General features: G+C 60.9%; 100 protein-coding genes and 1 other RNA gene (2 of these 101 cut by a window edge). 62 read left to right on the top strand and 39 right to left on the bottom strand.

The window, feature by feature from the left end; all coding sequences use genetic code 11:
- The 3 genes in view from HBN63_RS03665 to HBN63_RS03655 are tightly spaced (at most 30 nt apart) and all read right to left on the bottom strand, a layout consistent with a single transcriptional unit that may run on beyond the window.
- On the bottom strand, positions 1-220 hold the 5' portion of the coding sequence (locus tag HBN63_RS03665; RefSeq protein ID WP_090249136.1) for a phosphoheptose isomerase. The gene continues 374 nt to the left of window position 1, outside the view; only the first 220 of its 594 coding nucleotides appear in the window; it begins with the start codon at positions 218-220; its stop codon lies off the left edge, out of view.
- A gap of 30 nt (positions 221-250) precedes the next feature.
- Positions 251-625, bottom strand: coding sequence for a YraN family protein (locus HBN63_RS03660; RefSeq protein ID WP_170048432.1), 375 nt, complete (start codon positions 623-625; stop codon positions 251-253).
- Positions 622-2433, bottom strand: a complete 1812-nt coding sequence (locus HBN63_RS03655) for a penicillin-binding protein activator (protein ID WP_170048431.1) — start codon at positions 2431-2433, stop codon at positions 622-624. The genes HBN63_RS03660 and HBN63_RS03655 overlap by 4 nt, the downstream gene beginning before the upstream one ends.
- 154 nt (positions 2434-2587) lie before the next feature.
- On the opposite strand from HBN63_RS03655, the gene rsmI reads away from it, so the two are divergent.
- From rsmI to lpxC, 18 genes are all read left to right on the top strand, one after another.
- Entirely contained in the window at positions 2588-3430 is an 843-nt protein-coding gene (gene rsmI / locus HBN63_RS03650; RefSeq protein WP_170048492.1) for a 16S rRNA (cytidine(1402)-2'-O)-methyltransferase, read from the top strand.
- Positions 3431-3471: 41 nt separating this feature from the next.
- Positions 3472-3830, top strand: an RNA gene (gene rnpB / locus HBN63_RS03645) — RNase P RNA component class A.
- Between the two features lie 309 nt (positions 3831-4139).
- On the top strand, positions 4140-4595 hold the full coding sequence (gene mraZ / locus HBN63_RS03640) for a division/cell wall cluster transcriptional repressor MraZ (protein WP_090249128.1): 456 nt from the start codon (positions 4140-4142) through the stop codon (positions 4593-4595).
- Between the two features lie 2 nt (positions 4596-4597).
- On the top strand, positions 4598-5539 hold the full coding sequence (gene rsmH, locus HBN63_RS03635; RefSeq protein ID WP_170048430.1) for a 16S rRNA (cytosine(1402)-N(4))-methyltransferase RsmH: 942 nt from the start codon (positions 4598-4600) through the stop codon (positions 5537-5539).
- Positions 5536-5829 carry a cell division protein FtsL gene (gene ftsL, locus HBN63_RS03630; protein ID WP_170048429.1) on the top strand — a complete coding sequence of 98 codons (294 nt, stop codon included), beginning with the start codon at positions 5536-5538 and terminating at the stop codon, positions 5827-5829. The genes rsmH and ftsL overlap by 4 nt, the downstream gene beginning before the upstream one ends.
- Positions 5829-7565, top strand: coding sequence for a penicillin-binding transpeptidase domain-containing protein (locus HBN63_RS03625; RefSeq protein WP_090249122.1), 1737 nt, complete (start codon positions 5829-5831; stop codon positions 7563-7565). Before ftsL ends, HBN63_RS03625 begins: the two co-directional genes overlap by 1 nt.
- Positions 7565-9028: a UDP-N-acetylmuramoyl-L-alanyl-D-glutamate--2,6-diaminopimelate ligase gene (locus tag HBN63_RS03620; RefSeq protein ID WP_170048428.1), complete on the top strand. Its 1464-nt coding sequence runs from the start codon at positions 7565-7567 to the stop codon at positions 9026-9028. Before HBN63_RS03625 ends, HBN63_RS03620 begins: the two co-directional genes overlap by 1 nt.
- Complete coding sequence (gene murF / locus HBN63_RS03615) at positions 9021-10391, top strand: UDP-N-acetylmuramoyl-tripeptide--D-alanyl-D-alanine ligase (protein ID WP_170048427.1); 1371 nt, start codon at positions 9021-9023, stop codon at positions 10389-10391. Before HBN63_RS03620 ends, murF begins: the two co-directional genes overlap by 8 nt.
- Positions 10391-11473 (top strand): phospho-N-acetylmuramoyl-pentapeptide-transferase, encoded by a 1083-nt coding sequence (gene mraY / locus HBN63_RS03610; RefSeq protein ID WP_167142529.1) that lies wholly within the window; start codon positions 10391-10393, stop codon positions 11471-11473. The genes murF and mraY overlap by 1 nt, the downstream gene beginning before the upstream one ends.
- A 21-nt stretch (positions 11474-11494) precedes the next feature.
- The gene (gene murD / locus HBN63_RS03605) at positions 11495-12841 is read left to right on the top strand and encodes a UDP-N-acetylmuramoyl-L-alanine--D-glutamate ligase (RefSeq protein WP_170048426.1); all 1347 of its coding nucleotides are present in this window, start codon (positions 11495-11497) and stop codon (positions 12839-12841) included.
- Positions 12841-14067, top strand: a complete 1227-nt coding sequence (ftsW, locus tag HBN63_RS03600) for a putative lipid II flippase FtsW (protein ID WP_170048491.1) — start codon at positions 12841-12843, stop codon at positions 14065-14067. Before murD ends, ftsW begins: the two co-directional genes overlap by 1 nt.
- On the top strand, positions 14057-15127 hold the full coding sequence (gene murG / locus HBN63_RS03595) for an undecaprenyldiphospho-muramoylpentapeptide beta-N-acetylglucosaminyltransferase (RefSeq protein WP_170048425.1): 1071 nt from the start codon (positions 14057-14059) through the stop codon (positions 15125-15127). The genes ftsW and murG overlap by 11 nt, the downstream gene beginning before the upstream one ends.
- 34 nt (positions 15128-15161) lie before the next feature.
- On the top strand, positions 15162-16571 hold the full coding sequence (gene murC, locus HBN63_RS03590; protein WP_222931702.1) for a UDP-N-acetylmuramate--L-alanine ligase: 1410 nt from the start codon (positions 15162-15164) through the stop codon (positions 16569-16571).
- Positions 16568-17518 (top strand): D-alanine--D-alanine ligase, encoded by a 951-nt coding sequence (locus HBN63_RS03585; protein WP_170048424.1) that lies wholly within the window; start codon positions 16568-16570, stop codon positions 17516-17518. The genes murC and HBN63_RS03585 overlap by 4 nt, the downstream gene beginning before the upstream one ends.
- A gap of 3 nt (positions 17519-17521) precedes the next feature.
- Positions 17522-18397 carry a cell division protein FtsQ/DivIB gene (locus tag HBN63_RS03580; RefSeq protein WP_170048423.1) on the top strand — a complete coding sequence of 292 codons (876 nt, stop codon included), beginning with the start codon at positions 17522-17524 and terminating at the stop codon, positions 18395-18397.
- 20 nt (positions 18398-18417) lie between these two features.
- Entirely contained in the window at positions 18418-19665 is a 1248-nt protein-coding gene (gene ftsA / locus HBN63_RS03575; protein ID WP_090251236.1) for a cell division protein FtsA, read from the top strand.
- Between the two features lie 43 nt (positions 19666-19708).
- Complete coding sequence (gene ftsZ / locus HBN63_RS03570; RefSeq protein WP_170048422.1) at positions 19709-20905, top strand: cell division protein FtsZ; 1197 nt, start codon at positions 19709-19711, stop codon at positions 20903-20905.
- Between the two features lie 112 nt (positions 20906-21017).
- Positions 21018-21929: a UDP-3-O-acyl-N-acetylglucosamine deacetylase gene (gene lpxC, locus HBN63_RS03565; protein WP_090249100.1), complete on the top strand. Its 912-nt coding sequence runs from the start codon at positions 21018-21020 to the stop codon at positions 21927-21929.
- A 79-nt stretch (positions 21930-22008) separates the two neighbouring features.
- On the opposite strand, the gene HBN63_RS03560 is transcribed toward lpxC, so the two are convergent.
- Positions 22009-22464 carry a DciA family protein gene (locus HBN63_RS03560; protein ID WP_170048421.1) on the bottom strand — a complete coding sequence of 152 codons (456 nt, stop codon included), beginning with the start codon at positions 22462-22464 and terminating at the stop codon, positions 22009-22011.
- 81 nt (positions 22465-22545) lie between these two features.
- Between HBN63_RS03560 and HBN63_RS03555 the strand changes: the two genes are divergently transcribed.
- The 7 genes from HBN63_RS03555 (at position 22546) to HBN63_RS03525 (ending at position 31565) form a co-directional block, all read left to right on the top strand.
- A complete protein-coding gene (locus tag HBN63_RS03555; protein ID WP_170048420.1) occupies positions 22546-23472 on the top strand; it encodes a M23 family metallopeptidase in 927 nt (308 codons plus the stop codon).
- Between the two features lie 117 nt (positions 23473-23589).
- Positions 23590-26322, top strand: a complete 2733-nt coding sequence (gene secA, locus HBN63_RS03550) for a preprotein translocase subunit SecA (RefSeq protein ID WP_170048419.1) — start codon at positions 23590-23592, stop codon at positions 26320-26322.
- 136 nt (positions 26323-26458) lie between these two features.
- Entirely contained in the window at positions 26459-27676 is a 1218-nt protein-coding gene (gene argJ, locus HBN63_RS03545) for a bifunctional glutamate N-acetyltransferase/amino-acid acetyltransferase ArgJ (RefSeq protein ID WP_170048418.1), read from the top strand.
- A gap of 200 nt (positions 27677-27876) precedes the next feature.
- A complete protein-coding gene (locus HBN63_RS21805; RefSeq protein ID WP_170048417.1) occupies positions 27877-28509 on the top strand; it encodes a glutathione S-transferase family protein in 633 nt (210 codons plus the stop codon).
- On the top strand, positions 28506-29447 hold the full coding sequence (locus HBN63_RS03535) for a Nudix family hydrolase (RefSeq protein ID WP_170048416.1): 942 nt from the start codon (positions 28506-28508) through the stop codon (positions 29445-29447). The genes HBN63_RS21805 and HBN63_RS03535 overlap by 4 nt, the downstream gene beginning before the upstream one ends.
- Positions 29448-29516: 69 nt before the next feature.
- Positions 29517-30617 carry an HPP family protein gene (locus HBN63_RS03530; protein ID WP_223181864.1) on the top strand — a complete coding sequence of 367 codons (1101 nt, stop codon included), beginning with the start codon at positions 29517-29519 and terminating at the stop codon, positions 30615-30617.
- A gap of 54 nt (positions 30618-30671) precedes the next feature.
- Positions 30672-31565, top strand: coding sequence for a pseudouridine synthase (locus HBN63_RS03525; protein ID WP_170048415.1), 894 nt, complete (start codon positions 30672-30674; stop codon positions 31563-31565).
- An 86-nt stretch (positions 31566-31651) separates the two neighbouring features.
- Here the strand turns inward: HBN63_RS03525 and HBN63_RS03520 are convergent, their stop codons facing one another.
- The 4 genes from HBN63_RS03520 to HBN63_RS03505 are packed head-to-tail and all read right to left on the bottom strand — an operon-like array spanning position 31652 to position 36190.
- On the bottom strand, positions 31652-32236 hold the full coding sequence (locus HBN63_RS03520) for a cob(I)yrinic acid a,c-diamide adenosyltransferase (RefSeq protein ID WP_170048414.1): 585 nt from the start codon (positions 32234-32236) through the stop codon (positions 31652-31654).
- A gap of 2 nt (positions 32237-32238) precedes the next feature.
- On the bottom strand, positions 32239-34257 hold the full coding sequence (locus tag HBN63_RS03515; RefSeq protein ID WP_170048413.1) for an ATP-binding protein: 2019 nt from the start codon (positions 34255-34257) through the stop codon (positions 32239-32241).
- Between the two features lie 46 nt (positions 34258-34303).
- Positions 34304-35212, bottom strand: coding sequence for a putative 2-dehydropantoate 2-reductase (locus HBN63_RS03510; protein WP_170048412.1), 909 nt, complete (start codon positions 35210-35212; stop codon positions 34304-34306).
- A gap of 12 nt (positions 35213-35224) precedes the next feature.
- The gene (locus tag HBN63_RS03505; protein ID WP_160085442.1) at positions 35225-36190 is read right to left on the bottom strand and encodes a response regulator; all 966 of its coding nucleotides are present in this window, start codon (positions 36188-36190) and stop codon (positions 35225-35227) included.
- Positions 36191-36341: 151 nt separating this feature from the next.
- Between HBN63_RS03505 and HBN63_RS03500 the strand changes: the two genes are divergently transcribed.
- Positions 36342-36821 (top strand): YajQ family cyclic di-GMP-binding protein, encoded by a 480-nt coding sequence (locus tag HBN63_RS03500; protein WP_170048411.1) that lies wholly within the window; start codon positions 36342-36344, stop codon positions 36819-36821.
- Between the two features lie 112 nt (positions 36822-36933).
- Positions 36934-37767, top strand: a complete 834-nt coding sequence (locus HBN63_RS03495) for a mechanosensitive ion channel domain-containing protein (RefSeq protein ID WP_090249075.1) — start codon at positions 36934-36936, stop codon at positions 37765-37767.
- A 12-nt stretch (positions 37768-37779) separates the two neighbouring features.
- Here the strand turns inward: HBN63_RS03495 and HBN63_RS03490 are convergent, their stop codons facing one another.
- Genes HBN63_RS03490 through HBN63_RS03480 form a run of 3 tightly spaced genes read right to left on the bottom strand, consistent with a single transcriptional unit; the run spans position 37780 to position 40540 of the window.
- Positions 37780-38505, bottom strand: a complete 726-nt coding sequence (locus HBN63_RS03490; protein ID WP_170048410.1) for a lipopolysaccharide kinase InaA family protein — start codon at positions 38503-38505, stop codon at positions 37780-37782.
- 51 nt (positions 38506-38556) lie between these two features.
- Entirely contained in the window at positions 38557-40104 is a 1548-nt protein-coding gene (locus HBN63_RS03485) for an AmpG family muropeptide MFS transporter (protein ID WP_160085439.1), read from the bottom strand.
- A gap of 43 nt (positions 40105-40147) precedes the next feature.
- Positions 40148-40540, bottom strand: coding sequence for an MGMT family protein (locus tag HBN63_RS03480; protein WP_170048409.1), 393 nt, complete (start codon positions 40538-40540; stop codon positions 40148-40150).
- On the opposite strand from HBN63_RS03480, the gene HBN63_RS03475 reads away from it, so the two are divergent.
- Entirely contained in the window at positions 40539-41537 is a 999-nt protein-coding gene (locus tag HBN63_RS03475; protein WP_170048408.1) for a DUF481 domain-containing protein, read from the top strand. The two genes, HBN63_RS03480 and HBN63_RS03475, sit on opposite strands and share 2 nt — an antisense overlap.
- Before the next feature lie 110 nt (positions 41538-41647).
- The gene (locus HBN63_RS03470) at positions 41648-42652 is read left to right on the top strand and encodes a DUF481 domain-containing protein (protein WP_090249066.1); all 1005 of its coding nucleotides are present in this window, start codon (positions 41648-41650) and stop codon (positions 42650-42652) included.
- Between the two features lie 212 nt (positions 42653-42864).
- Here HBN63_RS03470 and HBN63_RS03465 read toward each other — a convergent pair whose 3' ends face one another.
- Positions 42865-43623, bottom strand: coding sequence for an SDR family oxidoreductase (locus HBN63_RS03465; protein ID WP_090249064.1), 759 nt, complete (start codon positions 43621-43623; stop codon positions 42865-42867).
- 93 nt (positions 43624-43716) lie between these two features.
- On the opposite strand from HBN63_RS03465, the gene HBN63_RS03460 reads away from it, so the two are divergent.
- The 5 genes from HBN63_RS03460 (at position 43717) to HBN63_RS03440 (ending at position 47999) form a co-directional block, all read left to right on the top strand.
- Positions 43717-44448: a DUF2470 domain-containing protein gene (locus tag HBN63_RS03460; protein WP_170048407.1), complete on the top strand. Its 732-nt coding sequence runs from the start codon at positions 43717-43719 to the stop codon at positions 44446-44448.
- A gap of 63 nt (positions 44449-44511) precedes the next feature.
- Positions 44512-44961, top strand: a complete 450-nt coding sequence (locus HBN63_RS03455; RefSeq protein ID WP_170048406.1) for an FxsA family protein — start codon at positions 44512-44514, stop codon at positions 44959-44961.
- A 221-nt stretch (positions 44962-45182) separates the two neighbouring features.
- Positions 45183-45476 carry a co-chaperone GroES gene (locus HBN63_RS03450; protein ID WP_090249058.1) on the top strand — a complete coding sequence of 98 codons (294 nt, stop codon included), beginning with the start codon at positions 45183-45185 and terminating at the stop codon, positions 45474-45476.
- Positions 45477-45535: 59 nt separating this feature from the next.
- A complete protein-coding gene (groL, locus tag HBN63_RS03445) occupies positions 45536-47179 on the top strand; it encodes a chaperonin GroEL (RefSeq protein WP_090249056.1) in 1644 nt (547 codons plus the stop codon).
- A gap of 595 nt (positions 47180-47774) precedes the next feature.
- Positions 47775-47999 (top strand): hypothetical protein, encoded by a 225-nt coding sequence (locus HBN63_RS03440; protein WP_170048405.1) that lies wholly within the window; start codon positions 47775-47777, stop codon positions 47997-47999.
- 59 nt (positions 48000-48058) lie between these two features.
- Here the strand turns inward: HBN63_RS03440 and HBN63_RS03435 are convergent, their stop codons facing one another.
- The 7 genes from HBN63_RS03435 to HBN63_RS03405 form a co-directional block, all read right to left on the bottom strand.
- Complete coding sequence (locus tag HBN63_RS03435; protein WP_170048404.1) at positions 48059-51106, bottom strand: multidrug efflux RND transporter permease subunit; 3048 nt, start codon at positions 51104-51106, stop codon at positions 48059-48061.
- Positions 51107-51133: 27 nt separating this feature from the next.
- The gene (locus HBN63_RS03430) at positions 51134-52276 is read right to left on the bottom strand and encodes an efflux RND transporter periplasmic adaptor subunit (RefSeq protein ID WP_170048403.1); all 1143 of its coding nucleotides are present in this window, start codon (positions 52274-52276) and stop codon (positions 51134-51136) included.
- A gap of 189 nt (positions 52277-52465) precedes the next feature.
- Entirely contained in the window at positions 52466-54091 is a 1626-nt protein-coding gene (locus HBN63_RS03425) for a methyl-accepting chemotaxis protein (protein ID WP_170048402.1), read from the bottom strand.
- 190 nt (positions 54092-54281) lie between these two features.
- Positions 54282-55391 carry a DUF1513 domain-containing protein gene (locus HBN63_RS03420; RefSeq protein WP_170048489.1) on the bottom strand — a complete coding sequence of 370 codons (1110 nt, stop codon included), beginning with the start codon at positions 55389-55391 and terminating at the stop codon, positions 54282-54284.
- A gap of 9 nt (positions 55392-55400) precedes the next feature.
- A complete protein-coding gene (locus HBN63_RS03415) occupies positions 55401-56462 on the bottom strand; it encodes an imelysin family protein (RefSeq protein WP_170048401.1) in 1062 nt (353 codons plus the stop codon).
- Between the two features lie 11 nt (positions 56463-56473).
- Positions 56474-57889: a di-heme oxidoredictase family protein gene (locus tag HBN63_RS03410; RefSeq protein ID WP_170048400.1), complete on the bottom strand. Its 1416-nt coding sequence runs from the start codon at positions 57887-57889 to the stop codon at positions 56474-56476.
- Positions 57890-58123: 234 nt separating this feature from the next.
- Complete coding sequence (locus tag HBN63_RS03405; protein ID WP_170048399.1) at positions 58124-59458, bottom strand: imelysin family protein; 1335 nt, start codon at positions 59456-59458, stop codon at positions 58124-58126.
- A 200-nt stretch (positions 59459-59658) separates the two neighbouring features.
- Here HBN63_RS03405 and HBN63_RS03400 point away from each other — a divergent pair, with 200 nt between their 5' ends.
- On the top strand, positions 59659-60231 hold the full coding sequence (locus HBN63_RS03400) for a LemA family protein (RefSeq protein ID WP_170048398.1): 573 nt from the start codon (positions 59659-59661) through the stop codon (positions 60229-60231).
- 3 nt (positions 60232-60234) lie between these two features.
- A complete protein-coding gene (locus HBN63_RS03395) occupies positions 60235-61131 on the top strand; it encodes a GIDE domain-containing protein (RefSeq protein ID WP_170048397.1) in 897 nt (298 codons plus the stop codon).
- A gap of 60 nt (positions 61132-61191) precedes the next feature.
- On the opposite strand, the gene HBN63_RS03390 is transcribed toward HBN63_RS03395, so the two are convergent.
- Positions 61192-63255, bottom strand: coding sequence for a GGDEF domain-containing phosphodiesterase (locus HBN63_RS03390; RefSeq protein ID WP_090249034.1), 2064 nt, complete (start codon positions 63253-63255; stop codon positions 61192-61194).
- Positions 63256-63511: 256 nt separating this feature from the next.
- On the opposite strand from HBN63_RS03390, the gene HBN63_RS03385 reads away from it, so the two are divergent.
- Both HBN63_RS03385 and HBN63_RS03380 read left to right on the top strand, forming a co-directional pair.
- Positions 63512-64807 carry an ammonium transporter gene (locus HBN63_RS03385; protein ID WP_170048396.1) on the top strand — a complete coding sequence of 432 codons (1296 nt, stop codon included), beginning with the start codon at positions 63512-63514 and terminating at the stop codon, positions 64805-64807.
- Position 64808: 1 nt separating this feature from the next.
- On the top strand, positions 64809-65453 hold the full coding sequence (locus tag HBN63_RS03380) for a hypothetical protein (RefSeq protein ID WP_167142440.1): 645 nt from the start codon (positions 64809-64811) through the stop codon (positions 65451-65453).
- A 60-nt stretch (positions 65454-65513) separates the two neighbouring features.
- Here the strand turns inward: HBN63_RS03380 and HBN63_RS03375 are convergent, their stop codons facing one another.
- The 3 genes from HBN63_RS03375 to HBN63_RS03365 form a co-directional block, all read right to left on the bottom strand.
- On the bottom strand, positions 65514-66095 hold the full coding sequence (locus tag HBN63_RS03375) for a Fe-Mn family superoxide dismutase (protein WP_090249029.1): 582 nt from the start codon (positions 66093-66095) through the stop codon (positions 65514-65516).
- A 176-nt stretch (positions 66096-66271) separates the two neighbouring features.
- On the bottom strand, positions 66272-66883 hold the full coding sequence (locus HBN63_RS03370; protein ID WP_170048395.1) for a LysE/ArgO family amino acid transporter: 612 nt from the start codon (positions 66881-66883) through the stop codon (positions 66272-66274).
- Positions 66884-66888: 5 nt separating this feature from the next.
- Positions 66889-67290 (bottom strand): ACT domain-containing protein, encoded by a 402-nt coding sequence (locus tag HBN63_RS03365; protein WP_170048394.1) that lies wholly within the window; start codon positions 67288-67290, stop codon positions 66889-66891.
- A gap of 92 nt (positions 67291-67382) precedes the next feature.
- Here HBN63_RS03365 and HBN63_RS03360 point away from each other — a divergent pair, with 92 nt between their 5' ends.
- A complete protein-coding gene (locus HBN63_RS03360; protein WP_167354446.1) occupies positions 67383-68285 on the top strand; it encodes a LysR family transcriptional regulator ArgP in 903 nt (300 codons plus the stop codon).
- Here the strand turns inward: HBN63_RS03360 and HBN63_RS03355 are convergent.
- Positions 68275-69330 (bottom strand): saccharopine dehydrogenase NADP-binding domain-containing protein, encoded by a 1056-nt coding sequence (locus HBN63_RS03355; RefSeq protein WP_170048393.1) that lies wholly within the window; start codon positions 69328-69330, stop codon positions 68275-68277. The genes HBN63_RS03360 and HBN63_RS03355 overlap by 11 nt on opposite strands.
- A gap of 167 nt (positions 69331-69497) precedes the next feature.
- Between HBN63_RS03355 and HBN63_RS03350 the strand changes: the two genes are divergently transcribed.
- Entirely contained in the window at positions 69498-70490 is a 993-nt protein-coding gene (locus HBN63_RS03350) for an NAD-dependent epimerase/dehydratase family protein (protein WP_170048392.1), read from the top strand.
- Between the two features lie 17 nt (positions 70491-70507).
- On the opposite strand, the gene HBN63_RS03345 is transcribed toward HBN63_RS03350, so the two are convergent.
- Entirely contained in the window at positions 70508-70819 is a 312-nt protein-coding gene (locus HBN63_RS03345; protein WP_090249018.1) for a hypothetical protein, read from the bottom strand.
- A gap of 311 nt (positions 70820-71130) precedes the next feature.
- On the opposite strand from HBN63_RS03345, the gene HBN63_RS03340 reads away from it, so the two are divergent.
- Entirely contained in the window at positions 71131-71976 is an 846-nt protein-coding gene (locus HBN63_RS03340; RefSeq protein ID WP_170048391.1) for an ATPase, read from the top strand.
- Positions 71977-72229: 253 nt separating this feature from the next.
- Here HBN63_RS03340 and HBN63_RS03335 read toward each other — a convergent pair whose 3' ends face one another.
- The 3 genes from HBN63_RS03335 to HBN63_RS03325 are packed head-to-tail and all read right to left on the bottom strand — an operon-like array spanning position 72230 to position 74806.
- Entirely contained in the window at positions 72230-73279 is a 1050-nt protein-coding gene (locus tag HBN63_RS03335; protein WP_170048390.1) for an alkene reductase, read from the bottom strand.
- A 17-nt stretch (positions 73280-73296) separates the two neighbouring features.
- Positions 73297-74463, bottom strand: coding sequence for an MFS transporter (locus HBN63_RS03330; protein ID WP_170048389.1), 1167 nt, complete (start codon positions 74461-74463; stop codon positions 73297-73299).
- Between the two features lie 40 nt (positions 74464-74503).
- On the bottom strand, positions 74504-74806 hold the full coding sequence (locus tag HBN63_RS03325; protein ID WP_170048388.1) for a helix-turn-helix transcriptional regulator: 303 nt from the start codon (positions 74804-74806) through the stop codon (positions 74504-74506).
- Between the two features lie 127 nt (positions 74807-74933).
- On the opposite strand from HBN63_RS03325, the gene HBN63_RS03320 reads away from it, so the two are divergent.
- Positions 74934-75518 (top strand): ACP phosphodiesterase, encoded by a 585-nt coding sequence (locus tag HBN63_RS03320; RefSeq protein WP_170048387.1) that lies wholly within the window; start codon positions 74934-74936, stop codon positions 75516-75518.
- Here the strand turns inward: HBN63_RS03320 and HBN63_RS03315 are convergent.
- Positions 75515-76294 (bottom strand): lysophospholipid acyltransferase family protein, encoded by a 780-nt coding sequence (locus HBN63_RS03315; protein WP_170048386.1) that lies wholly within the window; start codon positions 76292-76294, stop codon positions 75515-75517. The two genes, HBN63_RS03320 and HBN63_RS03315, sit on opposite strands and share 4 nt — an antisense overlap.
- An 83-nt stretch (positions 76295-76377) precedes the next feature.
- Positions 76378-77136 carry an L-ornithine N(alpha)-acyltransferase gene (gene olsB / locus HBN63_RS03310; RefSeq protein ID WP_090249004.1) on the bottom strand — a complete coding sequence of 253 codons (759 nt, stop codon included), beginning with the start codon at positions 77134-77136 and terminating at the stop codon, positions 76378-76380.
- A gap of 148 nt (positions 77137-77284) precedes the next feature.
- Between olsB and HBN63_RS03305 the strand changes: the two genes are divergently transcribed.
- From HBN63_RS03305 to HBN63_RS03280, 6 genes are all read left to right on the top strand, one after another.
- The gene (locus HBN63_RS03305) at positions 77285-78172 is read left to right on the top strand and encodes an acyl-CoA dehydrogenase family protein (RefSeq protein ID WP_170048385.1); all 888 of its coding nucleotides are present in this window, start codon (positions 77285-77287) and stop codon (positions 78170-78172) included.
- An 87-nt stretch (positions 78173-78259) separates the two neighbouring features.
- Positions 78260-79045 carry an MBL fold metallo-hydrolase gene (locus HBN63_RS03300; protein WP_170048384.1) on the top strand — a complete coding sequence of 262 codons (786 nt, stop codon included), beginning with the start codon at positions 78260-78262 and terminating at the stop codon, positions 79043-79045.
- Positions 79046-79271: 226 nt separating this feature from the next.
- Complete coding sequence (locus tag HBN63_RS03295) at positions 79272-80363, top strand: serine hydrolase (RefSeq protein ID WP_262498877.1); 1092 nt, start codon at positions 79272-79274, stop codon at positions 80361-80363.
- Positions 80360-80692, top strand: a complete 333-nt coding sequence (locus tag HBN63_RS03290) for an amidase (protein ID WP_167142403.1) — start codon at positions 80360-80362, stop codon at positions 80690-80692. Before HBN63_RS03295 ends, HBN63_RS03290 begins: the two co-directional genes overlap by 4 nt.
- Before the next feature lie 123 nt (positions 80693-80815).
- The gene (locus HBN63_RS03285) at positions 80816-81973 is read left to right on the top strand and encodes a phosphatidylserine/phosphatidylglycerophosphate/cardiolipin synthase family protein (protein ID WP_170048382.1); all 1158 of its coding nucleotides are present in this window, start codon (positions 80816-80818) and stop codon (positions 81971-81973) included.
- Between the two features lie 90 nt (positions 81974-82063).
- Positions 82064-82675, top strand: coding sequence for a DUF2846 domain-containing protein (locus HBN63_RS03280; protein ID WP_170048381.1), 612 nt, complete (start codon positions 82064-82066; stop codon positions 82673-82675).
- 75 nt (positions 82676-82750) lie between these two features.
- Here HBN63_RS03280 and HBN63_RS03275 read toward each other — a convergent pair whose 3' ends face one another.
- Complete coding sequence (locus tag HBN63_RS03275; protein ID WP_170048380.1) at positions 82751-83926, bottom strand: acetyl-CoA C-acyltransferase; 1176 nt, start codon at positions 83924-83926, stop codon at positions 82751-82753.
- Positions 83927-84097: 171 nt separating this feature from the next.
- Between HBN63_RS03275 and HBN63_RS03270 the strand changes: the two genes are divergently transcribed.
- The 4 genes from HBN63_RS03270 (at position 84098) to HBN63_RS03255 (ending at position 92265) form a co-directional block, all read left to right on the top strand.
- On the top strand, positions 84098-85780 hold the full coding sequence (locus tag HBN63_RS03270) for a fatty acid--CoA ligase (protein ID WP_170048379.1): 1683 nt from the start codon (positions 84098-84100) through the stop codon (positions 85778-85780).
- A gap of 370 nt (positions 85781-86150) precedes the next feature.
- The gene (locus HBN63_RS03265; protein ID WP_170048378.1) at positions 86151-87950 is read left to right on the top strand and encodes a DUF1302 domain-containing protein; all 1800 of its coding nucleotides are present in this window, start codon (positions 86151-86153) and stop codon (positions 87948-87950) included.
- Positions 87951-87980: 30 nt separating this feature from the next.
- A complete protein-coding gene (locus tag HBN63_RS03260) occupies positions 87981-89348 on the top strand; it encodes a DUF1329 domain-containing protein (protein ID WP_170048377.1) in 1368 nt (455 codons plus the stop codon).
- A gap of 193 nt (positions 89349-89541) precedes the next feature.
- Positions 89542-92265, top strand: coding sequence for a LuxR C-terminal-related transcriptional regulator (locus tag HBN63_RS03255; protein WP_170048376.1), 2724 nt, complete (start codon positions 89542-89544; stop codon positions 92263-92265).
- Here the strand turns inward: HBN63_RS03255 and HBN63_RS03250 are convergent.
- The gene (locus tag HBN63_RS03250; RefSeq protein WP_170048375.1) at positions 92248-93123 is read right to left on the bottom strand and encodes a hypothetical protein; all 876 of its coding nucleotides are present in this window, start codon (positions 93121-93123) and stop codon (positions 92248-92250) included. The two genes, HBN63_RS03255 and HBN63_RS03250, sit on opposite strands and share 18 nt — an antisense overlap.
- 121 nt (positions 93124-93244) lie before the next feature.
- Between HBN63_RS03250 and HBN63_RS03245 the strand changes: the two genes are divergently transcribed.
- Together HBN63_RS03245 and HBN63_RS03240 are read left to right on the top strand one after the other, a co-directional pair.
- Positions 93245-93925 carry a TetR/AcrR family transcriptional regulator gene (locus HBN63_RS03245; protein WP_170048374.1) on the top strand — a complete coding sequence of 227 codons (681 nt, stop codon included), beginning with the start codon at positions 93245-93247 and terminating at the stop codon, positions 93923-93925.
- Between the two features lie 67 nt (positions 93926-93992).
- The gene (locus HBN63_RS03240) at positions 93993-94934 is read left to right on the top strand and encodes an alpha/beta hydrolase (RefSeq protein WP_170048373.1); all 942 of its coding nucleotides are present in this window, start codon (positions 93993-93995) and stop codon (positions 94932-94934) included.
- 106 nt (positions 94935-95040) lie between these two features.
- On the opposite strand, the gene HBN63_RS03235 is transcribed toward HBN63_RS03240, so the two are convergent.
- A complete protein-coding gene (locus HBN63_RS03235; RefSeq protein WP_170048372.1) occupies positions 95041-95880 on the bottom strand; it encodes a metal-dependent hydrolase in 840 nt (279 codons plus the stop codon).
- A 388-nt stretch (positions 95881-96268) separates the two neighbouring features.
- Between HBN63_RS03235 and HBN63_RS03230 the strand changes: the two genes are divergently transcribed.
- From HBN63_RS03230 to HBN63_RS03210, 5 genes are all read left to right on the top strand, one after another.
- Positions 96269-97288 carry an AraC family transcriptional regulator gene (locus HBN63_RS03230; protein ID WP_170048371.1) on the top strand — a complete coding sequence of 340 codons (1020 nt, stop codon included), beginning with the start codon at positions 96269-96271 and terminating at the stop codon, positions 97286-97288.
- A 2-nt stretch (positions 97289-97290) separates the two neighbouring features.
- Complete coding sequence (locus HBN63_RS03225; protein ID WP_170048370.1) at positions 97291-97938, top strand: MBL fold metallo-hydrolase; 648 nt, start codon at positions 97291-97293, stop codon at positions 97936-97938.
- A 107-nt stretch (positions 97939-98045) separates the two neighbouring features.
- Complete coding sequence (locus HBN63_RS03220) at positions 98046-98702, top strand: OmpA family protein (RefSeq protein WP_160085399.1); 657 nt, start codon at positions 98046-98048, stop codon at positions 98700-98702.
- 171 nt (positions 98703-98873) lie between these two features.
- Complete coding sequence (locus HBN63_RS03215; RefSeq protein WP_170048369.1) at positions 98874-102635, top strand: CHASE domain-containing protein; 3762 nt, start codon at positions 98874-98876, stop codon at positions 102633-102635.
- A 71-nt stretch (positions 102636-102706) separates the two neighbouring features.
- Complete coding sequence (locus tag HBN63_RS03210; protein WP_170048368.1) at positions 102707-104857, top strand: EAL domain-containing protein; 2151 nt, start codon at positions 102707-102709, stop codon at positions 104855-104857.
- A 28-nt stretch (positions 104858-104885) separates the two neighbouring features.
- On the opposite strand, the gene HBN63_RS03205 is transcribed toward HBN63_RS03210, so the two are convergent.
- The 4 genes from HBN63_RS03205 to HBN63_RS03190 form a co-directional block, all read right to left on the bottom strand.
- Positions 104886-105791, bottom strand: a complete 906-nt coding sequence (locus HBN63_RS03205) for an acyltransferase (protein WP_167142376.1) — start codon at positions 105789-105791, stop codon at positions 104886-104888.
- Positions 105792-106032: 241 nt separating this feature from the next.
- Positions 106033-108126: a phosphate acetyltransferase gene (gene pta, locus HBN63_RS03200; RefSeq protein ID WP_170048367.1), complete on the bottom strand. Its 2094-nt coding sequence runs from the start codon at positions 108124-108126 to the stop codon at positions 106033-106035.
- Positions 108127-108153: 27 nt separating this feature from the next.
- On the bottom strand, positions 108154-109341 hold the full coding sequence (locus tag HBN63_RS03195; RefSeq protein WP_170048366.1) for an acetate kinase: 1188 nt from the start codon (positions 109339-109341) through the stop codon (positions 108154-108156).
- Entirely contained in the window at positions 109342-109713 is a 372-nt protein-coding gene (locus tag HBN63_RS03190) for a DUF3565 domain-containing protein (RefSeq protein ID WP_170048365.1), read from the bottom strand.
- On the opposite strand from HBN63_RS03190, the gene HBN63_RS03185 reads away from it, so the two are divergent.
- From HBN63_RS03185 to HBN63_RS03175, 3 genes are all read left to right on the top strand, one after another.
- A complete protein-coding gene (locus HBN63_RS03185) occupies positions 109682-110167 on the top strand; it encodes a peptidylprolyl isomerase (RefSeq protein WP_090248959.1) in 486 nt (161 codons plus the stop codon). The genes HBN63_RS03190 and HBN63_RS03185 overlap by 32 nt on opposite strands.
- A gap of 226 nt (positions 110168-110393) precedes the next feature.
- Positions 110394-110876, top strand: coding sequence for a glutathione peroxidase (locus HBN63_RS03180; protein WP_160085392.1), 483 nt, complete (start codon positions 110394-110396; stop codon positions 110874-110876).
- Between the two features lie 96 nt (positions 110877-110972).
- Positions 110973-111710 (top strand): nitroreductase family protein, encoded by a 738-nt coding sequence (locus tag HBN63_RS03175; protein ID WP_170048364.1) that lies wholly within the window; start codon positions 110973-110975, stop codon positions 111708-111710.
- 58 nt (positions 111711-111768) lie between these two features.
- Here HBN63_RS03175 and HBN63_RS03170 read toward each other — a convergent pair whose 3' ends face one another.
- Complete coding sequence (locus HBN63_RS03170) at positions 111769-113100, bottom strand: DUF58 domain-containing protein (protein WP_170048363.1); 1332 nt, start codon at positions 113098-113100, stop codon at positions 111769-111771.
- Between the two features lie 40 nt (positions 113101-113140).
- Positions 113141-113200, bottom strand: partial view of a MoxR family ATPase gene (locus HBN63_RS03165; protein WP_262498869.1) — the 3' end only. 1047 nt of this gene lie beyond the right edge of the window; 60 of the gene's 1107 nt are visible here — the last part of the coding sequence; the start codon falls outside the window, past its right edge; its stop codon occupies positions 113141-113143.

Here is a 113200-nt window from a genome sequence, read left to right as displayed (position 1 = left end):
GACGTTCACGCTCGAAGCGGTTGAGCAGTTCCGAGGAAAAGTGCTGGGCATCGCCGGCTGAGCCGCCGTTACCGCAGGAGAGGATCTTGCCTTCGCTCAGCAGTGCCTGAACCATGGCCTGGCTGCCCTGCTCGATGAAGGGGATGAGCACTTCCATGGCCTGCTGCTTGGTTTCAATGCTGGCTTGGAACAGATGGCGAATACGGGCTTGCATGTCCATTAGGGGTCTAACCTTCAGTGTGGCTTCTGTTCAGGTATCAAAGGCGTTTTGAATCCAGTCCAGTTGCGCGGGGGCTTGGCTGTCGGCGGTTATGGCAATCACATCAAAACGGCATGGGTACTTGGCCCAGCGTGCTTCTTGTTGCAGAAAGTGCTGAGCGGCGCGGCTGAGTTTCTCACGTTTACGTGCATCAACGCTCTCGGCCGCGCCGCCCCAGGCGCTATGGCGCCGATAGCGAACTTCTACGAATACTACTGTATCGGCGTCGAGCATGACCAGATCGAGCTCGCCGACACGACAGCGCCAGTTCTGTGCAAGCAGGCGCAAACCATGTTGTTCAAGATACTGCCGGGCTTGTGCCTCGGCAGCGTCTCCGCGTTGTTGCGTGCTGATGCGCTCGCTCAATTGATGCTATCGGGAAGCGGTTGAACCTGGCCGTCACGGAACTCGGCCCAGGGCAGTTGCCGCTCGATGCGCTGGCTCGGGTTCAGGCTCAGATTGCCGGACAGACCTTGCAGGCGAGTATCGGGCAGGGCTTTTAGCTGATTTAGACGTGGAGCCAGCAGGTAGGCGTCGGCACCCATGGCATACAGGCGACCGAGGCTGCCGCCGGCTTGCGGCCACTGCGTGCTGGCCTGCTGGCGCAGCGGGTCGTTGATGTTCAGCAGCCAGGGCGTTTCACAGAACATGATGCCGTTGAGGTCGATGTACTGCGCCTGGTTGTAGGTGCCGGTAAACAAGTGCGACGTGGCATACACCGGCACATCACCGGCGTACTGGAAGGCCAGCGTAGGTTTGATCTGCTGAGCCTGCTGCGGCGTGGCAGCGAGGAAGATGAAGTCGACATCGCGGCGACGCGACGGGGCAGCAGCAACCGAGGTGCCCAGGGTGTTTTGCAGGCGTTTGCTGCGTGCTTCACTTTCGCGCAGCTGGAACAGGTCGGCGATCTGTCGGGCCAATTCGACCGGCTGATCAACATGCTCGGCAGCGATCAGGGTGCCGCCTTGGGCTTGCCAGCTTTGGCGGAAGGCCGCGAGCACGCGGTCGCCCCATTCACCGTTGGGTACCAGTGCTACAGCGCGGCGCATGCCGTCGGCCCAGGCGCGGCGGGCGACTTCGCGGGCTTCGTCCTCGGCTGCTAGGCCGAATTGGAACAGTTGTGCAGGGCCTTCCTGGCTACCTTCGCTGTAATTCAACGCGAGAGTTGTGATGGGCAGCTGTTCACGGCTGCTTAGCTGGCTGACCAGGTTTTTCTCCAGCGGACCGATCACCAGCTGCACGCCACTGGCTTGGGCCTGGGTGTAGAAAGCGTCCATGGAGCCGATGCGCGAGCTGTCAAAAATCTGAATGTTCGGTGGGTTCTGCCCGGCTTGCTGCGCTTGATAGTGGGCTGCCAGGAAGCCGTCGCGCAGAGCGCGAGCCACGCTGGCCAGTTGGCCATCTTGTGGCAGCAGCAAGGCGATCTCGGTCAGCGGTTGGCTGGAGAGTTTTTTCAGCTCGACCAGCGCCTGCGGCAGTTGTTGCGCGGCAGGGTGCTGCGGATTGGCGGCAACCCAGGCATCAATAGCGCTTTGCTGCTGCTCCAGGGTGCCAGCGCTCTTGGATGCGCGGGCCAACTCCAGCCAGCCGTCGAGGTCAGCATCGCCGCTGGCTTGCAGGTCGCCTTCTGGCAGGCTGGAAACCAGTGCCCAGATGGTTTCCTGGTTGTCTGTGGCACTGGCGCCACTCAGCAGTGGAGCGATATAGGCGCGCTCGCGCGCTGCGGCCAGGATTTGCCCGGTGTCCTGCAGGGCGTTCGCGCGTACCAGCTGGCTGCGTACCTGTTGTTCAACCGGTAGCTCGCCGAGACGTTCCATGCTCGGGTGGCTGAGGGCGCGCAGGGCGGCCTTGGGTTTATTGCGGCTCATGTCCAACTCTGCGCGCAGGGTGCTGGCGTAGATCTGCTGGGCGGGCTTCAGGCTTTCCAGTTGCACTTGCTCCAGAATGCTGCTGGCGCGGGCTAAATCCTTCTGCTTATAGGCCAGGTCTGCCGCCGACAAGCGTAGTGCTGCGGCTTGCTCGATGGGGCTTTCGGCTGCTTGTTGCAGCAGCTGTTCAATGTTGGCTTGCGGCGTGCGCGGCAGCTCTCCCAAGGTCGATGAGGGCTGGCTGGCGCAGGCGGCGAGCAGGCCGGCAAGGCAGAGAATAGAGATGGGGCGCAGGCAGGCGATCATGTAAGCGTTCCTGATACTTGATCAAATTGAGCGTCGAATTGTACCCAAGCCCGCCGGGTGACGCGATGTCGAAGGTTGGAAACGGGCTACAATGCGCGCTTTGCTGATTTAAGAGGCCTGTGCTGTGACCACTTCCGCTGCTGCGAATTCGCCTTTGGGCAGTCTTTATGTGGTTGCTACACCCATCGGCAACCTGGATGACATCAGCGCGCGCGCGCTGACTATCCTGCGCAGCGTGGCTCTGATTGCTGCCGAAGACACCCGCCATTCCGCACGCCTGATGCAGCATTTTGGCATCGGTACGCCGCTGGCAGCCTGTCATGAGCACAACGAGCGCGATCAGGGTGGGCGCTTTCTCGCGCGGCTGCTGGCCGGCGATGATGTGGCGTTGATCTCTGATGCGGGCACGCCACTGATTTCTGATCCGGGTTATCACCTGGTGCGCCAGGCGCGCGCTGCGGGCGTTGCCGTGGTGCCCGTACCAGGCGCCTGCGCACTGATTGCTGCGTTGTCTGCTGCAGGCTTGCCGTCGGATCGCTTTATTTTCGAAGGCTTTCTCCCCGCCAAGGCCGCAGGGCGGCGCGCGCGCCTTGAGCAGGTCAGGGAGGAGTCGCGCACGCTGATCTTCTATGAGGCGCCGCATCGCATTCTCGAATGCCTGCAGGATATGCAGTCGGTGTTTGGCGATCAGCGCCTGGCGTTGCTGGCGCGTGAGTTGACCAAGACCTTTGAAACGCTGAAAGGTCTGCCGTTGGCTGAGCTGGCCGATTGGGTGGCTGCCGACAGTAATCAACAGCGCGGCGAATGTGTGGTGCTGGTCGCGGGTTGGCAGGCGCCGGAAGGCGACGAGGCTGTCAGTGCCGAAGCCATGCGTGTGTTGAATCTGCTGTTGGCGGAAATGCCGCTGAAACGCGCAGCGGCGCTGGCGGCAGAGATCACCGGGGTGCGCAAGAACCTGCTCTATCAGGTGGCTCTGGAGCAGCAGAAAGACGTTTAAACCTTGTTCTATAGGGCGCGGGCCGTTAACCTTGCCTACGGAGAGTCGATCGGACAGTCGCTGCCGTGTTGCGTTCTGCGTAATGCGGGGGAGGAAAGTCCGGGCTCCATAGGGCGGAGTGCCAGGTAACGCCTGGGAGGCGTGAGCCTACGGAAAGTGCCACAGAAAATAACCGCCTAAGCGCTTCGGTGCCGGTAAGGGTGAAAAGGTGCGGTAAGAGCGCACCGCGCGACTGGTAACAGTTCGTGGCTAGGCAAACCCCACTCGGAGCAAGACCAAATAGGGTTCCATTGGCGTGGCCCGCGCTGGAACCGGGTAGGTTGCTAAAGGCGTGCAGTGATGTACGTCGTAGAGGAATGACTGTCCTCGACAGAACCCGGCTTACAGATCGACTCTCCACCTTCCTCATTTATCCGCTTCACTGTTTCGCCTCCTTTCTAAGACCGAAAAAATCTTACTCTTAATAAACTACTTTAACTTCGTAGTTCAACGCGCTGCATATGTTCATTTTTATATCCATTTCTTCGCGTTATTTCTCCGTTTTGACCCTCTCAAAGTTCGCTAAATCGCCGTTCTATAAGGATTTTTCCCGCCAAGCGTGCCTTGACGGTGGGGGGCGTGCGTTCCTATAGTGTGCGCGAGTGGTAAGAAGTGGCAGAAAGTGGGTTTCTTAGGCACGGATAGCTAATAAAAAAGGGGAAACGCGATCGTGTTTCGCGGAGCAAACGCCATCAGTCTCGACGCCAAAGGGCGACTCGCGATGCCAAGTCGGTATCGGGACGAGCTTGTGTCGCGTTGCGCCGGCCAGCTTATCGTCACGATTGATGCCATTGATCCCTGCCTGTGTGTCTATCCACTGTCCGAGTGGGAGCTGATTGAAGCCAAGCTCCGCGAACTCGCCTCCTTCCGTGAAGAAAACCGCCGACTGCAGCGTTTGCTGATCGGCAACGCTGTTGATCTTGAACTGGATGCCAGTGGTCGTTTCCTGGTGCCGCCACGTCTGCGCGAGTACGCCAAGCTGGACAAGCGCGCGATGCTGGTCGGCCAACTCAATAAATTCCAACTGTGGGATGAAGATGCCTGGAATGCTGTGGCCGATGCCGATCTGGCCGCGATCAAGCAACCGGGTGCTTTGTCTGACGACCTACGTGACCTGATCCTGTGACCATGACCAGCAATTTCCGCCATATCACCGTGCTACTCGACGAGGCTGTCGAAGGGCTGGCTGTGCGCGCGAATGGTTGCTATCTGGATGGTACCTTCGGGCGTGGCGGGCATAGTCGGCTGATTTTAGAAAAGCTCGGGCCAGACGGTCGCTTGCTGGGGTTTGACAAGGATCCCCTGGCAATTGCGACGGGGAATGCGCTGGCGGCCGAAGACGGCCGCTTTGTCGTTGTGCAGCGCAGCTTTGCTGAGCTGGGTGACGAACTGGCGCAGCGCGCTCTAGCAGGCAAAGTCAGCGGTATTCTGTTGGATCTGGGCGTGTCGTCGCCGCAGCTGGATGACGCCGAGCGCGGCTTCAGCTTTATGAATGACGGCCCGCTGGATATGCGCATGAATCCGGATGCGGGCGTCAGCGCTGCAGACTTTATTGCCAGCGCCGCCGAAGAAGAAATCGCGCGGGTCTTCAAAGAGTTCGGTGAAGAGCGCTTTGCCAAGCGCATGGCCCGTGCCGTGGTGTTGCGCCGCACCGAGCAGCCGTTTACCCGCACCGCCGACCTGGCTCAGGTGCTGACCGTCGCCAATCCGGCCTGGGAAAAGGGCAAGAATCCGGCAACTCGCGCCTTCCAGGGCCTGCGCATCTATATCAATAATGAATTGGGCGATCTGGAAAGCGGCCTTGACGCCGCCCTGGAGAGCCTCGAAGTGGGCGGCCGCCTGGTGGTGATCAGCTTCCACTCGCTGGAAGACCGCATCGTCAAACTCTTTATGCGCAAGCATGCCAAGGGTGAGATGGACAAGCTGCCACGCGATCTGCCGATCATCCCGAAAGCCTTCGAACCACGCTTGAAACTGATTGGTAAGCCGGTATTTGCCTCCGAAGCCGAGCTCGCAGCCAACCCGCGTTCGCGCAGTGCGGTGATGCGCATTGCAGAGAAAGTGCGATGAGCGCGCTATTCGCCAAGCCATTGCCCGGCGGCAGTCTGCTGATGCTGCTGTTGTTTGTGGCTGTGCTCGTATCTGCGGTGGGCGTTTCCTACAGCGCGCACTGGAACCGTCAGCTGCTTAATGAACTGTATGCCGAGCTCAGTGTGCGCGACAAAGCGCAGGCTGAGTGGGGGCGCTTGATCCTCGAACAAAGCACCTGGACCGCGCACAACCGTATCGAAACCCTGGCCACTGAGCGCTTGAGCATGCGTATCCCTGATGCCGCCGAAGTACGGATGGTGGCGCCATGATGGGTCTTGAAGGTGCACTCTACCCTTGGCGTTTCCGTCTGGTGCTGCTGCTACTGGCACTGATGGTGGGCGCGATTGCCTGGCGTATTGTTGACCTGCAAGTGTTCGATCAGAGCTTTCTGCAGGCCCATGGTGACGCGCGCAGCGTGCGGCATATCCCGATTCCGGCGCATCGCGGTTTGATTACCGACCGTAATGGCGAGCCTTTGGCTGTCAGTACCCCGGTGACCACCCTGTGGGCTAATGGCAAGGAACTGCAGAGCGGTAAGGCCAAGTGGGATGCCTTGGCGGCAGCCCTTGGGCAGGACCCCAAGACCTTTTCCGCACGCCTGGCGGCTGCACACGAGCGCGAGTTCATGTACTTGGTGCGTGGGCTGACGCCTGAGCAGGGTCAGCGCATTCTCGACCTGAAAGTGCCCGGCGTGTATGGCATTGAAGAATTCCGCCGCTTCTACCCAGCAGGTGAGGTGGCCGCCCATGTGGTGGGCTTTACCGACATTGATGACCGTGGCCGTGAAGGCATGGAACTAGCCTTCGAGGATTGGCTGGCTGGCGTGCCTGGTAAGCGCCAGGTGCTCAAGGATCGCCGCGGGCGGCTGATCAAAGACGTCCAGGTTGCTCAGAATGCCAAGGCCGGTAAGACCTTGGCATTGTCGATTGACCTGCGCCTGCAATACCTCGCACACCGCGAGCTGCGCAATGCCGTGACCGAGTTCGGTGCCAAAGCCGGCAGCCTGGTGCTACTCGATGTGCAGACCGGTGAAGTGCTAGCCATGGTCAATCAGCCGACCTATAACCCGAACAATCGCCGTAACCTGCAGCCGGCTGCTATGCGAAACCGCGCGATGATCGACGTGTTTGAGCCGGGTTCGACCGTTAAGCCGTTCTCCATCGCTGCCGCCCTCGGCTCGGGTCGCTGGACCCCGGAAATGACCGTAGACACCGCCCCCGGCAGTCTGCGTATCGGTCGTTACACCATTCGTGACGTGTCGCGCGGCGGTGTGCTTAACCTCACCCAGATTCTGATGAAGTCGAGCAACGTCGGCATCAGCAAGGTGGCCTTCGATATCGGCGCCGAGCCAATTTACGCCGTGATGCAGCAAGTCGGCCTGGGGCAGGACACGGGCCTGAGCTTCCCCGGCGAGCGCGTTGGCAACCTGCCCAACTACCGCGTCTGGAAACAGGCCGAGACTGCCACTCTGGCTTACGGCTACGGCCTCTCGGTGACCGCCGTGCAACTGGCGCACGCTTACTCGGTGCTGGGCAACGACGGCAAGAACGTAAACCTGTCGATGGTGCGCCTGGATCGCCAGCCGGTTACGACCCAGGTCATTGACGAGCAGATCGCCAAGACCGTGCTCGGCATGCTCCAGTCCGTGGTTGAAGAACCGGGCGGCGGCGGCGCGCGGGCCAAGGTGCCGGGCTACCACGTCGGCGGCAAAAGCGGCACCGCACGTAAAGCTGCAACCGGCAGCAAGGGCTATGTCGATAAGGCGTACCGCTCATTCTTCGCAGGCGTTGCGCCAATCGATAACCCGCGTATCGCCGCCGTGATCATGATCGACGAGCCTAGCGAAGGGGGCTACTACGGTGGCCTGGTTTCTGCTCCGGTTTTCGGCAAGGTCATGGCTGGCGCACTGCGCTTGATGAATGTCGCCCCGGATAATCTGCCAGCACCTGAAGCCGTGAAGGTCGAAACCGCCGCTGCCGCACCCGTTAAAGGAGGGCGTATCTGATGCCCATGCCCCTTAATCAGTTACTGCCGCAAGCCGCCAGCTCGACACTGATTCGTGAATTGACCCTGGACAGCCGCAAGGTACGTCCTGGTGACCTGTTTCTGGCCGTGCCCGGCACCCAGCAGGATGGGCGTGTGCACATCGCTGATGCGGTTGCCCGTGGCGCCTCCGCCGTGGCTTATGAAGCCGAAGGTGCCGCGGTGATGACCGCGCACAGCGCTGAATTGGTCGCGCTCAAGGGCCTGGCTAATCAGCTGTCGGCGATTGCTGGGCGCTTCTATGGCGAGCCAAGCCGTGGCCTGCATTTGATCGGTATTACGGGCACCAACGGCAAGACCAGCGTCAGCCAGTTGTTGGCACAAGCTCTGGACCTGCTGGGCGAGCGCTGCGGCATCGTCGGCACCCTGGGCAATGGCTTTTATGGCGCGCTTGAACAGGGCCGTCATACCACGCCGGATCCGATCGGCGTGCAGGCGACATTGGCGGACATGAAAAACGCCGGTGCGCGCGCGGTGGCGATGGAAGTGTCGTCCCACGGCCTGCACCAGGGCCGCGTTGCCGCGCTGGCATTTGATGTGGCGGTGCTGACCAACCTGTCCCGTGATCACCTGGACTATCACGGCTCGATGCAGGCCTACGCCGAGGCGAAAGCCGCGTTGTTTGCCTGGTTGGGCCTGCGTTGCCGGGTGCTCAATCTGGACGATGCCTTTGGCCGTGAGCTGGCAGCTGCCGAGCACGAGTCGCGCCTGATCAGCTACAGCCTGAGCGATGCCGAAGCCTATCTATATTGCCGCGATGCGCAGTTTGACGAGCAAGGCGTGCGCGCCACGCTGGTCACCCCGCGCGGCGAAGGTAGCCTGCGCAGCTCACTGCTCGGGCGCTTCAACCTGAGCAACCTACTGGCAGTGGTCGGCACGCTGCTGGGGCTGGATTACCCACTGGATGAAATTCTCCAGGTGCTGCCACAGCTGCAAGGCCCCATCGGCCGTATGCAGCGCTTGGGTGGCGGCAAGCAGCCGCTGGTGGTGGTGGACTACGCACACACTCCGGATGCTTTGGAAAAAGTCCTCGAAGCCCTACGTCCGCATGTCAAAGGCCGCCTGCTTTGCCTGTTCGGCTGTGGTGGCGACCGTGACAACGGTAAGCGCCCGCTGATGGCCGCGGTGGTTGAGCGTCTAGCCGATGCAGTGCTGGTCACCGATGACAATCCCCGCACCGAAGCGCCGGCAAAGATTTTCAGTGACATTCGAGCAGGTTTCGTCACACCTGAGGCCGTGCAGTTCGTCCATGGCCGTGGTCAGGCGATTGCTCAGCTAATCGCCAGCGCGTCTGCCGATGATGTACTGGTGCTGGCCGGTAAGGGGCATGAGGACTATCAGGAAATCAACGGCGTGCGTCAGCCCTTCTCCGACCTGGTCGAAGCGGCCAACGCTTTGGCCGCATGGGAGGTGGCGCATGCTTAAGGCGCTGCGGTTGAGCGAAGTGGCTGGCCCATTGAGCGCCCGGGTGATCGGTGTCGATGTGTCATTCAGCGCCGTCAGCAGCGACAGCCGGGCGATTCAGCCGGGCCAGCTGTTCGTCGCCCTGGCCGGTCCGCGCTTTGATGGTCATGACTACCTGGCTGAAGTCGCCAGCAAAGGTGCTGTGGCGGCACTGGTCGAGCGTGAAGTGGCGGGTGCGCCGCTGCCGCAACTGCTGGTCGCCGATACCCGTCTGGCCCTGGGTCAGTTGGGTGCGCTCAATCGTCAGGCATTCAACGCACCTGTGGTGGCGATTACCGGCTCCAGCGGTAAGACCACCGTCAAAGAAATGCTCGCCAGCATCCTGCGCGAGGGTCTGCAAGGTCCGGTGTTGGCCACCCGTGGCAACCTGAATAACGATCTTGGCGCACCGCTGACCCTGCTGGAGCTAGCGCCTGAGCATGTTGCCGGGGTGATCGAGCTGGGCGCCAACCATGTCGGCGAGATTGCCTACACCGTTGGCCTGACCCAGCCGCAAGTGGCCGTGCTGAATAACGCCGGGACTGCGCATGTCGGCGAATTCGGCGGCCCTGAGAAAATTGTTGAAGCCAAGGGCGAGATACTCGAAGGCCTGAGCGAAAGCGGTGTGGCCGTGCTCAACCTTGATGATCGGGCCTTTGCCATCTGGCAACAGCGCGCCAAAGGTCGCCGCGTCAGCAGTTTCGCCCTGGTTAATCCGGCGGCTGACGTTTATGCCAGCGAACTGGCCCGCGACGCCCGTGGTTGCTCAGCCTTTACCCTACATTGCGCCAGTGGTCAGGCACGTATTCAGCTCAACCTGCTCGGCGAACACAACGTCGCTAATGCCCTGGCTGCTGCTGCGGCTGCCCAGGCGCTGGGCCTGGTTCCTGAGTCGATCAAGGCCGGGCTGGAAAGTCTGCAACCGGTCAAAGGCCGCGCCGTTGCGCAGATTGCGCCGAACGGCCTGCGGGTGATCGACGACAGCTACAACGCCAATCCGACATCCGTCTGCGCAGCTATCGATATCCTGGCCGGTTTTCCTGGTCGCCGTGTGCTGGTGCTGGGCGATATCGGCGAGCTGGGCGCTTGGGCCGAGCAGGGCCATCGCCAGGTCGGCAGCTATGCGCTCGGTAAGATCGATGCGGTGTATGCCGTTGGCCCCCTGATGGCGTATGCCATTGAAGAATTCGGCACACAGGGTCGGCATTTTGCCGACCAGGCCAGCCTGATTGCTGCGCTGCACAGCGAGCAGGGCGACACCACTGTTCTTATTAAAGGTTCACGCAGCGCCGCGATGGAAAACGTCGTGGTGGCGCTGTGTGGCGCATCCGGGGAGATTCACTAATGCTGCTGCTGCTGGCGGAGTACCTGCAACAGTTCCACAAGGGTTTCGCAGTGTTTCAGTACCTGACACTGCGCGGCATCCTCGGCGTGCTTACCGCCCTGGCCCTGTCGTTGTGGCTGGGCCCGTGGATGATCCGCACCCTGCAGATTCGTCAGATTGGCCAGTCGGTACGTAACGACGGCCCGCAGTCGCACCTGTCGAAGAAAGGCACGCCAACCATGGGTGGCGCGCTGATTCTCTCGGCCATCGCCGTCAGCACCCTGCTCTGGGCTGACCTGTCCAACCGTTATGTCTGGGTTGTGCTGGCCGTAACCTTGCTGTTCGGCGCCATTGGTTGGGTGGATGACTACCGTAAGGTGATCGAGAAGAACTCCAAGGGCCTGCCGAGCCGCTGGAAATACTTCTGGCAATCGGTGTTCGGCCTCGGTGCGGCGTTCTTCCTTTATATGACCGCGCAGAGCCCGGTGGAAACTACCCTGATTCTGCCAATGCTCAAGGACTTCAGCCTGGAGCTGGGCCTGGGCTTCGTGGTGCTGACCTACTTCGTTATCGTCGGTTCGAGCAACGCAGTAAACCTGACTGACGGCCTTGATGGCCTGGCCATTCTGCCTACCGTAATGGTCGGCGGCGCCCTGGGGATCTTCTGCTACCTGTCGGGCAACGTGAAGTTCGCCGAGTACCTGTTTATCCCCTACGTGCCGGGTGCGGGTGAGCTGATTGTGTTCTGCGCTGCGCTGGTTGGTGCTGGCCTCGGTTTCCTCTGGTTCAACACCTACCCGGCGCAAGTGTTTATGGGCGATGTCGGCGCGCTGGCGCTGGGCGCGGCCCTGGGCACCATCGCGGTGATCGTCCGTCAGGAAGTGGTGCTGTTCATCATGGGCGGCATCTTCGTGGTGGAAACCCTCTCGGTGATCATCCAGGTCGCCAGCTTCAAGCTGACCGGCAAGCGCGTGTTCCGCATGGCGCCGATCCATCACCACTTTGAACTGAAAGGCTGGCCTGAGCCGCGCGTGATTGTGCGCTTCTGGATCATCACCGTGATTCTGGTGCTGATCGGCCTTGCCACCCTGAAACTGCGTTGAGGATTGAGGACTTATAACAGCATGACCCTGATCGCTTCTGACCACTTCCGCATCGTTGTCGGCCTCGGCAAGAGCGGCATGTCCCTGGTGCGTTTCCTCGCACGCCAGGGCCTGCCGTTTGCTGTGGTCGACACCCGTGCCAATCCGCCGGAGCTCGCCACCTTGCGTGAGCAGTTCCCGCAGGTGGAAGTGCGTTGTGGCGAACTGGATGTGGAATTCCTCTGCCGCGCCAGCGAGCTGCTGGTCAGCCCGGGTCTGGCCATCGCCACGCCGGCGCTGCAGGCTGCTGCTGCGCGCGGGGTCAAGCTGTCGGGTGATATCGACCTGTTCGCCCGCTATGCCAAAGCGCCGATTGTTGCCATCACCGGCTCCAACGCCAAAAGCACTGTGACCACCCTGGTTGGCGAAATGGCCGCAGCGGCCGGCAAGAAGGTCGCCGTCGGCGGCAACCTCGGTACCCCGGCGCTGGACCTGCTGAATGATGAGATCGAGCTGTATGTCATGGAGCTGTCGAGCTTCCAGCTGGAAACCACCGACCAGCTCAACGCTGAAGTGGCAACCTGCCTGAACATCAGCGAAGACCATATGGATCGCTACGCCGATCTGCCGGCTTATCACCTGGCCAAACACCGCATCTTCCGTGGCGCGCGCCAGGTAGTGGTAAACCGCGACGATGCGCTGTCCCGTCCGCTGGTAGCTGATCAACTGCCGTGCTGGTACTTCGGCCTGGGCAAGCCGGATTTCAAGCGTTTCGGCCTGCTCGAAGAGAGTGGCGAGAAATACCTGGCTTACCAGTTCGACAGCTTGCTGCCGGTGCGTGAGCTGAAAATTCGCGGCGCGCACAACCAGTCCAACGCCCTGGCTGCTTTGGCGCTGGGCCATGCGGTGGGCCTGCCGTTCGAGCCGATGTTGGCAACCCTCAAGCAGTTCGCCGGCCTGCCGCATCGCTGCCAGTGGGTTGGCGAGCGTAATGCCGTGAGCTACTACGACGATTCCAAAGCCACCAACGTCGGTGCCGCATTGGCGGCCATCGAAGGCCTGGGCGCGGATATCAGCGGTAAGCTGGTGCTGATCGCCGGTGGCGATGGCAAGGGCGCGGATTTCTCGGCCCTGAAAGCTCCGGTCGGCAAGTTCTGTCGCGCCGTGGTGCTGCTGGGCCGCGACGCCGAGTTGCTGGCTGAGGCGCTGGGCGACGCCGCACCGCTGATCCGGATCAAGACCCTGGAGGAGGCTGTGCAGCGTGCTGCCGAGCTGGCTGAAGAGGGCGATGCTGTGCTGCTGTCGCCGGCCTGCGCCAGCCTGGACATGTTCAAGAATTTTGAAGAGCGCGGGCGTCTGTTCGCCCAGGCAGTGGAGGCTTTGCAATGATGCTGGCCCGCCTGCTCGCCGCGCCTTCGCCGCTGCATACCCGTCGCGGTATCGATATCGACTTCCCGCTGCTGGCCGGTTGCCTGGCGCTGCTCGGCTTGGGTTTGGTGATGATCGCCTCGGCCTCTTCGGAAGTGGCGGCAGTGCAATCGGGCAACCCGCTCTATCACATGATTCGCCACCTGATTTATCTGGCCATTGGCCTGGGCGCTGCGCTGGTGACCCTGCTGGTGCCGATGGCGCTGTGGCAGCGTTACAGCGGCATGTTGCTGCTGGCGGCGGTGGTGCTGCTGATTCTGGTACTGCTGCCGGGCATTGGTCGTGAGGTCAACGGTGCTAAGCGCTGGATCGGCCTGGGCGTGTTCAACCTGCAGCCGTCCGAGTTGGCCAAGCTGTTTAGCGTGATGTTCATCGCCGCCTACCTGGTGCGTCGCCAGGAAGAAGTGCGCGAGAAGCTCACCGGCTTTATCAAACCGATGCTGGTGCTGGGTCCTATTGCCGCGCTGCTGCTGGCCGAGCCGGACTTCGGCGCTACCGTGGTCCTGGTTGGCGCGGCCATCGCCATGTTGTTCCTCGGCGGGGTCAACCTGCTGCGCTTTATTCCGCTGGCGGCCTGCGTACTCGGCCTTGGCGTGCTGGTGATGACCAGCCAGGCCTATCGCCTGGAGCGTCTGACCAACTTCGTCGACCCGTGGGCTGACCAGTACGGCGCCGGTTACCAGCTGAGCCAGGCGCTGATCGCCTTCGGTCGTGGTGAGTGGTTCGGTGTTGGCTTGGGCAACAGCGTGCAGAAGCAGTTCTACCTGCCGGAAGCGCATACCGACTTCGTATTTGCCGTGCTGGCCGAAGAGCTGGGCATGGTTGGTGCGCTGATTACCGTCGCCCTGTTCGTCTTCGTTAGCGTGCGCGCCCTGTATATCGGCTTGTGGGCCGAGAAGGCCAAGCAGTTTTTCTCGGCCTATGTGGCTTACGGCCTGGCGTTCCTGTGGATCGGTCAGGTGCTGATCAATATTGGTGTGAACGTCGGCCTGCTGCCGACCAAAGGGCTGACCCTGCCATTCCTCAGCTACGGCGGCAGCTCGCTGGTGATCTGCTGCGTCAGCCTGGCGCTGCTGCTGCGTATCGAGTGGGAGCGTCGCACCCAGCTGGGCAGCGAGGATGTCGACTTCAAAGAATCGGATTTCTTCGAAGGCCAGTCTGCCGAGGAGGTTCAGCATGCGCGGTAATGTGTTGATCATGGCCGGCGGCACCGGTGGGCACGTATTCCCGGCGCTGGCCTGCGCCCGCGAGTTCAAGGCGCGTGGCTACAGCGTGCATTGGCTGGGTACGCCGCGTGGCATCGAGAATGAACTCGTGCCGTCTGCTGGGCTGCCGCTGCACCTGATAGACGTCACTGGCCTGCGTGGCAAGGGCAAGCTGTCGCTGCTGAAAGCGCCGTTCCAGTTGATCAAGGCGCTGTTCCAGGCGCGTAAAGTGATGCGCGAACTGCAGCCAGTCTGTGTGCTGGGCATGGGCGGTTATGTCACCGGCCCCGGTGGCCTGGCCGCGCGCATGAGCGGCGCGCCGCTGATCATCCACGAGCAGAATGCCGTGGCAGGTACCGCCAACCGCAGCCTGGTGCCATTCGCCAGCCGCGTCTGCGAAGCCTTCCCGAATACCTTTGGCAACAGCGACAAGCGCCGCACTACCGGCAATCCGGTGCGTGAAGAGCTGTTCCTGGAAACCCCGCGTGATTCGCTGCGCAACCGCCAGCCGCGTTTGCTGGTGCTGGGCGGCAGCTTGGGCGCCGAACCGCTGAATAAATTGCTGCCCGAAGCCCTGGCGCTGGTGGCGGCTGAGCTGCGCCCTGAAGTGTTCCATCAGGCCGGCAAGCAACATGATGCAATTACCGCTGAACGCTATCGCGCAGTTGACGTCGAAGCGCAGGTCGCGCCGTTTATCAAGGACATGGCGCGGGCGTATGCCTGGGCCGATCTGGTGGTGTGCCGGTCCGGTGCGCTGACTGTTAGCGAACTGGCCGCCGCCGGCCTGCCGGCATTCCTGCTGCCGCTGCCGCACGCGATCGATGATCACCAGACCCGCAATGCCGATTATCTGGCCAGTGCCGGCGCTGCCGTACTGCTGCCACAACGTTCCACTGACGCCGCCAAGCTGGCCGCGCAGCTGACCGAGGTTTTGATGCACCCCGAACAACTCACTCAAATGGCGCAGACGGCTCGTCGTCTGGCCAAGCCCGATGCAACCTGCACCGTTGTCGATATCTGCCTGGAGGTGGCCCGTGGCTAAGTCTCCCGCCGCTGCACGTTCGGAAATCCGCCGCATGCGCCGCATTCGCCGCATCCACTTCGTCGGCATCGGTGGTGCCGGCATGTGCGGTATCGCCGAAGTGCTGCTCAACCTGGGTTATGAAGTCTCCGGCTCCGACCTCAAGGCGTCGGCCGTGACCGAGCGTCTGGAAACTTTTGGTGCACAGATATTTATTGGCCACCGCGCCGAAAATGCCGAGCAAGCTGACGTGCTGGTTGTCTCCAGCGCGGTAAATACCAGCAACCCGGAAGTGGCCACGGCCCTTGAGCGTCGCATCCCCGTGGTGCCACGCGCCGAGATGCTCGCCGAGCTGATGCGCTATCGCCACGGTATTGCTGTTGCCGGCACTCATGGCAAGACCACCACCACCAGCCTGCTGGCCTCGGTGTTCGCCGCAGGCGGCCTGGACCCGACGTTCGTGATTGGTGGCCGGCTGAATGCCGCCGGCACTAACGCGCAGCTGGGCAGCAGCCGTTACCTGATCGCCGAAGCCGATGAGAGTGACGCCAGCTTCCTGCACCTGCAGCCGATGGTCTCGGTGGTCACCAATATCGACATGGACCACATGAGCACCTATGGCGGTGACTTCAACAAGTTGAAGAAAACTTTCATCGAGTTCCTCCACAACCTGCCGTTCTACGGTCTGGCGGTGATGTGCGTGGATGACCCGATCGTGCGCGAGATCCTGCCACAGGTAGCCCGTCCGACCGTGACCTACGGTTTTGATGAAGATGCCGATGTGCGTGCGATCAACGTGCGTCAGCAGGGCATGCAAACGTTCTTCACCGTGCTGCGCCGCGACCGCGAGCCGCTGGACGTGTCGGTGAATATGCCGGGCAACCACAACGTGCTGAACGCCCTGGCCACCATCGCCATCGCCAGCGACGAAGGCATCAGTGATGAAGCCATCGTCCAGGGGCTGTCGCAGTTTCAGGGTGTGGGTCGACGCTTCCAGGTCTACGGCGAGCTTCCGGTGGACGGGGGTAGCGTGATGTTGGTCGACGATTACGGCCACCACCCGCGCGAAGTCGCGGCGGTTATCAAGGCCGTACGCGGTGGTTGGCCGGAGCGCCGCCTGGTGATGGTTTACCAGCCGCACCGTTTCAGCCGTACCCGCGACCTGTATGACGATTTCGTTCAAGTACTCGGTGATGCCCAGGTGTTGTTGCTGATGGAAGTCTACCCGGCCGGTGAAGCACCGATTCCGGGGGCGGACAGCCGCAACCTGTGCCACAGCATCCGCCAGCGCGGCCAGCTCGACCCGATCTATATCGAGCGCGGTGTGGATCTCGCGCCCATCGTCAAGCCGCTGCTGCGCGCGGGCGACATTCTTCTTTGCCAAGGTGCCGGCGATATCGGCGGCCTGGCTCCGCAACTGTTGCAAAGTCCGCTGTTCGCAGCGGCCGAAGGTAAGTCGAAATGAGTGCTGCCAGTCTGCAATCACAATTTCCGGTCAGCGCCTTCGGGCGCGTGGCCGTGCTGTTCGGCGGCAAGAGCGCCGAGCGTGAAGTCTCTCTGAAATCCGGTAATGCCGTGCTGCAAGCGCTGCTGGCTGCCGGTGTGGATGCGTTCGGCATCGACGCAGGCGATGACCTGCTGCAGCGCCTGACTGCCGAGAAAATCGACCGGGCCTTTATCGTGCTGCATGGACGTGGTGGCGAAGACGGTTCGATGCAGGGCTTGCTTGAGTGTGCCGGAATTCCTTACACCGGCAGCGGCATCCTGGCTTCGGCTCTGGCTATGGACAAGCTGCGCACCAAGCGTGTGTGGCTGAGCCTTGGCCTGCCGACGCCGGCACACGCGGCGCTGGCCTGCGAAGCCGACTGCCATGCGGCGGCGGCCGAGCTGGGCTTTCCGCTGTTCGTCAAGCCGGCCCATGAGGGTTCGAGCATTGGCATGGCCAAGGTCAATGACGTCGATGCGCTGATCGCTGCCTGGAAAGATGCCAGCCGCTACGACTCGCAGGTGCTGGTCGAACAGATGATCGCCGGTCCGGAATTCACCATCGCCATGCTGCGCGGTCAGGTGCTGCCGCCGATTGCTCTGGGCACGCCGCACAGCTTCTACGACTACGACGCCAAGTACTTGGCCAATGACACTCAGTACCGCATCCCATGCGGCCTCTCGGCTGAAAAAGAAGCCGAGCTGAAGGACCTAACGGCGCGCGCTTGTGAGGCCGTGGGCACCCAGGGCTGGGCACGTGCTGACGTGATGCAAGACGCCGATGGCAAATTCTGGCTGTTGGAAGTCAACACCGTGCCGGGCATGACCGACCACAGCCTGGTGCCAATGGCAGCCCGTGCTGCGGGTCTGGATTTTCAACAACTGGTGTTGGCGATTCTTGCCGACAGCCTTGAGGCGCGGGGTTAAGTCATGACGGCCACCTTGCGTCACCAGCCAGGCTCGAACCGCGCCCCCGTGCGCGGTAAGCCTGCGCAGCGCGGCGCCAGCCGTTTGGTGGCCAAGGAGCCGATCAGCCTGCGGATAAGCCTGCCGAAAGCCCGTTTAACAGGCATGGGCAGCTGGCTGAAGCGCCTGACCTGGCCGCTGTTGCTGCTTGCGCTGGGGTACGGCACCTATGAGCTGTCGTTGCGTGCGTTGCCTTATGCCGATCAGCCGATTGCGCGGATCAGCGTTGAGGGCGACCTCAGCTACGTCAACCAGCAGGCGGTGCAGGAGCGCATTGCGCCTTATGCCAATGCGAGCTTTTTCAGTGTCGACCTGCTCAGCCTGCGCCACGAGCTGGAGCTGATGCCGTGGATTGCCAGCGCTCAGGTACGCCGCATATGGCCTGATCAGTTGGTGGTGCGTCTGGAAGAGCAATTGCCGATTGCCCGCTGGGGTGATGAGGCGCTGTTGAACAACCAAGGCGAAGCCTTTGCCCCGCAGGAAGTGAGTAATTACCAGCACTTGCCGCAGTTGTATGGCCCGCGTCGTGCCCAGCAGCAGGTGATGCAGCAATACCAGGTACTCAGTCAGATGCTGCGGCCCATGGGCTTTTCCGTGGCTCGGTTAGAGCTGCGTGAACGCGGCAGCTGGTTCCTCTCCACTGGGCAGGGCATTGAACTGCTGCTGGGGCGTGACCACCTGGTGGAAAAAATGCGGCGCTTCACGGCCATTTACGACAAGGCCTTGAAAGAGCAACAAGCGAATATTGCGCGGATCGATCTGCGCTATGCCAACGGTCTTGCCGTGGCATGGCGTGAGCCGATAGCGCCCGCAGCGGCTGAAACCGCTGTCGTGCAGTGAATCAGGAGAAGATGAAAGCCATGGCAAACGTGCAGAGCGGCAAGATGATCGTCGGCCTCGATATCGGTACCTCCAAGGTGGTGGCGCTGGTCGGTGAAGTGAATGCGGACGGCCAACTGGAAATCGTCGGCATCGGCACCCATCCGTCACGCGGTTTGAAGAAGGGCGTGGTGGTGAATATCGAATCCACCGTGCAGTCGATCCAGCGCGCCGTAGAAGAAGCCCAGCTGATGGCTGGCTGCCGCATTCACTCAGCCTTTGTCGGCGTGGCCGGCAACCATATCCGCAGCCTCAACAGCCACGGCATCGTTGCCATTCGTGATCGCGAAGTCAGCCCCGCGGATCTGGAGCGCGTACTCGATGCCGCCCAGGCCGTGGCCATCCCGGCGGATCAGCGCGTGCTACACACCCTGCCGCAGGACTATGTGATCGATAACCAGGAAGGCGTGCGTGAGCCGTTGGGCATGTCCGGCGTGCGCCTGGAAGCCAAGGTGCACGTCGTGACCTGTGCCGTGAATGCTGCGCAGAACATCGAGAAGTGTGTGCGTCGCTGCGGTCTGGAAGTGGACGACATCATTCTTGAGCAACTGGCCTCGGCCTATGCCGTGCTGACCGACGACGAGAAAGAGCTGGGCGTGTGCCTGGTTGACATCGGCGGCGGCACCACTGACATCTGCATCTTCACCGAAGGCGCGATTCGCCACACCGCGGTGATCCCGATTGCCGGCGACCAAGTCACCAACGACATCGCCATGGCCCTGCGTACCCCGACCCAGTATGCCGAGGAGATCAAGATTCGGTATGCTTGCGCGCTGGCCAAGCTGGCTGGTGCGGGCGAAACCATTAAAGTTCCCAGCGTCGGCGATCGTCCACCCCGTGACCTTTCGCGCCAGTCCCTGGCTGAGGTGGTGGAGCCGCGTTATGACGAGCTATTCACCCTGATTCAGGCTGAACTACGTCGCAGCGGTTATGAAGACTTGATCCCGGCTGGGATCGTGCTGACCGGCGGTACAGCGAAGATGGAAGGAGCCGTCGAGCTGGCCGAAGAGATTTTCCATATGCCGGTGCGCCTGGGCGTGCCGCAAGGTGTCAAAGGATTGGCCGACGTAGTGCGTAACCCCATCTATTCCACAGGCGTAGGCCTGCTGCTATACGGGCTGCAAAAGCAGGCCGATGGCATTTCCATGTCTGCGCTTGGCAGCTACAGCGATGAACCCAAACAACCTGTGCTGGAACGGCTGAAACGCTGGGTCCAGGGCAATTTCTGATTTTGCAGTAGGCGTTATAACTAGAAAGTAAAGGAGAGGGAAAATGTTTGAACTCGTAGACAGCGCTCCAGCTAGTGCAGTTATCAAGGTCATCGGCGTGGGCGGCGGCGGCGGTAATGCTGTCAATCACATGGCGAAAAACAACATTGAAGGCGTTGAGTTCATCTGCGCCAACACGGATGCTCAAGCCCTGAAAAACATCGGCGCGCGTACCGTGCTGCAGTTGGGCACTGCGGTGACCAAGGGTCTCGGCGCTGGCGCCAACCCAGAAGTCGGTCGTCAGGCAGCGATGGAAGATCGCGAGCGTATCGCTGAAGTGCTGCAAGGCACCGACATGGTCTTTATTACCACTGGCATGGGCGGCGGTACCGGTACCGGTGCAGCCCCAGTCATCGCTCAAGTGGCCAAAGAAATGGGCATCCTCACCGTTGCGGTGGTGACCCGTCCGTTCCCGTTCGAAGGCAAGAAGCGCATGCTGATCGCCGAAGAAGGTATCCGCGCGCTGTCGGAAAGCGTCGACTCGCTGATCACCATCCCGAACGAAAAACTGCTGACCATCCTCGGTAAGGACGCCAGCCTCTTGTCGGCTTTCGCCAAGGCTGACGATGTTCTGGCTGGTGCCGTGCGCGGTATCTCCGACATCATCAAGCGTCCGGGCATGATCAACGTCGACTTCGCCGACGTGAAAACCGTGATGAGCGAAATGGGCATGGCGATGATGGGCACTGGCTGCGCCAGCGGTCCTAACCGTGCACGTGAAGCCACCGAAGCGGCAATCCGTAATCCTCTGCTGGAAGACGTCAACCTGCAAGGCGCGCGCGGCATCCTGGTGAACATCACTGCCGGTCCTGACCTGTCCCTGGGTGAGTACTCTGACGTGGGTAACATCATCGAGCAGTTCGCTTCCGAGCACGCCACCGTTAAGGTTGGCACCGTAATCGATCCGGACATGCGCGACGAGCTGCACGTGACTGTAGTTGCCACTGGTCTGGGTGCGCGTATCGAGAAGCCGGTTAAGGTTATCGACAACACCGTGCAGGTTTCTACTAACACTGTAAGTGGCTCGAACAGTGCGCCAGCCCCGGCCCGTGCCGAGCAGAGTGTTAACTATAAGGACTACGAGCGCCCAACCGTCCAGCGTCAAAGCCACGGCGGCGCTGCTACTGCCGCTAAGCTGAACCCGCAGGACGACTTGGATTATCTGGATATTCCAGCCTTCTTGCGTCGTCAGGCCGATTGATGAAATGTATCAGGAGCATTGGGGCGATTGGTGTTCAGCAAAGGCCGGTTCTGCTATTATCGCCGGCCATTGTTGAAAACAATTCGCAACTAGCGCTATAGCGGCCAAAGCCATGATCAGACAACGCACCCTGAAGAACATTATCCGCGCCACTGGCGTCGGCCTGCATTCCGGGGAAAAGGTATACCTGACCCTGAAGCCGGCTCCGGTGGACACCGGTATTGTGTTCCGTCGTACCGACTTGGACCCTGTCGTGGAAATTCCCGCGCGTGCAGGCAATGTCGGTGAAACCACCATGTCGACCACATTGGTCAATGGTGATGTCAAGGTGGATACGGTAGAGCACCTGCTTTCGGCCATGGCTGGCCTGGGCATCGATAACGCCTACGTCGAGCTCTCCGCGTCCGAAGTACCGATCATGGATGGCAGTGCGGGTCCCTTTGTATTCCTGATTCAATCTGCTGGTTTGCAAGAGCAGGACGCCCACAAGCAGTTCATTCGCATCCTTCGTGAAGTGACAGTTGAAGAGGGCGACAAGCGCGCCACCTTCGTGCCTTTCGAAGGGTTCAAGGTGACCTTCGAGATCGATTTCGATCACCCGGTGTTCCGCAATCGCACCCAGTCGGCCAGCGTGGACTTCTCCAGCACCTCGTTTGTGAAAGAAGTCAGTCGCGCTCGCACCTTCGGTTTTATGCGTGATATCGAGTTCCTGCGTTCACAGAACCTGGCGCTCGGCGGCAGCGTAGATAACGCCATCGTGGTAGATGAGTTCCGCGTGTTGAACGAAGACGGCCTGCGTTACGAGGACGAGTTCGTCAAACACAAGATTCTCGATGCGATCGGTGATCTCTACCTGCTGGGTAACAGCCTGATTGGCGAGTTCAAGGGTTTCAAATCGGGGCATGCGCTGAACAATCGCCTGCTGCGCACCCTGATCGAGCAGCCTGATGCATGGGAAGTCGTCACCTTTGATGATCCCAACACTGCGCCAATCTCATACATGCGCCCGGTTGCGGCCGTGTAACGCAATACCCTCCTTACTTTGCTTTTCGAGGCCACCTTCGGGTGGCCTCTTTTTATCTGCGAGTAATTGGGTGATGTATTTATTCGCTGGGTTTGCCGTGCTTGGCCAGGCGCTCCAGCGCGGCGCGCAGTTTGGGATCGCTGATGCCGTCGGCGGTGGCCTGAATGTTTTCCGCAGCGCTGCTGGATAGGCAAATTGTGCGACTTGGTGCATGCCTTTCAGCAGTCGGAGGTTGCACCTTGAACAGGATCTTCGTTAAGGTCGCGAATTCTTCGAGTGCCTGCAGCTGTTTCAACAAGCGTTTTTGTTGATAGCGCAGGCGCGTGGCCCAGTGGCCATCGGTGATTATCAGCAGCAGGCAGCCCTCGCGCCACGACGCTACATGGCAGTGTTCGCGAGCGGCGGGCTGTAGCTGGCTTTCCAGCAGGTGCTGTAGGCGATCAATGCGCTGCGCTTGATTGAACAGTGCCTTCAGGGGTTTCGCTTCGCGCAACAGTGCGGCGGGAGCCCGGGCTGGCAAAGGACGAAAAGTCATGGCAGGACGCCTGAAAAAGTGAAGCCGCCATGGTAGCAGAATCGCTGCTGCCGACTGACGGTTCACCACTAGGGGAACGCCTTGCACATCATTCTACTTAGTCGGCATCACGGTGCCGCACGCTCGCTCAGCCTGGATCTCCGCTGGTTACTGTTGGCATTACTGCTGGCGCTCGGCGCGTCGTTGGCCGGTGGTGTGGCCGTTGGCGCCTGGTGGGCGCCGGCGACAGTTGAGGTGCATGACGACACCCAGCTCAACTTGGCTATGGATCAGCAGCGCGCCGAGGTCGGTGAGGTGCGTCGTAATGCGCAGCGTCAGCTGGATGCTTTTGCCGTGCATGTGGCCGAATTGCAGGCGCGCTTGACTCGCCTGGATGCGCTGGGTGCACGCCTGACCGAGCTGGCAGATTTGGATGCCAGTGAATTTGATTTCTCTCTTAATGTCGGCCAGGGCGGTGCTGAAGATGCGCTGGGTGATGCCGCGTATGCGCCGCCGCCGTTTATGGATGAGCTTGATCGCCTGAGCCTACGTCTGGATAGTCGCGAGCAACTGCTTGAGGTGCTGGAGCAACTGATCGGTGAGCGTCAGTTGAGCGAGGCTGAATACCTGTCCGGCATGCCGGTGCGCCATGGCTACATGTCCTCGCCATTCGGCCGCCGCGTGCACCCGTTGACCGGGCGCAATACCCAGCATAAAGGTGTCGATTTTGCCGCCAAGCCGGGTAGTGATGTGGTTGCCGTCGCGGCTGGCGTGGTGAGCTTCTCCGGGGTCAAGTCGGGTTATGGGCATACCGTAGGCATCAGTCATGCGGATGGCTATACCACGCTTTATGCGCATAATCAGAGCAATCTGGTGCAGATCGGTGACCTGGTGCAGCGCGGGCAGACCATTGCCAAGGTCGGTCGTAGTGGTCGCGCCAGTGGTTACCACGTGCACTTTGAAGTCACCAAGAATGGCCAGGTGGTCAATCCAGCCAGCTACATAGCCCGGGTCAACGACGTCGAATAACGCCGCTTTCCTCGTTTGCGTTTCCGGGTAGAATGCCCCCTTCGCACGCAGCCCTAAAGGCTGCATGGGTCGCTGTTCAGCCGCCCTCAATCCATACGCCTGGAAGATCCTGTCGATATGTTTGCGCCTTTGTTGAAAAAACTCTTTGGAAGCAAGAACGAGCGTGAAGTCAAACGCATGCTCAAGGCGGTACAAGCCGTCAATGCCTTCGAGGAGCAGATGCTTGCCCTTTCCGATGAGCAACTGCGTGCCAAAACGGAGGAGTTCAAAGCCCGCCTGGCCAAAGGTGAGACCCTCGATCAGCTACTGGCCGAAGCCTTTGCGGTAGCCCGTGAAGCCGGCAAGCGTGTGATGGGCATGCGCCACTTCGATGTGCAGTTGATTGGTGGTATGACCCTGCACGAAGGCAAGATCGCCGAGATGCGCACTGGTGAGGGTAAGACCCTGGTGGCGACTCTGGCGGTGTACCTCAATGCACTGTCTGGCAAAGGCGTACACGTGGTTACGGTCAACGATTACCTGGCCCGCCGCGACGCCAACTGGATGCGTCCGCTTTATGAATTCCTTGGCATGAGCGTGGGTATCGTGACCCCCTTTATGCCGCCGGAAGAGAAGCGCGATGCCTACGCCGCCGATATCACCTACGGCACCAACAACGAATTCGGTTTCGATTACCTGCGCGACAACATGGCCTTCAGCCTGGAAGACAAATTCCAGCGTGAGCTGAATTTCGCCGTAATCGACGAAGTTGACTCCATTCTGATCGACGAAGCGCGCACCCCGCTGATCATCTCCGGCCAGGCCGAAGACAGCTCGCGCCTCTACACCGAGATCAACAAGCTGATCCCGCGCCTCAAGCTGCATGTTGAGGAAGAAGAGGGCGTGGTCACCCAGGAAGGCCACTACAAGGTCGACGAGAAGGCCCGCCAGGTCGAGCTGAACGAAGCTGGCCACCAGTTCGTGGAAGAAATGCTCACTGAGGTCGGCCTGCTGGCTGAAGGCGAGAGCCTGTATTCGGCGCACAACTTGGGTCTGCTGACCCACGTTTACTCGGGCCTGCGTGCGCACAAGCTGTTCAACCGCAACGTTGAATACATCGTGCAGAACAACCAGGTGCTGCTGATCGACGAACACACCGGCCGCACCATGCCCGGTCGTCGTCTGTCCGAAGGCCTGCATCAGGCGATCGAGGCCAAAGAAGGCCTGCCGATCCAAGCCGAAAGCCAGACCCTGGCCTCGACCACCTTCCAGAACTACTTCCGCCTCTACAACAAGCTGTCCGGCATGACCGGTACGGCCGATACCGAAGCGTTCGAGTTCCACCAGATCTATGGCCTTGCGGTGATCGTGATCCCGACCAACCGTGCTCTGGCGCGTAAGGACTTCAACGATCTGGTCTACCTGACTGCGGAAGAGAAGTACGCCGCCATCGTCACCGACATCAAGGAAAGCATGGCGCTGGGCCGGCCGGTGCTGGTCGGTACGGCCACCATCGAAACCTCTGAGCACATGTCCAAGCTGCTCAATCAGGAAGGTATCGAGCACAAGGTGCTCAACGCCAAGTTCCACGAGAAGGAAGCGGAAATCATTGCCCAGGCCGGTCGTCCGGGCGCGCTGACCATTGCCACCAACATGGCGGGTCGCGGTACTGACATCCTGCTGGGCGGCAACTGGGAAGTTGAAGTTGCCAACCTGGAGAACGCCACACCTGAGCAGATCGCGCAGATCAAGGCCGATTGGCAGAAGCGTCACCAGCAGGTGATCGAGTCGGGCGGTCTGCATGTGATCGCCTCCGAGCGCCATGAGTCGCGGCGTATCGACAACCAGCTGCGCGGTCGTTCCGGCCGTCAGGGTGACCCGGGTTCCAGCCGTTTCTACCTGTCGCTGGAAGACAGCTTGATGCGCATCTTCGCCTCGGATCGGGTGAAGAACTTTATGAAGGCCCTGGGCATGCAGTCCGGTGAAGCCATCGAGCACCGCATGGTCAGCAACGCCATCGAGAAGGCCCAACGTAAGGTTGAAGGACGCAACTTCGACATGCGTAAGCAACTGCTGGAATTCGACGACGTGGCCAACGAGCAGCGCAAAGTGATCTATCACATGCGCAACACGCTGCTGGCTGCCGACAACATCGGCGAGACCATCGCCGAGTTCCGTCAGGAAGTGCTGGATAACACCATCAACGAACATATCGCGCCGCAGTCGCTACCCGAGCAGTGGGATATCGCCGGCCTGGAAGAGGCGCTGTACAGCAGCTTCAACCTGCGTCTGCCGATCCAGCAGTGGCTCGACGACGACCACAAACTGTATGAAGAAACCCTGCGCTCGCGCATTCTCGAAGAACTGGTCAACGCCTACAACGAGAAAGAAAACGAAGCCAGCGCCGAAGCGCTACGTACCTTCGAGAAGCAGATTCTCCTGCGTGTGCTCGACGACCTGTGGAAAGACCACCTGTCGACTATGGATCACCTGCGTCACGGCATTCACCTGCGCGGCTACGCGCAGAAGAACCCGAAGCAAGAGTACAAGCGCGAGTCCTTCACCCTGTTCCAGGAGCTGCTGGATTCGATCAAGCGCGACACCATCCGCGTGCTCTCGCATGTACAGGTGCGCCGCGAAGACCCAGCCGAAGAAGAAGCCCGTCTGCGCCGCGAGGCCGATGCCTTAGCCGAGCGCATGCAGTTCCAGCACGCCGAGGCGTCGGCATTGCAGTCGCAGGCCAGTGATGAAGAGGGTGACCAGGCGGTTGCCGTAGCGCCGGTGCGTACCGAACCGAAGATTGGCCGTAATGAACCGTGCCCTTGTGGTTCCGGCAAGAAGTACAAGCATTGCCACGGTCAGGTCAACTGAGCCTGCCGTGTACCGAGGGTTGAGCCGACAGTGAAGTTGGCTATGCTTGAACCCGCTTGATTAACGCCGCGAACGGTCCGACCGCTCGCGGCGTTTTACCATCGCAATAAGTCCTACCACCTTAAGGAGCGTCTCTATGGCTGTTGGTCTTGGCCCGTTGTCTACCCTGCACCCGGTTCCAGGTTTCGAACTGGGCATCGCTTCGGCGGGCATCAAACGCCCAGGGCGCAAGGATGTGGTAGTGATGCGATGTGCCGAAGGCTCCAGCGTAGCGGGAGTGTTTACCCTCAATGCGTTCTGTGCCGCGCCGGTCATCCTGGCCAAGAAGCGTGTGCTCGGCAGTGTGCGCTACCTGCTGACCAACACCGGTAACGCCAACGCCGGTACCGGCGAGCCGGGTCTGCAGAATGCCATGCGCACCTGCGCTGCCTTGGCGCAGCTGACTGGCGTGGATGAGGGCGCCGTGCTGCCGTTCTCCACTGGGGTAATTGGTGAGCCGCTGCCGGTCGAGAAGATCGAGGGCGCACTGCAGGCGGCTCTCGACGATCTGTCCGAGAACCACTGGGCCGAAGCCGCCACCGGCATCATGACCACCGACACCCTGCCCAAGGGCGCCAGCCGCCAGTTTGTACACGATGGCGTCACCGTCACTGTGACCGGTATCAGCAAGGGCGCCGGGATGATCAAGCCGAATATGGCGACCATGCTGGGTTATATCGCCACCGACGCCAAGGTTGCTCAGGCCGTGCTGCAGGATCTGCTGCGCGATGCGGCGAACAAGTCGTTCAACCGCATCACCATCGACGGCGATACCTCGACCAACGACTGCTGCATGCTGATCGCCACCGGCAAGGCAGCCTTGCCGGAAATCACCCAGGCCAGCGGCGACCTGTTCGCCAAACTCAAGGAAGCGGTGTTCGGCGTGTGCATGGAGGTGGCCCAGGCCATCGTGCGCGACGGCGAAGGCGCGACCAAGTTCGTCACTGTGCAGGTCAACGGCGGTGCAACCCATCAGGAATGCCTGGACGTCGGTTACGCCGTGGCCCATTCGCCATTGATCAAGACCGCGCTGTTTGCCTCTGACCCCAACTGGGGGCGCATTCTCGCCGCCGTGGGCCGTGCGGGCGTGGCGCAACTGGATGTCAGCCTGATCGACGTATTCCTCGGCGACGTGTGCATCGCCAGCCGTGGCTGCCGCGCTGCCAGCTACACCGAAGAGCAGGGCGCTGCAGTGATGGCCAAGGAAGAGATCACTATCCGCATCGAGTTGGGCCGTGGCGGCTGCAGCGAGACCATCTGGACTACCGATCTGTCCCACGAGTATGTGAAGATCAACGCCGAATACCGCACCTGATCCCTCACTTACCTGCTGTCTGACTGCTCGCATTCCCGTTGTTTATGGCCGCCATCCCTGGCGGCCCCCCTCCGGGCCGTCACTGCGTGACGTTAAAAAGTGCTCCTGGCACTTTTTTATGCCCCCATAAACAACGGGAATTTGCTATTGCGGGAGTCGCCTTTTAAGGTCATTCGACCTTCCCGCATCGAGCGCAGCCCATGTCACTTACTCTGGTTATCGGCGACAAAACCTATTCGTCCTGGTCGCTGCGTGCGGCGCTGGCCTTGGAACTGACCGGCGTGCCCTATGCCGAGCAGCTGATTACCCTGAACCGCGCCGATACTCGCGCGCGAATTCTGCAGCACTCGCCGACCGGCAAGGTACCGTTGCTGCTCTGTGATGATGGCGCGATCTGGGACTCTCTGGCGATTGGCGAATACCTTGCCGAATGTTTTCCCGCTGCTCAGCTATGGCCACAGGCGCGGGCCGCCCGTGCGCTGGCGCGTAGTGCCTGCGCCGAGATGCACAGCGGATTTGTCGCGCTGCGCAGCCATCTGCCGATGGACCTCAAGCGCAATCAGGCGCTGGCAGAAATACCCGCCGATGCCGTGGCCGATATTCAGCGTATCTGCGCCCTGTGGGCTGAGTGCCGACAGCGCTTTGGTCAGGACGGAGGCTTCCTGTTTGGTCAGCCATGCCTGGCGGATGCCTTCTTTGCCCCGGTGGCGGCGCGTCTGCGCAGCTATCAGGTGACGCTATCGGCAGAGGCTGCCGCCTATGTCGAAACCATCTATCAGTGGCCGGCGTTTCAGCGCTGGTACCAGGCTGCTCAGGAGGAACATCTGGCGTGAAGCGTATTCATGTAGCCGCCGCGGTTATCCGCGGTGTGGATGGGCAGATTCTGCTCGCCAAGCGCCCTGATGATAAGCATCAGGGCGGCCTCTGGGAGTTTCCCGGTGGTAAGGTCGAGGCCAGCGAGACGGTGCAGGCCGCCCTAGCGCGTGAGCTGGAAGAGGAGCTGGGCATTCGCCCCAGGGCCACGCGCCCGCTAATTCAGGTGCGTCACGATTACCCAGACAAACAGGTGCTGCTGGATGTCTGGGAAGTCTCGGCTTATGCCGGTGAGCCCCATGGCGCCGAAGGCCAACCGCTGGCCTGGGTCAGCCCACGGCAGTTGGGCGACTATGAGTTTCCCGCCGCCAACCGCCCGATTGTCGCGGCCGCACGTTTACCCGAGCGTTATCTGATCACCCCGGAAGGGCTGAGCGGACCTGAGTTGCTACGCGGTATCCAGGCCGCGCTGAAAAGTGGCATCCGTCTGCTGCAACTGCGCGCTCCGGCGATGTTCGATGCGCAGTACCGCGATATTGCTGTGGATGCCCTCGGCCTCTGCGCGGGCAAAGCGCAGTTGATGCTCAAGGGGCCACTGGAATGGCTGGGGGATTTTCCAGCAGCGGGCTGGCACCTGACGGCGCAACAGTTGCGCGAATTGAGCGCTGGTGGCCGACCGTTTCCGCCGCAGCGCTGGCTGGCGGCCTCCTGCCACAATGTGCAGGAGTTGCAACTGGCCACGCAGATGGGCGTGGATTTCATCACCCTGTCGCCCGTAGAAGCCACCCAGACCCATCCCGATGCACAGCCTCTGGGCTGGGAGCAGGTTGCCGAGCTGCTGCAGGGCTTTAATCAGCCGGCCTATTTGCTCGGCGGTGTTACCCCTGCTGACGTAGAACGGGCCTGGCAGGTTGGCGCTCAGGGCGTGGCGGGGATTCGCGCGTTCTGGCCGGAGTAGCTGCCACCTGCGGACAAAGGGCGTTATAGTCGCGCCCTTAAACGGTGCGTTACAGGTGAGCGGTTGAGGGTGCAAAGCATCAAAGCGTGGTTGAAAGGCTTCTGGCCGGCGCCCATGGCGGTCAGTCTGAGTGAGCGGACGTTGAGCTGCGTGGGCGCGGTGCTGGGACTGCTGTTCAGTGGCTGGCTTTGCCATGAGGTGCTCGGCAGTGCGAGCCCTTGGCTGATAGCACCTATGGGGGCGTCGGCGGTGCTGTTGTTTGCGGTGCCGGCCAGCCCATTGGCGCAGCCTTGGTCGATTCTCGGTGGCAACCTGATCTCCGCTCTAATTGGCGTGACTTGCGCTACCTGGCTTGGCCACGACGCATGGGTGGCCGCCTTGGCTGGTGGCTTGGCGATTGCCGGAATGTTTGCCCTGCGCTGTCTGCACCCGCCGGGTGGCGCAGTAGCCTTGACCGCGGTGCTGGCAGGCCCGGAAGTGGCTCAGCTGGGTTATCACTTTGCCCTCTACCCGGTGGGGTTGAACTCGATCGGTCTGCTACTGATTGCGTTGCTGTTCAATAACGCCCTACGCCGACAGTACCCGCACCGCCCCCTTGAGCATGGCAACGTGCACAAGACTCGTGATCCGATTCCCCGTGATCGCCTGGGCTTCACTCCGGCGGATCTGGATGCAGTGCTCAAAGCGCGCGGCGAGTTGCTCGATATTTCCCGCGAAGACCTGGAAGAGATTCTGCTGCAAACCGAGGCGCGGGCTTATCAGCGCCGTTTTGGCGAAGTGCGTTGCGGCGACATCATGTCCCGTGATGTGCAGACGCTGGTGGAGCACAGCAGCCTTGCCGAAGCGCGTTTGAGCCTGCATGAGCATCGGCTAAGCGCTATGCCGGTGCTTAACCCACAAGGCGAATTGCAGGGCATGCTGAGCCTACACGACCTGTTGCTGGCCGACGTCGATACGCAAACCGTCAGCCAATGTATGCAGCGCCAGGCGCCGACCTGCCGCGCCGACTGGCCGGTGACCTACCTGCTGCAGATGCTTACCGATACCGACGTGCATCGGCTGCCCGTTGTGGATGAGCACCATCGCTTGCTGGGTATCGTCAGCCAGTCCGACCTGCTGGCAGCGCTGTTCCGTATGTCACTGCAGTGTCCCGCACCGGGCGCGGGTTAAACCTGGGCCTGGGTTATCCTGTGTGCTTCCGCTGTCTGGCTGTTGAGTGTGTTCATGCCTATTGAAGCCCGTTCCCCCTCGAATATGCGCCCCAGCACCTTGCATCTGCCGCGTGGTAGCTGGGCGACGGTGTTCGAGTGCCTGTGCGCGCATTTCCCGGCGATTGCGCCAGCGGTGTGGCAGGAGCGGATCGCCCGTGGTCGGGTGCTGGACGCTCAAGGCCAACCGCTTGGCATGGCTGCGGCGTATCGCGAAGGGCTTAAGGTGCACTACTTTCGCGAAGTGCCGGCGGAGACGCCGATTCCCTTCGATGAAACTCTGCTGTATGTCGATGAGCATTTGCTGGTGGCCGACAAGCCACATTTTTTACCGGTAATGCCGGCTGGCGAATACGTCGAGCAGACGCTGCAGGCACGCCTGGCCAAGCGCCTGGGCAATGCCGACCTGGTGCCGCTGCACCGCATCGATCGGCACACCGCCGGCCTGGTGCTGTTTTCCACCAATCGCCAGAGCCGTGCCCAGTACCAGGCGCTGTTTCGCCTGCGGCAGATGGACAAGTGCTACGAGGCGCTGGCGACGGCTTTACCGCAGCTCGACTTTCCGCTGTTGCGGGCAACGCGGTTGGAGGGCGCTGAGCCGTTTTTCCGCATGAAGGAAGTGGCCGGGGAGGCCAATACGGAAACCCGCATCGAGGTTGCCCAGCGTCTGGACGAGCACTGGCTATACCGGTTGTATCCGGTCACGGGCAAGAAACATCAGCTGCGTGTGCATTTGGCCGCGCTGGGCGCGCCGATCCTCAATGATCCGTTCTATCCCGAGGTCAGCGATGCGCCCGATGCGCCGGATGACTACAGCAAACCGCTCAAGTTGCTGGCCAGGGGGCTGAGCTTTATCGACCCTCTGACCGGCGAACGGCGCACCTTCGAAAGCCAGCTCAGTTTGCTCTGAAGGCGTAGGGTGGATGGTGCGTTACCCATCCACCAACCGGTAAAGGTGGATGAAAACAAGGTCATCCTCCCTACCCGGCGATACGCTTAGCTTTGTGGTTCTTTGGGCGCTGCCTGCCAGAGCACTTCAGCAATCCCTTGGCGTTTGGCGATCAGCCGCGCCGCGACAAACAGCAGGTCAGACAGTCGATTGACGTAGGCCAGACCGACGCTGCGAATCGGCTCCACCGCATTCAGGTGTTGGCAGCGCCGCTCGGCGCCTCGGGCCAGGCTGCGGCAAACGTGCGCTTGGGCGATCAGGCGCGAGCCGCCGGGCAGGATGAAATTCTCCAGCGGGCCGACTTCTTCGTTCCAGCGGTCGATAGCGGCTTCCAGGCGCTCGATTTCCGGCGTCTGCAGGGCTTGATAGTCGGGCATCGCCAGTTCCCCGCCAAGGTCGAACAGGCGGTGTTGGCAGGGCGCGAGCACCTCAATGATTTCATTCAATCCGGGGCACTGGGCGGTGTGCTCGGCAAGGTCAGCCAGCAGCAGACCGATGTGGCTGTTCAGCGTGTCGACCTCGCCCATGGCATCCACCCGAGGGTGGTCCTTGGTCACGCGGCGGCCATCGGCCAGGCCGGTTTCGCCGGCATCGCCGGTGCGGGTGTAGATTTTCGAGAGGCGGTAGCCCATGTTCAGAGACCTGTGTCTGGGGTGGCGGTGGTCATAGGCAGGCGCAGGGTGAAGCAGGTGCCCTGGCCGGCTTTGGACTGCACTTCCATCTGCCCTTTGTGGTTGTTGGTGATGATGAAGTAGGACACTGACAGACCAAGCCCCGTGCCCTGGCCGACTTCCTTGGTGGTGAAGAACGGCTCGAAGATGCGCTTGCGCACCGACTCAGGCATGCCTACACCATTGTCCTCCACCTGGATTTCTGCCCAAGGCGGCGCCAGACGGACGCGCAGGATGATCTGCCCAGGCGTCGAGTTATCGTCGCGCTGGTGAATGGCCTGGGCGGCGTTTTTCAGCAAATTGAGCAAGACCTGCTCCAGTTCATTGGCGGTGGCCGGCACGGCGGGCAGGTCAGCGGCAAACTCGCGCTGGATGGTCAGGCTCTTGAAGTCGAAACTCTCGGTCAGGTCGAAGTCATTGCTGGCGATCTCGACTGCCTGATCAACCAGCGCCGGCAATTGGCATGGCGCCAGCTGGCGGTCGCTGCGGCGGCTGAAGTTGAGCATGTGGCTGACGATCTTCGCGGCACGGCTGCCGGCTTGTTGAATACCGTCGAGCAGGCGCGGAATCTCCCGGGCATTCAGGTAACGGTCGATGGCCTCCAGGCTGATGCCGGCCTGATCGGCCTGTTCACGGTTCTTTTCCAGCTCCGGTGACAGACGCCGGCGGATGTTCTGCACGTTATGCAGAATGGCGCCCAGCGGGTTGTTGATCTCGTGCGCCATACCTGCGGCCAGGCCGCCGACGGAGAGCATCTTCTCTGACTGCACCATCATTTCTTCCAGGTTGAGGCGCTGGGTGATGTCGTCGATGCGGATCACCACCCCTCGGCCGCTGCCGCCCGTCAACGGGTAGAAGGTCAGGGCGAAGTGACGTGGTTGCTCGCTGTTACCCCAGGTGACCCGCTCGATCTTTTCCACCTGATGCTGTTCCACAGTGCGCCGCAACTGCACCAGGAAAGGCTTGAGCGGAGGGAAGGCAAGGAAAATCGGCTGGTTCAGGGCTTCGTCCAGGCGGGTGCCGGAAAGGCTGCTGGCCTCCTGGTTCCATTGTGTGACGTAGAACTGTTCGTCGAGGGCAATGAGCGCCGAGGGCATGGAATCGATGATGCTGTTGAGGTACTTCTGAAAGCCGGTGAGTTTCTTCTCGATCTTGCTGCGCACCTGCACTTCCAGCTCCAGTTTACGGTTGGAGTGGCGGGTTTCTTCGGCCAGGTGCTGGGCTTGGTCGAACGCTTCCTGGGCGTCATCACGGGCACGTTTGAGTTGCTGCTCACGCGCCTCGATGCGCACCAGCATGGTGTTGAATGCGTCGGCCAGGTTGCCGATTTCATCGCGATTACCCCGGCGTGCGCGCAGGGCATAGTTCTCTTCACGGGTGACCTGGCGTGAGAGTTCTTCCAAGCGGCGAATAGGGCGGGTGATCAAGCGGCGCACCTGGCGTGACACGATCAGCCAGAGCAGCACGCTAAAGGCCAGAATAACCAGGCTGGCGGTCAGGGTGCCGGTGTAGAACACCCCTGGCAGCTCACTGGATGCCACCAGCAAGAGATGGCCAGGGTTGCCTGTGGCCTGCGGTAGCTCGACGAGCTGGCTGATGCGGAATTCGCTGTGGCGCCATGATTCCACCTCTTCGACGCGCGGCGGCAGTTGCAGCTTGGTGCCGCGCTGCAGCTGTGCCAGGTTCAGGCCCTCGGCGTCATAGATCACGGCCGCGCGCAGCGGCGCATAGTCATCCAGGCGGCGGAGTAGCGCTTCGGCCGCTGCAGGGGTGCTTAATGCCTCCTTGCTCAATGGCGGGCTGGCAATCAGCCGTCCAAGGGTGTGCAGGGCCTGAGGGGCCACACTTTCCTGAGAAATCCAATAGGCGGCGCTGATGAACGCCAGGTTGGCCACCAGCAGCACTGCCGCGAGCAACGCCAGCAAGGCGACCAGCAGTTTGCGACCGACCGGTAGGTTTTCGAGGCGCTGACGCAGGGGCATGGTGGGCTATCACGGCGACGGAAGTGCGGGCAGGTTAACGCGGGCCTTAGTGGCTGGGCAATCCGCGTGCAGCAAGGTGTTCCAGCAGCTGGCTGTGCAGCGCCTGCAGATGCGGCAGTACCAGTTGGTGGCGCTGTGCGGCGTCACAGGCATAGCCCAGCAGGTAGGCGATTTCCGTACGACGGCCCTGGCGGACATCCTGGTGCATGGACGAATAGTTGGCGGCAGTGGCCTGAATCACACGTTGCACGTCGTCATGCAAGTTCTCGGCAGCGGCGCTGTGGCCGCAGGTGTGCAGCAACTCGCTCAGTTCGCTGCACAGGCACGCCACTTGCGCCGGGTGTGCCTGTAGCTCGCCATTGCGGCAGTCATGCAGCACGGTCAGTGGATTGATGGCGCAGTTCAGCGCCAGCTTGCGCCACAGCCGGCTGAGAATATCCAGGCTCCAGTCGTGAATAATGCCGGCGTGCTGCAAGTCTGCCAGCCAACTGGGCGGCTGCAGATTCTGTGGGTCACCGAGCCAAGTGTGGCCGTGGCCAGCAAACACCACCTGGAAATCGGCCTGACGAAACGCGCCTTCGGTACTGGAGGCAAAGATGCAACGTGCCTGGGGCGCCGCGCGGGCGACTTCGTCCTGGCTGCCCAGACCATTTTGCAGCAGGAGGATTTCGGCACCCGGCGCCAGGCGTGACGCCAGTTGGCTTACCGCGTTAGCCGCGTCATAAGCCTTACAGGCGAGCAGTAGGCGCTGGATCGGCTGGCGATGATCGGGTGTTTGCGCAGGAACGGGATAATGCTGTGGCTGGCCATGCTCAATCAGCGTCAGCCCGCCGGCCTGTTGATAGCTATGCAGGCGCGCCGAGTCACGCAGGATCAGCTCTACTGGCAGGCCGGCTCGCGCCAGACGTGTCGCCCATAGGGTGCCGAGGCTCCCCGCACCGAGGATATGCCACATGCTGAACGTGGCTTATTGCGGTAACGACAAGCGCAGGGCAGTGACCAGCCCGGTGCTGTGTGATTCGGGCAGGATTCTGGTCGCGTTATCGATGATCTGTTCTGGGGTGATGGGGAGGCCTTTGGCATCCAGGCCCACCAGGCTGATACCCGCTTTGAGGCTGATAAATCCTTCGCTGGTCTTGAAGGCTTTGAGGTTGATGCCTTCATGCAGGCGCTTGAAGCTGCTGGGCGAGCATTCGTGCAGGTCGGTCAGCAAAGTAATCAGGCCGAAGTGGCTTTCATCCAAGCGCACCAGAACATCCAATGGCCGTACCAGCTGCTGCAGGCGGCGCGCCACGCCGGTGAGCAGTTCGTTGTAGAAGGTGTCGCCATAGCGCTGGTGCAGCTCGTGCATGTCTTGCAGACCAATCAGCAGGTAACACAGCGCACCGCCACGCGATTCCACCTGGCGCAGGCTGTCGAGCATCTTCTGGTGCAGGTAGCGGCTATTGCCCAGCCCGGTAAGCGGGTCGATAAGGTTGCGTTGTTCCAGGCTGGCAATGTTTTCGGTCAGTAAGCGGTTTTCCTGCAACAGACGTTGTAGGGTGTTGCACAGGCGATCGGCCGCATAGACGCGTGGCACCAGTTGCTCGTTCATCGCGGCCTTACTGATGAAGTCATCGACACCGCTGTCGAAGGCTTCGCCCAATACGTTTTCGCCTTCCTTGCCGGTGAGCAGGATGACGTAGGTGTAGTGATGGGCCATTTCATCAAACTGGCGGACCTGCACTGTCAGCTCTAAGCCATTCATCTCGGGCATCAACCAATCGGCGAGCAAGACGCTGGCGGGGCGCTGTTCGAGCAAGCGAATCGCTTCGGCGGCACTGTTGGCAAAACGAAGGTCCTGATAACCCGCCTGGCTAAGCGCGCGCCCAATCATGGCGCTGGAGAACTTGGCGTCATCGACGACCAAAATGCTCAGGTGGGGGTTCGGCATGGGCAGGCTCGCTAGGGGGAAATCGCGTGGGCCCGATACTTCGCCGGGCAGTGTGTGTTGCTACCGCTATATAATGGCCGGGTTTTTTCACCGTCAAGCCAGGCGTGTCCCGTTCGTGATGCAGGGCGCGCCGTCTATCTGGAGTAAGCCCATGCCCTCGTTCGACGTGGTGTCCGAGTTGGACAAACATGAAGTTACCAACGCCATCGACAGCGCCATCAAAGAGCTGGATCGTCGTTATGACCTACGCGGTAAAGGTAGCTTTGAGCTGAAAGAGCTGACTGTCAACCTGACAGCCGATGCGGATTTTCAGTTGGAGCAGATGGTTGAGATTCTCAAGCTCTGCTTGGTCAAACGCAAGATCGACGTACAGTGCCTGGAGTTCAAGGACGCCTACCCGTCGGGCAAGAGCGTCAAGCAGGAAGTGATCCTGCGTGAAGGGATCGAGAAGGATCTGGCGAAGAAGATCGTCGCGCACATTAAGGACATAAAACTCAAGGTGCAGGCCGCCATTCAAGGCGAGCAAGTGCGCATCACCGGCAAGAAGCGCGATGACCTGCAGGAAGCGATTGGCGCCTTGCGTGCCAAGGACTTCGGTATGCCATTGCAGTTCAATAACTTCCGCGATTAATGCATGCGCAATGAACCTTGCCGCTGTTAAAGCGTCGCAACGGTGTTGGTGCAGTAAAAACGCCACGGCTTGCCGTGGCGTTTTATTTTCAAAGGCTTACAAGGATTAACAAATGGATATGAACATCGAACAACTGGTGAAAGTGTCAGAGGCCTGGTTGCCTGTGGTGCTGGAATATAGCGGCAAGTTGACTCTGGCGTTGATCACCATGCTGATCGGCTGGTGGCTGATCAGCAAACTCATCAACAGCGTGGGTCGTTTGCTCAACCTGCGTCAGGTTGATCGGGCCTTGAGCAGTTTTATCTGCAGCCTGGTCGGCATCGTATTGAAGGTGTTGCTGCTGGTCAGCGTGGCGTCGATGGTGGGTGTGGAAACCACCTCCTTTATTGCGGTGATCGGTGCCGCTGGTCTGGCCATTGGCCTGGCCTTGCAAGGTAGCCTGGCGAACTTCGCGGGCGGTGTGTTGATCATGTTTTTCCGTCCATTTCGCGCCGGTGACTGGATTGAGGCCCAAGGTGTTTCGGGCAGTGTCGACAGCATTCAGATCTTCCATACCACGCTGAAAACTGCGGATAACAAAGTGGTGATCGTGCCCAACGGCAGCCTGTCGAACGGCCATATCACCAACTATTCGCGCGAATCCACGCGGCGTGTGGATATCAACCTGGGTATCGATTACTCAAGCGATATCAAGCAGGCCCGTGAGGTGTTGCTGGACATTGCCAAGGACCCGCGTGTGCGCCAGGACCCAGCGCCTGTGGTGTTTGTTACCGGTTTGGGTGATAGCGCGATCAACCTCTCACTGCGCATCTGGGTGGCAACGCCGGATTTCTGGCCTGTGACTTTCGCCTTCACTGAGCAGGCCAAGGAGCGCCTCAGCGAGGCCGGTATCGGCATCCCATTCCCGCAGCGGGTGGTGCATCTGGTGCAGCAACCCACTACCTGAAGGAACGCCGAGTTAGCGACTGGTGGCGTTATAGAGCGTTTTGAACGTGCGGCCCATCGCCAGTTGGTAGTGGTTGATCAGGCTTTGCCAGTCGGCCTGATCCCACGGCGAATGGCGCCGCAGTTGTAGCATGTCGTGCAGCGCGGCTTGCTTGCGGGTGAGGCGGCGGCGCGACTTCTCAAGATCGAGCAAGGCGATTTCGCATGATGGCGGCGTATCAGTAGTCTGGATACGCACAAAGATATGTTTTGCATACATGCAGCCATGTTGCTGGCGGGCTTTGTGCAAATTGGCCAGGCTTTGCGCGATTTGCTGCAGCAGTTGCTGGTGCAGGGAGGCGTCTAGCGCCTCGCGAGCATGATGCTCATACCATTCATCGAGAGGCTGAAAGCCTTCCAAGGCTTTGGTCACCAGCAAGGCGCGCCAGCCTTCGCGGTTGCGCTCGGCGGCGCAGTAAACGATCTCGGGTACCGCGACACCGGCCTTGAGTGCTCTGAGCAGAGCGTCGCGTTCACGCAGTACCGTCGGCCGCCCCCAAGGGTGAAGCAGGCTGCGGTAGGTGTGCCCGGTTTGCTTTTTGGCGTAGAGCGACTGACCCAGCTGGGTGAGGCGTTGAACACCGCTATAACCACCGCGGCGCTCGTTAGGTTCTTCGACCCATTCACCCTGGGTTTGCCACCAGCTTTCAAAGCTGGGGTAGTGGGTGAGGCGGGTGGCGTTACTGAATGCTACGGTCATGGCCTGCCCTCTTGTTGTGAGCAGGGTAGAGCAAGAGTCTTGCCAGTAATGCTATTGGTGCTGTTCGGTGGCGTTAGTCACGCTTAAATCGCTGGTTTGCAGCCGTTCCCGGCGCCATTGCAGGATGATCAGCAGCAGTGTCGGAATACCCAGCAAGGCAGTGACCAGGAAGAACTGGGCATAGCCGAACTTCTCCACCATTACGCCGGAATAACCACCGATCAGGCGCGGCAACAACAGCATGATCGAGCTGAGCAGGGCGTACTGGGTGGCGGAGAACTTCAGGTTGGTCAGGCTCGACAGGTAGGCGACGAACGCCGCTGTGGCCAGGCCTGCGCTGAAGTTGTCGGCGGAAATGGTCACGATCAGCATCTGCAGGTCAGCGCCCATGCCGGTAAGCATCAGAAACAGCAGGTTGGTTGCCGCCGAGGCCGCGCCGCCAATAAACAGGATCGGCAGGATACCGAAGCGCACGATCAGCAGGCCGCCAAAGCCTGCACCAATGAGGGTCATGACCAAGCCGAAGAGCTTACTGACGCTGGCAATCTGGTCCTTGGTAAAGCCCTGGTCGATGTAGAACACGTTGGCCATCACACCCATTACGGTGTCGGACATGCGGTAGGTGGCAATCAACCCGAGCAGCAGGAACGCTTGCCAGCGGTAACGCAGGATAAAGTCGTTGACCGGTGTCAGCACCGGCGCCAGGCCACGGCGCCCCATGGACGACAGGCACAGGGCGCTGAGAATGGTGTAAAGCAGGGCGCGCAGGAAGGCGCGGTCTTCCAATAGCAGGTCAAGCATGCTCGCTTCGCCGTTGATCACGCTGGCGAAGTCGGTGTTGTAGAACTGGGTAAACATCGCCGGTACCGATACCAGCAACACAATCAGTACCAGTACCGAGGCGATCTGGTGACTAAAGCCATAACGCGCAGCGGCCAGTTGCGTGCGCAGTGGCACATCCGGCTCGCGCATCCACAGGCTGGTCAGCAGGCCAGGCAACATCAGCAGGGCAAACAGCAGGTAGGTGCCGGCCCATGCACCGTGCTGATAGAGCAGTGCGGTGGAGCCAAAGCCTTCGGCGAAATACAGTGCGCCGGCGGTGGCCAGCAGGGCGGCGACGCGGTAGCCGGCCATATAGCTGGCGGCCAGCGCGGCCTGGCGGGTGTCGTCGACGATTTCCAGGCGGTAGGCATCAACGGCGATGTCCTGAGTGGCCGACGCAAAGGCCACCAGCACCGCGAGGGAAATCAGCCAGGTCAGGTGGGTCTGCGGATCGCACAGGGCCATGCCAGCGAGGCCGATGGCGATCAGGATCTGTGATAGCACCAACCAGGAGCGTCGGCGGCCCAGTTTGCCCAGCAGCGGCAGGCGCCACTGATCAAGCAGCGGAGACCAGACCCATTTGAAGGCATATGCCAGGCCGATCAGGCTGGCAAAACCAATGGTGTCGCGGGCCACGCCGGCTTCGCGCAGCCAGACAGACAGGGTGGAGAACACCAGCATATAAGGCAGGCCGGCGGCGAACCCTAGAAGCAGCAGCACCAAGGTGGAGGGGCTGGAGTAGGCAGCAATGGCATCACGCCAGCTTTTACGGGGCATTGAAGGGGTATCAGCCTGAGATTGACCTAATAAAGGGCGCACTCTACCCGCTGTGCTCCATTGGGCGCCAGCCATAGCGCGGCATATCCACCCGATCGTTATGGATTTGCACGCCTTCCTCACGTAAACGACTGCGTTGTTCTGTGCCGGAGAGGCTGCCAGCCGGCAAGCTGAGGCGGCCACCGGCAGCAATTACCCGGTGCCAGGGCAGGGTGCTGCCGTCCGGTAGCTGGCTGAGGGTGCGCCCGACCCAGCGCGCGGCGCGACCCAGGCCTGCGTATGCAGCCAGTTGCCCGTAACTCACCACGCAGCCGGGCGGAATCTGCGCCAGCACCGCATAAAGTGCCGTACGACGCTCGACCTGGCTTGCTGTTGGCTGGCCTGGCGCGGCATGCTTCGGCACCTGTTCTGGCTCGTTATCCGGCTTTCCCATCATGCTTATACGTACTCTGTTGTGCTTTCTGGTTCTTGCTCTGACCACACCTGTGTGGGCGGACACGGTGTGGTTGAACAATGGTGACCGTCTGAGCGGTGAGATAGTTCTGCTCGATGGCGGCAAACTGGCCCTGAAAACCAAGTACGCCGGCCAGGTGCTGATTGCCTGGAAGGATATCGACACCCTGCGCTCGGAGAAACCCTTGCTAATGCGCCGCCAGGGGCTCGATAGCGAGCACAGCAACCAGCTGGAAGCAGCCGGCAAGGGCATGGTGCGGGTGGTCAGCGACAACACGCAAACCGTGCCGCTTTCCAGCATCAAGCGTCTGATCCCACCGCGCCCGGTACTGCAGGACCGCTTCTGGGAGGGCAATCTGGACGCCAAACTCGATATGAAGCGCGACGACAACGACACCGACGAATGGAAGCTCAAAAGCAACACGCGTGTGGAGCACGGCCGTTGGCGTCACGTGTTGTCCGGTGAGCTGGAGCGCAAGGTGAAGAATGACGCGAAAACCGCTGACAACTGGCAGCTGGAATACGACCTCGACCGCTTTATCACGGATCACTGGTTCTGGCGGGTGGGGGCAGAGCAGGACGAGGATGAGTTTGCCTTTTTTACTCGCCAGCGTTCGCTGGGCACCGGACCGGGTTATCGCTTCTGGGATAACGAACTGGGCCGGCTGGATGTGATCGGCCAGTTCAATCGCCTGCAATTGGAGGCCAGTGATGCTGAGCGGTCGTTCAATACCTACTCGCTTGCCTTGGATTACAAACGTCTGCTGTGGGGTACCCGTCTGGAGTTTTACAGCACGGCTGAGCTGCAATTACCTGCGATAGAAGAAATTGACTACGTGCTCGACAGCGAAATAGGCCTGCGCTACCGGCTGACAGATTGGGCGCGCCTATCGCTGCTGTATGAGCTGGATCAGGCGCGTGCGCTCGGGCAAACCAGCAGTGAGCGTCGCTATCTGTTGGGTGTGGGGGTCGGCTGGTAGGTCACGCAATGATGAACTCGCGGTGATTCTGTCGGTCAGTGCTTGCTCTGGCGTCGTGCTTACGGATAATGCGCGACCTTCCGCGAACCCGAAGTAGACAATTCATCCCTATGTTTTCCAGAACCCTGCTGTGCCTGGCCCTTTCTGTGGCTGCTACCTCCGCGTTGGCGGATACCGTCTGGCTGAAGAACGGCGACCGCCTGACCGGCAAGATCAAGTTTTACGACGGTGGCAAGCTGTTGCTGGCGACCGACTACGGCGGTGCGATTGCCCTCGACTGGAGCAAGATCGCCACCCTGGAAAGCGATCAGGAGCTGCTGATCAAGGAAAACGCCATCGCCGGTGAGCGCGCCAAGTCCCTGCAGCCGGCCGAGCCGGGTAAGGTGATCCTGGCCAATGGCGATGCGCCCAAGACCATCGAGCTGGCCAGCATCAAGCAGATCCTCAAACCCAAGCCATTGGTCGAGGATTTGGTCTGGAAAGGCAATATCGATGCGGCGCTGGACTACAAACGTGCCGAGCGCGACACCGACGACTATGACGTCAGTCTCAAGACCCAGGCTCGCCATGGCCTCTGGCGCCACAACGCGCAAGCCGACTACAACCGCGAGTTCCAGGACGACGTGGTCACCACCGATAACTGGAGCGCCGAATACGCCCTTGACCGCTTCCTGACCGAGAAGTGGTTCTGGCAGGGGCGCTTCGAGTACAAACGCGACATGGTTGAAGAACTTGAACGCCAGCGCACCGTGGGTACCGGTCCGGGTTACCAGTTCTGGGATAACGAGCTGGGCGCCTTCTCGGTGGCCGGCCTGCTTAACCGCACAGACTACGAGTACAGCAATGGCGAGAGCGACAACTTCTACGCCGCGAGCCTGAAGTGGGATTACAACCGCTACCTGGTCGGCAAGAGCGTCGAGCTGTTCAGTGATGGCGAGGTGGGTAAGCCGCTGGCCAACGCCGCTGACTACACCCTGGATGCCGCCGTGGGCCTGCGTTACAAACTGACCGATTGGGCTTCGCTGAATATGAAGGCCGAGAAGGACCTGGTCAGCGGTGCAGAAGGCGAGCTGGACGAAACCCGTTATAGCCTGGGATTTGGCGTGGGTTGGTAAGCTTCGGCTGCACACAAAAAAGCCCCGCGTTTGCGGGGCTTTTTTGTTTAAGCGTTCTAGATCTCGCGAGCTAGAGTCAGCCTAGGCGCTACGTTAGTAACAGCCTCCGGCTGGTCAAAGCACTCGCGGGCGCGGAGTTTACGAGCTGTAAATGAGCAAGCCCGCGAGTGCTTTTAACGACGGATGGCCGACGCGCAGCAGATCGGTGCGGATTACAACCGCAGGCCGCCGTCGAGCTCCAAGATACGACCGGTGTAGTAGTCGTTTTCCAGGATATAGGCCACCGAGTGGGCGATCTCGGCCGGTTTGCCCATGCGGCGCAGTGGGATGACCGACGTCATGCGCTCCAGCGCTTCCGGCTTCATGCTGGCGACCATTTCGGTCTCGATAAAGCCCGGTGCTACGCCAGCGACACGGATGCCGTAACGCGCCAGCTCTTTGGCCCAGACCACAGTGTCGGCAGCGACACCGGCTTTGGCAGCCGAGTAGTTAGCCTGACCGATGTTGCCGGCACGGGAAATGGAGGAGATGTTGATGATCGCGCCTTCGTTCTTCAGCTCAATCATTTTCGCCGCCACTTCACGGGTGCAGAGGAACACGCCGGTGAGGTTCACGTCGATCACCGACTGCCACTGCGCCAGGCTCAGTTTGGTGATTTCGCCGTCCTTGACCTTGATGGTCAGGCCGTCACGCAGGATGCCGGCGTTGTTGACCAGGCCATTGAGTGCGCCGAAGTCTTCAGCGATCTGTGCCACGGTCTGGGTCACTTGCTCTTCATTGGCAACGTTGCACAGGTAAGCGCGCGCTTCTACGCCCAGCGCCTTGCAAGCCGCCACGGCTTCGTCGAGTTTTTCCTGGTTCAGGTCGACCAGCGCCAGTTTGGCGCCTTTTTCTGCCAGGTACTCAGCCATCGCGCGGCCCAGGCCCTGACAGCCGCCAGTGATGACGATAACTTTATCTTTGAGTTGCATCGCGAGTCCCCTCAAATGGTGTTGTGTGACCTTGCCGGCGGTTAATCTAGGCGCCTCCCGTTCTGTGACGGAATCTATGCAAGGAGTCATAAGGTGAGCGTGAAAGCCGGCAAGCATGCCCGAGAATTGCTGCTCAAGGAATACCGGGGCGTGCTCAGCACCCATTCCAAAGCCATGCCGGGTTTCCCTTTCGGATCAGTGGTGCCCTATTGCCTGGATGCTGATGGTTATCCGCTGATGCTGATCAGTCGCATCGCCCAGCACACCCACAACCTCAAGCAGGATGGTAAATGCTCGCTGCTGGTTGGGGAGCGTGGGGCAGAAGATGTGCAGGCGGTCGGTCGTCTTACGCTGCTCGCCGAGGCGCGGCAATTAGATGACGAGGTGCAGATTGTTGCGGCTGCGCAGCGCTATTACCGCTATTTCCCGGAGTCGCGCGGCTACCATCAGGCCCATGATTTCGATTTTTGGCGCCTGGAGCCGGTGCGCTGGCGCTACATCGGCGGGTTTGGTGCGATTCACTGGCTGGATGAGGTGGCCCAGGCCAACCCCTTTGCCGGCGACAGCGAAATCAGCATGGTTGAGCACATGAACAGCGACCATGCCAAGGCTATCGCTCATTATGTCGAGCTGGCAGGTTTACCCCAGCATGCGCCGGCTGAGCTGGTTGGGGTCGACAGTGAGGGCTTTCACCTGCGGATCGGTCAGGGCCTTTATTGGCTGGCCTTTCCAACATCCTGTAACAGTCCGCTGGAGGTGCGCCAGGCCTTGGTGGCACTGGCCCGCGCCGAAGTCTGGCCGACCGACGGTCAGGCTTCAGCTTGAATTCAGCTCAACACCCCATACTTCAGTCCCATAGGAAGCTGATCTTCCGTTAAGGATCCTTTGATGCGTGCGTTTCTGTTTCTGTTTCTGCTGTTCCCGTTCATTGAATTGGCCCTGCTGATTCAGGTGGGCAGTGCCATCGGTGTGTTACCGACCTTGTTGCTGGTGATTGGTACCGGCATCCTCGGCGCCATTCTGCTGCGCGTTGCAGGGGTAGCAACCGCGTGGCGTGCACGCGAGAAGCTGGCCAGAGGTGAGTTACCCGAGCAGGAAATGCTCGAAGGCCTGCTGATCGCCGTCGGTGGTGGTCTGCTGTTGCTGCCTGGCTTTATCAGCGACATTTTCGGCCTGCTGTGCCTAATTCCGTTCCCCCGTCGCTTGCTGGTCAACAAGGTGCGTCTGCGCGCCGCCGAACAAGCCATGCGTCAGCGCGCCTTTTTTGACGACCAGGCCGCACGCTCCGGGCAAGTTCGTCCCAATGTGCTGGAAGGCGAATTTGAGCGCCGCGACTGATTTTCGGCTCATAAGAAAAGCCTGTAGATCGTAAAAATTTCACCCTCAGCCCTTGAAATCCCCTTGTGCGCCCTTATGTAGCGGTCACCGCAAGGTTTTCTGTCGTCAGACAGATTCAGACTTCAGCGCTGCGCCTAGCGTAGTGCTACCGGCCTCGCCGGACTTTGCTAACCCGCCGGTGATTGCACCGGCCGAAAAATCACTATTGGGAGAGATCGACAATGAAGCTTCGTCCTCTGCATGACCGCGTCGTAATCCGTCGCAGCGAAGAAGAAAAGAAAACCGCAGGCGGCATCGTGCTGCCAGGTTCCGCTGCCGAGAAAGCCAACAGCGGTGAAATCCTCGCTGTCGGTACTGGTCGCGTGCTGGACAACGGTGAAGTGCGTGCCCTGGCCGTTAAAGTCGGCGACAAAGTGGTGTTTGGCCCTTACTCCGGCAGCAACACCATCAAAGTTGACGGCGAAGACCTGCTGGTAATGAGCGAGAGCGAAATTCTCGCTGTCGTTGAAGGTTGATTTCAGCGCTCCGTCGCTACGAATTCCGCTCTATTTGAACGAATCAAGGAATAACCATCATGGCTGCTAAAGAAGTTAAATTCGGCGATTCCGCCCGCAAGAAAATGCTCGTCGGCGTTAATGTTCTGGCTGACGCAGTAAAAGCCACCCTCGGCCCGAAAGGCCGTAACGTGATCATCGAGAAGAGCTACGGCGCTCCGACCATCACCAAGGACGGCGTTTCCGTTGCCAAAGAAATCGAGCTGAAAGATCGCTTCGAAAACATGGGCGCGCAGCTGGTTAAAGACGTTGCTTCCCGTGCCAACGATGACGCGGGCGACGGCACCACCACTGCTACCGTTCTGGCTCAAGCCATCGTCAACGAAGGTCTGAAAGCCGTCGCGGCTGGCATGAATCCGATGGATCTGAAGCGCGGCATCGACAAGGCGACCATCGCCATCGTTGCTGAGCTGAAGAAGCTGTCCAAGCCATGCGCTGACACCAAAGCCATCGCTCAGGTCGGTTCGATCTCCGCCAACTCCGACACCTCCATCGGCGAAATCATTGCCGAAGCCATGGAAAAAGTCGGCAAAGAAGGCGTGATCACCGTTGAAGAGGGCTCGGGCCTGGAAAACGAACTGTCGGTTGTTGAAGGCATGCAGTTCGACCGTGGCTACCTGTCCCCGTACTTCATCAACAAGCCGGACACCATGGTCGCCGAGCTCGACGGCCCGTTGATCCTGCTGGTCGACAAGAAGGTTTCCAATATCCGTGAGCTGCTGCCAGTTCTGGAAGCTGTGGCCAAGTCTGGCCGTCCGCTGCTGATCGTGGCTGAAGACGTTGAAGGCGAAGCCCTGGCGACTCTGGTTGTGAACAATATGCGCGGTATCGTTAAAGTTGCTGCCGTTAAGGCACCAGGCTTTGGCGATCGTCGTAAGGCCATGCTGCAGGACATCGCTGTACTGACTGGCGGTACCGTAATCTCCGAAGAGATCGGTCTGAGCCTGGAAAGCGCCACCCTGGAGCACCTGGGTAACGCCAAGCGCGTGATCCTGAGCAAAGAAAACACCACCATCATCGACGGCGCTGGCGTTCAGACTGATATCGAGTCTCGCGTACTGCAGATCCGTAAGCAGATCGAAGATACCTCGTCCGACTACGACAAAGAGAAGCTGCAAGAGCGTCTGGCCAAGTTGGCTGGCGGTGTTGCGGTGATCAAAGTCGGTGCCGGCACCGAAGTTGAAATGAAAGAGAAGAAAGCCCGCGTTGACGACGCCCTGCACGCGACCCGCGCAGCCGTTGAAGAAGGCGTGGTACCTGGCGGTGGCGTGGCTCTGGTTCGCGCTCTGCAGGCCATCAGCGAGCTGAAAGGCGACAACGCCGATCAGGACGTGGGTATCGCTCTGCTGCGTCGTGCTGTTGAAGCTCCGCTGCGTCAGATCGTTTCCAACGCAGGCGGCGAGCCGAGCGTAGTGGTCGACAAGGTTAAGCAGGGTTCGGGTAACTTCGGCTTCAACGCCGCGACCGACACCTACGGCGACATGATCGAGATGGGTATTCTCGATCCGGCCAAGGTCACCCGTTCGGCGCTGCAAGCTGCAGCTTCGATCGGCAGCCTGATGATCACCACCGAAGCGATGATCGCCGAAGTGGTAGAAGACAAGCCGGCCGCTGGCGGTATGCCAGACATGGGCGGCATGGGTGGCATGGGCGGCATGATGTAAGCCAGCCCGGCTCCCGTAGGCCATCGCCAGATGGCCTGCATGCAGTAAAGAAAACCCCGTGCCTGTCACGGGGTTTTCATTTTTCTCGGCTATAACAGTCCCTCGCGGCAAAGCGGTACGCCAATTGCTTTGTGTGATGCGCGCTCCCGGACTGGAGCCTGTCAATCTGCGCTGTGCTTCTGCTACGCATGGTCGCTCCGTGTTTTGACCTCACCTGGATGTGCTCTACCACGCCGTTTTCAATGGATGGTTGGAGATTGTGCCGGTTACGGTTTTGCCTGCGATTGTTTTAAAACCACAGGTTCTATTGCGCACCACGCTGATGCAATTGGGCAATTAAGTGACTGTGAGGGTGTTACCGCCAGGTGCGGAGATGCGATCCCCATCCTTGGTTTGCTCAACGATTGAACCAACGGTGCGAATCTGGCTCGAAGCCTGGCCTGCTGAATGGCTGCGTGTGGATCAGGATGATCAGAATGGCATTGCCGGCAGCGTCCGGCAGTAACGACCACTTGTCGCCCGATACGGCGCGGTGGTTAACAGTGATCTAGGGTCTACAAACAGCGTTTGGCAGCGCTATCAAGAGGTTGCAGTGATGAAGCTAGAAATCGCACGAGGTTTGTTCCTGGTGACCGCGCTCAGCGTGGCCTCGCTCGCGGCAGCGGCTTGGCAGGAAGCCAGCCCCCAGGTCATCACCCTCAACGAGCGCGGCTACTGCCCGTTGCCGCCCCAGGCGCGAACGGCCCAGGTGCTAAAACCGGACCAGGACCTGCTGCTTTTTATGTTCAGCCTGTCTCAGGGCGCCCGTTCACAAGGTTGAGCCTGCTGACCTGATAATTCGATAGACAGAAAAAAGCCCTGCATTGCAGGGCTTTTTGGTTAGTGGGCTTTGGCCGTTGTCGGTGGCGCATCGGGCTGCGCCAGCAGGCTGTATACGCAGGGCAGCACAAACAGGGTGAACAACGTGCCAATCGACATGCCGGTGGCGATCACCAGGCCGATGTCGAAGCGGCTGACTGCACCAGCACCGGTTGCCAGGATCAGCGGCACCATGCCGAAGACCATCGCCGCAGTGGTCATCAGTACCGGGCGCAGGCGAATCGCCGCCGCTTCTTCGACCGCTTCACGACGCGACAAGCCTTTTTCGCGGCGCAGCTGGTTGGCGAACTCGACAATCAGAATGCCGTGCTTGGTGATCAGGCCGATCAGCGTGACCAGGCCCACCTGGGTGTAGATGTTCATACTCGACAGGCCCAGGAACAGCGGAATCAGTGCACCACAGATCGACAACGGCACCGTGACCATGATTACCAGTGGGTCGCGGAAACTCTCGAATTGTGCCGCCAGCACCAGGAAGATCAGCGCCAGGGCTAGGCCGAAGGTGATGTACAGCGCGTTGCCTTCCTGCACCAGCTGGCGCGACGCACCGGCGAAGTCGTAGGCATAACCGGCTGGGGCTTCCTCCAGCATGATCTGCGTTACCGTCTCGACGGCTTCACCCATGCTGACGATGGGTACGCCCTGGATGATCGCCGAGTTCAGCTGCTGGAACTGGTTGAGCTGGGTCGGTCGAGCACGGTCGCTGACCTTGACCAGTGTCGACAGGGCCAACATCGCGCCGCTTTCGCTCTTCACGTAGTAGCTGCCGAGCCACTCCGGGTTGTCGCGGTAGGCGCGTTCGACTTGGGCAATCACCTTGTAGCTGCGGCCGTCGATGGTGAACCGGTTGATCTCACCTTCACCGAGCAGGCTGGCCAGGGTCAGGCCGAGGTCTTCCATGGACACACCCATCTGCGCAGCTTTTTCGCGGTCGATTTCCACCACCACTTCCGGCTTGTCGAAGGCCAGGTCGACGTCGAGGAAGGCGAACTTGCCGGACTCAACGGCGCGTTGCTTGACCCGCTCGGTCACTTGCAGCAGCGACTGGTAGTCGTTGGGGGTGTTGATCACGAATTGGAACGGTAGGCCCTCACCCGTGCCCGGCAAGGACGGCAGGTTGAAACCGAAGATCTGCAGGCCGGCGATCTGCGACAGGCGACCTTGCACCTCCGGGAGAATCTCCATCTGGGTGCGTTCGCGCTCGTTCCACGGCGTCATCAGGAAGCCGCCAATACCCGACTGCACACCGTTGAAGCCGTTGATCTGGAACGAGGAGTAGTACTCCGGGAACTCCTTGAAGATGCTCACGAACTCGTCGGTGTACTTGTTCAGGTACTCCAGGTTGGTCGGTTGCGGTGCGCTGGCAATCATGAAAATGATGCCCTGATCTTCTTCTGGGGCCAGCTCGCTCTTGGTGAACTTGAGCAGTACCGGAATCAGGCACATGACGATTACCGCGAATACCAGCACCACCGGACGGGTATCCAGAGTGCCATGCAACGCCCGCTGGTAGCGTTTCTTGAGTGCGTCGAAAATCTGGTCGAGCTTGTGCGCCAGGCCCGACGGATTCTCCTCATGGCGCAGTAGCTTGGCGCACATCATCGGTGACAGGGTCAGGGCCACGATGCCGGAGATGATCACCGCGCCGGCCAGCGTTAGGGCAAACTCTTTAAATAGCGCGCCCGTGAGGCCCTCGAGGAAGCCGATAGGCGCGTATACCGCCGCCAGGGTGATGGTCATCGATACCACCGGCACGGCGATCTCGCGGGCGCCTTCAATGGCCGCATCGAACGGCGTTTTGCCTTCTTCGATATGCCGGTGAATGTTCTCCACCACGACGATGGCGTCGTCTACCACCAGGCCGATGGCCAGCACCATGGCCAACAGGGTCAGCAAGTTGATCGAGTAGCCCATCAGCTGCATGAAGAACATCACGCCGATCATCGACAGCGGGATGGTGATCACCGGGATCAGTACCGAGCGGAACGCACCGAGGAACAGGAACACCACCACGATGACGATCAGCACCGCTTCACCGAGGGTCTTCACCACTTCGTCGATGGAGGCCTGGATAAACAGCGTGGCGTCATAGGCGATGGAGACTTTCAGGTTGGGCGGCAGCTGCGCTTCCAGCTCAGGCATGACCTTGCGCACTTCCTTGATCACGTCCAGCGGGTTGGCCCCCGGCGTGCCCTTGATGGCGATGTACACCGATGGCGTACCGTCGAAGGAGCTGATCGCGTCGTAGCTTTCCGCGCCCATTTCCACCCGCGCCACATCGCGGATCAGCACGCGGCTGTCCCCAACAGTTTTCAGCGGGATGGCGGCAAAGGCCTCGGCCGATTTCAGGTCGGTTTCGGCGTTGATGCTGGTGACCACGTACTCGCCCTTCACTTCACCGGCTGCGGCGAGGAAGTTGTATTTGCGCACCGCGTCATTCACGTCGCCGGCGGTCACGCCGTAGGCGGCCATTTTCACCGGGTCGAGCCACAGGCGCATGGCAAACACCTGGTTGCCGAGAATCTCAGCTTCGGCCATGCCAGGCAGGGTGGCCAGCTTGGGCTGGATGACTCGCGACAGGTAATCGGTGATCTGCGGGTTGCTCAGTTCCTGGCTGTAGAAGCTGATGTACATCAGCGCCGTGGAGTCCGCGGCTTCCTTGCTCAGCACCGGGTCTTCGGCGTCCTGCGGCAGTTGGTTCTTCACCTCGTTGGCTTTTGCCAGCAGTTCGGTGAACAAACGGTCGCTGTTGGCACCGATGCGCGCATAGATCGAGATGATCGACACGTTCTGCCGGCTCACCGAGGTCATGTAGTCGATGCCGTCGGCGCTCGCCAGGCTTTGCTGCAGCGGCTGGGTGATATAGCCCTGGATGGTCTCGGCATTGGCCCCGGGGTAAGCCGTGGTCACCGTGATCAGGGCGTTTTCCATCTGCGGGTACTGGCGGATGGTCAGTTTGCTGAATGCCTGGAAGCCAAGCAGGATGATCAACAGACTGACCACGGTCGCCAATACCGGGCGACGGATAAAGGGATCAGTAAAAGCCATAAATAAGTTCCTTTGTGCCGTGCTCGATTACTCGACGCTCGGCTTGGCCTCGACATTGGCATTGGCATTGGCGATGCTGACATGGGCACCGTTATCCAGCTTCAGCTGGCCGGCAGACACCACCTGCTCACCGGCCTGCAGGCCTTTGAGAATCACCACCTGGCCTTCGCGGCGCTCGCCGGTCTCAACGAAGCGGCGTTCGACCACCAGTTCGGCCTGGCCTTTGTCGTCTTTGACCACCTGGCCGTCTTCCCCTTTCTTCTCGCCGATCACGTACACCGAGTTGCCGTAGAGGGTGTAGGTGATGGCCGTTTCCGGCACTACGATCAGGTTCTGCTCACCCGGTAGCAGCACTTCCAGGTTGGCGAACATCCCGGGCAGCAATTTATTGTCCGGGTTGATCAACATGGCGCGGACCTGCACGTTGCGTGTGGTGTCTTCGACCTTTGGGTTGATCGCGGCAATTTCGCCTTCGAACATCTCGCTCGGGTACGCCGCCACGCTGAAGCGCACACGCTCGCCCACGGCCAGCTTAGGCACCGCCTGTTCGGGCAGGAAGAAGTCGACGTAGAGCTTACTCAGGTCCTGCAGGGTGGCGATGGTGGTGCCGGAGGACAGGTAATCACCGACATCCACTTGGCGGATGCCGATGGTGCCGGCAAAGGGCGCGAGGATGCGTTTCTTCGCCAGTTGCGCTTGCAGCTGGGCGACGCTGGCATTGGCCTTCTGCAGGCTGGCGGAGAGGCGGTCGAACTCGCTTTTCGAGATGCTCTGGCGATTGACCAGGCTGCGACCGCGCTCGTATTCCACGCGGGCCAAGCCCAGTTCGGCCTGGGCAGTGCCCAGGCTGGCCTGCTCGACATCGCTGTCCATCTGGATCAGGGGTTGTTGCAGGCTGACCTGCTCACCGGAACGGAACAGCACTTGCTGCACCGTGCCACCGACTTCCACTGTCAGGTCCACGCCCTGAAAAGCCTTGAGCGTGCCGATAGCGGGCAGACGGCCCTGCCATGGACGTTCTTCTGCCGTCGTGGCGTCGACGCTGATGGCCGGCTGCGGTGCGGAGAACATCTGCACTTGTTGGTAGATGGAGAAGCCTTTGTAGGCGGCGAGGGCGAGTACCACGACGAGTACTGCGCCGAGCATAAAGAGCATACGGCGGAGCAACATATTCCGAATCCTTGGCGAGGCGGATAGAGGCCTGGGAATAGGCAAGAGGGGCACATTAGACCTCGGGCAGAGGCCTGTCAAAGATTCGCATTTGCAAAACATTGTTGTGCAAAAGTTGCCTCAAGGTTCAAGGCGTTATTAAGCAAAATGCCAGCATCGGCTGGCATTTTGCTGTGCGCTGGCCGGGTGTCAGGCACTCAAGCGCTGGGTGACTTCATTCAGTTGCCCGGAGAGGACGTGCAGGTTTTGCCCGGCGCTTTCGGTGCGTTGCACGTTTTCCTGGTTGGCAGTGGCAATTGCGGTGATCTCGGTCAGGTTGCGCGAAATGTCTTCGGCTACCGAGGTCTGTTCTTCGGCGGCAGTGGCGATTTGCCGGTTCATGTCGCGAATGGCTTCCACCGCACTGGTGATCAACTGCAGCGTGGCGCCGGCCTGGGTCACCTGGGTTACACCTTCCTCGCTGCGGCTCTGACCACTTTCAATGGCGCGCACGGCATTCACCGCCCCAGTCTGCACAGTGTCGATGATCTGGTGGATTTCTGCCGTCGACTCGGCGGTGCGCTGGGCCAGGGTGCGTACTTCATCCGCCACCACGGCAAAGCCGCGGCCCTGTTCGCCGGCACGCGCCGCTTCGATGGCGGCGTTAAGCGCGAGCAGGTTGGTCTGCTCCGCGATGCCGCGAATCACTTCCAGCACTTTGCCGATGCGCCCGCTGTCGGCTTCCAGGCGACGAATCACTTCCGAAGTGTTGCTGATCTCACCGCGAATGTCGGTGATGGTCTTGATGGTGGCCTGCATCACTGTTTCGCCCTGGCGTGCGGCGCTGTCAGCGGCATCGGCGGCGCCGGCGGCTTCGGCAGCATGACGCGCGACTTCCTGGGCCGTGGCGGACATTTCATGCATGGCGGTGGCGACCTGGTCGGTACGCGAAAACTGTTCGCGCGTGCCCTGGGCCATCAGCGTGGCGATGGAGTTGAGTTCGCCGCTGGCAATGTCCAGGTCAGCCGTGCTGCGCTTAAGGCGGGTGAAGGTATCCGAGAGGAAGTCGCGCAGAATGTTCGCAGCAATGGCCAGCTTGCCCAGCTCATCCTGACGGGTCGCGTCGACATGCTGGCCGAAGTTACCGTGGCTGAGTTGGGCTATGTGCTCGATCAGCTCACGGATCGGGTTGATCAGATTGCGGTTGACCAGCCACAGGCTGAACAGCGCGATCACCACAGTGGCCCCCAGCATCAGCAGGGTGCCAAAGGTGATGGTGCGCTCGGCCGAGGCATTGATCAGGCCGGCCTGCTCCAGGCTCTGCTTATGCAGCTCGCTGGACAGGGCTTCCATCTGTTGGGCGGTATTGCGGTCAATGCCTGACACCGCCTTGTCACCCACCGCAGCGTCGCCGCCGGCCGCGACAAAGGCATCACGCCCCTTGCGGTAGTTGGCGCCGAGCGTCTGGTGCTCGCTGCGCAGAGCGTCGACTTTGCTCTTCAGTGCGCGATCGTTGTTGGCCAATTCACTCAGCTGGCCCAGTAAGTCCTGAACCTTGCGCTCCTGCGCTTCAAACTGGCCCCAGTATTTGTCCAGCTGCGCCTTGTCGCTGCCGCGCAGCAGAACGTTTTTCCATTCCTGTACCTGGGTCTTGAAGTTCAGGTTGGTCGAGTCAATCAGGGACGACGCTTCAAGTGGGCCCTCAAGTAGACCGCGGTAGGCCTGCATGCCATTGGACAGAAAGCTGAAGCAGGCCAGTGCCGTGACCAGAATCAGCGCCAGACTGCCGCCAAGTAAGGCGAGAATCTGCGCGCGCAAGGATTTTTGCAGAAACATGGGTGATACCCCTGAGTGTGGAAGGCGGGATGCCAGTGACGCTGAGCGCGCCCAAACTGCGAAGATCCCTATCGACTGGTACCAGCTGGGCCGGATTGCCGGAAGTAGCAGCTAGTCAGGAGTATAGATCGGCTCTGCGGCAGCGTTCTTTAGCGTGCCGCAGGCGTATTACAGGTTTAGCTATACGGTGTTAAACCAGGCGCAAGTGGTTGTCCCACAGGCCGGCCGGCAGGTGCAGTGGGGTGCTGCTGATTTGGGGATTGCGGCAGTCGTACAGGCGGCAGCGCCCGACGCCGCTGCTGACCACAAAGCCATTCGCCACGGCGCCAACACCGGCGCAATCAGCCAGCGGCGCGTCCAGGCGCAGCTCGGCGCTGTCAAGGTCCCAGATAAACACCCGGTTGCCGCGCGGGGCGGTCAATGCCAGCAGGCGTAGCTCGCTGTGAATCGCCACGCTGGCGGTGTACTGGCTCATCAGCTGACGTTGTGCGTCGTCCACGGGGAAATGCTGGAAGGGCTGGTCAGGGCGTTTGATCGCCAACAGCGGCACCGCATCGCTGAGTTCGCCCATGTATTGCTGGCCGGTGACCAGTGTGCCGTCGTTGGCCACGGCCATATGACGCACGCTGTTCATCCGTTCCGGCAGTTGCTCCTTGCTGACCAGGCTGCCGTCGCGGCGCAGCAGCACCAGGCTGGACTCCATGGCGTTGAGGTTCATTTCCACCCGGCTGTCAGCCTCTGTGCGGATACCGCCGTTGGCCACCGCCAAGGTTTCACCGTCGGGCATCCAGAGCAGCTGGTGCGGACCGATGCCATGAGTCGACAGTTCGCTTACACGTTGCAATTGCTCGCCTTGCAAGCGGTAAACGCCCAGTACACCGCGACCGGGATCGGAGGTGTCGTTCTCGGTGGCGTACAGCCATTCGCCATCTTTGTGGAACACCGCGTGACCATAGAAGTGGCGCTGTTCGGGTGAGTGAACGGTTTGCAGCAGACGACCGTCACGGGTGTCGATCAGGTAGCTTTGCGTGCTTGGACGGCGACCGACAAACAGCGCCATCGGCAGAAACGGGTGGCCGATGACATCGTGGCAGCGCTCGTTCACCTGAGTGGCAAATACCTGGCTGCCATCCAGTCGGTAGCCGACCGCGAAGTGCTTACCGGCGCTGTCGTTACGTGCCGACAGCAATAGCGGCTGCGCGCCGCTGTGCATCAGCGTCCAGCCACCGTAAGTGCCGGCGGCCGCTGCCGTAGCGGCAACAGCAGCGATGCTCAGCCCTAGAAAGGCACGGCGATTGATCTGCATGACTCAGTCACCGTCGTGAGCGTTAAAGCCCAGCTGGATGCCCAGGGTCTTGGCCAGCTCGGATTCATGCAGACGATGCAGCACATTCAGGCTGTCATACAGGGCGTTGATCTCGGCGCGCCCGGCTTCGTCGCTAAGCAGCTCGCCGAGCGGGCGCTGGGCGGCAGCCAGGCGCTGGCGGGTGTCGCTGTAGGCGGCGTTGATGCGTTGTTTCAGTGCGTCGTGATCACTGCCGAGCAGCGCCTGGATGCCATCCTGTTCGGCGCCCAGCCAGATGCGTTCGGCGCTGGCCAGGCTGGCAGCGAGGTTGGTCAAACTGGCGTTGCTGCGCCAGGCTTCAGCCTGATAAGGCTGCGGTTGGCCTTTGCTCTGGCGGCCGAGTGGCGTGCCGAGTTTCTTCTTTAGCCCGTCGATGGCGCTGACCTGGGTGCGCAGCAGTTCGGCCACCGCTTCCGGGGCTTCGGCGTAGCGCGCGTTGGGGAAATCCTTGAGCAGCGCGGCCATACCGTCTTTGGCTTGCCACTGGCTTAGCACATCGGCGGCGAGGACTTGCTGGTGCTGACCGATGGCAACGATCAGCGGGCAGTAGCGGGCTTTCTGCTCGGCGACATTCAGATCAATGGCCGGGTCGAACAGCAGGTACTCATAGGCGGTGAGGCCTTGCACCACGACGCTGGATTTATCCAGATCGGCCGGAGTCAGCTCGGGTTTGCTGTTGACCAACGCCTCAACCTGACGCGCTACCAGGTTCTTCTTGTCCGGCCAGAACTGCACCTGCCAGGCGCGGTTGCCTTCCGCCAGTGGACCGAATGCCACCGGCTGCACGGCTGCCCAGGCGCTTTGCGCGCTGGCAAAGGCCTGGCGGGCGTCGGCGAGGTTCTGTTGGCCGGCGCAGAAGGCTTGGCCGCTGGTGGCCAGCTGGCGGTCGGCTTCGCTCCAGGCGCTGTAGATCGGCAGCAATACGCCATCGGTGAGCGCGCGGCTGACCTGCTGCTGCGGATCGCTTGGGCTGCAGGCGGTAAGCGTGAGGCTGAGCAGGGCGAGCGTGAGGGGTGAGCGGATCATCTGCGGCTCCTTTACAACGAATTCAGAAAAGCCAACAGCGCGGCGCGCTCGTCAGCATTGAAAGTCATGACCTGCTGCTTGGCTGTCTCGGCCTCGCCGCCGTGCCAGAGAATGGCCTCCAGCATGTTGCGTGCGCGGCCGTCATGCAGGAACTGGGTGTGGCCGTTGACGGTTTCAGTCAGGCCGATGCCCCAGAGTGGCGGGGTGCGCCATTCGCGGCCGCTGGCGAGAAACTCCGGGCGGTTGTCAGCCAAGCCTTCGCCCATGTCATGCAGCAGCAAGTCGCTGTAGGGGCGAATCAGCTGATTGGCCAACTCAGGCTCGGCAGCATCGGCAGCGGTGGTGAATTGCGGGGTATGACAGCCCTGGCAACCGGCCTGGAAGAACAGGTTTTTGCCAGCCAGCACCTGCGGCGTATCGGCGCCGCGGCGTGCCGGCACGCCGAGGTTACGGGTGTAGAACAGCACGCTGGCGAGGATGTTATCGCTGACCTCCGGCTCGCCGCCATGAGGCGCGCTAAGGCAGTCGGTCTGCGCCGTTGTGCAGTTGTCATGGGCCACCAGCGTGCTGGTCAGGCCCATGTCATTGGCAAAGGCTTCGGCATTCTGCTGATTGAGCGTGGGCTGGCCGGCCTTCCAGCCAAAACGACCGAGCACCGTGCGTTGTTGCTCACGGTCCCAGACCTGGTTGGCGCGACCGGAGATGCCATCGCCATTGCTGTCTTCGGGGTCGGCATTGGTCAGGATGGCCGCTTCGGGAATGGCTTCGAGCAGGCCAAGGCCGATCATCGGCGGGGCGATACGCGCGGAAAACAGCGTGTCGGGATGCAGGGAACCGTAACCGAGCTGGCTGATTTCCAGGCTGGGCTTGCGCAGCTCGACCTGCTCACCATCGGCCAAGCTGACCCGCAGTGTGCTGTAGCTGACGCGTACCTTGCCTTCTGGCGCGACGCCTGGATTAGCCATGTCCTGCAGTTGGCCGCCGTAGGTGGGTTCGGCGAGCACGCCGAGGCGCTGGATAATCTCGGCATGTTCGCTGCCGGCAGGAATCGACAGGCGTACCAGCATTGACACTGAGCTGATCGCATCAGGCGCTGGCGGATGGCCGCGACCGTCCTTGATATGGCAGTTCTGGCAGGCGTTGGTATTGAACAGCGGGCCGAGACCATCGCGCGCGGTAGTAGTGGCCGGTGCGGTGACCCAGGGATTGCGGAAGAAACTGTTGCCGACGCTGAAATCTAGGCGGCGTGACGGTGACAGGTTGGCGGATGGCAGGGAGAAGGCGTTCTGATCCGTCTTGCGCACGGTAGTGCTGCCCGCAGACAGGGCTTCGCCAGGCTCGGCTTGGGTGAACTGTGGGGTTTTATCGCAGGCGATCAAGCTCAGGCCCAAGGCCAACAGCAGCGCAACGTGATGCGGCGCAAACATGAAAGGACATCCGCAGCAGAAAAACAGGCGGCTGATCTTAACAGTCTGATCAGTTTTAAATAAGACGGATTTGCATTATCGGTGGCGGTCAAAGGTCGCAGGCATTAAAAAGCCGCGGCTCCGGTTTAGGAGTCGCGGCTTTTTATGCACTACAAATTTTCGGACTTCGCGAGCTAGAACGAGACAAGGCTGTTTTCAACGCAGTATCGCCAACGCGCAGCAAGTCCTACGCGCTTAGAAGCTGTGGTCAGCTGTATCCGGATTGAGATCACTGATACCCAGCTTGCCAGCGGCCTGCTCGATTGCGCCGGTCTGTTTGACCAGCGCGGCGATGGCATCACGAACGATCTGCTGGCCTTCGGCGTTGTCGGCAGCGATCAGCTGATCGAAGTGCTTGCCGTTGTTGGCGCTGTCGACCAGAGCCTGCAGCTTGCCTTCGGTGGCTTCGAGGTCGGTTTTCAGGGTGCTGTCAGCGGCGGCGTCAACCTTGGCCACCAGCGACGACAGGCTTGGGCCGGTCAGGGTGGTGCCGTCGACTTTCTTGTATTCGCCCAGGTAGACGTTGCGAATACCTTTGCCGTTGTAGAAGTGCGAGTTGTGGGTGTTGTCGCTGAAGCAGTCGTGCTCGTCTTCGGTGGAGTTAGCTTCCAGCGCGACCTTCATGCGCTCGCCGGCCAGCTCGCCGAGGGACAGGCTGCCCATACCGAAAAGCATCTTGCGCAGGCCATTTTCAGCCGTGTCGGCTTCCAGCGTGGCGCGGTAGTTGTCGGTTTTGCCGGCTTGCCACTGCACAACCATGGCGTCGAGGTCGCTGACCAGCAGGTCTGCGGCGGCTTTGATAAAGGCGCGGCGACGCTCGTTGTTGCCGCCAGTGGCGCCTTCACCCACGACGAAATCGCTGGCTGGACGCTCGCCGGCACCTGGGCCGCTGCCGTTCAGGTCTTGGCCCCAGAGCAGGAATTCGATGGCGTGGTAGCCGGTGGCGACGTTGGCTTCGGAGCCGCCCAGCTCATTCAGGCTGGCCAACAGTTCCGGGGTGATGGTGGTGACATCGAGCTTGTCTTCACCGACCTGCAGTTCGGTGTTGGCGATGATGTTGGCGCTGGCGCCTGGGTTGCCCAGGGCGTGTTGGTAGTCCTTGGCGACGTAGTCGATCAGGCCTTCGTCCAGCGGCCAGGCGTTCAGCTGGCCTTCCCAATCGTCGACTACGGCGTTGCCGAAGCGGAACACTTCAGTCTGCATGTAAGGCACACGGGCTGCCAGCCAGGCTTCGCGGGCGGCTTTCAGGGTGTCGTCACTCGGGTTGGCGAGCAGGGCATCGATGGCGCTTTGCAGGGTCTTGCCAGTGCTGGCGGCATCGCTGAATACGGCCAGGGCCAGGTTGGCGTAGTGGCTGACCACCGCTTTGCTGGCGGCTTCATCGACTTGGCTGGTGGCGGCTGCCGGGGCGCTGGTGCTGCTGGCAGCAGGTGCGGCAGCTTGGGTGGCTGGCGCTTTGTCTTCACCGCAACCGGCGAGTGAGATGGCGATGGCGAGCAGGCTGGCAGAGGCCAGGGGCATACGGAGCATGGCGGAATCCTTTGCTGGTGAGAGTAAGCACCCACGCAAGCGGGTACAAAAACCGAAACATAATGCGAAAGATTTTCATTTTGCGCAAAGGATCAATGCAGCTTTTTCACCGCGAGCTGTGGGCAAAGTCTGCGATCGGGCAATTCGATAGGGCTAAAATGCCAGCACAGCTGCCTTCAAGAACCATTCAGGAGTCCCGCATGAGCCTTACCAGTGTTGTCGTCATTGTGCTGTTGGTCCTGCTCGCGGCGTATGCCGTGATGCTCTACAACGCGCTGGTGCGTTTGAAGCATGGCGTCAGCAAGGCTTGGTCGAATATTGATGTGATGCTCAAGCAGCGCCACGAGGAATTGCCCAAGTTGGTGGAAACCTGCAAGCAGTACATGCAGCACGAACGCGGCACGCTGGAAGCGGTGATTGCCGCACGCCAAGCGGTTTCCAGCGCCCAGGCAAAAGGCGATATGAATGCCCTGGGCAAGGCCGAGACAGGCCTGCGCGCTGGTCTCGGTCAGCTGTTCGCCTTGGCGGAGAACTACCCGGAGCTGAAAGCCAATGAGAGCTTCCAGCATCTGCAGCAGCGCATCAGCGGCCTGGAAAACGGTATTGCTGACCGCCGCGAGTTGTACAACGAGGCGGTTAACCTGAACAACGTGCGCATCGAGCAGTTCCCCGACGTGATCGTCGCTCGCGCTTTCGCTTTCAAGGAGGCCGCGCTGCTGGAGTTCAGTGAGGGCGAAAAAGCCGACGTCGACCTCAAGTCGCTGTTTGGCTAAACCGTGGATATTCAAGGACAGCTTGTTGGGCTGGCCTGCAGCGTGGCGGTCAGCGCGGGCGGGGCGTGGTGGTTTTTGCGGCGTTTCTCCCAGGCGCGGCATCTGCTCGATACGCCGACATCGAAGATTCGTTCTGCGGCTCAGGGATATGTCGAATTCTATGGCGTACTGCATGACAGCACCGAGCCTCCACTGCTCGGTCCGCTGACCAATACGCCCTGCTTGTGGTGGCGTTACAAAATCGAGGAATACACCTCAAACGGCAAAAAGCGCAGTTGGCGCACCTTGGAAAGCGGCAGCAGCGAGGCGTTGCTGCGACTCGACGACAGCACCGGCAGTTGCCTGATCGACCCGCGCGGTGCACAGGTGCGGCCGCTGACTCGTGAGGTGTGGAAAGGCAGTTTGCGTCACCCGCTGGGTGCGGCGAAAACCGGTTGGCGCGCGCTGTTCAGCAATGATGACCGCTATCGCTATACCGAGGAGCGTTTGCATGCCGGCCAGCCGCTGTATGCCATTGGTGATTTTCGCAGCAGCGGTGGCGGCCGTCAGGGCCTGGATCTGCCGGCCGCTCAAGGCGCAGTAATTCGCGAGTGGAAGGGTGACTTCGGCGGCCTGCTGCAGCGCTTTGACAGTGACGGCAATGGCCAGCTGGATGAGCGTGAGTGGCAGCGCGTGCAGCTAGCTGCGAGCCTGGAGGCCGAAGACCGGCATCGTCGGCAAAGTACTCAGCCGGTGCAGCATCACCTGGCGAAACCGCGTGAGGCGCAGCCGTTTATCCTATCCTGTGCTGGAGAGGATGAACTGGTGCGTCAGTTCTACTGGCAGGCGGCTGGCGGTGTGGTGCTGTGTCTGGCCGGCGCGCTGGCAGCGGCCTGGTTGCTGGGAATCAACCGCTTCTAGGTAAAAGCGCCGCGTATAAAAAAGCCCGCCTGTTGGCGGGCTTTTCGTAGGCGTCTGGCGTCAGAGAGTCGCGGGATTGGCGGCACTGTTGAGTCGCCGGGCTTGTTTCAAGTAGGTCGTCAGTTCGCGTGCCGGCAGCGGCTTGCTGTAGAGGTAACCCTGCCCCTCGTTACAGCCCTGGGCGATGATATAGGCCTCCTGCTCCACGGTTTCCACGCCCTCGGCGATGACCTGCATGCCGAGGCTCTTACCCAGCTGGATGATGGCGCGCACGATGGTGGCATCGTCTTCGTCTTCCAGCAGGTCCTGCACAAAGCTCTTGTCGATCTTGATCTTGTCCAGCGGCAGGCTCTTCAGGTAACTCAGTGAGGAGTAACCAGTACCAAAGTCATCGATGGCGATCAGTGCCCCGGAGCGACGTAGGCTGAGCAGGTGCTGGGCGGCGGTGTTGATGTCTTCCATCAGGCCGGTTTCGGTGACTTCCAGCTCCAAGCTGCGCAGCGGCAGGCGGTAGACCTGCATCAGGTTGTTGACCACACGTGGCAGCTCGGCGTGGTGCAGCTGCACGGTGGACAGGTTGACCGCCATGCGCAGCTCGGTGAAACCTTGGTCGTGCCATTCGCGCAACTGGCGGCAGGTCTGGTCGAGAATCCATTCGCCAATCGGGATGATGGTGCCGTTCTGTTCGGCCAGTGGGATAAACAGGTCCGGCGGTACAAAGCCGTGTTGCGGATGCTGCCAACGCAGCAGCGCCTCGACACCGACCACGCTGTGGTCGCGGTAGTCGACCTGCGGTTGGTAAACCAGGTGCAGTTGATTCAGTGCCAGGGCATCACGCAGGTCTTTTTCCAGCTCGCGGCGGCGGCGCATTTCACTGTCGACGCTGGCGATATAGAACTGGTAACGGTTGCGTGAGCGGCTCTTGGCCAGGGTCATGGTCTGTTCGGCTTTCTGCAGCAGCTTCTCGGTGCTGTCGCCGTCTTCCGGGAACAGGGTGATGCCGATGGTGGCGCGCAGACGCACTTGCTGCTGATCGAGCATAAAGGGGTTGTCGAGGTCGTCGAGGACGCTCTGCGCCAACTCAGCCGCCTCGTAAGGCTGCTCGATATCAGCCTGTACCAGCGCGAACTGATCGCCCCCCAAACGGGCCAGGGCGCCGAGGCGGCCACTGTGACTGCGCAGGCGGTCGGACAGGGCCAGCAGCAGCTGATCGCCAGTCTGGTAACTGAACTGTTCGTTGATGCCTTTGAAGTCATCTAGGCCTACGCACAGCACGGCCACGCGGCGCTGCAGGCGGCCGGCGTCTCCCAGAATTTGGTCAAGCTGCTGTTGCAGCTGCTGGCGGTTGGGGAGGCCGGTGAGGAAGTCATACTGGGCCATGCGCAGCAGGCTATTTTCTGCTTCACGGCGCAGATTGGTGTTGCGTTCGATGGAAGACAGCAGCTGGTTGGCGGTGTTAATCCAAAGCCCCAGTTCATTCTTCTCGTTGCCCTTGAGCATCGGTAGCTTGTGCTCGCTGGGGCGGTCCGGGTTGATGTTGGTCAGGTGCTCGATGATCTTCGACAGCGGTTTGGTCAGCAGCCAGTGATAGACCAAATACAGCACCAAGCCCATGGCTAGCGCACGCAGCACGCCTGAGATAAAGATGATGACGGAGTTGGTAACAAAGCTTTCGCCGTAGGGCGCGGTATCGAGGGTGATGCTGAGGTCGCCGTAATACTCGCTGTAGGGGCCGCGGCCGACAAGCTGGGTGGTGAAGTTCTGTTCTTTGCCGAGAATCGGGTCGGTGAGCCAGCGTGTGGGGATGTCGACCTGCTCTCGGGCTTTCTCCGCCAGCATCGGCTCGTTGGGGTGACCAATGGCCGCCATTCGCACGGATTCGTGCTGGAACAGGCCTTCAATCACCTGCATGCCCATTTCCCGGTCCAGGCTGTAGACCGCCTGCGTGGATGGGTCACGGAACATGCCGAGAATACGGTGCGCGTCATTGGCGACTGCCTGACGTGTTTTGTAAACGTCGAAAACAATCTGGGCAAGACTCAAGACCACGCCAACGATTAGCGCTGAGAGCAGCACCACGCGGAGTAACTTAAGTGACAAGCTGTTTTTGAGTTCCAGCTTCAAATGACGGTTCCTTGTTCGGGCCTTCGGCGTCACACGCTAGTGAGTATTGGCAAAGTCGCGCTTGCAGTCAAAGGGCCATTACTAAAGTTTGTCGAACAAATTATCTGCGCGGCGATGGCGCGGCTGCTGACCGCTGTATTGGCCTGCTGCACTGTGTCGGTGCGAGTTGCCCGAGGCTTGAGCGCCGTTTGGCGGTTTCTTGCTTGGCATGAGAGTTGCGAAGCCCCGTGTATTCACCTTCATGGGGGACGCTGCAATGAAAATTCGACTGATAGGGATAGCGGTATTTGCGGTTTCGCCACTGGCTCTAGCGGCCAGCGATGAGGCACTCAACACCGCCTGGCTGGTGTTGGCCAGCGTGTTGGTGTTTTTCATGCAGGCCGGCTTTGCCTTGCTGGAAAGCGGTATGTCGAGGGCCAAGAACGCCGTCAATGTGATGATGAAAAATTACATGGATGGGTGCGTGGGGGGCATCACCTTCTGGCTGTTCGGTTTTGGCTTGATGTTCGGCAGCAACATCACTGGCTGGTTCGGCATGAGTCATTTTGCACCGCACGATGGCGAGCCGTGGGATTTCACCTTTCTGCTGTTTCAGATGATGTTTGCGGCCACGGCGGCGACCATCGCCAGCGGCGCGATGGCTGAGCGTACGCGCTATTCGGCCTACCTGATTGGTGCGGTGGTGATCAGCGGGTTTATCTACCCGGTGTTCGGCAGCTGGGTATGGAGCGGCATCTATGGCGGCCAGGGCTGGTTGGCGGCGCTGGGGTTTATCGATTTCGCCGGTTCGACCGTGGTACACAGCATCGGTGCCTGGTGTGCGTTGGCCGGTATTCTGGTGCTTGGGCCGCGTCTAGGGCGTTTTGCTGCGGACGGCACACCGCGCAGCATTCCCGGGCATAACCTCAGCCTGGTCGCGCTGGGCGGTTTTATCCTCTGGGTCGGCTGGTTTGGCTTTAACGCCGGCAGCAGTCTGGAGATGAATGTCAGCCTCGGCCTGATTGCCTTAAATACTCATCTGGCAGCATCGGCTGGGGCGTTGGGGGCCTTTCTGGCGCAGCGCAGCACCTCCAGCCCGGTGCTGCTGACCACTACGGTGAATGGCTCACTCGGCGGCCTGGTCGGCATCACCGCCGGTTGCGCAACCATGTCGCCGCTGTTTGCCCTTCTGACCGGACTGGTGGCCGGTGGTGTGGTGGTCTTCGGCATGCGCCTGCTGGAGCGCTGGCAGCTGGATGATGTTGTGGGGGCGGTCCCCGTGCATGGTTTTGCCGGTGTCTGGGGCACCGTGGCGGCCGGGCTGTTCTTCAGTGGTGATCTGTTCAACTGGTCGCGGGTCGGTGTGCAGTTGCTCGGCGCGGGTGTGGCGTTTGTCTGGGCCTTCCCGCTGGCGCTGATGCTTTACCTGTTATTGGCGAAAACCCTCGGTCTGCGCACCTCTACGCAGCATGAGCAGCGTGGCTTGGATTATGCCGAGCATGCCGAAGTGGGCTATCCCGAGTTCAACCTGGCTGTGACCTTCGACAGTAACGACCTGCCGAGGAGGGTGTGACATGAGCCTGGCAACTCGCCGACGGGCGATCTACACCGGGCTGGCCGGCCACTTTGCTGAAGACGAACTGCTGGCGGTGCTGGCGCTGTGGGAAAGTAAATACGCGGACAAACCGCCGTTTGCACTGAATGAGTTTCTGGGTGAGGTGGCGGCGACCTGCGAGCGCAAGTTGGAGCGTGCCAAGCTTTACCGCGAGCTGGTGGGGGCGCTCACGGGGCCGTTATCGGCGTTGCTGCCGGACCCGGAACCGCAGCTGCTCAGCTGGCGGCAACGCATGGGCCTGAGCGCACCGCCGAGCAATACGGCAGACGTGCATGCACGGCATACCTTCGAGGCGTTAAGCCGGGTGCTGTTCAACGGACTGGACGCTGGCCTGCTGCCACGTCTGCAGCGTTTCGCCGCAGGCAATCTGAGCAACCTGCTGGGCAGTAATGAGCAGCGTTTGCGCGTGCGGGCCTGGCTTGAGCAGGGTGCAGAGCTGGACGTGGCCAACCTGGGGCTGGAGCAACTGCGGCAACTGCTCAACCTGCTGTATATCGGGCTGTGTGAATACCTGGGGCCAGTGGTGGCCGATCAGCGTCTGTCTATGGCTGTACAGCAAGTGGAGGCGCTGCACCTGGCATTTGCTCCGCGCAAACTGCTGTAAACCTTGGCCCCGACAGCAAAAAACCCGGCGCAAGGCCGGGTTTTTTGTGGGTAACGCAGGTTACGCGGCGTAGTTTTTCGCCACGAAGTCCCAGTTGACCAGGTTCCAGAACGCCTCAACATACTTCGGACGCAGGTTGCGGTAGTCGATGTAGTAGGCGTGTTCCCAAACGTCGCAGGTCAGCAGCGGGGTATCGCCGCTGGTCAGCGGGCAGCCGGCGCCGATGGTGCTGGCCAGAGCCAGGGAACCGTCAGCTTTTTTCACCAGCCAGCCCCAGCCGGAACCGAAGGTGCCGATGGACACTTTGCTGAACTCTTCCTTGAACTTGTCGAAGGAACCGAACGCGGCGTTGATCGCGTCAGCCAGGGCACCAGTTGGCTGGCCACCGGCGTTAGGCGCCAGGCAGTTCCAGTAGAAGGTGTGGTTCCAGACCTGAGCGGCGTTGTTGAATATGCCACCCGAAGAAGTCTTGACGATTTCTTCCAGGGTTTTGCCTTCGAACTCGGTGCCTGGGACCAGGTTGTTCAGGTTCACGACGTAGGTGTTGTGGTGCTTGTCGTGGTGGAATTCCAAGGTTTCCTTGGAAATGTGCGGCTGCAGGGCGTCATGTGCGTAGGGCAGCGGCGGCAATTCGAAAGCCATTGTCTATCTCCTAATCAGGTCAGGTGCGGTGTGCGCGAGGCCGATCACGGGCGGCCATCTCAGCGGCGTGAGTTATCTCTTTGCGCCGCAAGCCCTTGATCATAGCACCGGCACTGCGCCTTAAACACGCGGCAACTGTGTGGAAAACCACCTCGGCATGTTGCATCAGGGCCGTTTTAGAGCATGCCGGGGTTGCTCATTAGCTGCCAGGCAATGCTGAACATCATCAAGGCCACGCCCAGGTCAATAAAGCGCCAGGTGCTTGGGCGCGCCAACCAGGGTGCAAGCCAGGCCGCGCCTAGTGCCAGGCAGAAGAACCACATTAAAGAAGCGCTTACCGCGCCCAGCGCATAGGCGCCAGGCACCGGTTGTTGTGCGCCGAGTGAGCCGATCAGTAGCACCGTGTCGAGGTACACATGCGGGTTGAGTAGGGTCACTGCCAGTGCCGCCAGTAGTACCGCCTTACGTGAGCGCGGGCCGCTTTCACTGGCCTGATTCAGTGCCTGTGGGCGGCTGGCACGAACCAGCGCCTGGGCGCCATACCAGAGCAAAAAAGCCGCGCCGCCCCAGCGAGCGATGCCCAGCAGCAGCGGACTTTGCGCCAGCACGGCGGCCAGGCCGAAGACTCCGGCGGCCACCAGCAACGCATCGCAGACCACACAGAGCAGCGCCACCGGCAGGTGATGCTCACGGCGCAGGCTTTGCGCCAACACGAAGGCATTCTGTGCGCCGAGGGCGATGATCAGCCCGGCGGCGATCAGTAATCCGTTGCTATAGCTTTGCCACATCTCGGTTACTCCGCCTGTGCACTGAGCTGTTGCAGAACGGCCAGTGCGCGCGGTCCATCGGCGTGGGCGACGAACAGGTGGTCGTGGTAGAAGCCGGCGATCACGTTGCAGCTAATCCCGGCTTGCGCCAGTGCGCTGGCGACGGCAGCCGTCAAACCGACTGCTTCCAGAGCCGAATGCACATGCAGCGTCAGCCAGGCGGCTACGTAGCTGAACGGCAAACCCAGGTGTTCGGCTTGCTGGAGCGGCAGGATCACCGTGAGGCCTTCGGCTTCCTGAAAGCTGCCAAGCGGCTGCACATCGTCCAGTTGCGCGGCATCGCTCAGACTGCAGAACACGTATGCTCCATCGTTCAGCTGTGGGCTCATGCTGCGGAGCAATGTTGTTAGTGAGGTTTCGCCGGCCATGCGGATTGCCTTGTTCAGGGTGGGATACTGGTCAGTCTGCTGCGGCTGGGTATATAAGAGAAACCAATAATCCTGATCACTCATTAGGAAATCTGATTTTGTTGGATTACAAACTACTCGCCGCCCTGGCTGCGGTTGTCGAACAGGCCGGCTTCGAGCGGGCGGCGCAGGTGCTGGGGTTGTCGCAATCGGCCGTGTCGCAGCGGATCAAGTTGCTAGAGGCGCGTGTTGGTCAGCCGGTGTTGGTACGTGCGGTGCCGCCGGCGCCGACGGAAATCGGTCGGCGTTTGCTTAACCATGTGCAACAAGTGCGGTTGCTGGAACGCGATATTCAGGCGCAGGTGCCGGGGCTGGATGAGGGCGGTTTGCCGGAGCGCCTGCGCATTGCGCTGAACGCCGACAGCCTGGCCACCTGGTGGGCCGGCGCGGTGGGCGCATTCTGTACCGAACAGCGTTTGCTGCTGGATCTGGTAGTGGAGGATCAGGAGGTTGGCCTCAAGCGCATGCGTGCCGGAGACGTGGCGGCCTGCGTGTGCGCCAGCGAGCGTCCCGTCGCCGGTGCCCGTGCCGTGTTGCTGGGGGCGATGCGATACCGCGCTATGGCCAGCCCAGGATTTATTGCTCGGAACTTCCCGACAGGCGTGACCGCGCAGGCATTGGCCCACGCGCCGGCCATCGTATTCGGCCCGGATGATCTATTGCAGCATCGCTACCTGTCCGGCCTCGGCGTGGAGGGTGGGTTTGCCCACCATCTGTGCCCGTCATCTGAGGGATTTATCCGTCTGGCTCAGGCCGGGTTCGGCTGGGGGCTGATCCCGGAGCTGCAGGTGCAGGGTGAAATAGCCCGTGGCGAGCTGGTCGAATTGATCAGTGATCGGCCAATCGATGTGCCGCTGTACTGGCACCATTGGCGCAATGGTGGTGAGTTGCTTAATCAGCTGACGCACCACCTCACCCAGGCCGCAGGCCATAGCCTGGTAGACCTCAGGAAATAACCACTTTGCCCGAGCCCGGCAGCTGTTCCACGCAGCGCTCGCCAAGCAGCTTGGTGGGGGTGAAGTAGCCGCCAGGGCCGCTGTAGTTCAGCAAGTGCTGCACGGCCAGCAAGGCGCCATGCACGGTGACGTCGTAGCCGTTGGCGGTTTCCAGGCGCGCCGTTTTCACCACGCCGGAGGCGTTGCGCGCTTCGCCCCAGAGCCAGGTGCGCTGACGTGCGCGGCTGCTTTCATCGGGGCCGCTGACGCGTTTTTCGATCAGCCGCTTGAGCCAGTTTTGCACCGCATCCAGGCCCAGCAGGCCGCGCAGCGGGTCGATCAGGCGCATGACAATCGCGGCCACTGTCGGTGTCGGCAGGTACACCTCGATATTGTCGATGCCGGTGGAGTGGTAGGCGGTGGAGACATCGCCCCAGGGAATCGTCACCGCCGGTTTTTCACCACGGCCGAAGTTTATGGCACGGCGTTTATAGCCCAGCGGTACATCGGTGATCACGCCTGCGCGACGTACCTTACCGCCAAACTTCAGACCTTCCACCGAGGTTTTCGCCGTACCGGGCGACAGCCCGCTGCCAGAGTCGAAGCCCAGCGCCAGGTGCGTGGCATCGGGCAGGGCCTGGTGCAGGCAAGCGGCGAGGCAATCGCTGGGGATCACATCGAAGCCCACGCCGGGGCATACCACCAAGCCCAGTTCGCGGGCTTGTTGATCGCGCTGGTGAGCGGCTTCGAACACGCTGATCTCGCCGGTGATGTCGACATAGTGGGTGGCGCTGGCCAGGCAGGCATCGAGCATCGGTGCGCTGGTGGCCGAAAAGGGCCCTGCGCAGTGGGCAACCACGGCAACATCCGCCAGGGCTTCCTTGGCACGATCCAGTTGGTGGATATCGAATATCCGGCATTCCAGGCCCAGCAGGCTGCCCAGTGCGTGTACGGCGGCCGGGTTGCGTCCAGCCAGAATGGGCGTGAGTCCCTGGCGCTTGGCTTCGGCGGCGATCAAGTGGCCGGTGTAGCCGTTGGCGCCATAGATCATCCAGTGCATGGCCATCCCGTTGTCCTCCAATGCTGTGATGTTGGGGCACAGCTTAGCGGTTACCGCAGCGTGTGCGTGCCTATCGCAGGGTGTGTGCAGTCGTTGTTCTGGCTTGCAATGCCACGGCAGCACCCTGCATGCGCTGCTAGAGTGGCCTGCAATCACGGCAAAGGGGGGCGGCAATGAAGATTCTGGTAACTGGGGCCAGTGGCTTTATCGGCGGGCGTTTCGCCCGATTTGCCTTGGAGCAGGGCCTGAGTGTGCGGGTCAACGGTCGGCGTGCCGAGGGTGTTGAGCATCTGTGTGCGCGTGGCGCGGAGTTTGTCCAGGGCGATCTGTCCGACCCGGAACTGGTGCAGCAGCTGTGCCGGGATGTCGAAATGGTGGTGCACTGCGCCGGCGCGGTCGGCGTCTGGGGGCGTTACGAGCATTTCTATCAGGCCAATGTCACGGTCACCGAAAACGTGGTTGACGCCTGTTTGAAACAGAAGGTGCGGCGCTTGGTGCATCTGTCGTCGCCGTCGGTGTATTTCGATGGCCAGGCGCATGTCGGTCTGCGTGAAGAACAGCTGCCCAAGCGGTTTTCCGATCACTACGGCAAAACCAAGTTTCTCGCTGAGCAGCAGGTGTTTGCCGCCCAGGAGTTCGGCCTGGAGGTGCTGGCACTGCGTCCGCGTTTTGTCACTGGGGCGGGTGACACCAGCATCTTTCCGCGCTTGATCAATATGCAACGCAAGGGGCGGTTGTCGATCATCGGCAACGGCCTGAACAAGGTTGATTTCACCAGCGTGCACAACCTCAACGAAGCGCTGATGAGCTGCCTGCTGGCGGCCGGCCCGGCGCTGGGGCAGGTCTACAACATCAGCAATGGCGCGCCAGTGCCGCTGTGGGATGTGGTCAATTATGTGCTGCGCAAACTCGACCTGCCGCCGGTCACCCGTCACCTGCCTTATAGCCTGGCCTATGGCGCGGCGGCCTTGAATGAAGGTGTGTGCAAGCTGCTGCCGGGGCGACCTGAACCGACCCTGTTCCGCCTGGGTGTGGCGGTGATGGCTAAGGATTTCTCCCTGGATATCAGCCGCGCGCAGCAGTATCTGGAGTACGAACCCAAGGCCAGTTTATGGAGTGCACTGGATGAGTTCTGCGCCTGGTGGCAGGCGCATCACCCGAGTTGACTGCCGGTAAACAGATCTCAGGCGTAAACGCGCTGACCGCGATACATGCGCACCGAGGCGCTAGACGGGCGGTGTGCGTTTTCTTCCACCAGTAGCGGGTGTCCGGCCTGCATGCGTGGTGTGCTCGCTGGCTCGCCGAAGGGGCGGTCGCTGTATTGGGCCAGCAGTTGCCCCAGTTGCCGGGTTTCCTCACTGCTTGAGGTGAGACAGGCGCTGAGCATGCTGTTGATCGCATCCGGCTGGCTCATGCGGATGTCCACCGTCAATTCTTCGCGCAGCCTGCGGCGCAAGCTCATCATGCAATCCAGTACTTCTCTGTTCAGCTCCATGGACCTTTCCCCCGTCAGTACAAGTGGGCTGGGTGTCATCCATCCTGAATGCCACCAGCCTGGTCTCGCCGCGTTTCCCGCGCGCGGATCGCGCCTGCAACACCTTTGCTCCCTGGTGCTACGAAAACGTCGCAAATAGACAATTGCAAAGCGCGTACCAGCTCACATTCTGCGGAACTGCGCGGCTTACAGCGGGTCGATGGCCTGAGCCGTGCCCTTCGTCGGTGCACCTTGCACTGGCATGGCGCGACACTGAAGCCCTGCGCGCGAATCGGTATACTGCGCGGCATTCTGCTACTGAAGGTTGACCCATGCGTAACGATGCCAACGACGAACTCGATCACGTGCCTAGCCTGCGGGCAGATCACCGCGATCACGATGACTATGCCGCCGAGCAGTCGGAGCCTGCGCGCAGCCCTGCCAATGGCCGTGCGGCGGCCGTTGCGCCGGTGAAGTCGGCCAGCACTGGCCCGCTCTGGGCACTGGTTGGCGCCTTGATGATTGCCCTGGGCGGGCTCGGCTGGTGGAGTTTCCAGCAGATCAGCCTAATGGAGCAGCAACTGGTGGCGACCCAGGAAAGCTTTGCGCGCATCAGCGAGGAAGCCGCCGGTCGTATTCAGGATATTTCCGGCAAGGTGGTGGCCACCGAATCCTCGGTCACCAGCGGCAGTGAAGCGCTGAAGCTGCAGGTCAAGCAACTGGAAAGCAAACTGGCCGAGCTGAGCAAACAACAGCAGGGCGCCAGTGGGCAGAACACGGAACAGAGCAAGCGCCTTGAGCAACTGGCCGCGCAGCTGAAAGGCCAGGAAGGTGGTGGCGAAAAGCTCGAAGCCACTCTGAAGAAGCTCACTGCCGAGCAGGCCGCGCTGAAAAGCGAGCAAGCCACCCTGAAAAGCGCACTGGCCGGGCAGAGCAAGTTCGACGAGAAAATTGCCGGTCTGCGCAGCGAGATTGATGCGCTGAAGAAACAGGGTAATTCCAGCCAGGCGATTGCCCGTGTGGAGCAGGACCTGCTGGTGTTGAAAAGCGACCTGGAAACCCGCTCTGCCGGCAGCAGCACCGCCGAGTTCGATGCGTTCCGCGCGCAGATGAGCCGCAATATCAGCACCCTGCAGGCGCAGGTACTGAACCTGCAGCAGCAGATCGACGCACGCTAAGGATCGGTCTGCTGCGCATCGGCGATACGGCGTTAGAAATGGCCTCGGAAAGCGGCTTGCCGCTAACGCGCTTTAGCGCAGCCCGAAGGGCGAGTGAAACGAGTACTGCTCATTTACAACCAGTAAACTCCGCGCCCTCGGCCATTTCTGCCTTGTCTCGCTCTAGCTCGCTAGACCTGAAGTAGTTCTAAAACTGTTGCAAAGAAAAGCCCGCCAATTGGCGGGCTTTTTTATGCCGGTTTGATCACCTTAATTACAGCGTTGGGTAGTCGAGGTAGCCGACCGGGCCCTTGCCGTAGAAGGTTTCCGGGTGCGGGGTGTTCAGCTCGGCATCCTGCGCCAGGCGCGCCGGCAGGTCCGGGTTGGCGATAAACGGAATGCCAAAGGCCACTGCATCGGCTTTGCCTTCAGCCAGCCAGGTATTGGCTTGATCCTTGGTGAAGCGCTCGTTGGCGATAAACACGCCGCCGAAGGCTTGTTTCAGGCTTGGCGACAGGCTGTCGTCGGCTTCCTTCTCGCGGGCGCAGATAAAGGCGATGCCGCGTTTGCCCAGTTCACGAGCGACGTAGGTGAAGGTCTCGGCGCGGTTGGCGTCGCCCATGTCATGGCTGTCGGCACGCGGTGCCAGATGGACACCTACGCGGCCAGCGCCCCAGACTTCAATCGCTGCATCAGTGACTTCCAGCAGCAGGCGTGCGCGGTTTTCCAGGCTGCCGCCGTAGCGGTCGGTGCGCTGGTTGGTACTGCTCTGCAGGAACTGGTCGAGCAGGTAACCGTTGGCACCGTGGATTTCCACGCCGTCAAAGCCGGCGGCCTTGGCGTTTTCCGCGCCCAGGCGATAGGCCTCGACGATGTCGGCGATTTCTTCAGTTTCCAGGGCGCGCGGGGTGACGAAGTCCTTCATCGGGCGCACCAGGCTGACGTGACCCGCCGGCTGGATGGCGCTCGGTGCGACCGGCAGTTGACCGTTCAGGTAGATCGGGTCGGAAATGCGCCCAACGTGCCACAGTTGCAGGACGATCTTGCCGCCTGCAGCGTGCACGGCCTTGGTCACATTGCTCCAGCCGCGTACCTGATCATCCGACCAAATACCGGGGGTATCCGGGTAGCCGACGCCCATTGGGGTCACGGCCGTGGCTTCACTGATGATCAGGCCTGCACTGGCGCGCTGCACGTAGTACTCGGCCATCAGCGCGTTGGGCACGCGGCCTTCATCGGCGCGGCAGCGGGTCAGCGGCGCCATGATGATGCGGTTGTTGAGTTGCAGATCGCCAATCTGGATCGGGTCGAAAAGTGTGGTCATGGGACGGTCCTCTCAGGTTATTCGTTGAGTGCAAGTTGCGGTTCAGGGCTACGGGTACTGAAAGTCAGCAGGGTGGCCAGCAGCGCCAGTACAGCCAGAGCGGCAGCGGCCAGGGGTACGCGGGTCAGGCCGAATCCTTCGGCGATCACCAGGCCGCCAACCCAGGCGCCGAGGGCGTTGCCGAGGTTGAATGCGCCAATATTCAGGGTCGACACCAGATTCGGTGCGCCGCTGCCAAAGGCCACCACATTGACCTGCAAGGCCGGCACGGCCGCGAAGGCGGCGGTGGCCCAGAGGAACAGGGTGATTTCGGCGGGGATCAGCGCCTGGCTGGTCCAGCTGAACAGGGTGGAAATCACCGCCATGGCGACGAATACGCCGATTAGGGTGGCTTTCAGGCTGCGGTCGGCCAGGCGCCCGCCGAGCACGTTGCCCAGGGTCAAGCCAAGGCCGATCAACAGCAGGGTCCAGGTTACGCCGTTGGGCGATACGCCAGTGACTTCGCCAAGCAGCGGCGCGATGTAGGTGAACAGGGCAAACATCGCCGCAGAGAACAACACCGTGGTGCTCAGCGCCAGCCATAAGCCGGCACCGCGCAGGGCGCGCACTTCACTGGCGAAGTCGGCCTTGGTTTCATCGGTTTTGCTCGGTAATACGCGCCACAGGCCAATCAGGGCAATCACGCCAATCAGGGTCACGGCCCAGAAGGTCGAGCGCCAGCCGGCGTACTGACCGAGGGCGGTGCCCAGTGGCACGCCCAGCACGTTGGCCAGGGTCAGGCCGGTGAACATCAAAGCGACTGCTGACGCGCGGCGATTGGCCGGCACCAAGCTGGCGGCCACCACCGAGCCGATACCGAAGAAGGCACCATGGCAGAGGGAGGTGATCACCCGGGCGAGCATCAGCATCTGGTAATCGCTGGCCAGGGCGCAGAACAGGTTGCCGGCGATAAAGATGCTCATCAGCGTCAGCAGTGAGGCTTTGCGCGGCCAACTGGCGGTGGCCAGGGCCATAAAGGGCGCACCGATGGCCACGCCGAGAGCGTAACCGGTGACCAGCCAGCCGGCACCGGGAATCGACACGGCGAGGTCGCCAGCCACTTCTGGCAGCAGGCCCATGATGACGAATTCCGTGGTGCCGATGGCAAACGCGGATAAAGCGAGGACGAGAAGCGCTGCAGGCATGCCGTCAGCTCCTGAAAAAAGGGTGAATGAACAATTAGTTTTAGAGCGCTTGGCTCATGTGGCTGAGGAACGCCTGGATGGTTTCTTCATTGCGTTTGAAGAAGTTCCACTGGCCGACCTTCTTGCTGCTGATCAGGCCGGCGCGCTGCAGGGTGGCCAGATGCGCAGAGACTGTTGATTGCGACAGCCCGGTGCGCTGGTCGATCTTGCCGGCGCACACGCCGATTTCCAGCGGGTGATCTTGGTCGGCGAAATACGCCTGCGGGTCCTTCAGCCAATGCAGGATGTCGCGCCGCACAGGATGAGCCAGGGCCTTGATCACTTCATCGATGTCCAGTTGCATGCAGGTTATCCCCTGTGTGCCGTAACGCTGTATCGCGATGGGGCGAACTTTATATCGGCTTTTGACGATATACAGATCGTTCGTGGCGATAGTCATCATCACGCCTGCTGATGTGTAAGCTCATGGGATGAACTACCTCGCGCATTTACACCTCGGCGGCGACGCGCCGGCACAACTTCTAGGCAGTCTGTATGGCGATTTCGTCAAGGGGCCGCTGGCCGGGCAGTGGCCGGCGGATATCGAAGCGGCGATCCACCTGCATCGGCGCATCGATGTGTTCACCGACAGCCACCCGCTGCAAGCGCAGGCACGGGCGCGTTTTGCCATTGAGCGGCGGCGCTACAGCGGCATCTTGCTGGATGTGTTTTTCGATCACTGCCTGGCGCTGAATTGGGGCGACTATGCCGCCGAGCCATTGCCGCGCTTTACCGGGCGGGTGTATCAGGTGCTGGCCGCCGAGCCGCGTTTGCCTGAGCGTCTGGCGCACATTGCGCCACGCATGGCCGCGCAGGACTGGCTTGGCAGTTACCGCGATTTTGCCGTGCTGGACCAGGTGGTCGCGGGGATTGATCGGCGACTATCGCGGCCAGGCTTGCTGGCCGGCGGTGCGGCCGAGCTGGAGCGGCTGTATCAGCCGCTACTGGAGGATTTTCGCCAGTTCTATCCCGAATTGCAGGCCTTCGTGGCGCGCGAGCGTGGACTGGTTGATTAAGCGGCCCGGCTTTCTTCCTCGCGTAGTTCAGCTGTGCCAAACAGCGCCTGGCTGATCGCTTGCTGCGCCGCGCGAGCCAGGGCATTGCGGTTCAGCTCACGGCTGGCAATCGGTGTCAGCAGCTGGATCTGCACTTCACCCAACTCGCTGCCGAGCAAGCGCAGCAGGTGCGAGAGCATGTCGTCATCGCCGATAAACGGCGCCACGCTGCAGGGTTTGCCATCACGCAGGTAACGGATGGCCACTGGCTGTATGTAAACCCCGCTGTCGATCGCGCTGCTCAGCAAGCGGCCGTGGAAGGTGCGCAGCCCCAGCCCATCAGTGGTGGTGCCTTCGGGGAAGATCAGCAGGTTGCGCCCGCGTTGCAAGTGGTTGCCCAGCTGCTGGCTGAGCAGGCCGCTATCACCCGAGCCGCGGCGGATAAACAGGGTGCCGGCCTTGTGCGCCAGCCAACCGGCCACCGGCCAGGTGCGTACCTCGGCCTTGGACAGAAAGGACAGCGGAGTGAGCATGCCGAGCAGCGGAATATCGGTCCAGGACACGTGGTTGCTGACCCACAGCATCGGCTGGCGCGGCAGCTCGCCCTGCACCTGCAAGCGGAATGGCAGCGCTCCTGCCAGGCGCGCGAGAAACCAGCGGGTCAGGCGCTGACGGGTCGGCATCAGGTCATGCCGCACCAGGCGCTCAAGCAAAGTAATGCCTCCGGCCAGCAGGGTGCCGAGGCTGATCACCAGCAGCAGGCGCGCCAGGCGCAGGTATAAACGCACTTTCTTCATCGAACACTCTCGCGACAAAAACACAAACGCCGGCACTGTCTACAGAGTGCCGGCGAGTTGTGCAAGATTACTCCGACCTGCTGTTAAACAGCCGCTTTGAAGTGCCGTGCATAGCGCGGGCACAGCTCGTCACGCTTGAGCAGGATAAACACGTCAGCGACTTGGAAATCCTGGTCCCAGCACGGCTCGCCACAGATCTTCGCGCCCAGGCGCATATAAGCCTTGAGCAGCGGCGGCATTTCGGCGATCACGTTGCTCGGCACATCCAGCGCCGGCAGCGGGGTTTTCGGTTCGGCGCGCAAATGCTCGGTGCACAGGTAGCGTTCGCGCAGGCGCTGCATGATCGCCTGGGCCTGGATGCCACCGTCCTGCATGGAGATGCTGGCGCAGCCCATCAGGTAGCGGTAACCGCCTTCGTTAAGCACTTCTGCCAACTCGCCCCAGAGCACGGCGATGGTCGCGCCGTTGCGGTAGGCCGCGTCGACGCAGGTGCGGCCGATTTCCAGTACCGGGCCTTCGAGGTGTGGCAGGCCGTGCAGGCTGAATTCTTCTTCACTGTAGAAGCGCCCCAGGCTGGCGGCAGCGCGGTGGTCGAGCAGGCGGGTAGTGGCCACCAGCTCACCGCTGTTGAGATCACGCACGCCGATGTGTTGGCAGTGAATGTCGTAGTCATCCATGTCCAGGCCCAGTTCGGCACCCTTGAGCTTGGCATCGAATTCGGCGCTGAATACGCGAAAGCGCAGCGCCTGGGCTTCGCGCAGGGCGGCAGCGCCGTGTAAGCGCTCGGCCTGCAGGCGACGAGCGGGGGTAGTGCGGTCGCGTGTGATTGCCATCTGGGTCATGCCGTCATCTCCGTTAGCCGGCTTTTTGCCTTGCAGCCGGTCGATCTTGTTGGGCAAGCTCAGGCTAGGTAGCGGCGGTGTCACCTCCGTGAATCTTTGGTGATGCTTGTGTGACAGTGACTTCGATAATTCCATTAAGGAGTAATGCATGCCCTGGCAACAGCTGTTGAGCCCGCAAGCGCGCCTGCCGGTCGGGGGGCTGGAGGAGTGGTACGCCAGCCTGCTGGAACGCATCGGCCACCCGGCCCCGTTGCAGCTGGCCTTGCTCGGTGGTCGGCTGGCAGCTACGCCAGGGCTGGCGTTTCTCGCCGGCTATCAGGGCGCGTTGCGCGCACTCTGGCCGGCCGCGCCCTGGACCTTGGGCGCGCTGTGCGTCACCGAAAACCGCAGCACCCGCCCGGCTGATATGACGACGCGGATCGACGCGCTGACCCTTGAAGGCCGCAAGGATTTCGTTACCGCCGCCGAAGCCGCCGACTGGCTCTTGGTGGCTGCGCGTGAGGAAGCTGGCGGCGCGCCGGTGCAGCTGGCTCTAGGCGTGGTGCGCAATGGCGCGCCGGGTGTGCAGATCGAGACGCTGCCAGCGTTGCCGTTGATGCCGGATGTCAGCCATGGCCGTCTGCATCTGCAGGGCGCGCAGTGCGAACGGCTGGCCGGCGATGGCTGGGATGACTACGTAAAACCCTTCCGCACATTGGAAGACACCCACGTGCTGGCGGCGCTGACTGCCTGGCTGTTTGGTGTGGGCCAGGAGTCGGCCTGGCCGCAGGCCCTGCAATTGCGCTTGCTCGGCTTGCTGGCCGGCTGCGCGGAAGTGGCGCGGCAATGCCCAAGTGCGGCGGGCAGTCACGTGATGCTGGCTGGGCTGTTTGCCCAGTTCGACAGCCTACGCCCTGATTTGGACAACGCCTTTGCTGCTGGTGATGCGCATTGGGCGCAGCTCTGGCAGCGCGACAAGGGGTTGCTGACGATTGCCGGCAGCGCGCGCAGCAAACGTCTGCAGAAGGCGCAGGCTGTGCTCGGCATCAACCTTTAACTCGGCATGGCGTGCCGGCTTGATCCAGATCAGTAAGGCTGAGCCGCTGCGTCAGTAAGCTCGCGGGCTTTCGGGAGAGAGCCTGCCATGCGACGCGAGCCCATAGTGCTGTTCGATAACGGCGAGCATCAATGCATGATGTTCGATGATCTGGTCAGCGGGGAGGGCGTGCAGTCCAACCAGTTTCTGATCACCGACAACGAGCAGTACCTGCTGCTCGATCCGGGCGGCGATCTGACTTACACGTCGTTATCGCTGGAGCTGTCCAAGCATATCCCGGTGCAGGACCTGACTTACATCTTTGCCTCGCACCAGGACCCGGACATCATCGCCTCGCTGGACAAATGGCTGCTGCACACGCGTGCACGGGTGATCTGCTCCAAGCTCTGGGCGCGTTTTCTGCCGCATCTGACGGCCAACTACCTGGCACTCAGCCGTGGCATCAACACCTTTGACCGGATCATCGCGCTGCCGGACCGCGGCCAGTCGTTTGCTCTGGGCAAATGCACGCTCAAGGCGGTGCCTGCGCACTTTCTCCACTCGGTGGGCAACTTCCAGCTGTATGACCCGGTGAGCAAGATCCTGTTTTCCGGCGATATGGGCGCCTCGATGGTTGATGACGCGCACCCGGTGAGCGACTTCGTCAACCATGTGCCGAACATGCTTGGCTTTCACCGACGCTATATGGCCAGTAACAAGGTCTGCCGCCTGTGGGCGGCGATGGTCCGAGAGATGGATGTGGCGATGATCGTGCCGCAGCACGGCCGGCCTTTTGTCGGCGCGGAAATGATCAATGCTTTTCTCTACTGGATCGAGAACCTGGAGTGCGGCATGGATCTGATGGGGCCGGAAGATTTCCGTTTGCCTAAATAAGCGCGAGCTTGAAGTCTGCTGCGCATCGGCCCTGCAGCGTTAAAAACAGGTCTCTCGTTCGCGAGACTTTAAACAGCTTTTCGCACAGTGACTTTTCGCGCCGAATCACCGGCTAAACCGGCGTGTTCGGCGCTTTTTGTCGTCATCAGCGCCATGCTACGGTGCCGCCTTCGATCCCAGCAGAGGCGGCTCCATGTCCTTCACTCCCTTTCCCGCGCGGCGGCTGATGCTGGCGTGCATCTTCGCCCTAGGCTGCGCCACGGCGCACGCCGAGAATTGGCCTGGCAACGACTGGTACAGCCAGTTGGTCGCGCCCAGCGCCGCGCTCAGCGAGCTGGAAAACTATGCCTTCCCGGCCCGCGATGACGCCACCCGCAAGGGCGTACGTACCGATGCCCTGTTGGTGATCCGCGATGGCCAGGTGGTTTACGAGCGCTACGCCGCGCCGACCACTGCCGCCACGCCACACCTGACCTGGTCGATGGCCAAAAGCCTGTTGGCCACCACCATGGGTGTGGCCTATGGTCAGGGCCTCTTCCGTCTGGATGCGCCGGTGGCGGATTACTACCCGCCGTTTGCGGCGCATCCGCAGATCAAGGTCGGGCATTTGCTCAATTGGGCCTCGGGCCTGGATTGGCAGGAAGACTATGAATATGCGCCGCTGAAATCCTCGGTGGTGGCAATGCTCTACACCCGCGGCCGCAGTGATATGGCGGCGTTCACCGCCGCGCACAGCGCCGATGCCGAGCCGGGCGAGCGCTTCCGCTATTCCAGTGGCGATACCAACGTGCTCGCCGCCGCGTTGAAGAACATCGTAGGCGAAGCGGCTTACGCCGATTATCCCTGGACTGCATTGTTCGATCCGCTCGGCATTACCACTGCCGTATGGGAGCGTGATGCCGCCGGCACCTTTGTTGGTTCTTCCTACGTGTATATGAGCGCCCGTGACCTGGCCCGTGTCGGCCTGCTGATGCAGCACGATGGTCGCTGGGGCGAGCAGCAGTTACTGCCAAAGGCCTGGGTCGACTTCAACCGCACGCCCTTTGCCAACTACCAGCCACAAGCTGACAAGCCCGGCGAAGCTGTACCAGGCGGCCAGTGGTGGCTGAACGCGGCGGTAGCCGGTGCAAGCAGGCCGTGGCCGGATGCGCCGGAGGACACCCTGGTGGCGTCCGGGCACTGGGGGCAGGGCTTGTATGTGATCGCCAGCGAAAATCTGGTGATCGTGCGCTATGCCGATGACCGCGATGGCAGCTTTGATCGCAACCATTTCCTCAAGTTGGTTCTCGCCGCGTTGGCCGATGAGGTGCAGCCATGATTCGTCGTCGTCCGTTCAGCAGCCTGTTGTTGCTGATTGTGCTGTTGCTCGCCGCTCTTGCCTGGCAGAACCGCGCACACCTGCAAGCCTTCCCCGGCATCATCGGCGCCTACTCGGCCAAGGAATATTGTTCGTGCCGCTATGTGGCGAACAATCCGGCCGACTACTGCGAGGCGTATGTGGCGCAGTATGTTTCGCTCTCCGGCTTTTTCGACGACCAAGCCAACAAGCGCGTGACCGCGCGCGGCCTGGGCAGCACCCAGAGTGCTCAGTGGCTGGGCCCGCGTCAGGGGTGCCAGTTGTTACCGCAGGCTGCGCCGCTGCCGTAACAAGATGGCTATCTGGTCGTTCCGTCGGCAGGGTTTGCAAGGCCCTGCTGGGCGGCTATGGTGGCGTCTCAATTTTCCATGCGTGAGACGCAATGCGCAGAATCAACTGCAACATGAACCGTCATGCCGCATAACGTCTTTCCTTGGCGACGCGGTAACGCGCTGACGTTGCTGATCGACGGGCCGCAGTTTTTCGTGCAGATGCTGGCGCGCATCGACGCCGCGCAGCGACAGGTCGAACTGGAACTCTATCTGGTGGAAAGCGGAGCCTGTGGCAAAGCCCTGCTCGAGTCGCTCTGCGCGGCGGCTCAGCGTGGTGTTGCCGTGCGCTGTTTGTTGGATGCCTTTGGCGCGCAGGGGCTGCAAATGGCGGATCGTCAGCTTCTGCAGGCGGCCGGCGTGCAGGTGCAGTGGTACAACCCGCTGCGCTGGAAGCATGGCGTGCGCAACTTTCACCGTGATCACCGCAAGCTGCTGCTGGTCGATGGGCAATTTGCCTTTGTCGGCGGTACGGGCGCGACCGATGAATTCTGGCAGCCGGAACAAGACAGCAGCCGTTGGCATGAAGTCATGGTGGAAATCAGCGGGCCGCTGGTGGCCGACTGGCAACAGTTGTTCGAGCGTCAGTGGCAGGCGTCTCAGGCGTGGATCGCCTGGCGACCGCGCATGCCGTTACGCCTGAAGAATCTGCCGGCTTTGCCAGCGCTGGGGCAGGGCTTGGGTCGGGTGGCCTTTGCCGATGCGTCGCAGCACCGCGATATCCTGCTCTCTCTGGTGCGCGCCTTACGTGGCGCCAAGCAGCGTATCTGGTTGGCTACACCGTATTTCCTGCCGACGTGGCGGGTGCGCCGCACTTTACGTCAAGCGGCCAAACGGGGTGTAGACGTGCGCCTGCTGCTGGCTGGGCATCACACTGATCATCCGCCGGTGCGCTTTGCCGGGCAGCGCTATTACGCCAGTCTGCTCAAAGCGGGGGTGCAGATATTCGAGTACCAGCCGCGCTTTCTGCACCTGAAGATGGTGCTGGTGGATGACTGGGTCAGCGTCGGCTCGTGCAATTTCGACCACTGGAACCTGCGCTTCAATCTGGACGCCAACTTGGAAGCGCTCGATCCTGCCTTTACCGCCAGCGTGGCAGCGAGCTTTCAGGCGGACTTTGCCGATAGCCAGGAAATCACCCTGGCCGATTGGCGTGCACGGCCCTGGTGGCGCCGGCTGCAGCAGTCTATCTGGGGGGCGCTGGATCAGTTGCTGGTCAACCTGCTCGATCGTCGCCGCTAACCCGCACTTTTTCGGCCCGCACTTTTGTCTGGTGTGGGCCGGGCAGGGCGCCGCTATGCTCGGCCTATAACTCGAATAAGGATGCTGTCGATGCGTGGTCTGCCCTGGCTTGCGGTGCTGTTGGTGGTTGCCTTGAGTGGTTGCTCGACCCCTGGGGCGTTCTTTGGCGCCACCGAGGGCGAAGCGTTTCGTGAGCATGTGCTCAGCGATGACAACCACGCGCTGGTTTACCTCTACCGTCCGCAGAGCGACTGGGCGGATCAGGAGCTAGAAGCTCCGGCGCTGTTTCTGAACAACGCCCGTATAGGCAGCCTGCCGAGCAATGCCTATATGGTGCTGGAGTTTGATATCGCCAGTTACCAGCTGGAGATGCGCCGGCCGTTGTTTGGCACGCACTGGACCTTCTTCGCCGACGGCCCGCTGGACTTCACCCTGATCAGCAGCTTTACCCTGGATGCCGAAGCAGGTGGCATCTACTACCTGCGCTATGACGAACTCAACCCGCCGCCGGTCAATGAGCAGGCGCCCAGTCAGGGCGATGGTCCACTGCAGCTGGTGTCCCGCGAAGTGGCTGCAACAGAAATCGGCACCACCCGTGAAATCCAGCCCTTCGAGCAGATTGCCGCCAGCGGCGAAACCGAGCGCATGCAGCGCAGCTTCTGGCGCAAAGTCGGCAAGTCGCTGGACAAGATCGGCATCTAAAACGCAACGGGCCAGCGCAAGGCTGGCCCGTTACCGCAGCTTGAACATGGCCATTGCGGCCATGCATCGATCCTTTTAGATCAGCTCAACCGCTACAGCAGTGGCTTCGCCGCCACCGATGCACAGCGAGGCGATGCCGCGTTTGCCGCCGGTATTTTTCAGCGCGTTGATCAGGGTCAGGATGATCCGCGAGCCGGTGGAACCTACCGGGTGGCCCTGGGCGCAAGCGCCGCCGTAGACGTTGACCTTGGCGTGATCCAAGCCGTGTTCACGAATAGCCAGCATGGTGACCATGGCGAAGGCTTCGTTGATCTCGTACAGGTCAACGTCGGCCTTGTCCCAACCGGTTTTCTTCAGCAGGTTACTGATCGAGCCAATCGGCGCTATGGTGAACTCGCTTGGGTCCTGGCTCTGGGTGGCGTGGGCGACAATCTTCGCCAGCGGCTTGAGGCCACGCTTGGCGGCTTCTTCAGCGGTCATCAACAGCAGCGCCGAGGCCCCGTCGGAGATCGAGCTGGCGTTGGCCGCGGTGATGCTGCCGTCCTTGCGGAAGGCAGGTTTCAGGCCGGGGATTTTCTCCAGATTGGCGTTCAGCGGCTGCTCGTCATCCTTGATCACGACATCACCCTTGCGGCCGCTGACGGTGATCGGAACGATTTCCGCATCCAACGCACCGCTGGCGATGGCGGCCTGAGCGCGTTTCAGCGACTCGATGGCGTAGGCATCCATCTGCTCACGGGTGATGCCGTACTGGTCAGCAGTTTCCTGGGCGAAAGAGCCCATCAGGCGGCCGGTGCGCGCATCTTCCAGGCCGTCGAGGAACATGTGGTCTTTGATCTCGCCATGGCCCATGCGCAAGCCGGCGCGGGCTTTGGTCATCACGTAGGGCGCGTTGGACATGCTCTCCATGCCGCCGGCGATCATCACGTTGTTGCTGCCGGCCTTGAGCGAATCAAAGGCCATCATCACCGCTTTCATGCCCGAACCGCAGAGCTTGTTGATGGTGGTGCAGCCCGTGGCCGATGGCAGGCCGGCATTCAGCGACGCCTGACGCGCCGGGCCTTGCTTGAGGCCGGCGGGCAGCACGCAGCCCATGATCACTTCCTGCACATCGGCAGGCGCAACCCCGGCGCGCTCAACCGCTGCACGAATGGCAGCCGCACCCAAATCAACCGCTGCAACGCTCGACAGGCTGCCTTGAAAACCACCCATCGGCGTGCGTGCGCCGCTGACAATGACGATATCGGACATCGGAGAACTCCTTAAAGACTGAGGCAAAAACCGTAGAACCCGCCAGGGATTCTACTGCGTGACCAGAAATGGCCAAAGAGTCACGCCCAAAATCATTCTTTGGGCTGATTTGAGCGGGCGGCGAGGGCTCTAGATTGGCGCCACTGATAAAAACCATAAACAGGTATCGCCATGCTGCAGACCCGTCTGATTGCTCCCGCTGAGAATGCTCACCCTGCGCCGCTGTTGATCAAGCGCCTGCTCTTGTCTGGCATTCGTTACGAAAAAACTCGCGAGATCGTCTACCGCGACCAACTGCGTTACAGCTACGCCACCCTCAACGAGCGCATCGCCCGCTTGGCCAATGTGCTCACCGAAGCAGGTGTGAAGGCCGGTGATACCGTGGCCGTGATGGACTGGGACAGCCACCGTTACCTAGAGTGCATGTTCGCCATCCCGATGATCGGCGCGGTGCTGCATACCATTAACATCCGTCTCTCGGCGGATCAGATTCTCTACACCATGAACCACGCCGACGATAAGTTTGTGTTGGTCAACAGTGAGTTCGTCCCGCTCTATCAGAGTATCGAAGGGCAACTGACTACGGTCGAAAAAACTATTCTGCTCACCGACACCGCCGATAAAACAGCCGAGCTGGGTGGCCTGGTCGGTGAATATGAAATGCTGTTGGCTGCTGCCAGCCCGGCCTATGAATTCGCCGATTTCGACGAAAACTCCGTGGCCACCACCTTCTACACCACCGGCACCACCGGCAACCCCAAGGGTGTGTACTTCACTCACCGTCAACTGGTGCTGCACACCATGGCCATGGCCTCGACCGTCAGCGCACTGGACAGCATCCGTCTGATGGGCAATGCCGATGTGTACATGCCCATCACCCCGATGTTCCACGTGCATGCCTGGGGCGTGCCGTATGTGGCGACCATGCTCGGCGTCAAGCAGGTATACCCGGGTCGCTATGAGCCGGAGTTGCTGATGAAGCTGATCCAGCAGGAGAAGGTCACCTTCTCGCACTGCGTGCCCACCATCCTGCAAATGCTGATGAACACCCCGAGCGCCAAAGGCCATGATTTTGGCGGTCTGCGCATGATCATCGGTGGCAGCGCCCTCAATCGCGCCCTTTACGAAGCCGCTAAGGCCACCGGTATTCAACTCACGGCCGCCTATGGCATGTCGGAAACTTGTCCGCTGATCTCCTGCGCCTATATCAATGAAGAGTTGCTGGCGGGCAGCGAAGACGAGCGCACGGCCTACCGCATCAAAGCCGGCGTGCCCGTGCCTTTGGTGGAAGCGGCAATCATGAACAGCGAAGGCCAGTTGCTGCCCAACGATGGCGAAGCCCAGGGTGAATTGGTACTGCGTGCGCCTTGGCTGACCCAGGGTTACTTCCGCGAGCCGCAAAAGAGTGAAGAGCTGTGGGAGCACGGCTGGCTGCACACCGGCGATGTGGCCGCTATTGATGACATGGGCTTTATCGAAATTCGCGACCGCATCAAGGATGTGATCAAAACCGGTGGCGAGTGGATTTCCTCTCTGGAGCTGGAAGACCTTATCAGCCGTCACCCGGCGGTTCGTGAAGTGGCAGTGGTTGGCGTGGCCGATCCGCAGTGGGGCGAGCGCCCGTTTGCTCTGCTGGTGCTGCGTGACGGGCAAAGCCTGGATGCCAAAGGCCTCAAAGAACACCTCAAGCCTTTTGTCGATCAGGGCAGCATCAACAAGTGGGCGATACCGTCGCAAATTGCACTTGTTACCGAAGTTCCCAAGACCAGCGTCGGCAAGCTGGATAAGAAACGCATTCGCCTGGATATCGCTCAGTGGCAGGCCGCCGGGAGCGCGTTTTTGTCGACTGTCTGAACCGGTGTGCGGCGGATGTAGCAGCGTGCTCGTCCGCAGTGCAGCGTCACTGTAATAAGGCTGTAAGGCCCGCCCAGCAAGGCTTTACCTGTGGTGGCGAAGGTGCAGGTTCAACGCGGTAGGTTATGAGTAGCAGGCGGGTTAGTGTAGGTAGAAGATTGTTTTTAAGTGACTGCTCAGTCAAACAAGCGTTTGGCTTGCTAATTGCTCTTAACAACCCATTCTTGGTTCGGTCGGGAGCGCCAAACACGCCGAAACCTGCGAGCCAGAGTGCCTGAGGGCTGCAAATCACACTTTAGAGGGATCACGCAGTAGTACCCGCTGGCTATAGTCAAAGCATCCATAACAAAAAACACATGGAGTAGCGTCGATGACAACAAAAACAAAACCCTACTGGCGCCTGGCAAAACTGCCGCTGGCCGTCAGCCTCGCTTCCACCCTTGCCGCTCCGGCATTCGGCGTCACTTTCAATATCGGTGAGATCGAAGGGCAGTTCGATTCGTCGCTGTCGGTGGGGGCGAGCTGGTCGACCGCCAAACGGGATCGTGACCTGATCGGTTCGTCCAATGGCGGTACCGGCTTCACCCAGACCGGTGACGACGGCCGCCTGAACTTCAAGCGCGGCGAGACCTTCTCGAAGATCTTCAAGGGTATCCACGATCTTGAACTTAAATACGGCGACACCGGCGTATTCGTGCGCGGCAAGTACTGGTATGACTTCGAACTGAAGGACGAAAGCCGCCTTTTCAAGGACATCAGCGATAGCAACCGCAAGGAGGGAGCACAGTCATCGGGGGCCGAGATTCTCGACGCCTTCATCTACCACAACTACGCGATCGGTGACCAGCCTGGATCGGTACGTCTGGGCAAGCAGGTGGTGAGCTGGGGTGAGAGCACCTTCATCATCAACGGCATCAACGCGATCAACCCGGTCGACGTCGCCGCCTTCCGCCGCCCAGGTGCCGAGGTCAAGGAAGGCCTGATCCCGGTCAATATGCTCTATGTGGCTCAGAGTCTGACCGACCGGTTGTCTGCCGAGGCCTTCTACCAGTTGGAGTGGGACCAGACGGTCGTCGACAACTGCGGTACCTTCTTCGCCGTCGACGTGCTGCAGGATGGTTGTGCCAGCAACTACCATGTGCAGAGCTATCCCGCGGGACTGGCCGGCGCCCTGGGCGCCGTGGGAGCCGCCGGCAGCTCCGAGGGTGTCATGCTGCGCCGTGCCGGAGACAACGATGCGCGCGACAGCGGCCAGTGGGGCGTGGCCCTGCGCTGGCTGGGCGACGAGGCCGAATACGGCCTGTATGCGCTCAACTACCATAGCCGCACGCCGAACGTGAGCTACATCAATGCCGATGCGGCATCCATTGCCGCCATCGCGACTACCGCGGGACGTCTTCCGGCGGCTTTCCAGACGCCATTCGTTTCCCTGGGCCTGCTGGGAACCGGCAGCTACTTCCTGGACTACCCGGAAGACATCCGCCTGTATGGCGCCAGCTTCTCGACCACCCTGCCCACCGGCACCGCGTGGCAGGGCGAGATCAGCTACCGGCCGAACATGCCGCTGCAGATCAATACAGTCGACACTACCGGCTGGTTGGCCAGCGGCATCGGCGGTGCGCTGGCCGTCGGCAACGTATCGGCGGCGCTGGCCCAGGCCGGGCAGGCGCACCGAGGTTACAACCGCAAGGAAGTCACCCAGTTGCAGACCACCTTCACCCACTTCATCGATCAGGTACTCGGCGCCGAGCGGATGACCCTGGTCGGCGAGATCGGCTACACCCGCATCGGTGGCCTGGAAAGCCTGGACAAGGTACGTTATGGCCGCGATGCGATCTACGGCGGTTACAACGATGCGAGCGCCATCGCCATGAACGGCCGGCATGGCTTCTACACCTCCGGCTCCTGGGGCTACCGGGCGCGTGGCATCCTCGACTACAACAACGTGTTCGCCGGTATCAACCTCAAGCCGAATGTAGCCTGGTCCCATGACGTGGACGGCTATGGGCCGGTGTTCAACGAAGGCGCCAAGGCCATCAGCATCGGACTCGATGCCGAATACCAGAACACCTACACCACCAGCCTCTCCTACACCAACTTCTTCGGCGGCGACTACAACACTTTGGTCGACCGCGACTTCCTGGCCGTCAGCTTCGGCGTGAGCTTCTAAATGCGAACGAGGAATAAGGACACTATGCAGATGAACGTGAAAAAAAACCTGTTGCAATCCGGCGTGCTGACCCTGTCTCTGCTGGCGACCAGCGTGATGGCGGCAGTGTCGCCTGACGAGGCTGCGAAGTTGGGCAACACCCTGACTCCGGTAGGCGCCGAGATGGCAGGCAATGCCGATGGGTCGATCCCAGCCTGGACTGGCGGCCTGCCGGCCAACGCCGGTGCGGTCGATCCGCGTGGCTTTTTGGCCGATCCGTTCGCCAACGAGCAGCCGCTGTTCACCATCACCGCGCAGAACGTCGACCAATACAAGGACAAGCTGACCCCTGGCCAGTTGGCCATGTTCAAGCGCTACCCGGAAAGCTACAGGATGCCGGTCTTCCCGACCCAGCGCTCGGCCAATCTGCCGGCTGCCGTGCTGGAGGCGACCAAGCAGAACGCGGTTAACACCAAAATGGTGCAGGGTGGTAACGGCCTGGAGAACTTCCAGACCGCCAACCCCTTCCCGATTCCGCAGAACGGCCTGGAAGTGATCTGGAACCACATCACCCGTTATCGTGGCGGTAGCTTGCGTCGCGTGGTAACCCAGGCGACTCCGCAGCCGAATGGTTCCTACTCGCTGGTCTACTTCCAGGATGAGTTCACCTTCCGTGATGCGCTGACCGACTTCGATGCGAGCAAGGAAAGCAACGTACTGTTCTACTTCAAGCAGCGGGTGACTGCGCCTTCGCGTCTGGCTGGTAACGTACTGTTGGTACACGAGACGCTCGATCAGGTGAAAGAGCCGCGTCTGGCGTGGCTGTACAACGCCGGTCAGCGTCGTGTGCGCCGTGCTCCGCAGGTGTCGTATGACGGCCCAGGTACTGCAGCTGATGGTCTGCGTACTTCAGACAACTTCGACATGTTCAACGGTGCTCCAGACCGTTATGAGTGGAAACTCAACGGTAAGAAGGAAATCTACATTCCTTACAACAGCTACCGTTTGGACTCGCCGAAGCTGAAGTATGACGAGATCATCAAAGCTGGCCACATCAACCAGGACCTGACCCGTTACGAGCTGCATCGTGTATGGCACGTAACTGCAACCCTGAAAGCTGGCGAGCGTCACATCTATGCCAAGCGTGACTTCTTCCTTGACGAAGATACCTGGCAAGCAGCGCAAATCGACCATTACGACGGTCGCGGTACCCTGTGGCGTGTAGCTGAGGCTCATGCTCAGTACTACTACGACAAGCAAGTACCGTGGTACAGCGTTGAGACCTTGTATGACCTGCTGTCTGGTCGTTACCTGGCTATGGGTATGAAGAACGAAGAGAAAAGTGCTTACGAGTTCGACTACCCTGCCAAGGAAAGTGATTACACCCCAGCGGCCCTGCGCCAGGCGGGCGTTCGCTAAACCTGCTTGATGCTGCATAAAAAACCGGCCTGTAAAGGCCGGTTTTTTTATGGCTGTGTTTTGTTGAATAAAGCGTCACGCAATTACTGCGTGTAATTTGCCAAGCGATCTCAGGGCTTCAAAAGCCAGGCTTAAGGCGCTAGGCTGCGCAAGTAGGTAGTGCCAATGACGGGTAACTACATGAAACGGGCTAATGACTGATTTGTCTCCAACATCTGTTTTAGATTTGGCGGCCAACGCGCTAGGCGGGCACTTCTTCAGGCCGCCGCTGCCCGCCAGTTACATTCCGCGCCCGCGCTTGTGTGAGCGCCTGCTGGAGGGCTTGACCGGGCGTCTGCTACTGGTCAGTGCGCCAGCGGGCTTCGGTAAAAGCTCGCTGGCCATCGAGTTTTGCGAGCATCTGCCGGCCCACTGGCAGAGCTTGTGGCTTGGCCTGAGTGCCCGCGACAGCGATCCGGGGCGGTTTCTTGAGCGTTTGCTTACCGGGCTGCAGCAGTTTTACCCCGGCGTTGGGCAAGACGCCCTCGGTTTACTGCGCTTGCGCCAGCGCCATCAGCCGTTTGCGTTCGAAGAATGGCTCGACACGTTGCTAGATGAACTGGCCACGCGCCTGGATCCGCGCCAGCCGTTACTGCTGGTGATAGATGATTACCACTTGGCGCAAGGAGCGGTGCTCGACCGCTGTTTACAATTCCTCCTTAACCATTTGCCGCCCGGACTGCTGATGCTGGTGACCAGTCGACAGCGCCCGGATTGGCACTTGGCGCGCTTGCGCCTGTCGCGTCAATTGCTTGAGTTGCATGAACATGATTTGCGCCTGACCGATGCGGAAAGCGCGGCGCTGCTTAACCTGCAAGGGGCCGAGCTGTCAGTCGATGAGCAATCTGTGTTGTTACTGCGCAGTGAAGGCTGGGTGGCCGGTTTACGCTTGTGGTCGCTGGCCGCGCGCGAGGCGCAAGATGCCAGTGCCTTAAGCAGCATTGCTCAGGGGGCCAATGGCCTGATCCACGACTATTTGCTTGAAGAGGTTATCGAGCGCCAGCCCGCCGACGTTCAGGCATTTCTCTATGAAACCGCCAGCCAGGATCGCTTCTGCGCCGAACTGTGCGATGCCTTGCGCGATGGTCATGACAGCTCGGCCATTCTGCGTCACTTACAGGCCCATCAGGTCTTTCTTGTGCCGCTGGACGAGCAAGGTAAGTGGTTTCGTTATCACCACCTCTTTTCGGATTTATTGCGCAGTCGCCCGCAGCCAAGCACTGGGCTGCATTTGCGTGCGTGCCGCTGGTTTAGCAGCGCCGGGATGCTGGACGAGGCGATTGAGCAAGCCTTGCGCGCCGGTCAGCCGGATGTGGCCGCCAACTTGGTGCAGAACCTCTCGGAAGAGCAATTGCTGGCCGAGCAAAATGTGGCGACTCTGCTGCGCTGGAAAATGGACTTGCCCGACAGCCTGCTCACCAGCACGCCACGGCTGATCCTGCTCTACGGTTGGGCCTTGGCTTTGGCTTGCCAGTTGGATGCCGCCGAAGAGTTGCTGGCGCAGTTGCAACGGTTTCTACCGGCCAGCAGCCGCAGCGAGCAGGAAGGTTTGCTCGCGCAATGGCTGGCATTGAGTGGGGTGATTGCCCGTGGTCGTGGCGACAGCGTCAACGCTCAGGCGTATTGCACGGAGGCGCTCAGTTGTTTGCCGCTCGACCGCTACGGCCAGCGCTTGATGTGCCTGTCCAGCCTTGCCAATCTGGCCATCGCTGATGGTGATCTGTGGCGTGCGCGCGGTTTGAATCGCGAAGCGTTGGAGCTGGCTCAGCGCGTGGGTAACCCGCTGTTTGAAGCCTTGGCTCATTACGACCGTGCGCGGGTGTTGCAGGCGCGCGGTGAGGTGATGCGCGCGCTGGATGAGGTGCGCCAAGGTCAGCAACGGCTGGTGGGCCTCTCTTCACAGCGGCATTACGCCGCGCGCGGTCGCCTGACGTTATATGAAGGCTATCTGTTGAGTTTGCGTTTGCAGCCGGAGCACGCCCGGCAGCGCTTGCACGCCGGTATTAATGAAGCGCGCGCCTGCCGTGATATCAGCGTGCTGATTGGTTACTGTGTGCTGGCCCACCTTGAGGGGCGCGCCGGCAACTTGTCCGAAGCTTTTGCCCATTTGGCTGAGGCTGAGCGCTTGATGCACATCTGGGACATTCCGCCCATTTACTACCTGGCAATGATCACCCTGATCAAGTGCGAGTTGTGGCTGCGTCAGGGCCAGACGGAATTGGCCGGTGTCTGGCTTGATCGCTTGTTGCAAGCCTATGGCGGCGAACAGGCAGCGGCTGCGCCGGAATTTCATCCGCAGCTACCGCTGCATATTCAATTGCACCTGGCCACCCTTGAACGCATGCGTGGTGAGGATGAACTGGCGGAGCGACGCCTGCGCGGGCTGAGCCAACTGGCACAAAACGCCGGTGGCCAGTTGTTGGGCGCTATTGCGCAGGTGCAGTTAACCGAACTCTTGCGCGACGCTGGGCGTGAGCGTGAAGCTCAGCAACAAATGCGCAGCGCCTTGCAAACGGCTGCCGGTGGCGGGTTGTTGCCGTTCCAGGGGTTACTGGTCAAACAACCGGAGTGGCTGCGTCAGCAATTGCTGCTGCAGGAGTCGAGCCCACTGATCGAGGCCTTGCAGCAACTGTTGCCGCAGGTTGAGCCGCTGCTGGTGCAGGACGACTACGCCAGCGTGGTTGATGCCCTGAGTGCGCGTGAGTTGGCGGTGTTACAGCTGATTGCTCAGGGGTGTTCCAATCAGGAAATTAGCGACAGCCTGTTTATCTCCCTGCACACGGTGAAGACCCACGCCCGCCACATCAATAGCAAACTGGGCGTGGAGCGCCGCACTCAAGCAGTGGCGCGGGCCAAGGGCTTAGGGCTGCTGCGCTGACTCCTGCGGCACGCTCAAGTCCAGGCTGGGTGTGGCTGCCCTGCGTGGTTGCGCCTCCGCAGCGGCCAGTTTGCCTTGTATATCCTCTTCAATACTGGTCAGCACCGGCAGCAATTCGGCCATGGTGATTTGTACATCACTGTTGGGATGCTGCTCAGCCAACTGGCTGATGCGCGCGAGCAGCAGCGCGCGCACATCGCCACTCAAATGCACAAAAAGTTCGGGCAACTGTTTACTCAGCTCGGCGCTGTAAAGCAGCAATTCGTCGCGACCGAATTGTTTGGTCAGCCCAAGGTAGTCGAGTGCGCTGGACGTCAGCATCGCAGCGGCGGTCTTGGTTTCATGCAGGCCTTGCAGGCGTAACGGGTTGCTTTGCTCAGCAGTGGAGAGTGTCATCCAAAACTCCGTGGTCAGGGTGAACAACACGGCCTGCTGGCGCATCGAGTAACTCATCAGCCCCAATGCCTCCGCGGCATAGGGCTGTTGCACCGCGCGAAAATCAAAGTACAGGCGCATCAGCTCTTTCAGGCGGAATAAAACCTCGCGGGCTTCGTTCTGCCGTAGCTCCAATGGCGAATAAATATTGAGCTGCGGGCGGAAGTTTTCCTCGCTGACCATGCGCTCATAAATCGGTCCGGTGAATTCGCCGCTGCGCCGGGGCAGGGCATTGAGCTGGGTGCTGTCGACCTTGTTCAACGCCTCCAGTAACTGCTGGTAATCGGTGCTGTTCCACGGCTTGTGAATGTCGGGGATTTTTTGCCCGAGGTAGAACAACTGCGCCGCTTGGACGGGGCTGAGCAAAACCAGCAAAAGGATGGCCAGCGCAAGGAGGTGGCGGGGTGTTAGCGTGTGCGGCACAAGCATAATCCTGCGGACAGAGCGTGGTCGGGGGCTTTGACGCTGTTGCGTATTGCCAATACCGCCAGCGTACTCAGCTACGCGCCGCGCGTCACCCGCGCCTTGGTTGGGACATGTGCAGATGCAGCAGGCGTTAGCAGAGTTGGGAGCCGTTCGTGCGGTGTTTGAAGACCTCGGCGGCTACGGTGCCGTTGCTCAGCAACAAGAGCAGGACGGTGAAGGGCCGCTGATAGGCCATCTGCAACGGACCAATATCCAGCTGGCGGCGATTGCCGTCTTTGCCCGCAAAGGCGTGGCCGAGACCACGGTCAATGACCTGTTGCTGGCGGCGAACGTTTCGCGGCGCACCTTCTACAAATACTTCGAAAACAAGATGCAGGTGCTCGAAGGCATCTATCAAACGGCCGTGGCCTTGCTGCTCACACGCTTTCGTGAAATGCAGAGCATCGCCGGTAGCCCGCAAGCCTGGTTGCAAGGCATGGTCGGGCGTTATTTTGACTATCACCTAGCCGTTGGCCCGATCATCCGCTTGATGCAGGAAGAAGCCCTGCGCGCCGATTCACCGCTGGCGGCTCACCGGCAGCGGGCGCACAGCGAAATGGCGCGCCTGCTTGCTGAGCGTCTGCATGGCGACACCCCGGCTGCCGAGCCGTTGACCTATCGCGCGCTCATCTGGGCCATGGAAGCAGCGTCATTGGAGTTACTCGGTCGTGCCGCCCGCCGCGATGAAATCGAGCAGGCCAAACGCATTCTCAGTGATTTGTTGATCGCCTCGCTGTGCCCCTTGCCACGCTCAACCTAGGTTAGGCGTCAGCCAGCGGTGAGCGTGGTTTGATACACGCTCATAACAACAATCACGAGGTGCCTGCATGTCTGCTTCCAGTCTTCCGCTGACGCCACCGCTGTCGGCCGGCTTTGCCCGTTTGGGCTTCGGTGCCTTGCCACTTGAGCAGCTCAAGGCACGTTACGGCAATGCGGCCAACGGTTCGCGCTATATCGAGCTTGATGGCTTCAATGTGCATTACCGTGACGAAGGCAGCCGCGACAAGCCCGTACTCGTGCTGATCCACGGCGTGGTGGCTTCGTTGCACACCTGGGATGACTGGGTGCCCGCTTTTGCGGCGGATTATCGGGTTATTCGCTTCGACGTGCCGGGCTTTGGCCTCACCGGGCCGGCGCGCGATGGGGTCTATTCTGCTGAGCGCATGATCAAGGTCTTCGGCTTGCTGCTCGACTACCTTGGCGTCACAAAAGCCTCGCTTGTGGGCAACTCGCTGGGTGGTTACATCGCCTGGAATTTCGCGCTGGTACAGCCGCAGCGCGTGCACAAACTGGTGCTGATCGACCCCGCCGGTTATCACATGAAACGTGTGCCGTGGATGATTGCCGCCGCCGCCTTGCCTGGCGCCACTGTCGCAATGCCGATGTGGATGCCGCGTGCGCTGATCGCCCAAGGCATCAAAGAAGTGTACGGCGAGCCTGCGCGGATCAAAGCGGGTGTGGTGGATCGTTACAACGACCTCAGCCGTCGCCCCGGCAACCGCCGCGCGATGATGGATATCTTTCGCGTGCTGCTCAAGGTCAATAGAGAAGAGCTGCACGGCACTTCGGCACGGGTCGCACAGATTCAGGCGCCGACGCTGCTGCTGTGGGGCGAGCGTGATCGCTGGATTTCGCCCAAGCATGTGCCGCTCTGGCAACGTGACCTGCCGGGAATTCAGGTAAAAACCTATCCGGGCGTTGGGCATATTCCGATGGAGGAAATCCCTCAGCAAAGCGCGGCTGATGCCCTGCGCTTTCTCCAGGGCTGATAAAGCAGAGTCCGACTGCGGCGGCAGCGCTGTCGTAATCGGTAAATAAAGAAGAATAAAAAAGGGAGCCATCTGGCTCCCTTGTCGTTGTACTTCAGCGTTTGGCTCAGGCCGCCTGGCTTTGTACAGGCAGATCGAACTCACTGCGGGTCTGGTAGAGCAACTCCAGGTTGTTGTGCTCCCAGGGGTGGAAGTTAGGTTTGAAGAAATCGCGGTAGGTGCTGATCAGCGGGCGGAACACGCCTTCCTTGCCCCACATCCACTGAATGCCGTCGCGCCACACGCGCCAGTTCCACAGCAGGCCGTCCTGTTTGAGCATATGCGCCAGCCCGCGAGTGGTATCGAGCACGAAGAAGAAGGTGCCCATGATCATCGCCCGGCGCAGCAGTTTATGGCTGCCGCAAACTTGGTTGTACACGTCGAAGGCCACCGCCTTGTGCTCGGTTTCCTCCAGCGCGTGCCAGCGCCACAGGCGCACCATGGTGGGGTGGGCGCCTTCCAGGTGTTTCGGGTCCTTGAGCAGGCCATCGGCCATGATCGCGGTGATGTGCTCCAGCGCAGCCGTGGCGGCCAGTTGCCTTTGCGGCGAGAACTTCTTCTGGGTATAGCGAATACGTGCCTGCGCGCGCTTTTCGATACGGGTGATGTTGTAACCCAGGTCGCGCAAACGATTGCTGTATTCCAGATGCTCGCGGCTGTGGTGGCCTTCCTGGCCGATAAAGCCACGGATCTGCTCTTTCAGCACCGGGTCATCGATCTGGTCGCGGAAGTGCCGCACCGAGTCGATAAAGAAGCGCTCGCCGTCGGGGAACAACACCGACATGGCGTCGAACAGATGGCTTTTGAAGGCATCACCGCTGTGCCAGTGGCGCGGCAGCGGGTTGGGGAAATCGAAATCCATATGCCGTGGACGAATCTGCAAACCTGCCGGGGTAGTGCTGACCATGCTGACTCCCTGAGTCTGTGACTGAAGCGTGGTCTAACTATGGATTCGCCCCGTGCTTCGGCAAAGGTTCACAACAGCCAATCTTTCGGTCATATATGGCCAATATTGCACGTGTGTACCAAACGTAATGGTTTGTTGGCGGCGTGATCGTGATGCCAAGCCTCGGAGCTAGAGCGCTTAAAGGGCGTTGAGGGCTTTCGCGGCCCGCGTGCGCCAAACCTTCGGTTGTGGTGATCGGCCGATTAAGTCCTGAGTATGGCCAAAGCCTTCGCTCAACCGACGCAGGCGACTGACGTGGCACGGTGGGGCGGGGTGCCCTTGTCGGCTTTTGTCGAACAAGGTTATCGTCGCTGCCAGTGGTCATATCTGGCCAGATAATAAGAAGCCCATGAAGCCATCATTGAATTTCTCCGCTGAACTGGTTCCCGTTGCCTACGCCGCCGCCTTGCTCGACCTGGTCGAGGAGCTGGGTGTACCGCGCGCGCAGCTGTTTGCCGAGGCGCGGGTGCGCGCCGAAGTGTTGGGCAACCCGCAGGGGCGTTTGTCCTTTATTGATTTCACCCAGCTCACCAGCAGCGCTTTGCGCTTGTGTGATGAGCCTGCGTTGGGCCTGCTGCTCGGGCAGCGGCTAAATGTCTCGACCCACGGCATTCTCGGCTATGCGGTGCTCTCCAGCGCCAACCTCGGCAAGGCCATGCAGTTTGCCCTCAAGTACTACCGGGTGCTTGGCCTGACCTACGAACTAGAAATGGTCGAGCTGGGCACGCGGATTGAATTGCGCGCCAGTGAAACCATGCCGCTGGGCCCGCTCAGCCGCTTCGCCGCAGAAGGTTTGCTGACCAGCCTCTATACCATCGCGCGCTTTCTGGTGGGCGAGCGCTTGCAGGAGGTCGAGGTGGGCTTTGCCCATGCTGCGCCGCATTACGCCGAGCGCTACGAGCGGCTGTTTGGCGTCGCGGTGGCGTTTGAGCAGCCCTATCATCGCCTGAGCATGCCGATCACCTACCTGGACCGGCCGATGGCCCTGGCCAACCCGGCCACGGTGCAGATGTGCGAGCAGCAATGCGAAGCCCTGCTTGCAAGCCTGGATGTACAGGACGGCCTGCTGACCCGTGTGCGCCGCTTACTGCTGGCGCGGCCCGGCGATTTTCCTGACCTGGCCAGTGCTGCCGAGGCCCTGCACACCAGTGGCCGTAGCCTGCGCCGACACCTGTCCAGCATGGGCACCAGTTACCAGCAAGTGCTTGATGAAGTACGCAAGAGCCTGGCCCTGCAATACCTCACCACCACCCACCTGCCGCTATATGAAATCGCCTACCTGCTGGGCTTCAGCGACCCGTCGAATTTTCGCCGTGCGTTCAAGAAATGGACGGGTAAACTGCCCAGCGATTACCGCGCTGAGGAATAACCATGAGTTCTGCCGCAACCCCGACCCTGATCCGCGAAACCTTCCCCGTCGGGCCTTTGCAGTGCAACTGCACGATCATCGGTGACCCTGTGACCAAGAAGGCCATCGTGGTCGATCCGGGCGGCAATCCTGATCTGATCATGGCGCGTCTGGAGGCGCACGGGTTGAAGGTGGTGAGCATCATTCATACCCACGCCCATCTGGATCACTTCCTCGCCTCTGGGCAGATGAAGGAGAAAACCGGCGCGACGTTGCATTTGCATAAAGAGGATCAGTTCCTCTGGGACAATCTGGAAATGCAGTGCCGCATGTTCGGCGTGCCTTACACCCCGGTGCCGGCCCCGGATCAGTGGTTGAGTGATGACGAAGAGCTGGCCTGCGGTTGTGGCGTAGCGCTGCACACGCCGGGGCATACGCCAGGTTCGATGAGTTTCTGGTTCCCCCAGGACAAGCTGCTGATCGCTGGCGATACCCTGTTCAAGCGTGGCATCGGGCGCACTGATTTGTGGGGCGGCGATTACCCGACCATTGAGCGCTCGATCAAGCAGCGCCTGTACAGCTTGGATGAAGACGCCACCGTGGTTACGGGGCACGGCGCTGATACGCGCCTCGGTGATGAGATGCGTGAGAATCCATTTGTTCGTGCTTAGCCGGTTGCTGGTCGGCGCAATGATCCCTGGCAGTGAACTTTAGCCAGGTATTGGGCTCGAAACCCGACGGTAAGCTTGTCCCGATCCGATATTCAAAGGAAGTACGCATGAAACTTTGGCGAAATCTGGCTGTTGTGACCCTCGGTCTTGGCGTACTCGCCGGCTGTACCACCAACCCCTATACCGGTGAGCGTGAGGCAGGCAAAGCGGGCATCTACGGTGGTGTTGGCGCAGTCACTGGCGCGGTGATTGGCGCGGCCACATCGAGCAAAAAGGATCGCGGCAAAGGTGCCTTGATCGGTGCAGCAGTGGGTGGTGCGGCTGGTGGTGGCTACGGCTATTACGTCGACACCCAGGAAGCCAAGCTGCGCCAGACCCTGCAGGGCACTGGCGTGCAAGTGCAGCGCAATGGCGATGACCTGAAACTGATCATGCCGGGCAACATCACGTTTGCCAGCAACTCGGCGGACATTTCCAGCAGCTTTTATCCAACCCTCAATTCTCTGGTTAAGGTGTTCAAGGAGTTTGATAAGAACGGTGTGGATATCGTCGGCCATACCGACAGTACCGGCTCGTTGGAGTTGAACCAGAACCTCTCCAACCGTCGTGCGCAAAGCGTCGCCTCTTACCTGAGCGCCAATGGTGTTGCGGCTTCGCGGTTATCGTCTTATGGCGCCGGCCCTAATCAGCCAATAGCCAGCAATGCCAATGAAGCCGGTCGCGCACAGAACCGCCGGGTAGAAATCAACCTGCGTCCGCTGTAACTGCAAGCTGTAAAAAAGCCGTGCACTCAGTCGAGTGCGCGGCTTTTTTATGCCTGCGATTCAGGCTCGGTCAGCCGTTCAAATCGTGACTAGACTGCTGGCAGTGGTTCATTTCAACCCTGCTGCCGCAGTGCCCAAACTGCGCCGACATGGACGAAGACTGGAGAGCGCATGGACGATCGACTCATATTTCTCGCCCGTAAACCCTGGCTACCGTTGTGGGCCACTCTGTTTGTGCTGGTCAGCCTCGGCAGCGTGTCGCTCTGGCAATGGCATGCCTGGAACCAGCGTGACCATCAACAGCGCCAGCAACAGTTTGAGGTGGAAGCGCTGGACATCAGCCAGCGCGTCATCAGTCGCATGCAGGCTTATGAAATGGTGCTGCGCGGTACGTCGGGCTTGATGACGGGCAGTGACTATGTATCGCGTGAAGAATGGGAGCGCGCGATTGATCAGCTGCAGTTGCAGGATCGATACCCCGGTATTCAGGGGCTGGCGTGGTCCCGTTACCTGGCTCATGAGCAGCTTGAAGCGTTCCTCGCCACGGAGCATGCGGCTGGGCGTGAGAACTTTCGTGTGTTCCCGCCAGGGCAGCGTGAACACTACCTATTAATTGATTACATCAGTCCCTTGGACTGGCGCAATCGACGGGTTCTGGGGTTTGACATGCTCAGTGAGGCCGTGCGCCGAGCGGCGGTTGATCAAGCCATGGACAGTGGCGTTGCAACCCTGAGCGCGCCGGTCACCCTGCTGCAGGAAACCGAAGAAAATGTGCAGGCCGGCGTACTGTTGTACCTGCCGGTGTACCAGCCTGGCAGGCCGCTGAGTACCCCTGAAGAGCGGCGGGCTGCTGCGCTCGGCATGCTCCACGCCGTCTTTCGCAGCCATGATTTGATGGAAGGGATTCTGGGCGCCCAGTCCAGCCGTTTTGCCATCACCTTGAGGGATCAGCAGGCTCCCGACATGCTGTTGCTCAGCGGCGGTATAGAAGGCGCCGACGCGGACGCCTCGTTCCGTCATGCCATCGAGCTACCCTTATACGGGCGTAATTGGCTGCTGGAAGTTAGCAGCACGGCTGTCTATGACGCTGCGCAGGTCAACCTAGAGGGGCATGCCAGCCTATGGCTGGGGCTGGTGGCTGCCGCCTTGCTGGCCTTGCTGGTTGGCGGCTACCTGTACCTGCGCGAACGTGAGTTGCACGCCAACCACTTGGCGACCGACCAGCTGCGTGAGCGTGAAGAGCGCTTCCGTCTGTTGATCGAGCGCCTGCCCGTGGCCACCTTGCTGTGCAACGCCCAGGGGCGGATCGAAATGGCCAACCGCAGCGCCGCCGACTTACTCGACTCAACGCCCGAAGGGTTGGTCGGTGAGCGGGTCAAGCGCTTTTTGCCCAGTATCGAGCAGCTCAGTTCGCTGGCGATTGATCGTGACAGCGCGGAGTTGTCCAACGAGTACCAGGCGCGCCGCGACCTTGGGGAAGAAGTCCCGGTGGCACTCAGTCTGAGCGTGTTGGGCGATTCAGGCGGGGTCAATTACCTGATCAACCTGATTGACCTGCGCGCCCGTAAAGGCGCCGAAGAGCGCTTTCGCCTGGTGGTCGAGGCCTCTCCCAACGCCATTGTGCTGATCGACGAGAACGGCTGCATCGCCATGGTCAATCGGCAGACCGAGCAGTTGTTCGGGTATGACCGTGAGGCCTTGCTGGCACAACCGGTGGAGATCCTGCTGCCCACGGCTTTGCGTAGCAGCCATGTGCCGATGCGCCAGGACTATCAGCGCAACCCGGAACCGCGGCGCATGGGTAATAACCGCGAGCTGTTTGGCCTGCACCGTGATGGCCGACAGATTCCGCTGGAGGTCGGCTTATCACCAATCCGAGGCAGTGAAGATGCCTTGGTGCAGGCCGTGATCATTGACATCAGTGAGCGCAAGGCCGCCGAGCAGCGCCTGCGTGATCAGGCTGAGCAACTGATTTTGGCCAACCGCTACAAGTCGGAATTTCTTGCCAACATGTCCCATGAGCTGCGCACGCCGCTCAACAGCATCCTGATCCTCAGCGATCAGCTACGCCTGAACAGTGCCGGCAACCTGACCGAGAAGCAGGCCAAACATGCCGATATCGTGCACCGTGCCGGCAGTGACCTGCTGCAATTGATCAACGATGTGCTGGACCTGGCCAAGGTCGAGTCCGGGCGCATGCAGCTCAAGCTCGAACTGCTGAGCATGCAGGATATTCTCGTTGAGCTGGATGCCAGCTTACGGCCGATGGCGGAGATCAAAGGATTGCGCCTGCATACCCAGCTGGAAGCCGGGGTGCCGCGGGTGATTCACGCAGACCGCATTCGCCTGCAGCAGATCCTGCGTAACTTGCTGTCCAACGCGTTGAAGTTTACCGAGCACGGCGAGGTGAGCCTGACGGTGTCCTGCGCCAGTGGTGAGCCGGAGGAGGGGTATGAGCTGCTCAATTTCAGCGTTCGCGACAGCGGGATCGGTATCCCTGCCGAGCAGCATGAGCAGATTTTTCAGGCTTTTCAGCAGATCGACGGCTCTACCAGTCGGCGCTTCGGTGGCACGGGTTTGGGGCTTGCCATCACCCGCCAGCTGGTGCTGGCGATGGACGGCGAGATCAACCTGCAAAGCACCTTAGGCGAGGGCTCCTGCTTCACCGTGCTACTGCCCGTGCGGGTGGTGGCGCAGACTCAGGCGGAGTCGGTCGTGGACGCGCCGCAGCGCAGTGGTGAAGGCCCAGCGGTACTGATTGTTGAAGACGACGTGAATTTTGCGGCGGTACTGGCCGAGGAGGCACACGCCCACGGCTTTGCCAGTGTGCATTGCCGCTCTGGGGTGCAAGCCCTCAACTTGCTGCAGAGCGAGTGCTTCAGCGCGGTGATCCTGGATATTCTGCTGCCGGATATCAGCGGCTGGCAGCTGTTTCGCCGCCTGCGCAGCCAGGCCAGCCACCGCATCACGCCGGTGCACATCATCTCCTGCGTGCCGCAACCGGTGGACTGGAATGATGACGGCACGCGCTATCTGGTCAAGCCGATTCAGCGGGCTGATCTGGAGCAGGTGTTTGTCGACTTGCAACAGCTTGCCCCGTCGCCTGCCCAGCGCTTGCTATTGGTCGAGGATGTTGAGGTTGAGCGCGAACATTACCGCGAGCATCTGCAGCAGCTGGGCTTTGACGTGCAAGCCTGCGCGCGAGCTGATGAAGCGCAGCGAGCTTATGCCAGCGGAGTTTTTAGTGCGTTGGTGATCGACCTTGATCTGCCTGATCAGGATGGCTTTGAACTGCTGGAAACCCTTAACCGGCAGCGCCCGCTGAATGGCACGCGTGTTGTGATCAATACCGGGGTGGATGTCACCCGCCAGGCCTTGCAGCGCTTGCGTCGTTACAGCGCGGTGGTGGTGCACAAGCATGGTGAGGACATGCAGGACCTCAGTGAGGCCGTGCAAGGCTTCCTTGGCAGCGTGCGCAACCCCACGCGGCTGGGAGCGCCACGCGCCGAGAATCCGCTGGAGGGCCGGCGCGTGCTGCTGGTCGATGATGACGTGCGCAATGTTTACGCCCTGACGGCCCTGCTTGATGAGGTCGGGCTGATTGTCAGCTCAGCCAAGGACGGGCAGGAGGCCATCAACTGTTATCAGCGCGAGCCGTTTGACCTGATCCTGATGGACATGGCCATGCCGACCATGGACGGCTATACCGCCACCCGCTTACTCAAGACCGAGCATGGGTGCAGCATTCCAATCATCGCCCTGACCGCCCATGCGATGAAAGGTGACCGGGAGAAATGCATCACCGCAGGCGCGGATGACTACCTGGCCAAACCGGTCAGTCGCGAGGCCTTGCTGGATTTACTGGTGCGTTGGCTGGCCAACAGCGGTCCGCAAAACGGCTCATTTGCAGCATCTACTGCACCACCGCAATAGTTTTGCTGCGGCCTGCTAACCTCAACCGCAACAGGAGTCGCAAGACGCTCGCCAGGGACAAGGGAGGATTTATGGCACATGTACAGCTGAAGAGCGTGCCCAGCACGCAGATTCTGCTGGTGGTGGATGACCGTCAGGAAAACCTGGTGGCCATGCAAGCTCTGCTGGAGGAGGGCGACTGGCAACTGCGTTGTGTTGACTCGGGCGAGAGCGCCCTGCAGTGCATGCTCGAAGAGGACGTTGGCCTGGTGCTGCTGGATGTGCAGATGCCGCACATGGACGGCTTTGAGGTGGCGCGGCTGATGCGTGGTAATCCGCGTACGCGCTACACCCCGATTATCTTCGTCTCAGCCATCGCGCAGACTCAGGATTCGGTGATCAAGGGCTACGCCACCGGCGCAGTAGATTTCATGCTCAAGCCCTTCGATTCCAGCGTTTTGCGCCATAAGATTCACGCCCTGCTCGAACATGAGCGCAACCGCAGCGAGCTGCTGCAACTGACCCAGCAACTGGATACCGCGCGGGCGTTTAACGCCTCGGTGCTGGACAACGCCGCCGAAGGCATCATGGTGGTGGGCGAGGATGGTCGGATCAATTTCGCCAACCCGGCCATGGCACGCATGCTTGAGGGCTCGATAAGCGATCTGGAAGGCAGTGAAATGCTCTCCTATCTGGTCAGCCCGCAAGTCACCAGCGACTGGCGGTTGTCCGAATTTTACCTGCAGTGGCGGCGCGGTGAGGCCTATCGCCTGCATGACGCTAACCTGCGCACGCTGAACGGCGGGCAGGTGCCGGTGGCGCTGTCCTGTTCACCCTTGCCGCGCCTGCAGCACGCCATGGTGGTGATGGCGCTGGATATGTCGGTTGTGCGCCATCTGCATCAGCAACTGGAGTCACAGGCGATTACTGATGCCCTGACTGGCCTGCTCAACCGGCGTGGCTTCTATCAGGCGCTGGAATCGGCGTTATCGCGGATCGAACGCAGCGGCCAGCGTATGGCGGTGCTGTATCTCGATCTGGATGGCTTCAAACGGATCAATGACTCCCTCGGCCACGACGTGGGCGACCGTTTGCTCAAACTCGTCGGTGAACAGCTAAAGGCCAGCCTGCGCCCCTATGACAGCCTGGCGCGGATTGGCGGCGATGAGTTCACTGCCCTGCTCGACAGTTTGGAACATCCGGAAGACGCCGCGCGCATCGCCGAAAAACTGATCGAGCAGGTTTCGGTGCGGCATAACCTCGACGGCATCGAGGTGACTCTGGGCGCCAGTGTCGGCATTGCCTGTTTCCCCGAGTGTGGGCAAACCGTGGAAGGCTTGCTGCGCGCCGCTGACATGGCCATGTACGAGGCCAAGCGCACCGGTCGTCAGCAGTACCGCTTCTTCTCGCAGGAAATGAACGGCCGCGCGCGCTCACGGTTGATGCTTGAGGAAAGCCTGCGCAACGCCATCGAGAATGATGATTTCGTCCTGGTCTACCAGCCGCAGATCTACCTGGAGAGCGGACGCCTGCGTGGCTTCGAAGCTTTGCTGCGTTGGCAGCATCGGGTTGCCGGCACCGTGGCGCCGGGGGTGTTTATTCCGCTGCTGGAGGAGACTCGTCTGATCAATCGCCTGGGCGGCTGGATCTTCAAGGCCGGGATCGAAAAATGCCAACAGCTGAGCCAGCAGTTCGGCAACGAGCTGGTGCTCAGCCTGAATGTCAGCCCGGTGCAGTTCGGCATGCCGCAGTTGGTCGATGACCTGCGTCGGGTGCTTGAAGAGCACCAGTTGAACCCTCGGCAGCTGGAAGTGGAAGTTACCGAAAGCGCGTTGATGCAGGATCTGGAAACCAGCCAGGAACAGCTGCGTCAGTTGCGTAAGCTCGGGGTGAGGATCGCCATCGATGATTTCGGCACCGGTTATTCGTCACTGGCTTACTTGCGTCATTTCGAGCTGGATACGCTGAAGATCGATCGCCTGTTTATCTCCAATATGCTCGACTCGCCGCGTGATGCTGCGGTGGTCAGCACCATCATTGACCTGGGCCGCAACCTGGGATTGGAGGTGATCGCCGAGGGTGTGGAAACCATGGCTCAGCGTGATTGGCTGGCAGCGCACAACTGCGCAATCATGCAGGGCTTTCTAGTCGCGCCGGGGCTAAACGCGGAGCAGATCAAAACCTTCCCCGCGCAGCTGGATTGGCACAATTTGCCGTTGCGTAACGAAAAGCCCGCTGGCTAGGCGGGCTTGAGGATTCAGCGATAGCGGCTTAGCGCGCGGGATAACGCTTCTTCAGCTCGTCGAGCTGCGCATCCTTGTCCAGCCACAGCTGGTTGACCCATTGCTGGAACTGCAAGCGGTAGGCTTCGTCCTGATCATAGTTGCCGCCAATAAATTCCTTGGGAATCTGCAGCTGATCGAAGCGCACGACTACCTGATCAATCCGTCCGCACAACAGGTCCCAGAAACCGGGGTTGCCCTGTGGGTAATGGATGGTGACATTGACCAGGCTATGCAGCTGCTCACCCATGGCGTCCAGCACAAAGGCAATACCGCCGGCCTTGGGTTTGAGCAGGTGCTTGAACGGTGACTGCTGTTGCGCGTGCTTAGCCGGCGACAGGCGCGTGCCTTCGAGGAAATTGAACACCGACACCGGGTTGGTCTTGTAGCGCTCGCAGGCCTTACGCGTAGTGGCCAGGTCCTGGCCGCGTTTTTCCGGGTGCTTGGCCAGGTACTCCTTGCTGAAGCGCTTCATGAATGGAAATTCTAGCGCCCACCAGCACAAGCCAATCACCGGCACCCAGATCAGCTCCTGCTTGAGGAAGAACTTGAGAAACGGAACACGCCGATTGAGCTGGTATTGCAGCACCAGAATATCCACCCAGCTCTGGTGGTTGCTGGTCACTAAGTATGAGTGCTGTTTATCGAAACCACTCAGCCCGGCCACATCCCAATGCGTACGGCCGACCAGGTTCATCCAGAACTTGTTGATGGAAATCCAGGCTTCGGCACTCGCGTGCATCATAAAGCGCAGGATGCGGTGTACCTCAGGTATGGGGACTAGCAATTTCACCAGTGCCAGGATAAACAGCGGCCAACACCAGAACAGGGTATTGAGTGCCAACATCAGGCCGGCGAGCAGGCCGCGCAGTGGAGCAGGCAGGAAATGCAGCATTGGGGCAGGTGCCTCCAGAAAATGGGGCCAGGCTGGTTGCGGGCCACTGCTGTGGCGCTCAAGCCGCTTGATCCCCGACACTTATCTACGCCTGCGGTTTTGCACCGCAGATCGGTCGGCGCACAGGTTAACGTCTGTGCACCGAACTGCAACCCCTCGAAATATGGGTTATCGCAGCGATTCGCGGATGTTTAGCACTTTTGCCTGGCCAGGGCCGCCGTTGAGCAGCCCTGGCTGTGCATCACTGCGGCAGGTTGGCGGCCTGGATCGCGGTCAGGGCGATGGTGAAGACGATATCGTCGACCAGTGCGCCGCGAGACAGATCGTTCACCGGTTTGCGCAGACCCTGCAACATCGGGCCGACGCTGACGCAATCGGCGCTGCGTTGTACTGCCTTGTAGGTGGTGTTACCGGTGTTCAGGTCGGGGAAGATAAACACCGTGGCGCGGCCGGCGACCGGGCTGCCAGGGGCCTTCTGCCGGCCGACACTTTCAATCGCCGCCGCGTCATATTGCAGCGGGCCGTCGAGCAGCAGTTGTGGGTTGATGGCCTTGGCCAGGCGGGTGGCCTCGCGGACTTTTTCTACTTCTTCGCCGCTGCCGGAGTCACCGGTTGAGTAACTGAGCATCGCCACCCGAGGAATGATGCCGAAAGCGTTGGCCGAGGCCGCGCTTTGCAGGGCGATTTCCGCCAGCTCCACCGCTGTCGGGTCAGGGTTTACCGCGCAATCACCGTAGACCAGCACCTGGTCGGGCAGCAGCATAAAGAACACCGACGACACCAGCTTATAGCCCGGTGCAGTCTTGATCAGCTGCAAGGCGGGGCGGATGGTGTTGGCGGTGGTATTGATCGCCCCGGAAACCAGGCCGTCGACTTCATCCAGGGCGAGCATCATGGTGCCCAGTACCACGGTGTCCTCCAGCTGCGCGGCGGCCATCGGCGCGTTCAGCCCTTTGCCTTTGCGTAGCTCGACCATCGGCGCCACGTAGCGTTCGCGAATCAGGTCCGGATCGAGGATTTCCAGTCCTTCCGGCAGCTCGATGCCATGGGCGCGGGCTACGGCATGGACGTCATCCGGTTTGGCCAGCAGCACGCAACGGGCGATGCCGCGTGCCTGGCAGATGGCCGCGGCCTGTACGGTGCGTGGCTCGCTGCCTTCGGGTAGAACGATGCGCTTGTTCGCCGCCTTGGCGCGTTGTACCAGCTGATAGCGGAACGCCGGCGGCGACATGCGCAGCTCGCGTGGCGTACCGCAGCGGGCGAATAGCCATTCATGGTCGATATGGCTGGCGACGAAGTCGGCGACTTTTTCTGCACGCTCCTTGTCATCGACCGGGATTTCTTTGTTCAACCGGTTGAGGTTGGTCGCGGTGTCGTAGGAGCCGGTGCTCACCGTCATCACCGGCAAGCCGCCCTGCAACGCGCCTCGGCACAGTTCCATGATGCGTGGGTCAGGCGCAAAGTCGCTGCACAGCAGCAAACCGGCCAGCGGCATGCCGTTCATCGCAGCCAGGCTGGCCGCGAGGATGATGTCGTCGCGGTCCCCTGGCGTCACTACCAAGGTGCCAGGCTTGAGCAGTTGCACGGTGTTGGCCACCGCGCGGGCGCAGAGCACGATCTTCAGCATGCGCCGTTGCTCGTAATCGCCGGCATTCAGCACCCGCGCGCCGAGCAGATCGGCGATGTCGCGGGTACGCGGGGCGTTCAGTTCTTCCAGCCAGGGGATGCAGCCGAGCAGGCGGAAGTCATCGCCCTTGAGAAGTGGCGAGAGTTCTTTCAGGCGATTGGCGAAGGCTTCGATGCCATCGTCACTGCGTACCTTGTTTAGGATCACCCCGAGCACTTTCTCGTCTTTCGGCCCGCCAAACAGTTGGGCCTGAATTTCCACTCGGTCGCTCAATTCGCTGAGGCTTTCCTGTTCCGGTGCGGAAACCAGAATCACCTCGGCATCCAGGCTTTTGGCCAGGTGGAAATTGACCCGCGCGGCGTAGCTGGCCTGGCGCGTCGGCACCATGCCTTCGACGATCACCACGTCTTTGTCTGCAGCGGCCTGCTGATAGAGGCTGATGATTTCTTCCAGCAGTTCATCCAGCTGGCCGTCACCGAGCATGCGCTCGACATGCGACAGGGCCAGCGGTTTTGGCGAGTGCAGGCCGTGGGTACGGGCGATCAGCTCGCTGGAACGCTCCGGGCCCATATCGCCCTGATGCGGCTGGGCGATGGGTTTGAAAAAGCCGACCTTGAGGCCGGCACGCTCCAGGGCGCCGACCAGGCCCAGGCTGATCGAGGTAAGGCCGACACCGAAACCGGTGGGGGCAATAAAGAAAGTGTGCATTCGCGCTCCGTAGTAGTCAGGTGACGATCAGGCTTCAAGTAGCGCCAGGGTGTCGAGGGCAATCTGTCGTTCTTCATTGGTCGGTACGACCATCACGCGCGGGTGGCCGGACGCCTGGATCGGTCCGGCCGCGCCGCGCGCGGTGCGAGCGTTGGCCGGTTCGTTGAGGGCTAGGTTGAGCAATTTCAGGTGAGCGACGGTTTTGCTGCGGATTAGCGCCGAGTTCTCGCCAATACCGCCGGTGAAGACCAGACCGTCGAGTTGTGGCAGTGCGCAGCTCATGGCTGCCAGGGATTTGGCCAGGCGGTAGCAGAATACCTCGATGGCTAGGGTGGCGCCGGCATGGCCCTGCTCGCGGGCTTGCTCCAGGGTGCGCATGTCGTTGGATAAACCAGACAGGCCCTGCAGGCCGCTGTCTTTATTGAGCATGGCTTCAATCTGCTCCAGGCTCCAGCCCAGGGTGCGCGCCAGGTGGCTGTGCAGGTTGGGGTCGACATCGCCGCTGCGGGTGCCCATCACTACGCCTTCCAGCGGCGTCAGGCCCATGCTGGTGTCGCGGCTTTGCCCATCGACGATGGCGCAGGTCGAGCAGCCGTTGCCCAGGTGTGCCACCAGCCAGCTGCTGGCATTGACCGGCAGCCCGGCCATTTCTGCGGCGCGCTGGCTGACAAAACGGTGGCTGGTGCCGTGGAAGCCATAGCGGCGTACGCCGTGTTCGCGGTACAGGTGCTCGGGCAGGGCGTAGCGGTAGGCGTGTTCGGGCAGGGTCTGGTGAAAGGCCGTGTCGAACACTGCAACCTGAGTCAGGTCGGGGAACAGCTTGATCGCCGCTTCGATGCCCAGCAGGTTGGCCGGGTTATGCAGCGGTGCTAGCGGAGCGGTAGTGCGAATCGCCGCAAGGCTCAGTGCATCCAATCGACAGGCAGCAGTGAAATGCTCGCCGCCATGCACCACGCGGTGGCCGATTCCGTGCAGTTGGCCGCCAGCGGCGGCCTGCACCAAGGGCAATACCTGGGCGAGGGCGGCGCGGTGATCGGCATGGGGCAGTATCAGGCTGTCTTTGCTATCGCCTTGTTGCCAGTGGACTTGTGCATCCGGGCTGCCCAGGCGTTCGGCCAGGCCGCTGAGGATAAAGGCATCTTGGTCTTCGTTGATCAGGGCAAACTTGATCGATGAGCTGCCGCAGTTGATCACCAGAATATTGCGTGCGGGCATTTACCGCTCCTTGTTCAAATCGTGGTTCAGGCGTTCTGTCGTCGCCTCGCTTGCGCTATTTTCAGCTGCGCACCAGCCGCAGAGGAAAGGTCCTCCCACTTGCGCCTGGCGTTGATGAGCATCCAGCACCCACGCGCGATTCTGCCAGGGCGGCTGGTGGCGCAGGTGCTGAGTATGGCCGCAGGACAATACTGCCACCCAATGGCCGTGCTCATCCTGACGAAAATCAAGCACGCGCACTGAGGCCGCGCGTGGCCGTCCGTCTGTGTCCGGTTCGCTTTCGCGCGTGCCCTTGGGTAAACTTGCCCGCTCTTTATTTCCAAGCAAAAGGTCTCGCCCCATGCTGATCGCCGCCAATAAGGCCGTCTCCATCGACTATACCCTGACTAACGATGCCGGTGAGGTGATCGACAGTTCCGCAGGCGGCGCGCCGCTGGCCTATCTGCACGGTGCCGGCAACATCATCGGCGGTCTGGAAAAAGCCCTGCTGGGCAAGCAAGCTGGCGATGAGCTGGACGTGGCCGTTGAGCCAGAAGATGCCTACGGCGAATACAGCGCCGAGCTGGTAGCCACCCTCAATCGCTCGATGTTTGAAGGTGTGGATGAGCTGGAAGTCGGTATGCAGTTTCATGCTTCCGGTCCGGACGGTGGCATGCAGATCGTTACTATCCGTGAGCTGGAAGGCGACGACGTGATCGTTGACGGCAACCACCCACTTGCTGGCCAGCGCCTGCACTTCAAGGTCAAGGTTGTCAGCGTGCGCGATGCCAGCGAAGAAGAAGTTGCGCATGGCCATATCCATGGCGAAGGCGGTCATCATCATTGATGGTTTAGCCTTATGTGGTCGCCACGAGTCGACTTATGGTCGTATCAACCGTTGGCTTGACTGCTAAGCTGCAACAGAAGAAAGGCGCCTTCAGATAGGCGCCTTTCTTATGAGCCACCATCCTTTGCGGCTCACCCTGCGGGCCGTCGCGGTGCGACGTTAAAAATAGCTCCCGGCCATTTTTTGTCCGCTACACGTAACCTTTGTGTTCTCAAGGAGTTAGACCATGAGTGCCTTTCACGACCTCAACCTGCGTGCACTGGATGGCCAAGAGCTGCCGCTGGCACCCTTCAAGGGGCAGGTGGTGTTGGTGGTCAATGTGGCTTCCAAATGTGGCCTGACACCGCAGTACGCGGGCCTCGAAAAGCTCTATCAGCAATACAAAGGACAGGGCTTCAGCGTGCTCGGGTTGCCGTGCAATCAGTTTGCCGAGCAGGAGCCCGACAGCGAGGACGCCATTCGCGCGTTTTGCAGCCTCAACTACGGCGTGACCTTCCCGTTGGGCAGCAAGCTTGAGGTGAATGGGCCGGACCGCCATCCGCTGTATCGTCTGCTGGCAGGCGAGGGCGCCGAGTTTCCAGGTGATATCACCTGGAATTTCGAGAAGTTCCTCGTCGGTCACGACGGCCGTGTGCTGGCACGTTTCTCCCCGCGCACCACGCCGGATGACCCGAGCCTGATCCAGGCGATCGAAAAGGCGCTGGGTTAAGGCCATTTGCGCCAAGGCTGCGGACTAAGCCGGTATACGGCTTGTTCGTGGCTGGGCATCGCGGCTTAATCGGGCAACCTGCCGAGGATGCCCCTGATGAGCCTGTTTCCCGCTGATACCGCCATTTCTCCCGCGACCCCCGCCGCACTGCGTGAGCTGATCGAAAGTCGCCGCGCGGTACGCCGCTTTACCGCCGAAGCGGTGCCTGATGATGTGGTGCGTGATTGCCTAGAACTGGCGGTGCTCGCGCCCAACTCCTGCAACCTGCAGCCCTGGAGTTTCCAGGTGATTCGCGATCCGGCGTTGCTGGCCCGTTTGCACCCGGTGTGCATGAGTCAGAATGCGGCCAAGGCTCCACTGATTATTGCCGTGCTGGCGCGGCCGGACACCTGGAAGCAGGCTTGCCAGAACATCATCGACTATTGGCCGGAGCCGGAAGTACCTGCGCGGATTCGCAGCTTCTACAACAAGACCGCACCCTTTCAGTACAACCAGGGCCCATTCGGTCTGTTTGGGCTGTTCAAACGTCAGCTGCTGCGGGTGGCAGCCTGGCGCAAACCGTTGATGCGCGCGCCCAACAGCCAGGCGCAGATGCGCATCTGGGCGGTGAAATCCACGGCGCTGGCGGCGCAGAACCTGATGCTGGCCTTCCAGAGCCATGGCTATGCCACGTGCCCGATGGAAGGCTTTGATGAAGTGCGCTTGCGCAAGACTCTTAGCATCCCGCGCCAGGCCTTGCCGATCATGCTGCTGGCGGTGGGCAAGCAGGACGAGAAGGGCGTGTACAACCCGCGTCTGCGCTTTCCGCTGGAGCAGCACGTGACGTGGCTATAGCCGTAGGTTGGGGCGGGGCGCTCAACGCCAACCTAGGTCGGCGTTGGCGTGGCCAGTGCTAGAGAACGCCGGCTTTTTTCCAGGCTAGATAACTGCTCACCAGCTGCGGTCCCAGTTCGCTCGGCCGCGCATCCAGCACCGGCACCTTGTTGGCAATCAGGCGTTCGTGCAGGCCAGCGCGGGCATTCAGGTAGTCAAGTGTGCCGCAGTAATCCAGAGCGCTGGAGAGGTCCTGCACCGGGGTGTGGCGCAGGGTATCCAGCACTTCCTCACGCAGGCTGGCGACCAGCACGCGATGCTGGCGGCTCAGGCGTTTGACCGCGCCGAGAAGGGCCTGATCATCCTCATCACGCAGGTTGGTCACCAGCACCACCAAGGCGCGGCGGCGCTGGCGGCTGAGCAGGTTTTCCACTGCGGCGGTGAAGTCTGCCGGTTGTTGGGTGCTGCGCAGGTCATACAAGGCATTAAGCAGCACATTCAGCTGCGCCTGGCCTTTGACCGGGGCGAGGAAGCGGTTCTGCTCGCCAGCAAAGGTCGACAGGCCGACCGCATCGCCCTGGCGCAGTGCCACGTAGCTCAGCAGCAGCGAGGCGTTGAGAGCGTGATCGAAATGCGACAGCTCGCCGTCCTGGCTGCGCATGCGTCGGCCGCAGTCGAGTAGGAAGACGATCTGCTGGTCGCGCTCGTCCTGATACTCGCGGGCAATTGGTGTGCGTTTGCGCGCGGTGGCCTTCCAGTCGATCTGCCGCAGGGTGTCGCCGTCGCGGAATTCGCGCAGCTGGTGAAATTCCTGCCCCAGGCCGCGGCGTTGCTGCTGGCGTACGCCCAGCTGGCTGAGCCAGTCATCCACCGCCATCAGTTGCGCGCCGTAAAGCCGGGCGAAATCCGGGTAGACGCGGGTTTCACCGGCCACCGGCAGATAACGGCGAGCGCGCCACAGACCCATGGGGCTGGGCAGGCTGACTTCGCACTGCGGGAAATGGAAATGCCCACGCAGCAGCGGGCGCACGCGGTAACTGACCTGAGTTTGCTCGCCGGGGTGCAGATCGACCTTAAGCGGCAGGTGCTCGAAGGCCATATCGCCGGGCAGATGGTCGAACACTTCCATCTGCAGCGCACGGGGGTAACTGTGGTGCAGATTCAGCCGCACTTCGCTCCAGCGACCCAGCGGCAGGTTGCCAGGTAGCTGGCGCTCGATGCGCGGCGAAGGCACTTGGCGCAGCAGCAGGGCGTCGATCAGCGTCAGACCGAGCAGCATCAGCAGCAGGCCCCAGTAAATCGGGGTGAAGCTGCGCGGCAAGGCAATGCCCAGGGCGCTGCAGATACCCAGGGCAATGCCGAGCACGAACAGACCGGCGAGCAGCGCCAGCAGCGCGCGTGAGGGCTTCATGCGAGAGCGCCTTTCAATGCGGGCTTTTGCCAAGTGCGGGTCATAGGCGCGGTGCCGGAACCTGGTCGAGCAGCTGTTGCAGCACTTGATCCACCGACAG

It is taken from the genome of Pseudomonas sp. WS 5011 (assembly GCF_012985775.1).
In the GTDB taxonomy this organism is placed as follows: Bacteria; Pseudomonadota; Gammaproteobacteria; order Pseudomonadales; family Pseudomonadaceae; genus Aquipseudomonas; species Aquipseudomonas peli.
Note: the sequence above shows the minus strand (reverse complement) of the source record. Positions and strands in the feature narration are given on the sequence as shown.

Excerpts from the sequence above, each read along its gene's own strand:
- HBN63_RS03295 (WP_262498877.1), top strand. The coding sequence starts at position 79,272 with ATGCTGGCGTGCATCTTCGCCCTAGGCTGCGCCACGGCGCACGCCGAG.
- HBN63_RS03480 (WP_170048409.1), bottom strand. The coding sequence starts at position 40,540 with ATGATGGGAAAGCCGGATAACGAGCCAGAACAGGTGCCGAAGCATGCC.
- HBN63_RS03235 (WP_170048372.1), bottom strand. The coding sequence starts at position 95,880 with ATGGTCAGCACTACCCCGGCAGGTTTGCAGATTCGTCCACGGCATATG.
- ftsL (WP_170048429.1), top strand. The coding sequence starts at position 5,536 with ATGAGCGCGCTATTCGCCAAGCCATTGCCCGGCGGCAGTCTGCTGATG.
- HBN63_RS03210 (WP_170048368.1), top strand. The coding sequence starts at position 102,707 with ATGGCACATGTACAGCTGAAGAGCGTGCCCAGCACGCAGATTCTGCTG.
- HBN63_RS03280 (WP_170048381.1), top strand. The coding sequence starts at position 82,064 with ATGCGTGGTCTGCCCTGGCTTGCGGTGCTGTTGGTGGTTGCCTTGAGT.
- HBN63_RS03405 (WP_170048399.1), bottom strand. The coding sequence starts at position 59,458 with ATGCTCCGTATGCCCCTGGCCTCTGCCAGCCTGCTCGCCATCGCCATC.
- HBN63_RS03170 (WP_170048363.1), bottom strand. The coding sequence starts at position 113,100 with ATGAAGCCCTCACGCGCGCTGCTGGCGCTGCTCGCCGGTCTGTTCGTG.
- murD (WP_170048426.1), top strand. The coding sequence starts at position 11,495 with ATGACCCTGATCGCTTCTGACCACTTCCGCATCGTTGTCGGCCTCGGC.
- HBN63_RS03335 (WP_170048390.1), bottom strand. The coding sequence starts at position 73,279 with ATGACCACACTTTTCGACCCGATCCAGATTGGCGATCTGCAACTCAAC.
- HBN63_RS03185 (WP_090248959.1), top strand. The coding sequence starts at position 109,682 with ATGCTGATCGCCGCCAATAAGGCCGTCTCCATCGACTATACCCTGACT.
- HBN63_RS03500 (WP_170048411.1), top strand. The coding sequence starts at position 36,342 with ATGCCCTCGTTCGACGTGGTGTCCGAGTTGGACAAACATGAAGTTACC.
- HBN63_RS03325 (WP_170048388.1), bottom strand. The coding sequence starts at position 74,806 with ATGCAACTGGACATCGATGAAGTGATCAAGGCCCTGGCTCATCCTGTG.
- secA (WP_170048419.1), top strand. The coding sequence starts at position 23,590 with ATGTTTGCGCCTTTGTTGAAAAAACTCTTTGGAAGCAAGAACGAGCGT.
- HBN63_RS03305 (WP_170048385.1), top strand. The coding sequence starts at position 77,285 with ATGCCCTGGCAACAGCTGTTGAGCCCGCAAGCGCGCCTGCCGGTCGGG.
- HBN63_RS03255 (WP_170048376.1), top strand. The coding sequence starts at position 89,542 with ATGACTGATTTGTCTCCAACATCTGTTTTAGATTTGGCGGCCAACGCG.
- HBN63_RS03175 (WP_170048364.1), top strand. The coding sequence starts at position 110,973 with ATGAGCCTGTTTCCCGCTGATACCGCCATTTCTCCCGCGACCCCCGCC.
- HBN63_RS03585 (WP_170048424.1), top strand. The coding sequence starts at position 16,568 with ATGAGTGCTGCCAGTCTGCAATCACAATTTCCGGTCAGCGCCTTCGGG.
- HBN63_RS03260 (WP_170048377.1), top strand. The coding sequence starts at position 87,981 with ATGAACGTGAAAAAAAACCTGTTGCAATCCGGCGTGCTGACCCTGTCT.
- rsmH (WP_170048430.1), top strand. The coding sequence starts at position 4,598 with ATGACCAGCAATTTCCGCCATATCACCGTGCTACTCGACGAGGCTGTC.
- HBN63_RS03435 (WP_170048404.1), bottom strand. The coding sequence starts at position 51,106 with ATGGCTTTTACTGATCCCTTTATCCGTCGCCCGGTATTGGCGACCGTG.
- HBN63_RS03385 (WP_170048396.1), top strand. The coding sequence starts at position 63,512 with ATGAAAATTCGACTGATAGGGATAGCGGTATTTGCGGTTTCGCCACTG.
- murC (WP_222931702.1), top strand. The coding sequence starts at position 15,162 with ATGCGCCGCATTCGCCGCATCCACTTCGTCGGCATCGGTGGTGCCGGC.
- HBN63_RS03450 (WP_090249058.1), top strand. The coding sequence starts at position 45,183 with ATGAAGCTTCGTCCTCTGCATGACCGCGTCGTAATCCGTCGCAGCGAA.
- HBN63_RS03300 (WP_170048384.1), top strand. The coding sequence starts at position 78,260 with ATGCGACGCGAGCCCATAGTGCTGTTCGATAACGGCGAGCATCAATGC.
- HBN63_RS03440 (WP_170048405.1), top strand. The coding sequence starts at position 47,775 with ATGAAGCTAGAAATCGCACGAGGTTTGTTCCTGGTGACCGCGCTCAGC.
- HBN63_RS03655 (WP_170048431.1), bottom strand. The coding sequence starts at position 2,433 with ATGATCGCCTGCCTGCGCCCCATCTCTATTCTCTGCCTTGCCGGCCTG.
- groL (WP_090249056.1), top strand. The coding sequence starts at position 45,536 with ATGGCTGCTAAAGAAGTTAAATTCGGCGATTCCGCCCGCAAGAAAATG.
- ftsW (WP_170048491.1), top strand. The coding sequence starts at position 12,841 with ATGCTGGCCCGCCTGCTCGCCGCGCCTTCGCCGCTGCATACCCGTCGC.
- HBN63_RS03495 (WP_090249075.1), top strand. The coding sequence starts at position 36,934 with ATGGATATGAACATCGAACAACTGGTGAAAGTGTCAGAGGCCTGGTTG.
- HBN63_RS03515 (WP_170048413.1), bottom strand. The coding sequence starts at position 34,257 with ATGCCCCTGCGTCAGCGCCTCGAAAACCTACCGGTCGGTCGCAAACTG.
- lpxC (WP_090249100.1), top strand. The coding sequence starts at position 21,018 with ATGATCAGACAACGCACCCTGAAGAACATTATCCGCGCCACTGGCGTC.
- HBN63_RS03465 (WP_090249064.1), bottom strand. The coding sequence starts at position 43,623 with ATGCAACTCAAAGATAAAGTTATCGTCATCACTGGCGGCTGTCAGGGC.
- HBN63_RS03485 (WP_160085439.1), bottom strand. The coding sequence starts at position 40,104 with ATGCCCCGTAAAAGCTGGCGTGATGCCATTGCTGCCTACTCCAGCCCC.
- HBN63_RS03285 (WP_170048382.1), top strand. The coding sequence starts at position 80,816 with ATGCCGCATAACGTCTTTCCTTGGCGACGCGGTAACGCGCTGACGTTG.
- HBN63_RS03330 (WP_170048389.1), bottom strand. The coding sequence starts at position 74,463 with ATGCCTGCAGCGCTTCTCGTCCTCGCTTTATCCGCGTTTGCCATCGGC.
- HBN63_RS03215 (WP_170048369.1), top strand. The coding sequence starts at position 98,874 with ATGGACGATCGACTCATATTTCTCGCCCGTAAACCCTGGCTACCGTTG.
- HBN63_RS03230 (WP_170048371.1), top strand. The coding sequence starts at position 96,269 with ATGAAGCCATCATTGAATTTCTCCGCTGAACTGGTTCCCGTTGCCTAC.
- HBN63_RS03345 (WP_090249018.1), bottom strand. The coding sequence starts at position 70,819 with ATGGAGCTGAACAGAGAAGTACTGGATTGCATGATGAGCTTGCGCCGC.
- olsB (WP_090249004.1), bottom strand. The coding sequence starts at position 77,136 with ATGACCCAGATGGCAATCACACGCGACCGCACTACCCCCGCTCGTCGC.
- HBN63_RS03475 (WP_170048408.1), top strand. The coding sequence starts at position 40,539 with ATGCTTATACGTACTCTGTTGTGCTTTCTGGTTCTTGCTCTGACCACA.
- HBN63_RS03370 (WP_170048395.1), bottom strand. The coding sequence starts at position 66,883 with ATGTGGCAAAGCTATAGCAACGGATTACTGATCGCCGCCGGGCTGATC.
- argJ (WP_170048418.1), top strand. The coding sequence starts at position 26,459 with ATGGCTGTTGGTCTTGGCCCGTTGTCTACCCTGCACCCGGTTCCAGGT.
- HBN63_RS03415 (WP_170048401.1), bottom strand. The coding sequence starts at position 56,462 with ATGATCCGCTCACCCCTCACGCTCGCCCTGCTCAGCCTCACGCTTACC.
- HBN63_RS03375 (WP_090249029.1), bottom strand. The coding sequence starts at position 66,095 with ATGGCTTTCGAATTGCCGCCGCTGCCCTACGCACATGACGCCCTGCAG.
- HBN63_RS03205 (WP_167142376.1), bottom strand. The coding sequence starts at position 105,791 with ATGCTGCATTTCCTGCCTGCTCCACTGCGCGGCCTGCTCGCCGGCCTG.
- murG (WP_170048425.1), top strand. The coding sequence starts at position 14,057 with ATGCGCGGTAATGTGTTGATCATGGCCGGCGGCACCGGTGGGCACGTA.
- HBN63_RS03315 (WP_170048386.1), bottom strand. The coding sequence starts at position 76,294 with ATGAAGAAAGTGCGTTTATACCTGCGCCTGGCGCGCCTGCTGCTGGTG.
- HBN63_RS03505 (WP_160085442.1), bottom strand. The coding sequence starts at position 36,190 with ATGCCGAACCCCCACCTGAGCATTTTGGTCGTCGATGACGCCAAGTTC.
- HBN63_RS03400 (WP_170048398.1), top strand. The coding sequence starts at position 59,659 with ATGAGCCTTACCAGTGTTGTCGTCATTGTGCTGTTGGTCCTGCTCGCG.
- HBN63_RS03340 (WP_170048391.1), top strand. The coding sequence starts at position 71,131 with ATGCGTAACGATGCCAACGACGAACTCGATCACGTGCCTAGCCTGCGG.
- murF (WP_170048427.1), top strand. The coding sequence starts at position 9,021 with ATGCTTAAGGCGCTGCGGTTGAGCGAAGTGGCTGGCCCATTGAGCGCC.
- HBN63_RS03430 (WP_170048403.1), bottom strand. The coding sequence starts at position 52,276 with ATGTTGCTCCGCCGTATGCTCTTTATGCTCGGCGCAGTACTCGTCGTG.
- HBN63_RS03350 (WP_170048392.1), top strand. The coding sequence starts at position 69,498 with ATGAAGATTCTGGTAACTGGGGCCAGTGGCTTTATCGGCGGGCGTTTC.
- HBN63_RS03290 (WP_167142403.1), top strand. The coding sequence starts at position 80,360 with ATGATTCGTCGTCGTCCGTTCAGCAGCCTGTTGTTGCTGATTGTGCTG.
- ftsA (WP_090251236.1), top strand. The coding sequence starts at position 18,418 with ATGGCAAACGTGCAGAGCGGCAAGATGATCGTCGGCCTCGATATCGGT.
- HBN63_RS03580 (WP_170048423.1), top strand. The coding sequence starts at position 17,522 with ATGACGGCCACCTTGCGTCACCAGCCAGGCTCGAACCGCGCCCCCGTG.
- HBN63_RS03240 (WP_170048373.1), top strand. The coding sequence starts at position 93,993 with ATGTCTGCTTCCAGTCTTCCGCTGACGCCACCGCTGTCGGCCGGCTTT.
- HBN63_RS03425 (WP_170048402.1), bottom strand. The coding sequence starts at position 54,091 with ATGTTTCTGCAAAAATCCTTGCGCGCGCAGATTCTCGCCTTACTTGGC.
- HBN63_RS03275 (WP_170048380.1), bottom strand. The coding sequence starts at position 83,926 with ATGTCCGATATCGTCATTGTCAGCGGCGCACGCACGCCGATGGGTGGT.
- HBN63_RS03470 (WP_090249066.1), top strand. The coding sequence starts at position 41,648 with ATGTTTTCCAGAACCCTGCTGTGCCTGGCCCTTTCTGTGGCTGCTACC.
- HBN63_RS03455 (WP_170048406.1), top strand. The coding sequence starts at position 44,512 with ATGCGTGCGTTTCTGTTTCTGTTTCTGCTGTTCCCGTTCATTGAATTG.
- HBN63_RS03180 (WP_160085392.1), top strand. The coding sequence starts at position 110,394 with ATGAGTGCCTTTCACGACCTCAACCTGCGTGCACTGGATGGCCAAGAG.
- mraY (WP_167142529.1), top strand. The coding sequence starts at position 10,391 with ATGCTGCTGCTGCTGGCGGAGTACCTGCAACAGTTCCACAAGGGTTTC.
- HBN63_RS03320 (WP_170048387.1), top strand. The coding sequence starts at position 74,934 with ATGAACTACCTCGCGCATTTACACCTCGGCGGCGACGCGCCGGCACAA.
- HBN63_RS03270 (WP_170048379.1), top strand. The coding sequence starts at position 84,098 with ATGCTGCAGACCCGTCTGATTGCTCCCGCTGAGAATGCTCACCCTGCG.
- HBN63_RS03225 (WP_170048370.1), top strand. The coding sequence starts at position 97,291 with ATGAGTTCTGCCGCAACCCCGACCCTGATCCGCGAAACCTTCCCCGTC.
- HBN63_RS03365 (WP_170048394.1), bottom strand. The coding sequence starts at position 67,290 with ATGGCCGGCGAAACCTCACTAACAACATTGCTCCGCAGCATGAGCCCA.
- pta (WP_170048367.1), bottom strand. The coding sequence starts at position 108,126 with ATGCACACTTTCTTTATTGCCCCCACCGGTTTCGGTGTCGGCCTTACC.
- HBN63_RS03520 (WP_170048414.1), bottom strand. The coding sequence starts at position 32,236 with ATGGGCTACCGCCTCTCGAAAATCTACACCCGCACCGGCGATGCCGGC.
- HBN63_RS03265 (WP_170048378.1), top strand. The coding sequence starts at position 86,151 with ATGACAACAAAAACAAAACCCTACTGGCGCCTGGCAAAACTGCCGCTG.
- HBN63_RS03490 (WP_170048410.1), bottom strand. The coding sequence starts at position 38,505 with ATGACCGTAGCATTCAGTAACGCCACCCGCCTCACCCACTACCCCAGC.
- HBN63_RS03355 (WP_170048393.1), bottom strand. The coding sequence starts at position 69,330 with ATGGCCATGCACTGGATGATCTATGGCGCCAACGGCTACACCGGCCAC.
- HBN63_RS03380 (WP_167142440.1), top strand. The coding sequence starts at position 64,809 with ATGAGCCTGGCAACTCGCCGACGGGCGATCTACACCGGGCTGGCCGGC.
- HBN63_RS03625 (WP_090249122.1), top strand. The coding sequence starts at position 5,829 with ATGGGTCTTGAAGGTGCACTCTACCCTTGGCGTTTCCGTCTGGTGCTG.
- HBN63_RS03195 (WP_170048366.1), bottom strand. The coding sequence starts at position 109,341 with ATGCCCGCACGCAATATTCTGGTGATCAACTGCGGCAGCTCATCGATC.
- HBN63_RS21805 (WP_170048417.1), top strand. The coding sequence starts at position 27,877 with ATGTCACTTACTCTGGTTATCGGCGACAAAACCTATTCGTCCTGGTCG.
- ftsZ (WP_170048422.1), top strand. The coding sequence starts at position 19,709 with ATGTTTGAACTCGTAGACAGCGCTCCAGCTAGTGCAGTTATCAAGGTC.
- HBN63_RS03245 (WP_170048374.1), top strand. The coding sequence starts at position 93,245 with ATGCAGCAGGCGTTAGCAGAGTTGGGAGCCGTTCGTGCGGTGTTTGAA.
- HBN63_RS03410 (WP_170048400.1), bottom strand. The coding sequence starts at position 57,889 with ATGTTTGCGCCGCATCACGTTGCGCTGCTGTTGGCCTTGGGCCTGAGC.
- HBN63_RS03560 (WP_170048421.1), bottom strand. The coding sequence starts at position 22,464 with ATGACTTTTCGTCCTTTGCCAGCCCGGGCTCCCGCCGCACTGTTGCGC.
- HBN63_RS03620 (WP_170048428.1), top strand. The coding sequence starts at position 7,565 with ATGCCCATGCCCCTTAATCAGTTACTGCCGCAAGCCGCCAGCTCGACA.
- HBN63_RS03220 (WP_160085399.1), top strand. The coding sequence starts at position 98,046 with ATGAAACTTTGGCGAAATCTGGCTGTTGTGACCCTCGGTCTTGGCGTA.
- HBN63_RS03190 (WP_170048365.1), bottom strand. The coding sequence starts at position 109,713 with ATGGAGACGGCCTTATTGGCGGCGATCAGCATGGGGCGAGACCTTTTG.
- HBN63_RS03510 (WP_170048412.1), bottom strand. The coding sequence starts at position 35,212 with ATGTGGCATATCCTCGGTGCGGGGAGCCTCGGCACCCTATGGGCGACA.
- HBN63_RS03525 (WP_170048415.1), top strand. The coding sequence starts at position 30,672 with ATGCCTATTGAAGCCCGTTCCCCCTCGAATATGCGCCCCAGCACCTTG.